Origin of the sequence: Hymenobacter psychrotolerans DSM 18569, assembly GCF_900142395.1 — a bacterium.
GTDB lineage: Bacteria > Bacteroidota > Bacteroidia > Cytophagales > Hymenobacteraceae > Hymenobacter > Hymenobacter psychrotolerans.
In genome coordinates, this window is the sequence record NZ_FRAS01000004.1 from 1 (window position 1) to 115343 (window position 115343).

100 protein-coding genes (1 of these 100 running past the window's edge) are annotated in these 115343 nt (G+C 60.8%); 52 read left to right on the plus strand and 48 right to left on the minus strand.

Annotation, left to right across the window (positions count from 1 at the left end; genetic code table 11):
- Positions 1 to 293 (minus strand): transposase family protein (locus tag BUE15_RS05565; protein WP_139252144.1); only part of this gene is annotated, 293 nt, incomplete at its 3' end.
- Between the two features lie 228 nt (positions 294 to 521).
- Positions 522 to 1079 (minus strand): helix-turn-helix domain-containing protein, encoded by a 558-nt coding sequence (locus BUE15_RS05570; protein WP_073281976.1) that lies wholly within the window; start codon positions 1077 to 1079, stop codon positions 522 to 524.
- A gap of 244 nt (positions 1080 to 1323) precedes the next feature.
- Here BUE15_RS05570 and BUE15_RS05575 point away from each other — a divergent pair, with 244 nt between their 5' ends.
- The 3 genes from BUE15_RS05575 to BUE15_RS05585 all read left to right on the plus strand — a co-directional run bounded on the left by BUE15_RS05575 (position 1324) and on the right by BUE15_RS05585 (position 5039).
- Complete coding sequence (locus tag BUE15_RS05575) at positions 1324 to 2676, plus strand: NHL domain-containing protein (RefSeq protein ID WP_073281978.1); 1353 nt, start codon at positions 1324 to 1326, stop codon at positions 2674 to 2676.
- A 411-nt stretch (positions 2677 to 3087) separates the two neighbouring features.
- Positions 3088 to 3867 (plus strand): TolB-like translocation protein, encoded by a 780-nt coding sequence (locus tag BUE15_RS05580; protein ID WP_139252145.1) that lies wholly within the window; start codon positions 3088 to 3090, stop codon positions 3865 to 3867.
- 164 nt (positions 3868 to 4031) lie between these two features.
- Complete coding sequence (locus tag BUE15_RS05585) at positions 4032 to 5039, plus strand: TolB family protein (RefSeq protein WP_073281981.1); 1008 nt, start codon at positions 4032 to 4034, stop codon at positions 5037 to 5039.
- A 152-nt stretch (positions 5040 to 5191) separates the two neighbouring features.
- Here the strand turns inward: BUE15_RS05585 and BUE15_RS05590 are convergent, their stop codons facing one another.
- The 5 genes from BUE15_RS05590 to BUE15_RS05610 all read right to left on the minus strand — a co-directional run bounded on the left by BUE15_RS05590 (position 5192) and on the right by BUE15_RS05610 (position 11963).
- Positions 5192 to 8155, minus strand: coding sequence for a TonB-dependent receptor (locus BUE15_RS05590; protein ID WP_073281983.1), 2964 nt, complete (start codon positions 8153 to 8155; stop codon positions 5192 to 5194).
- Positions 8156 to 8238: 83 nt separating this feature from the next.
- Positions 8239 to 8877, minus strand: coding sequence for an O-methyltransferase (locus tag BUE15_RS05595; RefSeq protein ID WP_073281985.1), 639 nt, complete (start codon positions 8875 to 8877; stop codon positions 8239 to 8241).
- Between the two features lie 30 nt (positions 8878 to 8907).
- Positions 8908 to 9348, minus strand: a complete 441-nt coding sequence (locus tag BUE15_RS05600) for a YDG/SRA domain-containing protein (RefSeq protein ID WP_073281987.1) — start codon at positions 9346 to 9348, stop codon at positions 8908 to 8910.
- 153 nt (positions 9349 to 9501) lie between these two features.
- The gene (locus tag BUE15_RS05605) at positions 9502 to 10734 is read right to left on the minus strand and encodes a M16 family metallopeptidase (RefSeq protein WP_073281989.1); all 1233 of its coding nucleotides are present in this window, start codon (positions 10732 to 10734) and stop codon (positions 9502 to 9504) included.
- A gap of 203 nt (positions 10735 to 10937) precedes the next feature.
- Complete coding sequence (locus BUE15_RS05610) at positions 10938 to 11963, minus strand: glycosyltransferase family 9 protein (RefSeq protein ID WP_073281991.1); 1026 nt, start codon at positions 11961 to 11963, stop codon at positions 10938 to 10940.
- Positions 11964 to 12158: 195 nt separating this feature from the next.
- On the opposite strand from BUE15_RS05610, the gene BUE15_RS05615 reads away from it, so the two are divergent.
- The 4 genes from BUE15_RS05615 (at position 12159) to BUE15_RS22560 (ending at position 18344) form a co-directional block, all read left to right on the plus strand.
- A complete protein-coding gene (locus tag BUE15_RS05615) occupies positions 12159 to 13292 on the plus strand; it encodes a hypothetical protein (RefSeq protein WP_073281993.1) in 1134 nt (377 codons plus the stop codon).
- A gap of 92 nt (positions 13293 to 13384) precedes the next feature.
- Positions 13385 to 14680 (plus strand): aminopeptidase P N-terminal domain-containing protein, encoded by a 1296-nt coding sequence (locus BUE15_RS05620; protein ID WP_073281995.1) that lies wholly within the window; start codon positions 13385 to 13387, stop codon positions 14678 to 14680.
- Between the two features lie 332 nt (positions 14681 to 15012).
- Complete coding sequence (locus tag BUE15_RS05625) at positions 15013 to 16494, plus strand: OmpA family protein (RefSeq protein ID WP_073281997.1); 1482 nt, start codon at positions 15013 to 15015, stop codon at positions 16492 to 16494.
- Between the two features lie 263 nt (positions 16495 to 16757).
- Positions 16758 to 18344, plus strand: a complete 1587-nt coding sequence (locus BUE15_RS22560; RefSeq protein ID WP_073281999.1) for an OmpA family protein — start codon at positions 16758 to 16760, stop codon at positions 18342 to 18344.
- A 360-nt stretch (positions 18345 to 18704) separates the two neighbouring features.
- Here the strand turns inward: BUE15_RS22560 and BUE15_RS05635 are convergent, their stop codons facing one another.
- The 4 genes from BUE15_RS05635 to BUE15_RS05650 all read right to left on the minus strand — a co-directional run bounded on the left by BUE15_RS05635 (position 18705) and on the right by BUE15_RS05650 (position 22044).
- Positions 18705 to 19253, minus strand: coding sequence for a DUF4252 domain-containing protein (locus tag BUE15_RS05635; RefSeq protein WP_084548850.1), 549 nt, complete (start codon positions 19251 to 19253; stop codon positions 18705 to 18707).
- A gap of 188 nt (positions 19254 to 19441) precedes the next feature.
- Entirely contained in the window at positions 19442 to 21040 is a 1599-nt protein-coding gene (locus BUE15_RS05640; RefSeq protein ID WP_073282003.1) for a hypothetical protein, read from the minus strand.
- Positions 21041 to 21152: 112 nt separating this feature from the next.
- On the minus strand, positions 21153 to 21560 hold the full coding sequence (locus BUE15_RS05645; protein ID WP_073282005.1) for an EVE domain-containing protein: 408 nt from the start codon (positions 21558 to 21560) through the stop codon (positions 21153 to 21155).
- An 88-nt stretch (positions 21561 to 21648) separates the two neighbouring features.
- Positions 21649 to 22044 (minus strand): hypothetical protein, encoded by a 396-nt coding sequence (locus BUE15_RS05650; protein ID WP_073282270.1) that lies wholly within the window; start codon positions 22042 to 22044, stop codon positions 21649 to 21651.
- A 183-nt stretch (positions 22045 to 22227) separates the two neighbouring features.
- Here BUE15_RS05650 and polX point away from each other — a divergent pair, with 183 nt between their 5' ends.
- The 3 genes from polX (at position 22228) to BUE15_RS05665 (ending at position 25735) form a co-directional block, all read left to right on the plus strand.
- Complete coding sequence (gene polX, locus BUE15_RS05655) at positions 22228 to 23982, plus strand: DNA polymerase/3'-5' exonuclease PolX (protein ID WP_073282007.1); 1755 nt, start codon at positions 22228 to 22230, stop codon at positions 23980 to 23982.
- Between the two features lie 99 nt (positions 23983 to 24081).
- Positions 24082 to 25146: a glycosyltransferase family 9 protein gene (locus BUE15_RS05660; protein WP_073282009.1), complete on the plus strand. Its 1065-nt coding sequence runs from the start codon at positions 24082 to 24084 to the stop codon at positions 25144 to 25146.
- 130 nt (positions 25147 to 25276) lie between these two features.
- The gene (locus tag BUE15_RS05665) at positions 25277 to 25735 is read left to right on the plus strand and encodes an OsmC family protein (RefSeq protein ID WP_073282011.1); all 459 of its coding nucleotides are present in this window, start codon (positions 25277 to 25279) and stop codon (positions 25733 to 25735) included.
- A 107-nt stretch (positions 25736 to 25842) separates the two neighbouring features.
- On the opposite strand, the gene serS is transcribed toward BUE15_RS05665, so the two are convergent.
- A complete protein-coding gene (gene serS / locus BUE15_RS05670) occupies positions 25843 to 27117 on the minus strand; it encodes a serine--tRNA ligase (protein WP_073282013.1) in 1275 nt (424 codons plus the stop codon).
- Positions 27118 to 27604: 487 nt separating this feature from the next.
- On the opposite strand from serS, the gene rho reads away from it, so the two are divergent.
- A complete protein-coding gene (gene rho, locus BUE15_RS05675) occupies positions 27605 to 29755 on the plus strand; it encodes a transcription termination factor Rho (protein ID WP_073282015.1) in 2151 nt (716 codons plus the stop codon).
- Between the two features lie 160 nt (positions 29756 to 29915).
- Positions 29916 to 30581, plus strand: coding sequence for a DsbA family protein (locus tag BUE15_RS05680; RefSeq protein ID WP_073282017.1), 666 nt, complete (start codon positions 29916 to 29918; stop codon positions 30579 to 30581).
- Positions 30582 to 30657: 76 nt separating this feature from the next.
- On the opposite strand, the gene BUE15_RS05685 is transcribed toward BUE15_RS05680, so the two are convergent.
- From BUE15_RS05685 to BUE15_RS05700, 4 genes are all read right to left on the minus strand, one after another.
- Positions 30658 to 31281, minus strand: coding sequence for a hypothetical protein (locus tag BUE15_RS05685; protein ID WP_139252146.1), 624 nt, complete (start codon positions 31279 to 31281; stop codon positions 30658 to 30660).
- 83 nt (positions 31282 to 31364) lie between these two features.
- Positions 31365 to 32246 carry a UbiA family prenyltransferase gene (locus BUE15_RS05690; RefSeq protein WP_073282020.1) on the minus strand — a complete coding sequence of 294 codons (882 nt, stop codon included), beginning with the start codon at positions 32244 to 32246 and terminating at the stop codon, positions 31365 to 31367.
- Positions 32247 to 32318: 72 nt separating this feature from the next.
- Positions 32319 to 33113, minus strand: coding sequence for a class I SAM-dependent methyltransferase (locus BUE15_RS05695; protein ID WP_073282022.1), 795 nt, complete (start codon positions 33111 to 33113; stop codon positions 32319 to 32321).
- 57 nt (positions 33114 to 33170) lie between these two features.
- Positions 33171 to 33674: a hypothetical protein gene (locus tag BUE15_RS05700; protein ID WP_073282024.1), complete on the minus strand. Its 504-nt coding sequence runs from the start codon at positions 33672 to 33674 to the stop codon at positions 33171 to 33173.
- Between the two features lie 74 nt (positions 33675 to 33748).
- Here BUE15_RS05700 and BUE15_RS05705 point away from each other — a divergent pair, with 74 nt between their 5' ends.
- From BUE15_RS05705 to BUE15_RS05740, 8 genes are all read left to right on the plus strand, one after another.
- Positions 33749 to 34390: a hypothetical protein gene (locus tag BUE15_RS05705; protein ID WP_244535888.1), complete on the plus strand. Its 642-nt coding sequence runs from the start codon at positions 33749 to 33751 to the stop codon at positions 34388 to 34390.
- A 99-nt stretch (positions 34391 to 34489) separates the two neighbouring features.
- Positions 34490 to 34789, plus strand: a complete 300-nt coding sequence (locus BUE15_RS05710) for a winged helix-turn-helix domain-containing protein (protein WP_073282026.1) — start codon at positions 34490 to 34492, stop codon at positions 34787 to 34789.
- A gap of 90 nt (positions 34790 to 34879) precedes the next feature.
- Positions 34880 to 36496, plus strand: coding sequence for a DUF4153 domain-containing protein (locus tag BUE15_RS05715; protein WP_073282028.1), 1617 nt, complete (start codon positions 34880 to 34882; stop codon positions 36494 to 36496).
- A gap of 40 nt (positions 36497 to 36536) precedes the next feature.
- Entirely contained in the window at positions 36537 to 36776 is a 240-nt protein-coding gene (locus tag BUE15_RS05720; RefSeq protein WP_073282030.1) for a hypothetical protein, read from the plus strand.
- 12 nt (positions 36777 to 36788) lie between these two features.
- On the plus strand, positions 36789 to 37184 hold the full coding sequence (locus BUE15_RS05725; RefSeq protein WP_073282032.1) for a hypothetical protein: 396 nt from the start codon (positions 36789 to 36791) through the stop codon (positions 37182 to 37184).
- Positions 37185 to 37208: 24 nt separating this feature from the next.
- Positions 37209 to 37535, plus strand: coding sequence for a hypothetical protein (locus BUE15_RS05730; RefSeq protein ID WP_073282034.1), 327 nt, complete (start codon positions 37209 to 37211; stop codon positions 37533 to 37535).
- Between the two features lie 163 nt (positions 37536 to 37698).
- Positions 37699 to 37935: a hypothetical protein gene (locus tag BUE15_RS05735; RefSeq protein ID WP_073282036.1), complete on the plus strand. Its 237-nt coding sequence runs from the start codon at positions 37699 to 37701 to the stop codon at positions 37933 to 37935.
- 126 nt (positions 37936 to 38061) lie between these two features.
- Positions 38062 to 40434, plus strand: a complete 2373-nt coding sequence (locus tag BUE15_RS05740) for a transglycosylase domain-containing protein (protein WP_244535889.1) — start codon at positions 38062 to 38064, stop codon at positions 40432 to 40434.
- Positions 40435 to 40456: 22 nt separating this feature from the next.
- Here the strand turns inward: BUE15_RS05740 and BUE15_RS05745 are convergent, their stop codons facing one another.
- The 3 genes from BUE15_RS05745 to BUE15_RS05755 all read right to left on the minus strand — a co-directional run bounded on the left by BUE15_RS05745 (position 40457) and on the right by BUE15_RS05755 (position 42557).
- Entirely contained in the window at positions 40457 to 41371 is a 915-nt protein-coding gene (locus BUE15_RS05745; protein ID WP_073282038.1) for a TIGR01777 family oxidoreductase, read from the minus strand.
- A gap of 114 nt (positions 41372 to 41485) precedes the next feature.
- Positions 41486 to 42157, minus strand: coding sequence for a GTP cyclohydrolase I FolE (folE, locus tag BUE15_RS05750; RefSeq protein WP_073282040.1), 672 nt, complete (start codon positions 42155 to 42157; stop codon positions 41486 to 41488).
- Positions 42150 to 42557: a 6-pyruvoyl trahydropterin synthase family protein gene (locus BUE15_RS05755; protein ID WP_073282042.1), complete on the minus strand. Its 408-nt coding sequence runs from the start codon at positions 42555 to 42557 to the stop codon at positions 42150 to 42152. Before BUE15_RS05755 ends, folE begins: the two co-directional genes overlap by 8 nt.
- 262 nt (positions 42558 to 42819) lie before the next feature.
- Between BUE15_RS05755 and BUE15_RS05760 the strand changes: the two genes are divergently transcribed.
- Positions 42820 to 43527: a hypothetical protein gene (locus tag BUE15_RS05760; RefSeq protein ID WP_073282044.1), complete on the plus strand. Its 708-nt coding sequence runs from the start codon at positions 42820 to 42822 to the stop codon at positions 43525 to 43527.
- A 91-nt stretch (positions 43528 to 43618) separates the two neighbouring features.
- On the opposite strand, the gene BUE15_RS05765 is transcribed toward BUE15_RS05760, so the two are convergent.
- Positions 43619 to 44209, minus strand: a complete 591-nt coding sequence (locus BUE15_RS05765; protein WP_073282046.1) for an inorganic diphosphatase — start codon at positions 44207 to 44209, stop codon at positions 43619 to 43621.
- Positions 44210 to 44234: 25 nt separating this feature from the next.
- Positions 44235 to 47210: a M1 family metallopeptidase gene (locus tag BUE15_RS05770; protein ID WP_073282048.1), complete on the minus strand. Its 2976-nt coding sequence runs from the start codon at positions 47208 to 47210 to the stop codon at positions 44235 to 44237.
- Between the two features lie 149 nt (positions 47211 to 47359).
- On the opposite strand from BUE15_RS05770, the gene BUE15_RS05775 reads away from it, so the two are divergent.
- Positions 47360 to 47779 carry a hypothetical protein gene (locus BUE15_RS05775; protein ID WP_073282050.1) on the plus strand — a complete coding sequence of 140 codons (420 nt, stop codon included), beginning with the start codon at positions 47360 to 47362 and terminating at the stop codon, positions 47777 to 47779.
- A 127-nt stretch (positions 47780 to 47906) separates the two neighbouring features.
- On the opposite strand, the gene rplS is transcribed toward BUE15_RS05775, so the two are convergent.
- The 8 genes from rplS to BUE15_RS05815 form a co-directional block, all read right to left on the minus strand.
- The gene (gene rplS, locus BUE15_RS05780; protein WP_073282051.1) at positions 47907 to 48284 is read right to left on the minus strand and encodes a 50S ribosomal protein L19; all 378 of its coding nucleotides are present in this window, start codon (positions 48282 to 48284) and stop codon (positions 47907 to 47909) included.
- Between the two features lie 183 nt (positions 48285 to 48467).
- Positions 48468 to 49142 (minus strand): tRNA (guanosine(37)-N1)-methyltransferase TrmD, encoded by a 675-nt coding sequence (trmD, locus tag BUE15_RS05785; RefSeq protein ID WP_073282053.1) that lies wholly within the window; start codon positions 49140 to 49142, stop codon positions 48468 to 48470.
- Between the two features lie 25 nt (positions 49143 to 49167).
- Positions 49168 to 49749, minus strand: a complete 582-nt coding sequence (gene rimM, locus BUE15_RS05790) for a ribosome maturation factor RimM (protein ID WP_073282055.1) — start codon at positions 49747 to 49749, stop codon at positions 49168 to 49170.
- Positions 49750 to 49876: 127 nt separating this feature from the next.
- Positions 49877 to 50419, minus strand: coding sequence for a 30S ribosomal protein S16 (locus BUE15_RS05795; RefSeq protein WP_073282056.1), 543 nt, complete (start codon positions 50417 to 50419; stop codon positions 49877 to 49879).
- Positions 50420 to 50620: 201 nt separating this feature from the next.
- Positions 50621 to 51379 carry an acyl-CoA desaturase gene (locus BUE15_RS05800; protein WP_073282058.1) on the minus strand — a complete coding sequence of 253 codons (759 nt, stop codon included), beginning with the start codon at positions 51377 to 51379 and terminating at the stop codon, positions 50621 to 50623.
- A gap of 194 nt (positions 51380 to 51573) precedes the next feature.
- Positions 51574 to 52281, minus strand: coding sequence for an RluA family pseudouridine synthase (locus BUE15_RS05805; RefSeq protein WP_073282060.1), 708 nt, complete (start codon positions 52279 to 52281; stop codon positions 51574 to 51576).
- Positions 52282 to 52414: 133 nt separating this feature from the next.
- Entirely contained in the window at positions 52415 to 53230 is an 816-nt protein-coding gene (panB, locus tag BUE15_RS05810; RefSeq protein ID WP_073282062.1) for a 3-methyl-2-oxobutanoate hydroxymethyltransferase, read from the minus strand.
- A 154-nt stretch (positions 53231 to 53384) separates the two neighbouring features.
- A complete protein-coding gene (locus BUE15_RS05815) occupies positions 53385 to 56282 on the minus strand; it encodes a putative LPS assembly protein LptD (RefSeq protein WP_139252147.1) in 2898 nt (965 codons plus the stop codon).
- A gap of 196 nt (positions 56283 to 56478) precedes the next feature.
- Between BUE15_RS05815 and BUE15_RS05820 the strand changes: the two genes are divergently transcribed.
- From BUE15_RS05820 to BUE15_RS05845, 6 genes are all read left to right on the plus strand, one after another.
- Complete coding sequence (locus tag BUE15_RS05820) at positions 56479 to 57195, plus strand: N-acetylmuramoyl-L-alanine amidase family protein (RefSeq protein WP_073282275.1); 717 nt, start codon at positions 56479 to 56481, stop codon at positions 57193 to 57195.
- Positions 57196 to 57258: 63 nt separating this feature from the next.
- The gene (locus BUE15_RS05825) at positions 57259 to 58263 is read left to right on the plus strand and encodes an MlaD family protein (protein ID WP_073282065.1); all 1005 of its coding nucleotides are present in this window, start codon (positions 57259 to 57261) and stop codon (positions 58261 to 58263) included.
- 211 nt (positions 58264 to 58474) lie between these two features.
- Positions 58475 to 60103, plus strand: coding sequence for an acyl-CoA carboxylase subunit beta (locus BUE15_RS05830; protein ID WP_073282067.1), 1629 nt, complete (start codon positions 58475 to 58477; stop codon positions 60101 to 60103).
- A gap of 45 nt (positions 60104 to 60148) precedes the next feature.
- Positions 60149 to 64810 (plus strand): AVAST type 2 anti-phage system protein Avs2, encoded by a 4662-nt coding sequence (avs2, locus tag BUE15_RS05835; RefSeq protein ID WP_139252148.1) that lies wholly within the window; start codon positions 60149 to 60151, stop codon positions 64808 to 64810.
- A 792-nt stretch (positions 64811 to 65602) separates the two neighbouring features.
- The gene (poxB, locus tag BUE15_RS05840; RefSeq protein WP_073282071.1) at positions 65603 to 67330 is read left to right on the plus strand and encodes a ubiquinone-dependent pyruvate dehydrogenase; all 1728 of its coding nucleotides are present in this window, start codon (positions 65603 to 65605) and stop codon (positions 67328 to 67330) included.
- A gap of 144 nt (positions 67331 to 67474) precedes the next feature.
- On the plus strand, positions 67475 to 68350 hold the full coding sequence (locus BUE15_RS05845; protein WP_073282073.1) for a transglutaminase-like domain-containing protein: 876 nt from the start codon (positions 67475 to 67477) through the stop codon (positions 68348 to 68350).
- An 82-nt stretch (positions 68351 to 68432) separates the two neighbouring features.
- Here the strand turns inward: BUE15_RS05845 and BUE15_RS05850 are convergent, their stop codons facing one another.
- Together BUE15_RS05850 and BUE15_RS05855 are read right to left on the minus strand one after the other, a co-directional pair.
- The gene (locus BUE15_RS05850) at positions 68433 to 69041 is read right to left on the minus strand and encodes a redoxin domain-containing protein (protein ID WP_073282075.1); all 609 of its coding nucleotides are present in this window, start codon (positions 69039 to 69041) and stop codon (positions 68433 to 68435) included.
- A 96-nt stretch (positions 69042 to 69137) separates the two neighbouring features.
- Positions 69138 to 69782, minus strand: coding sequence for a 4'-phosphopantetheinyl transferase superfamily protein (locus BUE15_RS05855; protein WP_073282076.1), 645 nt, complete (start codon positions 69780 to 69782; stop codon positions 69138 to 69140).
- A 170-nt stretch (positions 69783 to 69952) separates the two neighbouring features.
- On the opposite strand from BUE15_RS05855, the gene BUE15_RS05860 reads away from it, so the two are divergent.
- The 6 genes from BUE15_RS05860 to BUE15_RS05885 all read left to right on the plus strand — a co-directional run bounded on the left by BUE15_RS05860 (position 69953) and on the right by BUE15_RS05885 (position 78544).
- Entirely contained in the window at positions 69953 to 70879 is a 927-nt protein-coding gene (locus tag BUE15_RS05860) for a WD40 repeat domain-containing protein (RefSeq protein ID WP_073282077.1), read from the plus strand.
- Between the two features lie 135 nt (positions 70880 to 71014).
- The gene (locus BUE15_RS05865) at positions 71015 to 72049 is read left to right on the plus strand and encodes a DivIVA domain-containing protein (protein ID WP_073282078.1); all 1035 of its coding nucleotides are present in this window, start codon (positions 71015 to 71017) and stop codon (positions 72047 to 72049) included.
- 124 nt (positions 72050 to 72173) lie between these two features.
- Positions 72174 to 72548, plus strand: coding sequence for a dihydroneopterin aldolase (gene folB / locus BUE15_RS05870; protein WP_073282079.1), 375 nt, complete (start codon positions 72174 to 72176; stop codon positions 72546 to 72548).
- Between the two features lie 176 nt (positions 72549 to 72724).
- Positions 72725 to 73135, plus strand: coding sequence for a BlaI/MecI/CopY family transcriptional regulator (locus BUE15_RS05875; RefSeq protein ID WP_073282081.1), 411 nt, complete (start codon positions 72725 to 72727; stop codon positions 73133 to 73135).
- Entirely contained in the window at positions 73135 to 75699 is a 2565-nt protein-coding gene (locus BUE15_RS05880) for a M56 family metallopeptidase (RefSeq protein ID WP_073282083.1), read from the plus strand. The genes BUE15_RS05875 and BUE15_RS05880 overlap by 1 nt, the downstream gene beginning before the upstream one ends.
- Positions 75700 to 75910: 211 nt before the next feature.
- Complete coding sequence (locus tag BUE15_RS05885) at positions 75911 to 78544, plus strand: DUF5916 domain-containing protein (protein WP_139252149.1); 2634 nt, start codon at positions 75911 to 75913, stop codon at positions 78542 to 78544.
- A gap of 3 nt (positions 78545 to 78547) precedes the next feature.
- Here the strand turns inward: BUE15_RS05885 and meaB are convergent, their stop codons facing one another.
- Complete coding sequence (gene meaB, locus BUE15_RS05890) at positions 78548 to 79525, minus strand: methylmalonyl Co-A mutase-associated GTPase MeaB (protein WP_073282085.1); 978 nt, start codon at positions 79523 to 79525, stop codon at positions 78548 to 78550.
- Positions 79526 to 79786: 261 nt separating this feature from the next.
- On the opposite strand from meaB, the gene BUE15_RS05895 reads away from it, so the two are divergent.
- On the plus strand, positions 79787 to 81184 hold the full coding sequence (locus BUE15_RS05895; protein ID WP_139252150.1) for a DUF5723 family protein: 1398 nt from the start codon (positions 79787 to 79789) through the stop codon (positions 81182 to 81184).
- 120 nt (positions 81185 to 81304) lie between these two features.
- Here the strand turns inward: BUE15_RS05895 and BUE15_RS05900 are convergent, their stop codons facing one another.
- The 4 genes from BUE15_RS05900 to BUE15_RS05915 form a co-directional block, all read right to left on the minus strand.
- On the minus strand, positions 81305 to 82411 hold the full coding sequence (locus tag BUE15_RS05900; RefSeq protein ID WP_073282089.1) for a TolB family protein: 1107 nt from the start codon (positions 82409 to 82411) through the stop codon (positions 81305 to 81307).
- A gap of 99 nt (positions 82412 to 82510) precedes the next feature.
- Positions 82511 to 85777, minus strand: a complete 3267-nt coding sequence (locus tag BUE15_RS05905; protein ID WP_073282091.1) for a M12 family metallo-peptidase — start codon at positions 85775 to 85777, stop codon at positions 82511 to 82513.
- Positions 85778 to 85978: 201 nt separating this feature from the next.
- Complete coding sequence (locus tag BUE15_RS05910) at positions 85979 to 86533, minus strand: NUDIX hydrolase (RefSeq protein ID WP_073282093.1); 555 nt, start codon at positions 86531 to 86533, stop codon at positions 85979 to 85981.
- 70 nt (positions 86534 to 86603) lie between these two features.
- Positions 86604 to 87338 carry a L,D-transpeptidase family protein gene (locus BUE15_RS05915; protein ID WP_073282095.1) on the minus strand — a complete coding sequence of 245 codons (735 nt, stop codon included), beginning with the start codon at positions 87336 to 87338 and terminating at the stop codon, positions 86604 to 86606.
- Positions 87339 to 87543: 205 nt separating this feature from the next.
- On the opposite strand from BUE15_RS05915, the gene BUE15_RS05920 reads away from it, so the two are divergent.
- The 6 genes from BUE15_RS05920 (at position 87544) to BUE15_RS05945 (ending at position 92544) form a co-directional block, all read left to right on the plus strand.
- The gene (locus tag BUE15_RS05920) at positions 87544 to 88530 is read left to right on the plus strand and encodes an alpha/beta hydrolase (protein WP_073282279.1); all 987 of its coding nucleotides are present in this window, start codon (positions 87544 to 87546) and stop codon (positions 88528 to 88530) included.
- Between the two features lie 55 nt (positions 88531 to 88585).
- A complete protein-coding gene (locus BUE15_RS05925) occupies positions 88586 to 89020 on the plus strand; it encodes a DUF4174 domain-containing protein (protein WP_073282097.1) in 435 nt (144 codons plus the stop codon).
- A gap of 69 nt (positions 89021 to 89089) precedes the next feature.
- The gene (locus BUE15_RS05930) at positions 89090 to 89749 is read left to right on the plus strand and encodes a DUF2461 domain-containing protein (RefSeq protein ID WP_073282099.1); all 660 of its coding nucleotides are present in this window, start codon (positions 89090 to 89092) and stop codon (positions 89747 to 89749) included.
- Positions 89750 to 89788: 39 nt separating this feature from the next.
- Complete coding sequence (locus BUE15_RS05935; protein WP_073282101.1) at positions 89789 to 90964, plus strand: geranylgeranyl reductase family protein; 1176 nt, start codon at positions 89789 to 89791, stop codon at positions 90962 to 90964.
- Between the two features lie 96 nt (positions 90965 to 91060).
- Positions 91061 to 91435 (plus strand): hypothetical protein, encoded by a 375-nt coding sequence (locus tag BUE15_RS05940; protein ID WP_170865197.1) that lies wholly within the window; start codon positions 91061 to 91063, stop codon positions 91433 to 91435.
- Positions 91436 to 91563: 128 nt separating this feature from the next.
- Positions 91564 to 92544, plus strand: a complete 981-nt coding sequence (locus BUE15_RS05945; RefSeq protein WP_084548856.1) for a YitT family protein — start codon at positions 91564 to 91566, stop codon at positions 92542 to 92544.
- A gap of 197 nt (positions 92545 to 92741) precedes the next feature.
- Here the strand turns inward: BUE15_RS05945 and BUE15_RS05950 are convergent, their stop codons facing one another.
- The gene (locus tag BUE15_RS05950) at positions 92742 to 93488 is read right to left on the minus strand and encodes a DUF2490 domain-containing protein (RefSeq protein ID WP_170865198.1); all 747 of its coding nucleotides are present in this window, start codon (positions 93486 to 93488) and stop codon (positions 92742 to 92744) included.
- 162 nt (positions 93489 to 93650) lie between these two features.
- On the opposite strand from BUE15_RS05950, the gene BUE15_RS05955 reads away from it, so the two are divergent.
- Positions 93651 to 94397 (plus strand): J domain-containing protein, encoded by a 747-nt coding sequence (locus tag BUE15_RS05955; protein WP_139252152.1) that lies wholly within the window; start codon positions 93651 to 93653, stop codon positions 94395 to 94397.
- A 143-nt stretch (positions 94398 to 94540) separates the two neighbouring features.
- Here the strand turns inward: BUE15_RS05955 and BUE15_RS05960 are convergent, their stop codons facing one another.
- Positions 94541 to 95332 carry an SDR family NAD(P)-dependent oxidoreductase gene (locus BUE15_RS05960; protein ID WP_073282109.1) on the minus strand — a complete coding sequence of 264 codons (792 nt, stop codon included), beginning with the start codon at positions 95330 to 95332 and terminating at the stop codon, positions 94541 to 94543.
- A gap of 233 nt (positions 95333 to 95565) precedes the next feature.
- Here BUE15_RS05960 and BUE15_RS05965 point away from each other — a divergent pair, with 233 nt between their 5' ends.
- The gene (locus tag BUE15_RS05965) at positions 95566 to 96054 is read left to right on the plus strand and encodes an ankyrin repeat domain-containing protein (protein WP_073282111.1); all 489 of its coding nucleotides are present in this window, start codon (positions 95566 to 95568) and stop codon (positions 96052 to 96054) included.
- Positions 96055 to 96314: 260 nt separating this feature from the next.
- Positions 96315 to 96713, plus strand: coding sequence for a DoxX family protein (locus BUE15_RS05970; protein ID WP_073282113.1), 399 nt, complete (start codon positions 96315 to 96317; stop codon positions 96711 to 96713).
- Positions 96714 to 96773: 60 nt separating this feature from the next.
- Here BUE15_RS05970 and BUE15_RS05975 read toward each other — a convergent pair whose 3' ends face one another.
- The 6 genes from BUE15_RS05975 to BUE15_RS05995 form a co-directional block, all read right to left on the minus strand.
- On the minus strand, positions 96774 to 97211 hold the full coding sequence (locus BUE15_RS05975) for a hypothetical protein (protein ID WP_073282115.1): 438 nt from the start codon (positions 97209 to 97211) through the stop codon (positions 96774 to 96776).
- Positions 97212 to 97245: 34 nt separating this feature from the next.
- The gene (locus BUE15_RS21480; RefSeq protein WP_170865199.1) at positions 97246 to 97755 is read right to left on the minus strand and encodes a hypothetical protein; all 510 of its coding nucleotides are present in this window, start codon (positions 97753 to 97755) and stop codon (positions 97246 to 97248) included.
- 38 nt (positions 97756 to 97793) lie between these two features.
- Positions 97794 to 98195 (minus strand): hypothetical protein, encoded by a 402-nt coding sequence (locus BUE15_RS05980; protein ID WP_073282117.1) that lies wholly within the window; start codon positions 98193 to 98195, stop codon positions 97794 to 97796.
- 19 nt (positions 98196 to 98214) lie between these two features.
- Entirely contained in the window at positions 98215 to 100338 is a 2124-nt protein-coding gene (gene scpA / locus BUE15_RS05985) for a methylmalonyl-CoA mutase (protein WP_073282119.1), read from the minus strand.
- Between the two features lie 134 nt (positions 100339 to 100472).
- A complete protein-coding gene (locus BUE15_RS22610; RefSeq protein ID WP_073282121.1) occupies positions 100473 to 100850 on the minus strand; it encodes a four helix bundle protein in 378 nt (125 codons plus the stop codon).
- 56 nt (positions 100851 to 100906) lie between these two features.
- A complete protein-coding gene (locus tag BUE15_RS05995) occupies positions 100907 to 102688 on the minus strand; it encodes a methylmalonyl-CoA mutase family protein (RefSeq protein WP_073282123.1) in 1782 nt (593 codons plus the stop codon).
- Between the two features lie 220 nt (positions 102689 to 102908).
- On the opposite strand from BUE15_RS05995, the gene BUE15_RS06000 reads away from it, so the two are divergent.
- The 4 genes from BUE15_RS06000 (at position 102909) to dnaA (ending at position 107737) form a co-directional block, all read left to right on the plus strand.
- Positions 102909 to 104141 carry an outer membrane beta-barrel protein gene (locus tag BUE15_RS06000; protein ID WP_170865200.1) on the plus strand — a complete coding sequence of 411 codons (1233 nt, stop codon included), beginning with the start codon at positions 102909 to 102911 and terminating at the stop codon, positions 104139 to 104141.
- Between the two features lie 163 nt (positions 104142 to 104304).
- Positions 104305 to 105066: a 5'-nucleotidase C-terminal domain-containing protein gene (locus BUE15_RS06005; protein ID WP_084548858.1), complete on the plus strand. Its 762-nt coding sequence runs from the start codon at positions 104305 to 104307 to the stop codon at positions 105064 to 105066.
- A gap of 93 nt (positions 105067 to 105159) precedes the next feature.
- Complete coding sequence (locus tag BUE15_RS06010; protein WP_073282127.1) at positions 105160 to 106086, plus strand: metallophosphoesterase; 927 nt, start codon at positions 105160 to 105162, stop codon at positions 106084 to 106086.
- A 154-nt stretch (positions 106087 to 106240) separates the two neighbouring features.
- On the plus strand, positions 106241 to 107737 hold the full coding sequence (dnaA, locus tag BUE15_RS06015; RefSeq protein ID WP_073282130.1) for a chromosomal replication initiator protein DnaA: 1497 nt from the start codon (positions 106241 to 106243) through the stop codon (positions 107735 to 107737).
- A 75-nt stretch (positions 107738 to 107812) separates the two neighbouring features.
- Here dnaA and BUE15_RS06020 read toward each other — a convergent pair whose 3' ends face one another.
- Complete coding sequence (locus BUE15_RS06020; RefSeq protein WP_073282132.1) at positions 107813 to 108301, minus strand: hypothetical protein; 489 nt, start codon at positions 108299 to 108301, stop codon at positions 107813 to 107815.
- 101 nt (positions 108302 to 108402) lie between these two features.
- Entirely contained in the window at positions 108403 to 108831 is a 429-nt protein-coding gene (locus BUE15_RS06025; protein ID WP_073282133.1) for an OsmC family peroxiredoxin, read from the minus strand.
- Positions 108832 to 108970: 139 nt separating this feature from the next.
- Between BUE15_RS06025 and BUE15_RS06030 the strand changes: the two genes are divergently transcribed.
- Together BUE15_RS06030 and BUE15_RS06035 are read left to right on the plus strand one after the other, a co-directional pair.
- Positions 108971 to 110479, plus strand: a complete 1509-nt coding sequence (locus BUE15_RS06030; RefSeq protein WP_073282135.1) for a GH3 auxin-responsive promoter family protein — start codon at positions 108971 to 108973, stop codon at positions 110477 to 110479.
- Positions 110480 to 110728: 249 nt separating this feature from the next.
- Positions 110729 to 111175, plus strand: coding sequence for a 3-oxoacyl-ACP synthase (locus BUE15_RS06035; protein WP_073282137.1), 447 nt, complete (start codon positions 110729 to 110731; stop codon positions 111173 to 111175).
- Between the two features lie 3 nt (positions 111176 to 111178).
- On the opposite strand, the gene BUE15_RS06040 is transcribed toward BUE15_RS06035, so the two are convergent.
- Both BUE15_RS06040 and BUE15_RS06045 read right to left on the minus strand, forming a co-directional pair.
- The gene (locus tag BUE15_RS06040) at positions 111179 to 111655 is read right to left on the minus strand and encodes a hypothetical protein (RefSeq protein WP_139252155.1); all 477 of its coding nucleotides are present in this window, start codon (positions 111653 to 111655) and stop codon (positions 111179 to 111181) included.
- A 340-nt stretch (positions 111656 to 111995) separates the two neighbouring features.
- Positions 111996 to 113144 carry an ISAs1 family transposase gene (locus BUE15_RS06045; protein ID WP_073282140.1) on the minus strand — a complete coding sequence of 383 codons (1149 nt, stop codon included), beginning with the start codon at positions 113142 to 113144 and terminating at the stop codon, positions 111996 to 111998.
- A gap of 532 nt (positions 113145 to 113676) precedes the next feature.
- Between BUE15_RS06045 and BUE15_RS06050 the strand changes: the two genes are divergently transcribed.
- Together BUE15_RS06050 and rseP are read left to right on the plus strand one after the other, a co-directional pair.
- The gene (locus tag BUE15_RS06050) at positions 113677 to 114849 is read left to right on the plus strand and encodes a 1-deoxy-D-xylulose-5-phosphate reductoisomerase (RefSeq protein ID WP_073282142.1); all 1173 of its coding nucleotides are present in this window, start codon (positions 113677 to 113679) and stop codon (positions 114847 to 114849) included.
- Between the two features lie 83 nt (positions 114850 to 114932).
- Positions 114933 to 115343: the beginning of an RIP metalloprotease RseP gene (gene rseP / locus BUE15_RS06055; RefSeq protein WP_073282144.1), read on the plus strand. Its footprint extends 936 nt past the window's final position; 411 of the gene's 1347 nt are visible here — the first part of the coding sequence; it begins with the start codon at positions 114933 to 114935; its stop codon lies beyond the right edge, outside the window.

Sequence of the window (115343 nt, forward strand, 5' to 3'; positions counted from 1 at the left end):
TGGCTGACACGGGCCTGCGAAACGCCAAAACTGGCCGCCTGGTGTTCTTGCAGGGCATTGCTTTTCAGGTAGGTGAGCAGAAAAAACAGCTTCACATCGCTGCCCGCCAGCACCGCCGTCGGCCGTTCGCGGTGAGCCGGAAACTGCCGCCGCTTCCCCGCCAGCGTATGCCAGCGGTGGTGCCGCTCCCAGGCCGGCGCGAAGGCGGTGAGCAAGTCGTCAAACTCGGCCACGTGCAGGCTGGTCAGGGCCAGAAACTGCCGGGGCCGCTCGCGTAAGGCACGGTAATCCATGCCCAAATCTACGGCTGCTCCTCGCGGATTAACTTAGCCACCTTTTCCGAATTAGGTCTAATATAGTGGGCATTTCCGCTTGAGGCAAGAGGGCCCGCCGCCCGCCCCGCCGCTCCCGCAGCGCGGGGGCCGGCGGCGGCCAGTGGCCCGCCCGGTTCGCCGCCCGAAACCTCTCCGGGAGAGAGGCCGCCCACCGCGTAGGGGGGGCGGGGGAAGGAAATGAGGCGGCTACCCGGCTTCGGGGAGCAGGGCTTCGAGGGTGGCGGCTTCGAGGAGCAGGGCGGCGGCGCGGGCGGTCAGCAGGTGCCAGCGGGTGGCGGCTTCCGGCGGGAGAGGGCGGGCGCGGCGGCGCAGCCAGTCGGCCTGCCAGGCAGCGTGGGCGGGCTCGGGGGCGGGGGCGGCCAGCAGGCCGGGCAGGGCCTCGGCCCAGCGGGCGGCCACCACGGCCTGCCGCTGGAGCCGGCCAGCCTGCGCCTGCAAGCCGGCGGCCTGCTGCCGGCACTGCCGCGCCCGAAACCGCAGCGCCCCGGCCTCGGGAGGTGGGGTGGTGGAGGGTGAAGTAGTGGGTGGTGGGGTGGCGGAGTCCGGGGCTGGGGGCGGCAGGCAGGCCAGCAGGGGCTGGAGCGCGGCCACGGCGGCGGGCGTGAGGGGGCGGCGACGGGTTTCCCAGTCGCGCACCAGCGGGGCGCTCAGGCCCAGGTACAGGGCCAGCTCGTCCTGGGTGAGGCCGAACCAGTCGCGGAGGCGGGCAATGACGTGTGTAGAGGGACGGGCGCGGCGTGGCATACGGCGAAGGTGCGCGGAATGAGAAGAAAGCAGCAGTATTCCGCGCAAAATAAAAAAATAAGCCGCGCGGAATACCACTACTTCTCTCTCATTCCGCGCAGCTTCCCGCGCCTTCCGCGTCCGGCCCGGCTCCGGCGGCACTGCCGGCGGGCGGGTAGAGCGGCGAAAAGTAAATACTACCACAGTTGCTTTCCGGCCGAAAATTGCTGAGTATTGAGCCGTTACGATGTGTTATTGCCACCTTATGATGAATCAGTTACCTTCCCGGCTGGCGCTGCTGGCCGCCAGCCTGCTGCTGAGCGGCGCGGCCCTGGCCCAGCCCACGGTGAGCACCGTGGCCGGCTCCGGCACCCAGGGCTTCCAGAATGGCCCGGCCCTGCGCGCCCAACTAAACTCGCCCCGGGGGCAGGCCCTAGACGCGCAGGGCAACCTCTACATCGCCGACACCAACAACAACGTTATCCGGCGCGTGGACGCGCAAACCGGGCTGATGAGCACCTTCGCCGGCAGCGGCACCTTCGGCTACGTTGATGGTAACACGGCCGTGGCGCAGTTTCGGGGGCCACGCACGGTGCTGGTCCGGCCCGATGGCACGCTGCTTATCGCCGACACGGGCAACAATGCCATCCGGCAGGTAGACGCCAACGGCATCGTGACGACGGTAGCGGGCGGGGTAGCCGGCTACCTGGATGGGCCGGGCCTAGCAGCGCGATTTGCGGGGCCTATTGGGCTGGCAGTAGTCAGCAATGGGGATATATATGTTGGGGAAGCTGGCAACGTGCGCATTCGCAGAATACAAACGGATGCCACAGGTAATGTACTGGTAAGCACGTTTGCTGGCGACGGAGTAATGGGCTATGTAGACGGGCCAGCTACTTCGGCCCGCTTTCGGGAACCCCAAAACTTAACGGCAGACAGAGCTGGTAACTTGTATATAGCGGACCGGTCCAACCACCGTATTCGTGTAATTACACCAGCTGGGCAAGTGAGTACACTTGCTGGCACAGGCAGTGCCGGCTATCAGGATGGGCCCGCCGCCACCTCCCGTTTTTCCAGCCCGATAGGAGTCGTGGTGGGTTCTGATGGTACGGTGTACGTAACGGACCGCGACAACTATCGGCTACGGGCCATCAGCCCGGCCGGGCAAGTGAGCACCGTGGCCGGCGATGGCACCAACGGCTTTGCCGATGGCCCGGCCGCGGCCGCGCAGTTGGGCGTAGGCCAGCAGCTTAGTCTAGATGGTGCCGGCCGATTGTATGTGGCCGACTTGACCAACCACCGTATCCGGCGGCTGGCCGGGCTGCCGCTGGCCATAGCGGCGGGCAGCCCCGCTGCTTCTGCGCTGCAGTTTTCCGTGTGGCCCAATCCGACGACGACGGCCGCGCAGCTACGGGTAGAGCTGCCGGAAGCGGCTACCGTTTCGGTGGTGCTATTGGATGCGCTGGGCCGGCTGGTGCAGCACGTGCTGCCTCCCACGCGGCGGGCAGCGGGCCCCTACACCGTGCCGCTTGCAACCCAGGCGCTGCCGGCCGGCCTCTACCTGGTGTGCTTGCGCCTCAATGGCCAACCCCACATGCAGCGGCTGTGGCGGGAGTAGCGGGTTGGCGAAAGGGCCGCGCTGCCAGGCTGCGTTAACAGTCAGGTAAAAGACCGTCATGCTGCGCTGGCCGAAGCCTCTCTACCGCTTCGTTGTGATGATAATTGAGTAGTTCAGAGACCGTCATGCTTCGGCCAGCGCAGCATGACGGCCTCTTTGATGCTTTTTTACTGACTGTCCACATACTCTGGTACCCGGGAAATTTCTCAAGCAATGAAAACTTACTTTCTATTCAAAGGGCTGCTGCTTGTAGGAGTATGCGGCTTACTTGCCGGTTGCGACAAAGACAACAGCGGCCCCTGCGGCTGCCCGGAGTTAAAGTTGGTGCCGAATGCACTGGAAGAGTATCCTACCAGAAGTCCTCGTTTCGGCTACGCCAGGCCGTACTTTAATCCTGAGAATTCTCGGGAAGTGATTTTCTTTAAAAGGGATGAGCAAGACCCCGGCGTGGCCGGCATTTGGAAGACAAACCTGGATACCAAGCGGCAAACCCAGGTGTTGGCCGGCAATGATATATTCCTGCAGCTGCGCTGGGGGCCGCAAGGCTGGCTGGCCCTAAGCAAAAACCACCAGGTATGGAAAGTGAAGAGTACGGGTGACAGTTTAACCCAGCTTACCTACGGCGTGCCGCATTACCAACCCCAGTGGAGCCCCGACGGGCAGCGGCTGGTCTGCTGGCAAGACGGCCCCACGGCGGCAGCGCAGGGCCTGGTGTTTCTGGACCGCAAAGGTGGCGCCCGGACGGCTCCTGCTGAGCCGCTCAAAGGCTACGCGGAAGGCTGGTCGTCGGACGGAACAAAGCTGCTGCTCCAGCATACTGCCGATGGCGTATTCGGTTTAGGTGTCTATACTTTTGCTTCCAATAAAGTGGATCTAATTGTGCCAGTTGATATTAAAGCCGGGCATGGTGGTATTCATGGGGCAGCGTGGCTACCCAACGGCAATGGGTTTGTATGGAGCAGTGACTTGGGCCTATTCAGAACGGACCTGGCTTCCCGCCGCACCGTTACGCTGCACACGGGCTGTAGTGGCCGCATCTACATACACCCTTCCATATCGAGCGACGGTCGCACGCTGATAGTAGAACGAGTTGACCGCCACGCCGAAGACAATGGGCGCGCCATTTATGGTGAAACCAACCTCTGGACCATGGACCTGGATGGCAACAACCAGCGGAAGGTAGAATTCTAGGTGCTTCCGCTCGCACTGGCAACGCCCGGCCTTCTGCGGTCGGGCGTTTGTGCGTAGCAGGGGTTCGGCCCGGCTTTTCGCGGGCTTATATAGCGCAAGAAGGATTTTTAGGCGTAATTATTGTACAAGGCGAGCTTCGGTTATTCATCCTCATCTATTTTTGCATGAAGCACTTCTTCTCTCGCGGCCTGCTTCTCCTGGCCGCCACGGCTGCCTGCACCCACTCCGCCGACCCTATACAGCCCACGCCCGACTACGTGGAGGATGGCCCGTGCTCAGTATTGCCGGACCCCGGCCCGTTGGGCTGGCAGCACGAGCCCCATACGCTGTTTCGGCAGCAGCCGGCCCTCAACCCTACCAACGCGGAGGAAGTAGCGTACGTGGCCTTCGTTACGGATACGATGGGAATTGACCGGTCGGGGCTGTACAAGGAGAGTCTGCGCACCAGGCAGGTAACGCGTCTGAACCAGTCGGCCACCTACAACCGGCTGCACTGGAGCAGCCGGGGCGACCTGCTGTTTCTGAACCAAGGCCGGCTCTGGCGCATCACCGCCACCGGCGACAGCCTGCGCCAGGTGCCCGGCCTGCCGGGCAGCATCGGCACGTTTGCCCTCAGCCCCGACGGGCGGCAGCTGGCCTACACGGTGGCGGGTGGCACCTACCAGGCGGCGGCGCTCTGGCTGACCCCGCTGGCGGGTGGCACCCCCCGCTTGCTGGCCACGCCCGGCTACTGGCCCCAGCTCACGCTGGCGTGGGCGGCCGATGGGCAGCGGCTGGCGTTTGGCGCCTATCCGGTGGGTACGGGGGCCACGCCCAACCTGCCGCACACGCTCTGCACCCTGCACGTGGGCACGGGCACGTTTGCGGCGGCCCCGGCGCCGCTGCCGTTTCCGGTGCAGAGCCTGCAGTGGCACCCCAACGGCACCGACGTGTTCTGGGCGGGTGGCCGCCACCTCTACCGCGAGCCGCTGGCGAACGGGGCCGCCCGGCAGCAGCTGCGCGAAGGTTGCCAGACCCGCAGCTTCCAGTCGGTTGGCCCTGTGCCCGGCCAGCCGCGCCTGCTGGTGCTGCGCATCAACAGCAGCGCCCCCACCCCCGGCCTGCTGAAGCAGGAAACCGTGCTGGAAACCATGAGCTACGACGGGCAGCAGGTGCTGCAGGTGAGCCCGTAGCGGCGGAGCAGGCTGTAGAGACGCGTATTCGCGTCTCGTCTTTGGTGATGTTGTTTGGCAGGCGCGGCATCAGTCGTTCAACGACCAGACGCGAATACGCGTCTCTACGGCACCGCAGCGCCCGGCCTCACGAGGCCGGGCGCTGCTGGTTTCTACAGGCCACCACCGGGAGGGCCAATGCCCCCGCCGCCGGGAGGCGGGCCGCCGCCGGGCTGCCCGAAGCCGCCCCGGTTGCGCCGTTCAGCAGGTGCTTCACCAGGCAGGGCATCGTTGCTGCTGCCGTTGCCGGCATAGCTCCGGATGTTGTAGGTGAACATGAGCATCAGGTAGCGCTGCAGAATGTTGCTTTGCACGTCCTCGGTGTAAGCGGCCGTGTTGTTTACCTGGATGCTGTTGTTCTGGCCCAGCAAATCGAAGGCATAAAGCTTGATTTCGCCCTGCTGCCTGGCGAAGATTTTCTTGCCCAGCGAGGCATTCCAGAGCACGAAATTCTGGTTGTAGCCCGCCGAAAGGCCCGTGTACAGCTGGTGGCTCACATCAGACTGCAGCGTCAGGCCTTTCACCAGTATCCAGGAAAAGCGCAGGCTGGTGTTCTGGCGGAAGTACTGGCGGTTGGCCTGGCCGGGCAGCGTGTTGCGCACGTAGTTCTGGTTGGAGCTGGAGGAGAGCGTGAAGTCCAGCTCCGGGCTGATGTTGCTGCTCAGGCCCACGCCCAGCCCGAAACTGGGGGTACGGCTGTAATTCAGCTGCTCAAATACCAGCCCCGGTGTCTGCGCGAAGTTGGCGTTGGCGCTCAGGTTCAGATTGGACTTGATGAAGCTCAGCGGCAGGCTGTAGTTGAGCAAAGAGCGTAGCGTGTACTGTTGGTTCAGGTTGACGGGCCGCGTGAGCTGGCCGCCCACCGGAATGGTCACGCCACCCACCGTCAGCGGCTCGGTGCCGGCATACACGGTGCTGTTGGTGATGTAGTTGTTGGTGTAGGAGCCGCCAATCAGCGCGAAAAACGACGTGGACTTCTCCGGCACCGCCGACGAGTAGCGCAGGAACAGGTTGTGGCGGTACTCCTGGCGCAGGTCGGGGTTGCCGGTGGTCAGCTGCAGCGGGTTGGCATTGTTCACCACTTCCTGCAGCTGGCTGATGCTGGGGGCGCTGGTGTTGGTGCGGTAGTTCAGGCGCAGGTTCTGCTGCTTCGAGAAGTTGTAGCGCACCGTGGCGTTGGGCAGGAAATTCAGAAACGAGCGTTCAGTGAGCGTGGCGCGCGGAAATTCCTGGTCGGAGCGGAGCTGCGCGTGCTGCACGGCCCCGCCCAGCGTCCACTGGAATTCCTTGTTCTGGTAGCGGTAGGTCAGCTCGCCGGCATTGGTGAGGTAGCGGCTCTCAAATACGCTGCTCAGCGTGTCGTTCAGCAGCGAGTAGGCCTGCTCGCCCGGCGCAAAGTCGTAAGTGCGCTTGTCCGACTGGTTGGGCGTGTACGAAATGCGGTATTCGCCCTGCAGCTGGCTGAACTGGCCCAGCGGCTCGGTGTAGTTGAGGTTGCCGGTCCAGGCCCAGCCCTGCTGCGTCAGCTCCGAAAACTGGTTGAGCAGCGTGGTGCGCCCGCCCACCGCCGAGGTAGACGACAGCAGGTTGTTGTCGCCGTCCTTGTCGTTGTAAGTGGTGTTCAGACCCACTGACACCGTGCGGCCGCGCTTGGCAAACCGGTGCCGGAACTGCAGCTGGTTGCTGGCCGTGATGCCCGTCAGGGCCGAGCGGTAGTCGCTGGTGTTGCTGCCCTGGGTCTGGTTGGCCGCGTCGCCGGAAGCCAGAAACGTGCGGCCATCTAGGCTGCTGTTGCCGGTGTTGCGCTGCACCGACAGCGCCGGCCGCCAGATCAGCGAGTTTGCCGAGTCGAATTTGTGCTCCAGCCGCATATTGAAGCGGTTGTTGATGTTGCGGCTGGTATTGAGCGAGTTTTCGTTGTAGCGCAAATCATCAGTGGAGCCTTGCGGGGCCACGTAGCGGCGCAGCAGGCTGGTGCTGGCCGTGTTGTCGCTGAGGTTGAAGAAGTAGCTGCTCTGCACGTCGGTTTTGGCGCCCCAGCTGTCGGAGTAGTTCAGGCCCAGCGCGTGCGTTTTGCTGATACCGCCCCGCTGGTTCACCAGGAAGTTGCCGGCGTTGTTGCCGCCGCCGCCGCCCTGGTTGCCGCCGCCGGGACTTCCCCCGCCGCGTCCGCCCCGGCCGCCTCCACCGCCCGAAGACGAGCCCACCACGCCCAGCAAATCCTCGGTTCCGAAGTTCTGCTCGTTCACGTTGTTACTCTGCGCCACCACGCTCAGGCGCTGCTTGCCCTTAAACTGGTTGATGTTGCCGCTCAGCCGGTACCGGTCGTCCTGGGGGCCATAGCCGGCCAGCACCCGCCCGAATTGGCCGTTGCGGAATTGCGGCTTCGTGATGATGTTGATGGTTTTCTGCTGGTTGCCGTCGTCGAAGCCCGTGAACTGGCTCTGGTCGGAGGCGCGGTCGTACACCTGAATCTTGTCGATGACTTCGGCCGGAATGTTCTTGAGCACGGCGTCGGGGTCGTTGCCGAAAAACTCTTTGCCGTCTACCAGCACGCGCTGCACCTGCTCGCCCTGCGCCTGCACCTTGCCGGTGGTGGGGTCTACGTTCACGCCGGGCATCTTCGTAATGAGGTCCTGGGCGTTGGCGTCGGGGTTGGTTTTGAAGGAGCCCGCATTAAACTGGGCCGTGTCGCCTTTTTGCACGGCAGCAGCGGCGCGGCCTACCACTTCCACGCCCTTCAGCGCCACGCCGCCCGCGCTCAGCGTGAGCGTGCCCAGCGCCAGGGGCTGCCCGGCCAGCGTGAGTTGCCGCTGCAGCATCTGGTAGCCCAGAAACGAGACTGTCAGCTCGTAGCGGCCGGCGGGCAGGCCCGTCACCGCGAAATTCCCTTCGCCATCGGCGGCCGCGCCGTTTTTCACGGAGTCGGCGGACAGGCTGCGCACCAGGATGTTGGCCCCAATCAGCGGGCTCTGGTCGGCGCCATCTACTATGCGGCCGGTTACGGAGCTGGTTTGGGCGTGGGCCGCCAGCACGGAGCAGAGCAGCAGCAAAAGCACTAAAAAACGTCTTGGCATCGGGCAAGGGAATAGGTCACTCACGGCAATAGACGCAAATGCGGCCCGGACGTTTAGCGCGTTGGCAAAAAAGGCAGCGGCGGCTAGAGCTTGCGCACCAGCAGCAGCCCGTCGCGCAGGGGCAGAAACACGTTTTCCACCCGCAGGTCGGCCTGCACTTTGTCGTTGAAGGCCCGGACGGCGTGCGTGTCTTTGTCGGAGGGTTTTACCGGGTAGGAGTCTACCACTTTACCGCCCCAAAGTACATTGTCGATGAGCACGAACCCTCCTGCACGCACCTGCGGCAGCACCAGCTCGTAATAGGTGTCGTTGTTGATTTTGTCGGCGTCGATGAACACCAAATCCCAGGTTTCGGTGAGCGTGGGCACAATGTCGGCGGCCCGCCCGATGTGTAGGTGTAGCCGCCCGGTGAGGCCGGCCCCGGCCACGTAGCGCCGGATGCGGCTTTCCAGCTCCGGGTTAAACTCAATGGTATGCAACTCACCGCCGTCGGCCAGCCCTTCGGCCAGGCACAGCGCCGCGTAGCCCGTGAACGTGCCCAGCTCCAGCACCCGCCGGGGCCGCACCATGTGGCTGAGCATACTCAGGAGCCGGCCCTGCGCGTGCCCGCTCAGCATGCGCGGCATCAGCGTCTGAACGTGGGTTTCGCGGTTGAGACGCGCCAGCAGCGGCGGCTCCGGCGAAGTATGCAGGTCGGCGTAGTGGAAAAATTCTTCGGACATATACAAAAGTAGCAGGCCCCGCAGCCCGCACTATACAACTGGGACCAGCCGAAACAGGAATACCTGAAATCCGGCCGCGCCTCGCGTGTATTCGTGGCTTACGACACGGTACAATCCTTCGTAGCGCAAGACCTCGGTGCCATTCTGCTCTACACGCTGAAAAACCCGCACCGGCAGGCCCGTTTCCTGGCTACGGCGCAGTGCCAGGTTGCATCCGGTCATCTCCTGATCCGTAACCTGATGACCCGACTGTGAGTCGCGGCCGCCGCTACCGGTGTAGATGATTTCGGCTTCCGAAAACCGGTCGTCGGCGTAGGCACCTGCCAAAACGATAGAGTCGGCGCCTTCGGCCTGCGAGCCGCTCACGCCGGCCCGGCGCGGCCGGTGCAGTCCGCACAAGCTCAACTCCAAGCGGTTCGCAAAAGTGTCGCCCGGCCGGTACGTACCGATATGCCCGAAAATGCGTGGCAAGCAGAAGGAGTTTAGGGAAAGAGATGAAATAAAACTGTCATCCTATGCGCACGAAGGACCTTGTTACATCAGAACAACCAAGTGTCGTTCCAGCAGGATAAGGTCCTTCGCTGCGCTCAGGATGACAGTTCTAGCTGTGATATGCTGAGCAGGCTACTCCGGCACGTACTGCAGCACGCTCAGGTTGTCTTCGCGCAGAATGTCGTTGGCCAGCTCCAGCAGCTCCGACGACGTGACGGCGCGCACCCGCTCGAAGATTTCGTTGATGGTTTCCACGCGGCCGATGTCGAGGGTACTTTTGGCCAGCAGCTGCATCATGCCGCTGTTGCTTTCCTCCGACATGGCCATCTGGCCCATCAGCTGCTCCTTCACGGTATGCAGCTGAGTAGTGCCCAGGGCCTGCTCGCGCAGCTTCTTCAGCTCCTTCTGCACCAGCGAAATAGTGCGGTTTACCTGCTTTTTCTCGGTGCCGAAGTAAATGCCGAACAGCCCCGTATCGGTGTAGGGCGAGTAGGTGGCGTCGATGGTGTAGACAAGGCCGTACTTTTCGCGCACGGCCAGGTTGAGGCGCGAGTTCATGCCGGGGCCGCCCAGCAGGTTGCTGAGCATGAAAAACGGAATCCGGCGCGGGTCCTCGATGGCGTAAGCGGGCCCCCCAATCAGGCAATGGGCCTGCGTAATGGGCTTGCGTTCCAGCTGATCTACGCGCTGGTAGCCTCCGAACGAGGTGCGGGGCCGGGCCCCCAGCCGAGCCGGCAGCGGTGCCAGAAACTTGTCGGCCAGCCGCTTCACCTCCTTAAAAGGCAGGTTGCTGACGGAGCTAAATACGAGCCGGTCGGTGCGCACGTTTTCCTGCAGAAACTGCCGGAAATCGGCCTGCTGGAAGCCGCTGACGCTTTCCCGCGTGCCCAGAATGTTGTGGCCCAGGGCATGGTTGTTGAAGATAACGCCGTCAAAGTCGTCGATGATGGCGTCTTCGGGGGCATCCTGGTACATGCTCATTTCCTCCAGAATCACGCCGCGCTCCTTCTCGATTTCCTTTTCCGGGAAGATGGAGTTGAACGTCAGATCGGTCAGCAGCTCAAAGGCGCGCTCGAAGTGGGTGCTAAGCAGGGAGGCGTAGAAGCAGATTTTTTCCTTGGTAGTGTAGGCGTTCAGCTCGCCGCCCACCGTTTCGAGGCGGTTGAGAATATGAAAGCTTTTGCGCTTCTCAGTGCCCTTGAAGGCCATATGCTCCCAGAAGTGCGCCAGGCCCTGCTGGCCCGGCTTTTCGTCGCGCGAGCCAATGTCGAGCAGGAAGCCGCAGTGCGCGATTTTGGTGTGCAGAACTTGTTTATGCAGAACCCGGATGCCGTTAGGCAGCTCGTACAGGTCGTATTCGGACATTTTATAGAGTCTTGGAGTCGTAGGGGCCTGAGCAGTAGCAGCCCGGCTCTGTATAACCGCGCACAGGCGCAGCAGGTTGCAAAGGTACGACAGGTGATGCGGTGATGGAGTGATGAGGTGAATGGTAACAGGTGACAAGTAAAAAGTGACAGGTAGACCAAGACCACTTACTTGTCATCTGTCACCTGTTACCATTCACCCCATCACCTCATTACCAATTCCGCCTCGGCCAGCACGGCCAGCAGTTGCTGGGTTTCGATGCCGTGGGCGCAGAGGAAGTGGCCCAGCGGGCATTTGGCGTAGCCGTGCAGGCCGCAGGGCCGGCATTCCAGGTCGCCCTTTATTTCGACTATTCGCGAAAACGGACTCAGCGGCCCAAACCCGAAATAGGGCACCGTGGAGCAGTACACCGCGCAGGTAGGCGCCCCCACGGCCGAGCACAGGTGCATAGGGGCCGAGTCGTTGACGTAGTTGAGCACCGCGCCGCGCATCAGGGCGGCTGAGGCCAGCAGCGAGAGTGTACCGGCCAGGTTCACGAGGTCCGGCCGGCCGGCGGCCTGGGCCAGCTCCTCGCAGGCGGCCACGTCGGGCGGACCGCCCAGCAGGTACACTGTGTAGTGCGCGGGCAGCGCCGCCAGCAGCTTCAGCCACTGCTCCTTCGGAAACTGCTTGGTAAACCATACCGAAGTGGGCGCAATGCACAGGTAAGGACCCGCCGCTGCGTAGGGCACTACGGCGGCTTCGTCGGCGGCAGAAGGGTAGAGGCGCGGTGGCGTGATGGCGCTGCCAGAAGCCGGACCCAGCAGGTGCAGGTTGCGCGACACCTCGTGCACGCCCGGCCCGATTACGTGCGGCACCACCTGCGTAAACAACCGCGCAAACGGATTCTTATCGAAGCCAACCCGCTCCCGGGCCCCGGAAAAAGCCGTCAGAAAGCCCGTAGACGCAAAGCGCTGCAGCGTAATCACCCGGTCGTAGCGCGTCTGCCGGATTCGCTGCAGCAGCTGCCACAGGCCCCGGTACTTGTCCTGCTTCTTGTCCCAGATCAGCACGTGGCGCACGTGCGGGTGGCCCTGCAGCAGGCCTTCGTTGCCTTTGCGCACCAGAAAATCCACGGGCGTATTCGGCTCGGTGCGGTGCAGCTGCTCCAGCAGCGCCGTGGCTAGAATAACGTCGCCAATGAATGCCGTTTGAATCAGCAGAATGGACCGGGGAGGGGCGGGGGGCATACACGAAAACAGAGCAGGGACGGCCGAAGCCAGAAACGCAAAGATACGGCCCCGGCCCCGGCTTGCCGGGGTTGTGCTGCCGATTTGCGCCGGTGGATAGCAGCCTGCTATATAACAGGTAGGTAGTGTATAATACAACTTCCTATATTACAAGCGGCAGGGTTGCCGCTTTTCCGCTATACCTATTCGCATTCTATGGCCGATACTCCCGAAAATACGCCCTCGTCGCCGGCGCCGCAGCCGGCCCCTACCGAGGAGCAGATACTGGCCGATGCGCGCCTGCGCGAACTGCTGGCCGGCTACCACCCCATGTACCACGAACTGTTTCTGAAAACCTACGCCCGCGAATTGCAGGACCTGCACTATAAGGGCAAAACCTACGAGGACAGCCTGGAATACCTGCTCCGCCAGCACGACAAGGAAGCCTACACCTACCTCTGGATGATTCAGCACCAGAAGCTCTTCGATCTGGAGTGCCAGTGGCGCGCCGAGCAGGTGGACGTGCCCGGCGCGCTGCTCACGGCCAACTTCGAGGACTGGCACAACTACATTGAGGAGTGCCCGGTGCTCACGCCCATCAGCCCGGGGGAGCTGGAGCTATTCGATGCGTTTCTGGCCCAGCTCACCGACCCCGACGACCTGGAAACCGGCAACCCCTCCCGCGACTTCTGGTTCCACCGCCGCTACCCCCACGCCCGCGAGGAAGACGAAGACGACCACGACCTGAGCGCCTGGACGCAGTTCTGGGACCTGCGCCGGGGCACTACCTACCTGCGCCAGCTCCCCGATGTGCGCGGCGGTAAGGAGCTGCGCTACGAGAAGGCCTATCGGCGGCAGCGGCAGGAAGCCCGGCCCCCGGCGGCTCCCGTTCCGCCCGATCCGCGCCCGCACGTGCCCACCTGGGGCGACGAATACGACGACCTGGTGCGCCGCTACCTGCGCCAGTTCGAGCATCCGTCGCGGCTGCGGCAGTTCGAGGCCAAACGCCAGCTCAGCCTTTATCAGGCCGCCGACGACCAGACCGATCTGGAAGTGGCGCTGGAGCGCCTCCAGGATGCCGGCTCCGTTGAAATTCCCATTGAGGCCCACGCCAACTGGCGCCAGGCCGTGATTACGGCCAGCAACCGCTACTATTTCAGCCAGCTACGGGCCGCACTGCCGCACGTCTACAGTGAGTATTGCCAGCGCATGGCGCTGGGCATCCGCCCCGAAGCGGCCACCGAAGGCTGGCGCCGCCGCCACGAGCGAACCACCATGTTCGACGACTTGGCAGAGCGTGTCCGGGCCGGCCGCCGCCTGCTGGGCGAGCCCGACGACCTGAACTTCTGATGGCCGGTTGAGTGGCGGCACTCAGGGCTTTCCTCTAACTTGCAGCCGCCACCTTTTCTGTGTGTCCCTGAACTTTCACTAAGCCTCACTCCATGCGCTACGGCCGTATTGCCCCCGAGCTTTTCACTGAAAACCGCCGCCGCTTCCGCGAGCAGCTGCCGCCCGCCTCACTGGCCATCTTCCACTCCAACGACGTGATGCCGACCAACGCCGACGGCACCATGGCGTTCCGGCAAAACAACGACCTGTTCTACCTCTCCGGCGTCGATCAGGAAGAAAGCATCCTCGTCATCTTCCCCGATGCGGTGCTGCCGCAGTACCGCGAAATCCTGTTCCTGAAAGAAACCTCCGAGCATATTCTGGTGTGGGAAGGCTACAAGCTCACCAAGGAGCAGGCCCGTGAGCAGTCCGGCGTGCCTACCATTATGTGGCTGGAGTCGTTTAAGAGCGTTCTGCCGGCCTTGATGAACGAGGCCGAAAACGTGTTCCTCAACTCCAACGAGCACATCCGGGCCGTGGTGGAAGTAGAAACCCGCGACGCCCGCTTTATCAAGTGGATTAAGGAGGCCTACCCGCTGCACACCTACCGCCGCGTAGCCCCCATCATGCACCACCTGCGCGCCATTAAGAGTGCCGAGGAAATCCGGCTGATGCAGAAGGCCGCCGACATCACCGGCGACGCTTTCCGCCGCCTGCTGGGCTTCGTGAAGCCGGGCGTGATGGAATATGAGATTGAGGCCGAAATCTTCCACGAGTTTCTGCGCCAGGGCTCCCGCGGCCCGGCCTACGGCAGCATCATTGCCTCCGGGGCCAACGCCTGCATTCTGCACTACGTGAGCAACGACCGGGAATGCAAGGACGGCGACGTGATGCTGCTCGATTTCGGGGCCGAATACGCCAACTACGCCGCCGACCTGTCGCGCAGCATCCCCGTGAACGGCCAGTTCACGAAGCGCCAGCGCGACGTGTACGAAGCTGTGCTGCGCGTGATGAAGTATGCTACTTCGCAGCTCGTGGCGGGCAACAGCATTGAGGAGTACCATGCCGGCGTGGGCCGCTTCATGGAGCAGGAGCTGATTAAGCTGGACCTGCTGAATGAGCAGGACGTGAAAAACCAGGACCCGGCCGCGCCGCTCTACAAAAAGTACTTCATGCACGGCACCTCGCACTACCTCGGCCTCGATGTGCACGATGTGGGCGCCAAGTACCGCGTGTTCGAGCCGGGCATGGTGTATACCTGCGAGCCGGGCATCTATATCCGCGAGGAAGGCCTCGGTATCCGCCTCGAAAACGACATTCTCATCACCAAAACCGGCAACGACGACCTGATGAAGAATATTCCGCTCGAAGCCGACGACATTGAGCGCCTGATGCGCGCCGGCCGCTAGGGCCCGCCGAACTACCGACCAGCAAAAAGCCGCTTGATTGACTCAAGCGGCTTTTTTGTTGTATTCACTGAGGATTTTTCGGGCAGCCAATCGGGCCGGTGCGTGTGGCTATGGCGGCCGGCTTTTTCGCAGCTCAGCAGTTGGGAATCAGCCGGCAACCGTGGCTGCGCGAAGTGCCTGAGAAGCGGAATAGTGCAGTTTGGCTGACCACCGCAGAAATACTACACAGTAACTTTCTGGCTGCTCAGGGGGTATAGGATGCTACTTTCGGGCGACTTTGCCTACTCAGGCAGGTTCCGCCGCGAAGTTTCTGTTCACCAAAACTTCTGGTTATGAGAAACCTCTTAACTCCCACTTTAGCTCTGGGACTGACGCTGCTGGCCGCAGCCCCAAAAGGGCATGCTCAAACGGCTGACCGCAAAACCGCTATCAGCCTCTACGGCAGCGCGTACCAGTATAAAGGCAACTTCGGCTCCAACTTCTGGAAATGGGGCGACAACAACTACGGTCCCGGCATCAGCATCAACCGTTACCTCACGCCGGGCCTGGACCTGGGCCTGAGCGGGGCGTACGTGGAGCTGAAAAGCACGCCCGAGCAAAGTGCCTCGCGCTTCGGCTCCAATTTCAACACCAACATCGTCAACGTGAACCTGGCCCTCAAGCTTAAGCTGAACAATGGCTGGGCACTGAAAGAGGATGCCGTGATTCAGCCCTATCTGCTGGCCGCCCCGGGCTGGGCCTTCACCAGCCGCGAAGGTTCGTTTAACAGCAATGGCACCAGCACCAACCTGGCCGAAGACAAAAGCTACTTCGACCTGTTTGGCGCCGCCGGTATCAACTTCCGCGTGAGCGACGCCGTCGGCATTTTCGTGCAGACCGGCCAGCACGTTCCGCTGAAAGCCAACCTCGACGGCGACCCTACCCGCGACAACGACGCCTGGGATGACCGGTATCTGCAGCACACGGCCGGGGTTACCATTGCCTTCGGCAAAGCCAAGGACGAAGACGGTGACGGTGTACCCGACCGCAAAGACAAATGCCCCAGCACGCCCGCCGGCGTAGCCGTGGACGAGAAAGGCTGCCCGCTTGATGGCGACGGCGACGGTGTTCCGGATTACCAGGACCAGTGCCCCACCGAAGCCGGCACGGCTGCCCTCAACGGCTGCCCCGACCGTGACAATGACGGCGTAGCCGACAAAGACGACGAGTGCCCCGACCAGGCCGGCACAGCTGCTCTGCGCGGCTGCCCCGATACGGACGGTGACGGCGTAGCCGACAAAAACGACAAGTGCCCCGATACTCCGCGCGGTACGCAGGTAGATGCCAACGGCTGCCCGCTGGTGCTCGACTCGGATAACGATGGTGTGAAAGACGACGTGGACAAGTGCCCCGATACGCCCGCTAACACCCGCGTAGATGCCAACGGCTGCCCGCTGAGCATTGACCCCGCTGTGAAAGCGCTGGAGCGGCCCATCCGCTTCCAGACTAACAGCACGGTTATTACGTCCAGCTCGTATCCGGCCCTGAACAAAATGGTACAGGCCCTGAAAGACCACCCCGAGTACAGCCTGCGCGTTATCGGCCACGCCGACAGCCGTGGCACGGATGAGTACAACCAGGGCCTCTCGGAGCGTCGTGCCGGCTCGGTGAAACGCTACTTCACCGGCAAGCAGGTAGATCCGGCCCGTATCGTGACCGAAGGACGTGGCGAAAGCCAGCCTGCTGCTCCGAACACGTCTTCCAAGAACATGAGCCAGAACCGTCGGGTAGAATTCAAGTTTGAGTTCTTCATTCCCGGCAACCCGCAGCCCTAATAAGCTCGGCGTTCTTTAGAAAAAGCGGCAGACCTCACGGTTTGCCGCTTTTTCTTTTTCTGGGGCTCAAACAGGTGCCGGCAGTTTCCAGCGCGGACTGAGCTACAGAGGCATACTGCGTTCCAATAGCTGGCAAGGGCTATATGCGAAAAATAGAATCCCGCTTAAACACAACCTTACCGCACCGGAGAAAGTATAGCACCCCGTACTGAACGCAGGCATGAGCTAAGCCAAAGGCAGTATTTCCACACACACTTTCAATTATGAAACACCTTCTAACCACCAGTGCCGCCCTGGGTATGCTGCTATTTGCGGCTGCCCCAGCGCAGGCCCAGACCGCCGATAAGAAGACGGCCATCAGCCTCTACGGCAGTGCCTACCAGTATAAAGGCAACTTTGGCACGAACTACTGGGACTGGACTTCCAACAACTACGGCCCCGGTATCACGTTCAGCCGCTACCTCACGCCGGGCCTGGACCTGGGCCTGAGCGGCGCCTATGTGGAGCTGAAAAGCACGCCCGAGCAAAGTGCCTCGCGCTTCGGCTCCAACTTTAACACCAACATCGTCAACGTAAACCTGGCCCTCAAGCTCAAGCTGAATAATGGCTGGGCTTTCAAGGAAGACGCGTTTATCCAGCCGTATCTGCTGGCCGCCCCGGGTTGGGCTTTCACCAGCCGCGAAGGCAGCTACAACCAGAACGGCACCAGCACCAACTTGGCTGAGGACAAGAGCTATTTCGACCTGTTCGGGGCCGCCGGTATCAACTTCCGGCTTGCGGATGGCGTTGGCCTGTTCATCCAGACCGGCCAGCACATCCCGCTGAAAGCTAACCTCGATGGTGTTCCTGTACGCGACAATGATGCCTGGGACGACCGGTATCTGCAGCACACGGCCGGTCTGACCGTGGCCTTCGGTAAGATGAAAGACGAAGATGGCGACGGTGTTTCGGACCGCAAAGACAAATGCCCCGGCACGCCGGCCGGCGTAGCCGTGGATGCCAACGGTTGCCCGCTTGACGGCGACGGCGACGGTGTGCCGGACTACCAGGACAAATGCCCCACCGAAAAGGGCCTGGCGGCGCTGGAAGGCTGCCCCGACCGTGACGGTGACGGTGTGCGCGACGGCGACGACAAATGCCCCGATACTCCCGGCAAAGCAGAGCTGCAAGGCTGCCCCGATGCGGACGGTGACGGTGTGACCGATGCCGACGACAAGTGCCCCAACACGCCTGCCGGTGTAGCAGTAGATGCCAGCGGCTGCCCCCTCGACCGTGACGGCGACGGTGTTCCGGATTACCAGGACCGCTGCCCCAACCGCCCGGGCCCAGCCTCGAACAAAGGCTGCCCGGAGATGAAAGTAGAAGAGAAGAAGAAGCTCCAGGAAGCCACCAAGTTCATCCAGTTCGAGTTCGACAAAGCTACGCTGAAGCCGGTTTCGTTCCCGACCCTGAACGGCCTGGTAGAAATCCTGAACGCCTACCCCGACTACTCGCTCGGCATTTCGGCCCACGCTGACAGCAAAGGCGACGATGCCTACAACCTGCGCCTGTCGGACGAGCGCGCTGCTTCGGCCCGCACCTACATGCTGAGCAAAGGCATTCCGGCCGACCGTATCGTGTCGCACGGCTACGGCGAAACCAAGCCGATTGCCGACAACGCTACCGAAGCCGGCCGGGCTATCAACCGTCGCGTAGAGTTCGACGTGTATCTGCCCGGCGACCCGAACCCTGCCGAGACCAAGTACGGAGTAGCCCCCGAAATTCCGGCTGCTCCCGTCAAGAAAGCGGCTCCGGCCAAAGCGCCCGTGAAGAAGGCTCCCGCCAAGAAAGCCGCTCCGCGCAAGCGCTAAGCTTTCTTCGGCCAACGCCTAATACCAAAAGCAGCCTGCTCCCTGAGCAGGCTGCTTTTTTGTGTCTGTCAGAGTGCCTGGAAGAAAGGTCCTTTCCAAGCTCGGCTGCCGTCTGCTCCATCCGGCACAACGCCATCTTCCTGATTAAAGAGGGCGCAGCTTGGTTATGTGTCATCGTGAGCGAAGCGAAGGACCTTTTCACGCTAGCACTAAGTCTGCTCATCTGCTCAACCGTGAGAAGGTCCTTCGCTGCACTCAGGATGACAAGCACGAAGGAAGACTCTGGACAGCTTTACCCACATAAGAAAGGCCGCTCCCGGAGGAAGCGGCCTTTCTTACTACCATGAGGCGAATACCTTTCTACTTGGTCATATCCGCTACGTTGGGCAGGACCTTGATGAGCTGAGCCAATTGCCCCTGCGTGAAGTTGCCGCCAATAGACATAAGCATAAACGAGTCGGGGACGCCGGAAACGGTGCTGGTGGCTACCACTTCCGTCACTCGGTCGCCTTGCTGGCGGGTGGCGTAGCGCACGTTGCCGCTGCCGGTGGTCAGGGGCGTGTACCGCTCATTAGAAAGCAGTCCGTTTACCTCGCTCACCAGCCCCTCAGCTACCAGCTTCTCGGCGCTGCCGCTGGTGGGTGCAAACGTCAGCACCCGGAAGCTGCGCACCGACGACAAGGCCTGCGTCAGGTCGTTTTCGCCGCCCAGGCTGCCGAGGCGGCCCAGCAGAATGCGGGTAGTAAGGCCGGCGCTCCAGTCGGTGGCTTTAAAGCCGGAGCGGTTCTCGTACTTGTTGAAAAACTCCGCTACTGTGCGGGCCGGGTTGCCGGGGCCGGAAGCGCGGCAGCCCGCGAGCAGCAGCAACGCCACCAGCGGCAGCCACATAAACGTGCGAATTCTCATCATGGCAATAGGAAAAAAAGAGGGTGAGAGATGGAACAGCCGATAAGGAAGCGGCAAGTTGAAGGATTAAACGCTGTTTTCAGCAGTATGGCTGTCCTCAACCCGGGCTCATCTCCTTCTTCTCTCATAATCGGCTCCTGCAGCAGCCGAGCGACTAGCACCGTAAGCCGGTCCGGCTAGTCCCTGTCTTCCTACTCAAACCCAATGGCATTCAGGAAAAAAACCTCCCGGTTGGGAGCATGGTCGGCGCGCACGTTCTGGTAGCCAAAGGCCAGCAGGCGGTTGCCATACCACGCCACGAGGCCTTCGTTGCTGGTGGAAGTGGCCTTTTCCTTGGCAGTTGGCAGCGACGACGTTTGCAGGTTCACGTGCAGGTCGTTGGGGGAAGGCGCCGTCCGGTCAATAATCTTGTAGTTCAGCTTGTCGTCGGTGAGGTAGGCAATAGCCAGCCGGCGGCCGTCCGGCAGCGGGCACAGCCGCACCGTTTCGGACAAGGTGTAGCGTACCACGTCTTTCAGCACGAACGTATTGTCCCATAAGAGGTTGCCGCGCTTGTCGAAGCCACAGACCAGCGCGTGCGTAATGCGGTAGCCGTCGTAGTTCCGGTTGCCGCGCGCCCAGTTGGGGTTGCCGTAGCCTGGGTAATAGTAGGGGTTGTACACGCGGGTCGGCCCGTACACGCCACCATACCAGTTGTTGCGGTAATAAGGATAATACACTTCAGCTACCATCACGTAGCCATCCTCAAACGGAATCAGGTCGTGGATGAGGGTGCGGTAGCGCAGGCGCAGTACCCGGTCGGCGGCGCGCAGCTTTTCGCTTTTCTGCTGCAGGCGCCGGGCCCGGCCGGGGCTCATGAAGTCGAAGAAATGCTTGAGGTTGGCGAAGTCGTAGAAGCGCAGCGAGCGGCGCGAGCCGGTGGGCGTCACGCCCGCCGAGAGGTCGGCCGCGAACAGGCCCTGCGAGAAGCGCGGGTCGCGCAGGGTGTAGGTGCCGGCCAGCAGCCGCCCCGCCGCCGAGTCGGCCGCCGGACTGATCTGGGCCGAAATCAGGCCCCGCTCACTTTCGGCCTGCACAAACTCAGAGCGCAGCAGCATGCCCCGCGCCGACAGCTGCTTGAGTTGCAGGCGTGCCTTGTAGCCGTTGGTCTGGCTCATCACAAACTCGGCCCGCTTGGCCGCCGAATCGGCCAGGAAAGAAAGCTGGGCGGGCAGTGGCTCGTATACCGAGGGCAGAAACTGATGCTTGCCGGTGCTCAGGTCGAGCAGCAGCACAGTCAGGTGGTTGTCTACCAGCACCGTCACGAACAGGTTGCCGCCCAGCGCTTTCAGGTCGTAGATGTCGCGCGTCAGCTTGGTATCGAACTCATAGGTGCGTACCCGCTTGCCCGTCGCATCTACGCTGGCCGCCCACAGCCGGTCCTGCGTGTAGTCGGACTGAAACAGCACGTAGTTGGAAGTGCCTTCGGCGCAGATGGCCTGAAAATCAAACTCCCGGGGCACGGGCAGCAGCACATTCCAGAGGGGCTGCAGGCGGTAGTCGTATTTCTGCAGACTGAAAGTGTCGTGGCGAATGCCGGGGCCATCCTGCTTCACCAGCACCACCACACTGCTGTCCTGGGCAATGGGCTGCACTTCCACCTCGCTGGAACTGAGGTCCAGCGGCAGCTCGAGACGGGTGGCCTGGGTGGGCGTGTAGATGGCGGCCGGTTCTTTTTGCTGGGCTGCTACCGGAGCAGCAACGCCAACCGCCACAAACAGCAGGAACAGGAGCGAGGCAACGTGTTTCATAACCAAATCCGAAGGCCGATGAGGGGCTACGGGGTTCAGTAAGATACGGCGAAGCCAGCGCAATGTCATGCCCGGCCCGGGAAAATGCCCGGCTCCGGCGCTACTGTAGTGCTTAGGCTCCCAGCTCCAGAATGGTATCGAATTCTGCGGCCTTCAGCGGCATCACCGACAGGCGCGACTGGCGCAGCAGCCCAATCTGGCCGAGGCGCTCATCCTGCTTGATGCGAGCCAGCGAAACCGGCTGCGGCAATGCCTGCTGGGGCTTCAGGTGCACGGCCACCCAGCCGCTGTCGGCTTCGGCAGTAGCATCGGGGGCGGCCGGGGCGGCTACCTCGGCAATGCCTACCACCTGCTTTTCGCTTACGCTGTGGTAGTAGAGCACTAAGTCGCCGGGCTGCATTTGCTGCAGGAAGTTGCGGGCCTGGTAGTTGCGGACGCCGGTCCAGTCGGTGCCACCGTCGCGCAGGAAGTCGGCCCAGGAGTAGGCTTCAGGTTCGGATTTAACGAGCCAGTAATTCAATGAGAGAAGAAGTGAGTTGAGTGATGTGGAAGAGCGAATGAAGAAATAAGCGGGACTGCTCAGGCAAGCCATTCGCTCATTCCTGCCCTCATTTTTCTATGCGGCGCACTTTCAGCAGGTCGTTTTCCAGCGACACTATTTCGAGCTGATAGTCAGGGTCCTTCTTGTCGTCGAGGGAGATGCGCAGAGTGTGTTCGTTTTCGGCGGTCCAGGTGCCTTTGTGGCCCTCCAGGCCATCGGTGGGGGCAATATCGAACTGCGTGAAGATGCCATTATGCTCGAAGGCAAAGCCCGTACGGCCGCGTGAGGGCGGAAAAGCATACGTATTGGGGCGGTACACCTGCACGTCGCCCTGGTCTTCTTCGTGGGCGTGCAGCCACGTGCGCTCCAGCTGCTTGAGCTTGGCAGCGGCCTTGGTGCCGGGCCGGCAGGTGGCCGCCAGCAGCGCCACGCACAACACGGCCAAAACAGTGAACAGACGCATAGAGTACAAGGCTGAAAGGTGGAACAGGCAGCCGGCCGAAACGCCGGTGGCGGCCGGCAAAAGTAGCGCCGAAACCGGCGGTATCGTATACGCAGCCACTGCGGCCGGGAGTTTTGCGCCTTCAAGCTACAACTTTGCCCGTACCTTTACCTGTCATCCTAGTCACCCTCACGTTCTACCCCTGTGGACAACCGCGCGCTGATTCGTGCCTTCCGCCTGACGGCCCAGCTCATGGAGCTGCACGAAGAAAATCCGTTTAAAATCCGGGCATACGAAGGCACCGCCAACGCGCTGGAGCAGCTCAGCGTGCCCGTGGCCGATATTGAGCGGCACGGCCTGCCCGACCGCACCGGCCTAAGCAAAACCGCCGCCGCCAAAGTGGCCGAAATGCTCGATACCGGCTCGTTTGACGAGCTAACGCGCCTGCTGGCTGCCACGCCGCCCGGTGTGGTAGAACTGCTGAAGGTGAAAGGCATCGGGCCCAAGAAAATCCGTAGCCTGTGGAAGGAGTTGGGCATCGAAGGACCCGAACAGCTACGCGAAGCTGCCCAAAACGATGAGGTCAGCAAGCTCAAAGGCTTCGGCAAGAAAACCCAGGACGCCATTCTGGCGGCCCTCGAATTTACGGACCAGAGCCGGGGTAAGCTTCTGTATCCGCAGGCCGAGGAGCTGGCCACTGACCTGCTGGAGCGCCTGCAGGCGGCAGATGGCATAGAGCAGGCGGCCATGGCCGGTGAAGTGCGCCGCCGCCTCGAAACCGTGGAAAACGTGACGCTCGTGGCCGCTACAACTCAGCCGGCCGCCGTGCACGCATTACTTAATACTCTCGACGGCCTGACCGCCGACCCACGCCGCAGCGGCCCGTTTGCGTGGCGCGGTACGGCCACGGCATCGGGCGTGAAGGTGGAAGTGCTGCTGGTGGCGCCGCCCGATTTCGTGAACCAGTTGCTGCTGCACTCGGCCGCCGAAGAACATCTGGCAGGCGCGCTGACCGAGGAAAACCAGCCCGGCCAGCCAGCCACGCTGCGCCAGTGGCTGAAGCGGGAGCGGTTTGCCTCGGAGCAGGACCTGTACCAGCGCGCCGGCCTGCAGTACGTGGAGCCCGAACTGCGCGAAGGCTTCTGGGAGTTGCCGCTGGCCCGCGAAAACAAGCTGCCCCGCCTGCTCGAAGACGCCGACCTGCGCGGCTCGCTGCACAACCACAGCACCTACTCCGACGGCAGCCACAGCCTGCGCGAAATGGCCACGTTCCTGCGCGACAACGGCTACGAGTACCTCGGCATCTGCGACCATTCGCAGGCGGCGCACTACGCCAACGGCCTGCCGCCGGAGCGCGTGCGCCAGCAGCAGCGCGAAATCGACGAGCTGAACCAGGAACTGGCGCCGTTCCGCATTTTCAAGGGCATCGAGTCGGATATCCTCTCGGATGGGTCGCTGGACTACACGCCGGCGGTGCTCGAAACCTTCGATTTCATTGTGGCCTCGGTGCACTCCAACCTGAAAATGGACGAGCGCAAAGCCACCACGCGGGTGCTGCGGGCCATCGAAAACCCGTATACCACCATGCTGGGCCACCCCACGGGCCGGCTGCTGCTGCGCCGCGAAGGCTACCCCCTTGACCATAAAGCCATCATCGACGCCTGCGCCAAACACAACGTCATCATCGAAATCAACGCCAACCCCTGGCGCCTCGACCTGGACTGGCGCTGGGTGCACTACGCGCTGGAGCAGGGCGTGCAGCTCAGCATCAACCCCGATGCGCACCACACCAACGGCTACGCCGATATGCACTACGGCGTATTCATGGGGCGTAAAGGCGGCCTGACCCGCGAAATGACCTTCAACGCCAAAACCGCCGCTGAAGTGGCCGACTATTTTGCCCGGCGCAAAGCCAATATCAAGCCGCCGCTGGAGTTCCAGGATTCGCTGTTTGGGTAAGGAAGTGATGAGGAGATGAAGTAAGGAGTGATGAGGGTGGATAAAACATCACGACTTATTACCTCATCACCTTTCGCTTCATTACCTCATTACTTCCTTATGAAGATTCTGATTCTGCGCTTTTCCTCCATCGGTGATATTGTGCTGACGACGCCCGTGGTGCGGGCTGTGAAGCTGCAGGTGCCGGGCGCGGTAGTGCACTTTTGCACCAAGCCGGGCTACCGCGGCATCATGGCGGCCAACCCCTACGTCGATAAGGTGCATTGCCTCACCGGCTCGCTCCGGGAGCTGGTAACCGAGCTGAAAGCCGAGCAGTTCGACTTCGTCATAGACCTGCACCACAACCTGCGCACTACCTTGCTGAAGGCGCAGCTGGGCGTGAAGTCGGCCAGCTTTGATAAGCTGAACGGCCGCAAGTGGCTGCTCGTAAATCTGAAGATAAACACGCTGCCGCCCGTCCATATCGTAGACCGATACCTGGCCGCAGCGGCGCCGCTGGGTGTGAAAAACGACGGGCAGGGCTTGGATTACTTCATCCCGGCTCAGGATGAAATAGCCATTGAGGCTGCGCTGCCGGCCGAGTTTGAGCGGGGCTACGTGGCCTTCGCCATTGGGGCGCAGCACGCCACCAAGCGGCTGCCCGTGGAGCGCATCATTGAGCTGTGCGGCCTGCTGCGGCGGCCGGTAGTGCTGCTCGGCGGCCCCGAAGACGAAAGCACCGGCCACATCATCGAGTTGGCCTTCGATAAGGGGGCCGCTACTGCTCCACCCGCCGCGGGCCGCATCCCGGACAGTCCGTACTACTTCCCGGCTACTGCGCCCGGCAGTCAGGTCGGCACGGTCATTTACAACGCCTGCGGCAAGTTCAACCTCAACCAATCGGCCTCGTTGGTGCGGCAGGCCAGCCTGGTGGTGAGCCACGATACCGGCCTCATGCATATTGCAGCGGCCTTCCGGAAGGAAATCTTCAGCGTCTGGGGCAACACGGTGCCCGAATTCGGGATGTACCCCTACCGCACCGAGTTCCAGGTGCTGGAAGTGAAAGGCCTGCCGTGCCGGCCATGCTCCAAAATCGGCTACGCGAAGTGCCCGCAGGGCCATTTCAAATGCATGCACGACATCAAATTTGATTTGGATTTGCCACCCCCGCACGACGGCAAGTAGCCGCTGCGCGTAATCAGGCGTATAGCCTACTGTTGAGGTAGCGCAAAACGCAAAACCACCGATACGGTGGTCTTGGTGCCACAAGGCCGCTGCTCATACCCTGTGTTCCACCAATAACTCGATTTGAGCCATGCCCGAAGCTCCTGGTACCTCTGTAGTGGTGAAAGTAGGGCCGGAAGCCTTGCTTGCCGATGTGCAAGCCGGCCGCCACACCTGGCTCGTGGATGAGCCCGTGGCAGTAGGTGGCCAGGACCAGGGCCCCACGCCCTACGACCTGTTGCTGTCGGCGCTGGGAGCCTGCACGGCCATCACGCTGCGCCTCTACGCTACCCGCAAAAAGTGGCCCCTCGAAGGAATTGAAGTGCGCCTACGCCACCAGCGCGTGCATGAGCAGGACTGCGAAAAATGCGAGGAGCCCGGCCATATGCTGGAAGAAGTACAAAAAGAGCTGCACCTGCTGGGCCCGCTCACCGAAGAGCAGCGCCAGCGCCTCGAAGTCATTTCGCAGAAATGCCCCGTGCAGAAAACCCTCGCCGGCAGCCTGCGCATCGTCACGACGCTGGCTCCCGTTGATACGGGTTTCGTGTAGCCCAAGGCAGCCTAGAATTACTTCCTGCCACTAGTGTCAAACTGAAAACAGCCCGGCCGGCCCAACACGTAGTTGGACCGGCCCGGCTGTTTCGCGGAAGCTGAGAATTAGCCGATTTTGCTGAATCCGCAGTAGGAGTGCAGCACTTCCGGCAGGTGAATACCGTCTTCGTGCTGGTTGTTTTCGAGCAGCGCCGCCACGATGCGGGGCAGTGCCAGAGCCGAGCCATTGAGCGTGTGCAGCAGCTGCGGCTTGCCGATTTCGGGGCGGTAGCGCAGCTTCAGGCGGTTGGCCTGGTAGGTTTCGAAGTTGGAAGCCGAGCTTACTTCCAGCCAGCGCTGCTGGGCCGCGCTCCACACTTCCAGGTCGAAGGTGAGGGCCGAGGTGAAGCCCATGTCGCCGCCGCAGAGGCGCAGTACGCGGTAGGGGAGGCCCAGCTTCTGCAGCAGCCCTTCGATGTGTGCTACCATGCCTTCCAGCGCTTCGTAGCTGTTCTCGGGCTGCGTAATCTGCACGATTTCCACTTTATCGAACTGGTGCAGGCGGTTGAGGCCCCGCACGTGCGCCCCCCACGAGCCGGCTTCGCGGCGGAAGCAGGGCGTGTAGCCGGCATTGCGGATCGGCAGCCGGTCGGTGGGCACTATTTCGTCGCGGTAGAGGTTGGTGATGGGAACCTCGGCCGTCGGAATCAGATACAGGTCGTCGGCGGTGGCGTGGTACATCTGGCCCTCTTTGTCGGGCAGCTGGCCGGTGCCGTAGCCGCTGGCTTCGTTCACCAGAATCGGCGGCTGAATTTCGGTGTAGCCGGCGGCGCGGGCCTCATCCAGGAAAAAGTTGATGAGGGCGCGCTGCAGGCGGGCTCCCTGGCCTTTGTACACCGGAAAGCCAGCGCCCGTAATCTTGTTGCCCAGCGCGAAATCAATGATGTCGTACTGCTCAATCAGGTCCCAGTGGGGCTTGGCGCCGGCGGGCAGCTCCGGCTTCTGGCCCACTTCGCGCACCACCTCGTTGTCGTCGGCTGAAACACCGGCCGGCACGCTGCTGTGGGGCACGTTCGGGAGCTTGTAGAGGGTTTGCTGGAGCGCATACTCAATCTGCGTCAGCTCTTCGGCGTGCGACTTGGTATGTTGCTTGAGCTCGGCGGTGCGGGCTTTCAGCGCTTCGGCTTCGGTTTTGTTGCCGGCTTTCATCAGCCCCCCGATTTGCCGGGCCAGCTCGTTGGCTTCGGCCTGAGAAAGGTCGTGGGCGGTTTGCAGGTCTTTGCGGCGCTGGTCGAGGGCCAGTACGGCCTGCACATCGGCTTCGGCGGTTTTGTAATTTCTTTTGGCCAGGCCCGCCAGTACGGCCTCGGTTTGTTCTTTCAGGACGGAAACTTGCAGCATAACAGCAGAAAACGCGGAATGGAATACGGCAAAAGTAGAGTAATGATTTCGCAGATTCTACGCCCGGCTTATATTCACGCTATAATAGGTGCGGCAGCGGCCTCCAACCAAATCGGCTTGGCTGTCGTTTTTAAGTAGCTAGCTCCAACCACATTGTGCCATCTGCTGCGCGTAGAAAGGCAGTGGTTTCGAAACAAAATCTGTGAATTCCGTAGAATCTGCAAAATACCTGTTCTGGTTTGGCAGTTCGGCCGTATTACGCTAACATTGCGTTAGTAAGCCGGCTGCTGAGGCCGGGCCCGTCGATGATTTTCATGCGTCCGGCCCGCGGTTATTTTCCAGCACTCCCCGTCCATTACCACTCTTTTCGACTTCTCTGCCGTGCTGAATGCCGCGTCTGCGGCTCCCGGGCACTGCCGCATCTGTGGCAGTATGCCACTGTTGGTTGTGCTTCCTCCGCCTGATTTTTCCTCCCCTCATTGCCCTTATGTACACTATCGAAGAGTTAAAAGACCGTTTACTTTCTGATCTGAAAGAAATTGCGGAGGAACTCAACGTTGGCAACTTCAAGAAACTAAGCAAGCAGGATCTGATTTACAAGATTCTCGATCAGCAGGCTGTATTGCCTGCCGACAAGCTGCCCCTTAAAGTGAAACCAGCCGCCAAAGCGCGGCCGGAGCCGGCCTTCTCCGATGTAGCGGCCCCCGCTGCCCTTGCCGATGTTGCAGTGGCAGACGTTGCGGCGGCTCCGGCCCCGCGGCCTGCCTCCCGCACCCGTGCCCCCAAAGCTCCGGTGGCTAAAGCCGCGGCCCCTGAGGCGGCGGCTGTGGTAGCCGAACCCGTTGCCGCTGCCGAGCCCGTTGTAGCTGCTGAGGTGGCAACGCCCGAGCCGGCAGTAGCGGAGCGCCCTGTCAAGCCGTATCAGCGGCCGGAGCGCCGCCCCCGCGACGCTGCGGGCCGCAACAGCCGCGCGGCCGAAACCGAAGCCGCCCCCGAAACCACTGCCGCTCCCGATTCGTCGGGGCTGATAGAGCTGCGCCCGGTAGCTGCGCCAGCGGCCACCGAGCCGGCCGATGCGGCTGCTCCCGCTGCTATTGCCCCGACTGAGGGACAAACAGCGGCCGTAGCAACTCCTGAAGCGGCCCCGGCGCCTCGTATTTTCCGCCCTGAGCGCACTGAAGGTTTGGTACGGCCCCTGCGCGACCAGCCCCGCGAGCGGGAAAGCCGTTCGGAGCGGGATGGCCGGGAGCTGCGCAACGGCAGCAGCGACGTAGCCCGCCCTGCCGAGCAGCCCCGCGAGTTCCGGGCTGACCGGCCGGAGCGCGACCCCAACCGTCCGCTACGCGAGCAGCAGCCTCGCCTGGACCGCCCCGAGCGGGATGGCCAGCGCCCCGAGCGTACAGACCGCCCCGACCGGGAGCAGCGCCGCGAAGACCGGTATGCCGCCCGCGAGCAGCAGCGGCAGCAGCGCCAGGAAGGCGCCCAGCAGCAACAGGCACCGCAGCGCCCCCGCAACGATTTCGACATCGTTATTGCGGGCGAAGGCACGCTGGAGATGATGCCCGATGGCGGCTATGGCTTCCTGCGCAGCCCGTTCTACAACTACCTTTCCTCGCCCGACGACATTTATGTGGCGCCGCAGCAGGTGAAGCAATTCTCGCTGAAAGCCGGCGACACGGTGAAGTGCACCATCCGGCCGCCCCGCGAAGGTGAGAAGTACTTTGCCCTGGTTGGCGTGGATACCATCAACGGCCGGGCCGTGGAAGAAGCGCGGGACCGGGTGCCGTTCAGCAGCCTCACGCCGCTTTTTGCGGAAGAGCGCCTCAAGCTTTCCACCAAATCCAGCCAGTACAGCACCCGGATTCTGGACCTGTTTGCGCCTATCGGCAAAGGGCAGCGGGGCCTGATTGTGGCCCAGCCCAAAACCGGTAAAACGGTGCTGCTGCAGGAAATTGCCAACGCCATCAGCGAAAACCACCCCGAGGTGTACCTGATGATTCTGCTCATTGACGAGCGGCCGGAAGAAGTAACGGACATGGCCCGCTCGGTGAAAGCCGAGGTGCTCAGCTCCACCTTCGATGAAACTGCCGACCGCCACGTGAAGATTGCCAGCATTGCGCTGGATAAGGCCAAACGCCTCGTGGAGTGCGGCCACGACGTAGTGATTCTGCTCGACTCGATTACGCGTCTGGCGCGGGCTTACAACACGGTACAGCCGGCTTCCGGCAAGATCCTTTCGGGTGGTGTGGATGCCAACGCGCTGCACAAGCCCAAGCGCTTCTTCGGCGCGGCCCGCAACGTGGAAAACGGCGGCTCGCTCACCATCATTGCCACGGCCCTCATCGAAACCGGCTCCAAAATGGACGAGGTAATCTTCGAGGAATTCAAAGGCACCGGCAACATGGAGCTGCAGCTGGACCGCAAGCTGGCCAACAAGCGCATCTTCCCGGCCATTGACGTGCCGGCCTCCGGTACGCGCCGCGAAGACCTGCTCATGAGCAAGGAAGAGCTGAGCCGGATCTGGGTGCTGCGCAAATTCATGGCCGACATGACGCCTTCCGAGGCTATGGAGTTCCTCAAGGACCGCATGAAAGGCACCAAGGACAACAGCGAATTCCTGCTGGCCATGAACGGCTAACCGTCTCCGCCTGACAACTTAACGCTGTCATCCTGAGCACAGTGAAGGACTTTGTTACGCTAAAACGACCTGTTATTTCGACAATCGTTATAGGTAGTAAGGTCCTTCCCTGTGCTCAGGATGACAGTTTTTTGTTATCCATTTCAACAACTGATTAGATATGACGCCGCAAACTCACCCACACCCTCAGGACCGCCCCGAACTGCTCTACCTTTTTGATCCGCTGTGCGGCTGGTGCTACGGCATGAGTCCTGTGATTCAGCGCGTGCAGCAGGAGTTTGCGGGGCAGCTGGATGTATCGGTGCTGTGCGGCGGCATGGTGCTGGGCGAGCATATCGGCCCCATCGGCCACGACTGGGAGTTTATCAGCAACTCGCTGCAGCAGGTGGAGCGGGTTACGGGCGTGGAGTTTGGCGCGGCGTTTCGGGCGCTGGGCGAGGAGGGCAGCTACGTGCAGGACTCGGAGCCGCCTAGCTGGGCCATAAACGTATTTCGCCAGCTCAACCAGGCCAAAACGGCCAGCTTCGCCCACGACGTTCAGGTGGCTTATTTCCGCGACGGCGCCGACCTGAACGAGCCCAAAACCTACCTGCCACTGGCCACCGCATACGGCGTAGATGGAGCCGAATTTCTGCGGCGCCTCGCGTTGCCGGAAACCGCTCAGGCCACCCGCCAGGAGTTTGCGGCGGTAACTAAAATCGGCGTTCAGGGCTTTCCTACCAGCATTCTGCGGGTCGGGAGCCAGGGCTACGTGCTGGCTCGTGGCTATCAGCCATACGAAGCGTTTGCGGAGGGCCTGAGGCAGGCATTGGCGCAAGCGGAATAAGCAGCGCGAGACGACACATGCAACGGGGCGGCTTCTGTACAGGAAGCCGCCCCGTTGTGCTGTAGAGCTGTTTTGGTTAGCTGCCCAGGCCGGGTAGCTGTACTACTTGCTTGGTGCGGGGCGAGTACGCAATCCGGCGGCGGTCTTCCTTGCCCACAGTGTACACAAATCCCACTGCATCAGGGCGTTTTTGCAGGTCGTCCCAGGTGGCTTGGTCGGCGCCGCTGGCCTGGTAGGCTTCTTTGGCAGTCAGAGCGGGTTTGCGGAAGTTTCTTTCGGCGAAAAATTCGTCCATGCGGCGCCGGATGTAGGCTTCCCGCTCGGCGGGAGTAGCAGTAGGCATCTTCATCTCATACACCATGCTGGCTTCCAGATCAGCGGCAGACAGCATTTCGCGGAAAATAACCTGTCCGCTGGCATCGGTGATGGTGAAGGTGATTTCGCCGGTCAGTACGTCTTTGCCGCGCAGCGTGAGCTGAAATTCGTCGGGGGAGGCCGGCGCGGAAAACACGTGGCGTTGGCGCACAGTTTTGAGCGTATCGGACTGCGGAGTGGTGGCCCGGGCGCGGGACGTATCCATCGGCTCCAGACGCGTAACTGTGTCGGCGCCGGCCGTGGTGGAGGCCGCCGGCTGGCGCGTGTCGGGCGTGGAGCACGCCGCCAGCAGGCCAATCAAAGAAAGAAGCAGGGCAGAACGCATGGTAGTAAGGCAATGATGATTGGGCGACAATACGCGGTTTGGGCCGCTCATGTTGAGCTCCAGGCTTTCCGGTTGCCCGCAGGCTACCAGAGCAGCATCAGTAGAAAAGCCGCACTCATGCACACCGACGACACCTGATTCATGCGCATGGTGTGCTCGAAGTCGGCCGCCGCCGGATTGCGCCACACGGCCCAGGCCCAGCGGCCAAACAGAAAAACAACCGGGCCGGTAGCTGCCAGGAAAATCAGCAGGTGCCCGACTTCCCGCCGCAGCCACAGCGCATAAGCCAGCACGGCAGCCCCCGCGAGCAAACCCACCGCCGCAAACACAAACGTGCCCCGGATACCCAGCAGCAGGCTCAGCGTCCGGTCGCCGCGGCGGGCATCTTCCTGGTGTTGGTATACCTGCGTAAGCGGGTAGGAGCCGCACAGAAACAGGCTGCTCACGAGGGCCAGCAGCAGATTGGTGGGCTCCGTAATAGCACCCCACGACGCGCCGCTGCCGACCTGCGTCATCAGAAACGTGAAGGCGCCCTGAAAAACGACGACCACCAGCGTGCTCAGCAGCGGATACTTCTTGAGCCGGATACCCTCGTAGCTGTAGGCTTTCGACACCAGCAGGTACACGGCTACCAGCAGCCCAAACCACGGACTCAGCAGCGCGCCGCCCAACACGGCCAGCCCATCAAACAGATACACCAGATGCAGCAGCTCCGCCGACACTTTGGGCGGGTGCTTCAGGCCGCCGATGCTGCCTTCGTCCCGGTCGTAGTAGGAGTTGTAGCCGTTGGAAGCAGGGTAAGCCAGCAGATGCAGCACCACAAATACGCCCGCCGCCCGCCACGCGCTGAACGGCTCCCGCAGAGCACTCAGCCCGAACCAGAACACCGGCATCAGATACACGGAAAACGGGATGCGCAGCAACGGCAGCGCCTTGCGGTAAGCAGCCAAAGAAGAAGAGGACATAGAAGTATGCTTGTGTCGGGGCTGCCTGCAACGCGCAGCACTATTCGGGCAACGCGCCCTGCAAGCTAAAGCTTACGCGGTAGTATCCGGCACCCCAATGAGGTAGGTGACCTGCGGGCCCCACGTATGACGCACTTTGCCCGCCTGCCAGCGGAAGCGGCCTGTGGGGTCGGCGCGGCGGGCCAGGGCCAGCAGCTGCTCGGGCGGGTACATCCGCAGAATGGACACCGTGCCGTCCCAGATGGTGAAGAGCGGAATAAGCGGCAGCATGTAGGTGAGCAGCAGCCGGCTAAGCCGAAACGGCCGGATAAAGGGTGTGATGAGCAGCTGCGCCACGGGCAGCACGGTCCAGGCCAGCAGAATTTCCAGCCACGACTTGCCGGCGCCCTCAAATACCCCAATGCCCACTTGCTGCCGCACCGCATCGGCCAGCAATGCCTCGGCCTGCAGCGGCGGGAAGTGGTGAAACGCTGAGAATACCGTGCGGAACCCGGCCAGATGCGCTGGAACAGCCAGCGCATCTACAGCCGTGGGCTCGAAAAACAAACCCGGTGTGCGGGCGGCCAGCAGCTGCCAGGCCGCCGGCTGCGGATACAAATCGGTGAGCGTGACCTGGGCCTGCGGCAGGCCGGATTCGCGCAGGCTGCGCAACACGCCTTCAGTGCCGCCTCCGGCCCCGGCGCACAGCTCCAGCAGCAGCGGCGGCTGGCCGGTTTGCCGCAGGGCGTCGCGTAGCAGCGGCACGATGGGCTGATAGGTGTTCAGCGCCGAAATCATAAAGCGCAGGTAGTCCATCATGCCCGCCCGGACCACGGCGGGGAACCAGGGCAGGTCTTCGAACTCGAATAGCTGGAGGCGTAGTTTCACCCCCGAACATACGCAGAACCCGTCCGGGGCGGCTGTGCACTGTCGGCACGGCGAGGTTCAGGCGCCGGCAGTAGCTTGCCTCACCATTCCTACCTGGCTAAGGCCCAGCCGCCGCGCGGCGGCCACCGAGGCCACCAGCCACGGTAAACTCAGGCCGAAAAATAGTACCAGGCTGCCGTCGGTTCGCTGCATTATCGGGACATCAAACACGAAGGGAACGGCCAGGCCGGACTGCTGATACAGCTTCCACAGCCCCCAAAACAGGGCTACCACGCCCTCAAAAATCAGCGCCGTCCGGAGCAATAGTTCCGGGGCAGAGGTGGCCTCGCGGAATACCCGGTGCATCAGCGGCAGCCGAACCAGGTTGCCCAGCAAGGCCGGGACGCCGGCCAACACGAGCAAGAGTAGAAGAGTGAGAGGCAGCTCTCCGAAAGAATGGGAGAGAAAGTCGGGTTGGTAAAAGAACAGGCTAACCAGAAATATAGCTGCCAACAGCAGCATTCCCCACCACCACGAAAGCCAAAAGTGGCGCTTGGCCAGCGTCCAGGAATCCGGTTTCATAGAATTAATATAGAACAGAGCTTGCGTAGAAAAGAAACTTTACTGTGCTTTGCAATACAAAGTGCTTTTTAAAGATGATGAAGCCCGCCGTAGATCCGCTAGCCCAACTTACCGAGATTCGCGCCATTATGGAGCGCTCTTCCCGCTTTATTTCGCTTAGCGGCCTGAGTGGGGTAGGAGCGGGCGTAGTGGCCCTGGCCGGGGCAGGTGCCGGGCACTGGTTTCTGCGCCGCGAATATGGCAGCCAGGGCTTTCTACGGCTGCTGGAAAGCACCGAGCAGGAACGCACGTTGGTGCTGCCCTACCTCATGGCGCTGGCTGCCGGCATGATTGGGGCCGCGCTGGCGGTGGCCATTTTCTTCACGTTGCGCCGCGCCCGCCGAACGGGTACGGGGCTCTGGAACAGCCTGGGCCGCCGGCTGGCCTTGAGCCTGGCTATTCCACTGGTGGCGGGCGGCTTGTTTTGCCTGGCGTTGTTTGTGCGCGGAGCCGTGAGCCTGGTAATACCGGGGATGCTGCTGTTCTACGGCCTGGCACTGCTCAACGCCAGCAAGTACACCCTCGACGAAATCAGGTGGCTGGGACTCACGCAGATAGCACTGGGACTGGTGGCAGTGTTGCTGCCCGGGGCCGGATTGTTGTTCTTTGCACTCGGATTCGGACTGGGGCACATCGGCTACGGCTTGGTAATGTATAACCGTTACGAGCGTAAATAAAGCGTTGCCTGTAGCAGGCACGGACGAGAAATTGGGGCTCCGCCACCGCCTTCGTCAGCACCTGACCGCCAACCCGCAACAATCAGCAAATAAGCATCCTTGAAACACGTCATCCACACGCTTAATAAAGCTTTTGACCACCGCGTGCGGCTGGGCGTGATGGCCGTGCTTCTCGCGAATGAGCTGGTGAGCTTCAATGAGCTGAAAGAAGCCCTCGACCTCACCGACGGCAACCTGGCCAGCCATGTGGCGGCGCTGGAAAAAGCGGGCTACGTGCTGGTAACCAAGCAGTTTGTGGGCAAAAAGCCCAATACTACCTATGCGGCCTCCAAAGAAGGAAAAGCCGCCTTCCAAGACCATCTGACGGCTTTGGAAAAGCTCCTGCGCGGCAGTAGCTGATTTTTTTGTGCTTTAACTTTGAAATACAAAGTTCTTTTGAAAACGGGCTGTGTGTCAGCATAGCTCGAAACCTCATTCTCTCTAGCAGCCATGAATACTTCTGTTCCAGTTGCCGGCTCCCGATTTGCGCCCGACGCCACGGTGCCGGCCCCACGCCTCACGCTTACCACCCTGCAGAAAGTGGCGCTGCCGCTCGGCGCCGTGCTGTTCGACCTGCTGTTCTGGCACGAGCGAATGGCGCTGAATATGCTGCTTTACACGTTGCTAGTGGTAGGAGTGGTGATGGCCGGGCTGCCGCGCCACGCGCCGCAGTGGCGCTCCGGCTACTTTCGTCTGACGCTGGCCGGTACGCTGCTGAGCGCAATGGCAGTGGCCTGGTATGGCTCCGGAGCGGCCCAGTTGGCGTGTGTGGCGTCGTTGGCGGTGTGGCTTGGCTACGTAAACCAGCCGCATCTGAAACTGGTGGTGTATGCATTGGGTACCGCGCTAAGCAGTGCAACACAGGCCGTGCCCGGGCTGGTGCGCCTGCTGCGGCTGCCCGGCAACCTGGGCGGCCGCGCAAGCAGGTTCTGGTTTTATGGCCGGCTGCTGGGCGTGCCGCTGCTGGCACTGGGCGTGTTCCACGTCCTGTTCCTGATTGCCAATCCGCGCTATGAGGCGGCGGCCAGCGTGGTGCTGGACACCTTAGCCGAGTGGCTGGACGTGCTGTTTATGCAGTTTTCGGTGCCGCACCTGCTGTTTTTTCTGCTGGGCCTGGCCCTGACCGGGGCGGCGCTGGTACTGGTGCCGGTCCATTATTTCGCCGATAAGGAGTCGCGCTTTGCGGAGTTTATTCGGCGGCAGCGCGACCGGGTAGCGTCCTTCGCCGTGCGCCGCCCCGACTTCCGCGAACAGCGTTTCCGCGCTCTTGACCTGCGCAAGGAGTACCTGATGGCGCTCAGCATGCTGGTGCTGGTGAACGTGCTGCTGCTGGCCGTGAATGCCATTGACATCAACTGGCTGTGGTTTGGCTTCGAGCCGACGCCCGGCTTCGACCTCACCCAGTTTGTGCACGAAGGCACTTACGTGCTGATTCTGAGTATTCTGGTGGCCATGGGCATTGTGCTGTGGTTTTTCCGCCGCAACCTCAATTTCTACCAGGCGGGCCTGCCGGCGCTGCGGGCGTTGGCCACGGTCTGGGTGCTGCAGAATGCCGTGTTGGCCGTGTCGGTGGGGCTGCGCAACTACTACTATATTCTGCATACCGGGCTGGCCTACAAGCGCATCGGGGTGTATGGCTTTTTGCTGCTGACCTTCTTTGGCCTCGTGACCGTGCTGCTCAAGATCTGGCAGCGCCGCTCGGCCTATGCACTGGTGCGCCTGAACGCGCTGGCGGCTTATGCGCTGCTGCTGGGCTTTGCGGTGGGCAACTGGGAAATCTGGATTGCGCGCTACAACCTGCGGCCCGCGCTGCAAACCCTCGACTACGGTTTCCTGCTGGACATGCCCGACCGGGTACTGCCCGTGCTGGCCGCCCACCAGGATGTGCTGCCGCAGCGCCAGCTCGTGCATGAAGTGTACGATGGCACCTGGGCCAAGCTGGAACCCACCGAAGCGGCCCGGCGCCTGCGCCAGCGCCTGCAGGATTTCCGGGCCACGCAGCAGGCCCGCCACTGGCCCAGCTACACCTACGCCGACTGGCACGCTTATCAGGAACTCACGCACTAAGCCGGCCCCACTCTTTCCCTCACCTCACCGCTCGTCAGTCATGCTGCTTCAACTCTCTCTTACGCTCCTAGGGCTGCTCATCTGTGCCGGCGATGTGGCAGCACTGGCCGGTCTGCTGACCTGGCAGGAGCGCGCCGCCGACCCCGATTCGCGCCGGCAGCGCCTGCTGCGGGCCGTGCTGCCCGCTACCAGCGTGCTGCTGCTGGTGCTGCTGGGCATTGTTTTCTCGCTGATGATGCTGTGGTCGCCGCAGGGAGCGGAGGCTTTGGCCAGCCTCTAATTCTGCTGCTATATGAAAATCGTGCAGGATGAAGTGCTGAAATCCGGCTGGCAGCCCCGGCCGCATGCTGTGCCCTCGGCGGGCAAGGCGCTGAGCGTGCTGGTAGCCGTGTGTGCCGTGCTGTGGGTGTGGAATATGGACTGGTGGCCGCGCCCGCAATACCAGTTGGTGGCTGACATTATCTACAGCTATTGGATGTGCGCCTTGCTGGCAGCTGGCAGCAACTACATCGTATTTCGCTGGGCAACCTGGCCGCTCTGGAAGCGTCCGCACTCCGATAATGGCCGCACGCTGGTGCTACTGCTGTGCCTGGCCTTTCATGTGGCGTGGCTGCTGGTGATGGGGTGTATTGGGCTGCTGGCGCTGGCCTTCAGCAGTTCGCCTGCTGGCTCATTTGATAATCTCTAAACCGCGGCTGCATACTATTTCATCATGAAACAGCTTCAAGCTTTTGCCGCCGGTGCTCTGCGGCTGCTTCCTGTCTCGCTATGGTGGGTACTGGGTGGTCTGGTGGGCGCGGGGTTCAGTATTCAGCTGGAAAAAGAGCTTTTCCCGAATACCCCCGCCGCCGTGCAGGCAGCGCGGGTGCTGGCGGTCGGCTGTGCCTTGGCAATACCGCTGCTGGGAGTATGGTGGCTGTGGCGGATAGCGGCCAGTCTGGAGCATGCCGGCTGGCGCCTGCTATGGTATCTGGGGGCTGCCGGAGCCACTGGGTGTGTGCTGGTGGCCTTGGGCCTGGGCATTCTATTGTTTAGCTAGCTGCATAGTGCCAGAAGAGAGGCCGCTACGGCAGCAAAACTCAAAAGGTTGAGAAAGCAGGAAAAAAAGTGGCAATTCAGAGAAGCCTTCTACTAGCATTACCAGTCTAGAGAAGTATCCGACCTGTTAGATAAGACTACTTCACCTTTTGCCAGTGTAGTGTATGTTGCTTCAGTGCTTTCTTACGTTTGTGGTGCTTCTGATATGTGGCGGGGCCGTGGCGGCGCTGGCCACTGTAATAACCTGGCAGGAGCAGGCGCCCTCGGCAGCTATCCGGCGGCAGCGGCTGCTGGGTGTGGTGCCCATCAGCAGTTTCCTGCTGCTGATACTGCTGGGTGCTATTTTCTCCGTGATGCTGCTCTGGTCGGGCCGTGGTGCCGATTTGCTGGCGACGCTCTAAGCTCATCCGGCGGCCGACAATGGACTGCTCCCGGCAACTGCCGCACTGTTTCGCGCAGCACCTATCTGGTATATTTGTGGTTCCTTTGGCTGCTTCCCCGGAAGCCTGCCGAACAAACCACCCTGCATGTCCGCTCCGAAAGATCCGAAAACCCCCGCTACTCCCCGGCCGCGCCGGCCCTGGTCGAACCGCCTGGCGCGGGCAGCCTGGGCCGTTTTTGTGCTGGGCGTAGGTACTTTCCTGCTGTATCCCATCCTGGTCAGCATGAATTTCATGTTCCTCTTCGGCAAGTCGCCGAGCCTGGAGGAGCTGGAGGACCCCAAAGTAGAGCAGCCCTCGGAAATCTACACCGCCGACGGCGTACTTATCGGCAAGTATTTCCGCGAAAACCGGGTGCCGGTGCCGCTGAGCAAAATGTCGCCGCTGCTCATCAAGGCCCTGATTGCCACCGAAGACATCCGCTACTACGACCATTCCGGCATCGACCTGACAGCGCTGGCCCGCGCGGCTACCGGCGTGGTCACGGGCAACAAAAGCGGCGGCGGCTCCACCATCACGCAGCAGCTGGCCAAAAACCTCTACAACACGCGCCGCGGCGAAACCCGCGGCGGTCTGGGCTACATTCCGGTAGTCAGCACGCTGGTCAGCAAAACCAAGGAGTGGCTGACGGCCGTGGAGCTGGAGCGGCGCTACACCAAGGAAGAAATTCTGCGGATGTACTTCAACACCGTGGAATACGGCTCGAAGGCCTACGGCATCAAGGTGGCGGCCAAAACGTTCTACAGCACCTCGCCCGACAGCCTCACCGCCGACCAGGCTGCCATGCTGGTGGGCATGCTCAACAACCCTACTGCCTACAACCCGCGTTTCCATCCCGAAGCCGCTACGAAGCGCCGCAACCTGGTGCTCACGCGCATGGGCCAGGCCGGATTTCTCCCCAAAGCCGAAGTAGCCAGCCTGCAGCAGCAGCCCATTGCGCTGAAATACCAGGTCGAAAAGCATATCGACGGGCCGCCCACCTATTTCCGGGGCGCTGTTAGCCAGTTCGTGAATGCGTGGTGCGAGAAAAACGGCTTCGATATGTACCGCGACGGTCTGAAAATCTACACCACCATCGACTCGCGGATGCAGCAGTACGCCGAGGAATCGGTGCAGGACCGCATGAAGCGGCTGCAGCAGCAGTTCGACCGGTTCTGGAAAAACCGCGGCAAGAACCCGTGGATAGATGAGAACGGCAATGAAATTCCGAATTTCATTGAAACTCAGATGAAGCGTACCGAGCAGTACAAGGAACTGGCTGCTCGCTACAAAGGCCGCCCCGATCTGCTGGAAGTTGCCCTGAACACCAAGCGCCCCACCAAAGTCTTCACCTGGAAAGGCGACGGCGACACCACGCTACTGCTTTCCCCGCTCGACTCGCTGGCATACTACAAGCACTTCCTGCACGCCGGCATGATGACCATGGACCCGTTCACGGGCCACATCAAGGCGTGGGTGGGGGGCCTCAACTACCGGTTCTTCCAGTACGACCACGTGAAGCAGGGCCGCCGCCAGGCCGGTTCCACCTTCAAGCCCTTCGTCTACCTCACCGCCCTTGATAACGGCTACTCGCCCTGCGACCGAATCCGGGATGAGCGGGTGACCATCAAGTACGTGGAGAACGGCAAGAGCATGGAGTGGAAGCCCGACAACGTGACCCGCGAGTACACCGGCAGCAACATGACGCTGCGGCACGCTATGGCTCGCTCGGTCAACTCCGTAACGGCCCAGCTCACGGAGCGCGTCGGTTGGGAAAACGTGGCCAAATACGCCCACAAAGTTGGCATCAAGAGCCCGCTGCTCTCAGTGCCCAGCATTGGCCTGGGCTCGGGCGGCGACGTGAGCGTGTACGAAATGGTGAATGCCTACAGCACCTTCGTGAACCAGGGCTTCCAGTCGGAGCCGCTGATTGTGACACGCATCGAGGACCGCAACGGCAACGTCATCAAGCAGTTCGACCCCAAGCAGCGGCGCGCTATTCCCTCCGAAACAGCGTGGCTGATGCTGTACATGCTGAAAGGCGGCATGGAAGAGCCCGGCGGCACCTCACAGGCACTCTGGGACTACGAGCTGTGGAAGAACAACAACCAGATAGGCGGCAAAACCGGCACTACCTCCAACTATTCCGACGGCTGGTACATGGGCGTCACCAAGGACCTCGTGACCGGCGTGTGGGTAGGCGGTGAAGACCGGAGCATTCACTTTGAAGGCTCGCAGCAGGGCGAAGGCGGCCGTACGGCCCTGCCCATCTTCGGTAAGTTCATGGAGAAAGTCTACCAGGACCCCGACCTCGGCATCACCATGGGGCCTTTTCCGAAGTATCCCGGCAAGATTTCCCGCAAGTACATCTGCGTGACGGAAGCGCCCCGCCGCCGCGTAGAGCCGGTCGACTCGATTGTAGTGGATAACCTGCTGGAAAACCTCAACAGCGGTGCCGTAGCCGTGCCGGATAGCCTGTAAGGAATAGCTGGCAGAAACTACACTATGCCTCCCCGTAAAATGACTCCAGCGCGGATTTCAAGTGCGGGTACTCGAACGTGAAGCCCTGCCGGAGCACCTTTTCGGCGCTGACGCGCTGCGAGGCCAGCACAATCTCGCTCATCTCGCCCATCATCAGGTTCAGGGCAAACTCGGGCACTTTGGGCAGCACCAGCGGCCGGTGCAACACTTCGGCCAGGGTTTTAGTAAACTCCTGGTTCGTGACCGGGTGCGGGGCCACTGCGTTGTAGGTGCCCTGCCACTGCGGCTCTTCCAGCATCTGGATCAGTAGCCGGCACAGGTCGTCGAGGTGAATCCAGGACATGTACTGCTTGCCGGAGCCCAACGCAGCGCCGGCCATCATCTTGACGGTGCGGGCCAGCGGCACCAGGGCACCACCCTCCGGGCTGAGCACGATGCCAATGCGCAGAATAACCGTCCGGATGCCCAACTGATCCACCTCGTGCGCGGCCAGCTCCCACTGCCGCGACACATCGGCCAGAAAGTCGGCGGCCGGGGCGGGGGGCGTTTCCTCGTTCACCACCCGGTCGGCGCTGTCGCCATAAATCCCGATGGCGGACGCCGAAATAAACGTGCGAACGTGGTGGTTTGGCTTGGCCAGCTCCCGCGCCAGCAGCGTGGTGCCACCCAGGCGGCTGGTCATGATGTCGCGCTTGCGCTCATCCGTCCATTTGCCTTCCGACACGCTGGAGCCGGCCAGGTTGATGATGTAGTCGGCGTAGCGGACGGCGGCTTCATCAATCTGGCCGGCGCTTGGGTCCCAGCGGAAGCTGCGGTAGTGGCTGGCAGCCGGCTTTCGGCTGAGCAGGGCCACTTCGTAGCCGGCATCAATGAGCATTTCGGCGAGGCGCGTGCCAATCATGCCGGTACCACCGCTGATGAGGACTTTTCGGGACATTCGGAAAAAGCTGTTGGCTGTAGGGGCAGCCGGAGGGTAGCAGATAAACGATACGAGGCAGTACAGGGCAAACTATGCCGAAAGCTAACAGCTTACGCCTAATTGCAGGCCGTGTTACTTTCCCAGCAGCCGCAAAAACTCCGCCCGCAGCGTAGCATCGGTTTCAAAGGCGCCGCTGTACTCGGCCGTAATGGTCGAGCTGCTCGTGTCATTCACGCCCCGGCTCATCACGCACAGGTGGTCAGCCTCAATCAGCACCGCCACATTGTCGGTGTGCAGGCTCTGCTTGAGCTCCTCGGCAATCTGGCGGGTGAGGCGCTCCTGCACCTGCGGCCGGCGGGCATAATATTGCACCACTCGGTTGAGCTTGCTCAGGCCCACTACATTCTCGCCGGGCAGGTAGGCCACGTGCGCCTTGCCGATGATGGGCACAAAATGGTGCTCGCAGCACGAGAAGAGCGTGATGTCGCGCTCCAGCAGCATCTGCCCGTACTGATACCGGTTGCCAAAGAGCCGGACTTCGGGGCGGTTCTCGGGATGCAGGCCCCGGAACCACTCCTGCACGTACATTTTAGCCACCCGCCGGGGCGTGCCGGCCAGGCTGTCGTCCGTCAGGTCGAGGCCCAGCAGCTGCATGATTTCGCGGAAGTGCTCCGTGATACTCGCAATTTTGTCCTCCTCGCTCAGGGCAAAGGCATCCGGACGAAGCGGGGTGTGCAAATCGGTGGGCAAGTGCGCGTCCGTGGGGCGCAGGTTGCTGCCCGAGGTGGGCGCAGCATTATCCATGATATTCTACAAAGTTGCGCTCAGTCTCATAGAGTGTGACTGAGAGGGCCAGTTGCGCCGCCAGATGAGGGCGCAGCCGGTTCCAGATAACTACCGCAATATTCTCGGCGGTAGGATTGAGGTGACGAAATTCTTCGGTATCCAGATTCAGATTCCGATGGTCAAAGGTATCCAGAATCTCGCGTTTGATGAGGTCACTCAGCCGCTTCATGTCATAGACGTAGCCGGTCGCCGGATCCACCTCACCCGTCAGGCGTACCGTCAGCTCGTAGTTGTGGCCGTGGTAGTGCGGGTTGTTGCATTTGCCGAACACCCGCTGGTTCTGCTCCTCGCTCCAGGCAGGATTGTGCAGGCGGTGGGCGGCGTTGAAATGTTCTTTGCGGCAGACGGTTACGGGCATAGTTGAGGTCAACAGAGAGAGGTAAGGTTTGTTTTGCGTACGGAGAGAAGTACCAAAAGTGCGGTGGGCGCTACAAGGTCGAAAATGGCATTATTATAAGTTAAGCAATATGTAATATAATCTATTCAATAAAAGTAAAGTAAGGCTAAAAAAAAGGAGAACTGCCATAGGCAGATGATTGCAGGGTCGCTAAATTTGATGAGCCGGATTCAGAAAACCGGACTTAAGCAAGACTTCCCTTTCTTTTAATCACCTCATACACATGAAAAAAGGCGTACTCCTCTCTGTGCTGATGTTTGTGCTGACGGTAGCTGGCTACGCGCAGAAGTCACCCGTCGACGAAACGGAAATGGCCGTAAAGGGCATTCCCCGTAAAGGGCAGCGGGTAACTATCCAGTTGGACAGCAAACGGGTAGACGACTCCTGGAAAAAGCAACTCGACACTCAGTTCGGCAACAAAGTAAAGGCAGATAAGGGCATTTACTCGATGGATGGCGTTGTTATCGAAGACATTTCTAAAACGCCAATCCGGGTTATCAGCAAGATTGATGCAACGCCCACCGGCACGTCGGTGTGGTGGTCTATTGACCTGGGCAATGCTTACCTGAGCAAGGATGCTACGCCGGTTCAGTGGAAATCGGCGGAGAAATACCTGAAGGACTTCGCCCGCCTGCTGTACCGCGAAGACCTTGCCGTGCAGGTGTCGGAGGCAGAACGTTCCTTGGTAGCGTCGCAGAACAACCACATGGCGGTGATCCAGAAGTCGGACGCCATCAAAAAGGATATCGAGAAGAACAAGGCTAAAAAGGCTGAAATTCAGCAGCAGCTGGCACAAAACGCCGCTGAACTGCTGCAGTACAACAACCTCGTTGACCTGAACCTGAAAGAGCAGGAAGCTGCCCGCGCCGACATTGTGAACATGCGCGTGGCACTGGAAGCCGTGAAGGAGCGTATGAACAAGATTGAGTAGTTCGCTACCGACTACCCTGCATTCCATAAAAATACCCTGCCGCAGCCCGGCAGGGTATTTTTATGCGGTATGCAGGCACCTTGCTGCCCGTTTACTGCAGAGCTGCCCGGACCTGCTGTTCGGCGGCCTTTTCGTTTTTCCAGCTGACAATACGCAGTTCGCCGCGCCGGCCCTGATGCAGATACCATTGCCGCACTACCTCACGCGCACCGGGATATTTGCTGATAAAGCTTTGCCAGGAATCTACTTCGGGCAGAATCTGCTGGCTGGGGCGGGCCGGCACAGCCAGCACCACGGAGCGCAGCGTGCCATTATCGTCGAGGGTGAGCAGGCCGATAGGCAGCACTTCCAGTATGGTGCCGGTCGGCTGCGTTTCGGCCAGCACCAGCGCGGCCAGCGGTGCTGAGCCTGCCACGCCTGCGGCCGTGCCCGGAATAAAGCCGGCATTGCCCGGGCACGGCAAAAACTCCACCACGTGGTCGAGGCCAGCCCGGCGCTCCGGCACAAACTCGCCGGTGGCGGCATCGTAGCGCTTGGCGTGGTTGGTGCCGGCTGGCATTTCTACCACCACCTGCAGCAGCTTGCGTTCTTCGGAGAAGGTTGCCAGCTTCTTATAGTCCGGGCCGCAGGCGGCCAGCAAGCCGCTCAGTACCATTAGCAGCGTACGGTTAGAAAAGCGCATAGCGGCAAGATACGGAGCAGCGCTGCTACTGCCCCAGCTGCTCGTCCAGCAGCCGGAATGGACTGAGCTGATCGAGGCGAAGCACGAAGCGAATCTGGTCAGTGAAGTCTTTGCGGCCGGAAGGCAGACCGTTGGCGTATTGCGAGCCGGCTATTGGCAAATAGAAGCTCAGCAGCTTGCTGAACAGCGGCAGAGAGAGGCCCGCGTCGTAGTAGGCGCGTTGCGGGTCGCGGCCGGCGGCCAGGATGTTTTCTTCCTTGGTCATCCCGAAATCAATGAAAACCCCCAGCGGCGTCACTGGCAAATCGGCCTGCAGGTTGACCGTGGTGAGCCAGCGGCGGCTGGCTACGGGCAGAAAGGCCTTGAAAGCGCCGTCGCGGTTGTCGAACTGATGTTGCTGGGCGGCGAGACTGGGCGAAATCTGCTGGCGGTCCAGGAACATAGTCTGGCGGCGGTAGTCGGGGCTGCCGCTCAGGCCGATGTAGAACGGCGCGTCGTTGTTCTTGTTGAGGAAGCTGCCGCCGAATACGCGCACCGAGAAGCTCTTTTTGGGCGAATAGTACCGCTGGTAATTCGCCTCGACCCGGAGCAGGGCCGCCGCCGCACGGACGTCATCGTCTGCGAGGTCGGGCGTCAGAAAGTTAAACTCCCCTTTCACCTGCCACTTATACAGGGCGTTGCCAGCCTGCAGGCCATATTCCAGCGACTGAATGCTGGACGTAGTGCCCTGGTCCTGGTCTTCGATGGCCGTATTGGCCAGCTTTACGGTGTGCTGGGGCATGTGGAAGGCCGAATGCGGGAATGAAAGTGTCAGGCTGGGCTCTACCTTGCGGTACCGCTCAAAGCGCTGCACCAGCACCCCGGCTACTGCCCGCCGGGTCACTCGCTCCGGCAAGATGTTCAGGTTCAGCACTCCGATACCGTTGAGCTCGTTGCGGCTGAAGCTGTACATCGGCATGGCCAGGTAGCTGAATTTCTTCACATTGAGCAGGCTGTTGTAGAAGGCCGCGCCCAGCATAAACTTGTCCGATGTATTGGCGCCAATAACGGGCAGCCAGTTGATGGCGGCCTGGTCCCAGCGCTCCGGGCTCAGCAGGGGCCGCAGCCGGATGGGCTCCAGCGGACGCAAGGAGCCGGTGGTTTTCAGCCGGTCGTCGCGCCGGTTCAGCTGGGGAGTTACGTAAGCCGGGTCGGCCACAATAGCGGCCACATTCTCGTTGCGAAACCACAGAATGGCGTCATCTTCCTCATCGGTGCGGGCGAAGGGCGGGGTCCATTTGGTTTCCAGCACGTTGCCCTGGGCATCGAGGGTAGCCACCGGAAACGGAAACGGGGCCGGCGAATCGTTGCGGACCAGCACTTTGCGCTGGCCCTTTTCCACCTTGGATTTGGACAGCACGGCGTTGTAGCGGTGCTGGCCGTTGAGCATGTCCTGGAAGAACCAGCCTAGCTTCTGGCCCGTGGTTTCCTCAAATACGGCCTGCATGTCTTCCGGGTAGGGGTGCCGGAACTGCCACTGCTCAAAATAGGCGTGCATGGCGGCATCAAACTTTTCCTGCCCCAGGTAGCCGGCCAGGTAGTTGAGCAGCGAGGCCGTTTTGCTGTACACGATAATGCCGTAGTTGAGCTTGCCGTAATCAGCCGAGGTGAAATTGCTCACCGGCTGGTCGAGGGCGCGGCTGGCTACGGCTTGGTAGGGAATGGCGTTCAGGGCAGCATTGGGCAGGCCATCCAGCGTGAGGGCGCGGGCGGCGGCGCCTTTCGTGGGCAGGCCCAGCAGTCCACCGTTGCCGCCGGAGCGCTCCGCTATGCGGTTCTCGATGTAGGAGTTGGTGCCCTCATCCATCCAGGGGAAGTCCCGCTCGTTGCTGGCCAGAATACCGTAGAACCAGTTGTGGCCCACCTCATGCACGATGGCCGATGGCTGCGTAACCGTCACCATGGGGTATTCCATGCCCGAGCCGGCGCTCAGGGCTCCATCAACGGCTGTGGCGGCGCTGTAGGGGTATTCGCCCACCCAGCGCGAGTAGTACACTACCGCCGAGTCCACGTCCTGAATGCCTTTCAGCCACTTCTCCGCGTCTTTGTTCGTGAAGAGCACCCACGTATCAACCTGGCGGCCGGAGGGCAGCGTGACGCCGCTTTTCAGCACGTTGAAGCGCTTATCAGCAAACCAGGCGAAGTCGTGTACCCGGTCCTGCACGTAGCGCAGGGTCTTGGTGTCGGGAGCCGACAGCGGAAACGACAGATCAGACCCGAAATCAGCCTTGCTTTTCTTGGCGGCCGAAGCCGTAGCCAACTGGTTGAGGCGCTGCTGTTCCTCCGGGTTTTGCAGCACACCCGTAGCGCCCACGGTATAGTTGGCGGGTAGCGTAATGCGCACATCGAACGTGCCGAATTCCGAATAGAACTCGCCCTGGTCGAGGTAGGGCATGGCGTGCCAGCCTTTGCGGTCATACACGGCCGGCTTGGGGTACCATTGCGTTATCTGGTAGCTCTGCTCCACATGCCCGAAACGCGAGAAGGAATCCGGAATCTTTACCCGAAATGGCGTGGTGATGGTGATGCTGGCACCGGGCGCCAACCGCTGAGGCAGCACCAGCTTGGCCATGTCGGGGTTTTCGGCGTCGAATTCCAGCCTGGCGGGCTGCCCATCTACCCGGAAATCGAGCTGGTCGATGTAGCCGCGCTGCTGCGGGGTAGCAAACTGAAATTCGCGACTGCCGTTGCGCAACTGCTGCCGGGCAAAAGCAGTGCTATTGTCGCGGTAGGCGTTGGGCCACAGATGAAACCAGATAAAAGGCAGCGCATCGGGCGAGTTGTTGGTGTACACCAGCTCTTCGCGGCCCGTGAGCACATGCTGCTTGTCATCGAGCGTTACATCAATCGAGTAATTAACCTGCTGCTGCCAGTAAGCAGCCACTTTCCGGGGAGAGGCAGACTGCGCAACGGCAGCTACGGACAGAGCCAGCAGCCAGAAACTGGCCAGAATGCTTTTCATAAATAACGGCGAGAGGCGAAACGATACGCTGAAACGAAAGTAAGGGTCTGCCGCGTATTGCCGCTCCTCCGTTTCAGAACCTTTGCCCAAAGGTTGCGTTTGGACAAAGACTTCACTTCTTCCGCTTGCCGGAGGCTAACCTTTCTGATATGTCATTCCATAAGCAGCCCAAAGACGATACCCAGCACCAGAATCATCTGGATGGCGCCGTAAAGATTCTCGGCAGTGATTTGCAGGAAGAAGCTACCCGCTCCGGCCTCGATAATCATTTTCAGCGCTGGATCGAAGACCTCAAAGACGTCAACAACCCCGAGCTGCACCAGATTGTGGTGGATATGCAGGAGCTGAAAGCGCATTTCAATGGCGGCAGCATCGACAAAGACGTGGTGTCGCGCCTGCTGCGCCGCCTCGGCGAAAACACCACCAAAGCCGCCATATTCGCCGAAAACCCGAATACCGCTGAACGTGTCCAGAACCTGGGAGAAGCGCTGAGCGCCGCTGCCAAGCAGATTGCGGGCGGCCAGAATACCCCCGAGCAGGACCTGAAGCAGGATTCGGCCGGCAGCTAGTTTCCGAACACAGCCAACACAACAAAGGCGCCCCCACAAGGAGGCGCCTTTGTTGTGGGCATAGCGTAAAGCAAAAGCCGGTTTCCCGCGAGAGAAACCGGCTTTTGTGTATTGAAAGCGGCTAAGCTTATGCTTCGGTAGCTACAACTACGCGACGCTTCTCCTTGATACGAGCAGCTTTGCCCGACAGGCCACGCAGGTAGAACAGACGAGCACGACGCACCTTACCGCGGCGGATTACTTCGATCTTGTCGATGTTAGGCGACAGGAGGGGGAAGATACGCTCGGTGCCAATCTGGTTGGAGATTTTCCGAACCGTGAAAGTCTCGCCGTTGGAGTTGGAGTTTTTGCGCTGGATAACTACACCCTGGAACTGCTGAACGCGCTCCTTGTTGCCCTCACGAATCTTTACGTGGACGTTGATGGTGTCGCCGGCAGCAAAGTCGGGGAAGCTGGCGCGGCGCTCCTGGGATTCCTGCTGAATAAAATCGAGTAGTACGCTCATGGCTGAAAAAACTGTGAAGGACGGCCGCGCCGCCCGAGGGGTTTCGGGTAAAGAGGCGCAAATATAGCCCTCTGTTTTGATGATTACAACTGTGAGAATGTGACGACTGCGGAAATATGAAGAATAGACGCGCCAGTGGCGTTTCGCTTCAACTATTTCTCACAGCATCATGGGCTTCACAGCTTAAGAAAGCAAATCCGGGCGGCGCTGAAGGGTTCTTTCCAGAGCCTGGTCGTGCCGCCAGACGTCAATTTTCGGGGTGTTGCCGGAAAGCAGAATCTCCGGAACCGGCAGCCCCCGCCATTCCGCCGGGCGGGTATAGACGGGCGGCGCCAGCAGATTGTCCTGAAACGAGTCGCTCAGCGCCGATTCTTCGTTGCCGAGTACACCCGGCAGCAGCCGAACTACGGCATCTACGAGTACCGCCGCGCCCATCTCACCCCCACTCAGCACATAGTCGCCGATGCTGATTTCGTGGGTGATGTAGGCTTGCCGGATACGCTCATCCACGCCCTTGTAGTGCCCGCAGAGCAGCAGCAGGTTGCCCGCCAATGACAGCCGGTTGACGAGCGGCTGCCGCAGCGTTTCGCCGTCGGGCGTCAGGTAGATGATGGCATCGTAGCTGCGCTGCGCCAGAAGCTCATCGAAGCAGGCTGCAATGGGCTCCACGCGCAACACCATCCCGGCCCCGCCCCCAAACACATAGTCGTCAATCTGACCGTGCTTGTTGATGGCGTAGCGGCGCAGATCGTGCAGATGGATTTCGGCCAGTCCTTTGTCCTGCGCGCGTTTCACGATGGAATGCGCGAAGGGGCTGACCAGCAGATCCGGCTGGCACGTTACAATGTCGATACGCATGGCTGGGCGGCTGGGCGGTGACACGCTAGGCTTCGTCGAACTCGTCGGGCTCGTCCCGCTCCCGCGAAGGAGGCGTCAGGTACACATCCAGCAAGCCTTCCGGCAGATTGACGTGCAGCGTGCGCGTGGCCTGGTCGGCGTGCGACACCAGCTCATCCACCACCGGAATCAGCACTTCCTGACCCTGGTAGCGCATAGCCAGCACGTCCTGCTGCGGCAGCTCGTAGAACGATTCCACCGTGCCCAACTCGCCTAACTGCTGATCCACTACGGCGTAGCCAATCACGTCGTGGAAGTAGAACTGGTCTTCTTCCAGGGCGGGCAGGTCCTGCAGGGCGCGGTAGAGCTTGGCGTTGCGCAGCGGCTCGGCTTCTTCTATCCGGTCGATGCCTTTGAGCTTGAGCAGCGCCCGCTCGTTGGACTGCGGCTGCAGCTTCTCAATGTCGTAGGCAACCAGCTTGCCGGGCGCGGCGGGCATTTCCAGCCACACCGACTTCACCTTGCGGTAGGAGTCGGGGTTATCGACATCCAAGAAGGCTACCACAAACCCTTTCAGGCCGTGTGGCTTCCCGATGGAGCCCAGCAGGTAGCAGTCGTCTACAGTCATAGAGAAGTTGTGGGAAAGGGGAGTAAGGAATTAGGTGACTGAGGAAGCAGAATCCGGAAGCAGAGGCTGCCAGACCTAACATCACTCAATCACCTAATTTCTTTACTCACCAGGCAGACACCGAAAATTAAGCGCCGGCTTCTTCCGTCGTTTCAGCCGTAGCTTCTGCGTCGGTCGTTTCGCCTTCGGCAGCAGGAGCTTCCGTCGGAGCGGGCGTGTTTTTCTTGCGGATAGCCTCAGCGCGAGCCTCTTTTACTTTCGACTCAGCGGCCAGGGCAGCCTTGCGGGCTTCGTCTTTGGCAGTACCGATGTTGGTACGCTTGCCTTCGATTTTGGCGTCTTTCTGCTCTTTCCAGGAAGTGAACCGCTCATCGGCAGTTTCCTGCGAAATAGCGCCTTTGATAACACCCAGCTGCAGGTGCTTGCGGTACAGCACACCACGGTAAGAGAGCATAGCACGTACCGTGTCGGTCGGCTGAGCACCTTTCATGATCCAGTCGAATGCCTTCTCGCCATCAAAGTTGATGGAAGCGGGGTTCGTGTTCGGATCGTAGGTGCCGATTTTCTCGATAAAGCGGCCATCACGCGGAGCGCGCGAATCGGCAACAACGATGTCGAACTGAGCGGCCTTTTTGCGGCCGCGACGGGCGAGGCGGATTTTAACTGCCATAAACCGGTTTGGTTAAGCGACGCAACTCGTGCGTCTGGTTGAAAGTGAGGCGCAAAGGTACGCAGAGAATCCGCCGATTGAAAGCATCCGGCACATTCAATGTGCCAGCGGTATCTGCTGCCCGCCGCGTATTCACAAAAAAGGCTGCCCCAGTGAAGGAGGCAGCCTTTTTATAATGGAAGGGCCGGCTGACAGTGCTGTTTAAGCCGCCGCCTGCAGCTTGGGCGTGGTAAGCTTGCGCTTGATTTTGATGATACGGGCCTTATCCAGCGTCCAGATAGCCACGTAAGTCGGGTCGAATTCCCACCACTTTACGCCGAAGTTGACGCGCATAGGCAGCTTGTGGTGGTTGTTCTGGAACAGCTCGCCGAACGCCAGGAAATCCAGGGCCAGCGTGTTCTTGCTGTGGTCGTGGTTGTCGAAGTTCTGGTAGCCGTATTTGTGGCCGCCCCAGTTCACGATGGCGCCGTGAATCGGGCCCATCAGGAAGTGAATCGGGAGCAGCAGGTACTGCCACCACGCCGTAGCGAAATTGATGTAGAACAGCACGTAGGCCGTGCCCCAGCCCAGACGCGAAAACCACTTGTCGCCGATGTTCTCAATCAGGCTCCATTCCGGATAGTCGCCCTCGAACCGCTCCGCTGCCGCGTAGTTGCGGTTCAGCACATCGTTATAGATGTTCTTCGTCTTCCACATCATCGAGAAGGCGTTCGAGGAGTAGAGTGGCGAGTGGGGGTCCATCTCCGTGTCGGAGTAGGCGTGGTGCATGCGGTGCAGCAGCGCATACGCCCGCGGCGACAGGAACGACGAGCCCTGGCAGATGTAGGTGAACAGGAAGAAGAACCGTTCCCAGAACTTGTTCATGGTGAACATCTTGTGCGCGGCGTACCGGTGCAGATAGAAGGTCTGCGTAAACAGCGACAAGTAGTAGTGGGCAACAAAGAAAACGAGAATCGCCATGGGCAGAAAAGGTTAAAGGCAGCGTCGGGAACGGCTGGGGTTCTAAGGCGCCAAAGCCCGAAAGCCGGGGTTTAGTTCAGAAGCCGTTTTACAAAACTACTGCCATGCCTGCCGGGAGTGCAATTTGCCTCTGCAAAAGGCCAAAATATTATTCAGGCCACCTGAGCATGGCCGAAACCAACCGGCGGCTTTCCTTAGTAGTACGCCTGCGAAGGTTCCCAGTGCGGCATTTCGGGCAAAGGAGCCACAAACACCATATCCTCTTTTGTGACTGGGTGTTGCAGCTGCAGACGGCGGGCGTGCAGCGCAATGCTGACGTCGGGCAGGGGAGAGAGGAAGCCGTATTTCACGTCGCCGACGATGGGCGTGCCCAGCCCGGTGCTCAGCTGTACCCGGATCTGGTGCGGCCGGCCCGTAATGGGGTTTACCTGCAGCAGCCAGCGGTTACCGGCCTGGCCCAGCACCTCATAGTCCAATTCCGATTTCAGGCCCTGGCCGTGGCGCTCGGGGTAGGCTTTGGTGGTATTGCGGATCGGGTCCTTCACGAGCCAGTGGGTCAGGTGGCCGCTGGTGGGCTCGGGGCATTTGCCGGTCAGGGCCCAGTAAGTTTTATGGATTTTGTTGTCGCGGAACATCTCATTCAGCCGGCTCAGCGCTTTGCTGGTTTTGGCCAGAATCACGATGCCGCTAACGGGCCGGTCGATGCGGTGGGCGACGCCCACAAAGGCGGCACCGGGCTTCTTGTACTTAAAGCGCAAATACTCCTCGGCCTTGGCCGAAAGAGGCTCGTCGCCGGTAGCATCGCCCTGCACGAGCAGGCCGGCGGGCTTGTTGATGACGAGCAGATGGTTGTCTTCGAACAGAATTTCCTTCCGTTCCGACCACAGATTCGGACGATTCACTTTTGAGGAATTAATAATTACTACCTAAGAAGTAAGAATTGGCCAAAAATGCCTCCTGGTGCGCTGAAACGCAGCCGGGGCACGGATGAGCAGCCTTACTTTTTACGTAGTAATTACTCAGTATTAATTGAAATCAGTATGCTTCTTCCTTGCTGGGGAAGTCGCGGTTTTTTACGTCCTGCGTGTAGCGCTGCACGGCGTCGCTCATCAGGTCGCCGAGCTCGGCGTAGCGGCGCAGGAAACGGGGCTTAAATTCTTTGGTGATGCCGAGCATGTCGTGCACAACCAGCACTTGCCCATCAACGTCCGGCCCGGCCCCGATGCCGATAACGGGAATCGTGAGCTTCTCGGCTACCTGTTTGGCCAGTGTCGACGGAATTTTTTCCAGTACTACCGCAAAGCAGCCCAGCTCCTGAAGCAGCAAGGCATCCTCGATGAGCTTCTGCGCTTCGGCTTCTTCTTTGGCCCGCACGGTGTAGGTGCCAAACTTGTAGATGCTCTGAGGCGTGAGGCCGAGGTGGCCCATTACGGGGATGCCCGCCGTGAGAATACGCGTAATAGACTCGCGGATTTCGGCGCCGCCCTCCAGCTTAATGGCGTGCCCGCCGGCCTCTTTCATGATGCGGATGGCCGAGCGCAGCGCCTCCGAGGAATTGCCCTGATACGAGCCAAACGGCATGTCTACCACCACCAACGCGCGCTTCACTCCGCGTACCACACTGGCAGCATGGTAGATCATCTGGTCGAGGGTGATGGGCAGCGTGGTTTCGTGGCCGGCCATAACGTTGGAGGCCGAGTCGCCGACGAGCAGCACGTCAACGCCCGCGCTATCCAGAATGGTGGCCATCGAAAAATCGTAGGCCGTGAGCATGGATATTCTTTCGCCGCGCTGCTTCATAGCCAGCAGTTGGTGCGTGGTTACGAGCTTGACTTCCTTGTGCTGGGACATGAGTAGGGGCTGAGGAGATGAATGGGATGTTGCGCCGAAATAGCAGCCGAGGCAGGCACAACCAGAAGCCAAAGCTGCAGATTTTTCAGAAAAAAGCCGGTGCAGGCCTATCAGAAGCTCGTCGGTGCAGCCGGCCTAGCAGGCCGGGGCAGGCTTAGCGGTTGAGGAAGGTACGGTTGCGGTTCAGCTTCAGATCCTGCAGCAACGACGATTTGGCGGCAATAGTAATGAAGTAGCCCTGGCCGTAGCCGCGGAACGGCCGCCAGTTGCCCGTAATCTGCCAGCAGTGCAGGTCGCGGTAAATATCAAGCGAGGTGAAGGCCGGAGTTTTGTTGATGAAGTCGTAGTTGGTGGTGTAGCCGACGCGCAGGTTGTTGGTGAGTTTTACGGAGCCGCCCAGGTTGAGCGAAGCCGACGTGAAGGCGCGGGGCCGCGTGTACCGAATAGTGGTAGGCCGCACGCCGGGGTCGGCGTAGAGCATGGAGAAGCCCGTGGTCATTTCCCAGGGTATTTCGAAATCCACGTAGTCTTCGTAGGGGTTGATGGGGGCCGGGTTGCCGAGCGCCGGGTCGTTGAGGGGCGCTACGGCGCGGGGTATGTTCGACTTCTTGTTGGGCTTGGCCGCCGGATTGAACTGGTAGTTCATCTGCAACGAGGCCCTTTCCAGGCGAGCCAGCCGCCATTTGTCCTGCTCAAACAGGTATTTATCGGTAGTAACCCCAGAAGTGTCGCGCTGATAGAAGTCGAACAACGCACTCATCGTAATACTCAGCTTCTTGGCAACCTGGGTCCGGAAAGAGGCCGAAAGAGGAGTCAGAGGCTGAAACGTAGCCAGGAAATTGTAGCCGATACCAAAGTCCAGCCCCTCGATGAGGCTGACCTTGTTGAACGGAGTAGTGCCGGTGGTATCGTTGCTGTTGCGCACCTTCATTTCCAGGGCGTTCTGCAGCGTGAAGCTGATCTGGCTCTGGGCCTGGCCGTTGGGGGCGCCGTACAGGAAGCCTTCGTAGCGGGAGAACGTGCGCTGGTCAATTACGCGGCCAGCGGCGTCGCGGGTATAGCCCAGCGGCAGGCCGATATCCGTCTGGCGCTGGAAGTAGTTGGAGTTAGCCGAAGGCGCGAACTGGTAGCTGACATTGGGCGTGATTTTGTGGCGCAGCGCCTGAATCTTGCGCGTGCCTTTGCGCACCACGGTGCCGTAAATGTTGGTGCCCAGGTTCAGGCCGCCGGAGTAGCGGTAGAGCCGGTTGAAGCCAGCTATGGTGTCGATGCGAATAGCCTGCGCCTCGGTATTGTAGTTGTAGTTGAGCTGCTTGAAATACCACAGCTCGTTATAGCTGATGGAAGGCGTCAGGTTCAGGTGCTTGAGGAAGTTGATGCTGCCCAGCTGAATCTGGAACTGATGCTGTATACCGGTTTGCGAGTTGCGCAGCAGCTTGGAAATATTGTCCAGCTTAATCGGGATGATGTTGCTGGTAGAAGAACCGCCCAGCAGCGGAAAGCCGGAAAGCTGGCGCGGCGCCTGCGTGTTCGTGATGGTGTTCTGGCCCGTAAGCTGGTAGGAGAAGGAAAGCTGCTCGTAGTAGCGGCCGCGGGGCGTGATGCCCAGCCACTGATACGGATACTGCCGCGCAACCTGCACGCTCACATCGGGCAGAATAAAGCTCATGGTGCCGGTCCCTGTATTCTGGGACTGACTCAGATTGAGAGAGTAGTTGATGGGCGCATTGCGCAGCTGTTTGCTGTAGCTGATGCTGCTGGAAAAGGCCGGCGTGAGGTAGCGCCGCACATCGTAGGAGTTCTGCTGGTTGTATTCCGCGCTGCCGGCACTCACGCTGGCCGAGAAGCGGCCCCCGCCGGGCCGGGGCGTCGGGGTATGGTTCCAGCGCAGCCACATCGTTTGGGGCTTACGGTTCGGAGGCAGCAGGATGCCGGATGCAGTGGTGCCATCGGTTTCACGGCGGGTTGCCGGCCTCGACGAAAACTCGTAGCTGAGCAGACCCGAGTAGCGGTAGCGCTTGAGGTATTGCATCTCGCCCAGCGCGCGCCAACCGCCAAATTGCTGCTCACTACCCGAGTAGATGTCGCCCGTTACGCGCACCCCGATGTTGTCGTTGACGGCCCAGTAGTAGCCGCCGTTGCGCAGGAAAAAGCCGCGGTCCGTCGATTGGCCAAACGTAGGAATAATCAGGCCCGACGCGCGGCTTTTGCTGGGTGAGGGGAAATAGCCGAACAGAAAGCCCAGCGGTGTGGGAATGTCGCCGATGACGAGGTTGAACGGACCGGTTATCACTTTCTGGCCCGGAATCACCTTCATCTTGCTGGCATTGATGAAGAAGTGCGGATGCTCCAGATTACAGGTTGTGTAGCGTCCGTTGCGCCCGAATATTTCGTTGAGCTGGTTTTTCTTGATGACTTCGGCATGCAGGTAGCCTTCGCCCTGCTGCGTCACGGCATCAGCAATCTTGCCCTTCTTGCTCTTGAAGTTGTAGTTGATGCGGCCCGCCTGGTACGTTTCGGCGCCGTTCTTGAACACGGGCCGGCCCTTGGTTTTGCCCGTGGAGTCCTGCGTGCCTTCGGCCGTGAGCAGGTTGTTGCTGTAGTCTACCGTAATCAGGTTGGCCTTCAGGTTCATCTCACCGTAGTCCACGGTGGCGGCATCATACAGAATGGCCTTCTTGTCGCCTACCACAAACCGGATGGAGTCTTTGGCAGCGTACTTAACGGTGGTTTCCACGCTGCCTTTGCGGCCGCCCGCGGCTACGTTCAGCGAGTCAGGGCTGCTGCCCGGCGCCCGGCGCACGAGGCCGCTGGTATCGGCGGGAGTGCCGGAGCGGGGGCGTTGCAGCCCCGAGCGGGCCGTGTCGGCGCGCAGAATCTGGGCCGGCCGGCGCACGTCGGCGGGCACGGACGTGGCGGGCCGCCGGGTGGGCGTAGGCACCTGCCCATAAGCCGGAGCCATCAGCAGCCACAGCGCAGCCAGCACGCCAAGTGCGCGCCACCGAAGCGCCAAGCTAAACTGTGGCCAGAACATAATCGTATAGTCGGACAAAGGCTCGGGTGCGGCCACGTAGTTTTATTCGTTTATTTTGTGGCGGTTTGCAAAGGTAGCGGGTCGCTGCTCATCACTAACGAAGTCTGTGCGGAATATTGTCGCCTTGTGTGCGGTGGGGCTGGTCTGTTTTTCCGGCGCACCGGCCGCCCGGGTTCCGGAGGCTCCGGTTCCCCATCCTGAATTCTCATCTGTGCTGCCGGCCTACCGCCTGCGTACCGTAGTGCTCGATGCCGGCCATGGCGGCAAAGACCGGGGCTGCGCCGGCGCGCACGCCCGCGAAGCCGATGTGGCACTCAAAATTGTGTTGGCGCTGGGCCGGCAGATAGAAGAGAGCATGCCCGACGTAAAGGTTGTATACACTCGCAAAACCGATGTATTTGTGGAGCTGGCCGACCGCGCCGGCATTGCCAATAAGCACAATGCCGACCTGTTTATTTCCGTGCACTGCAACGCCAGCAGCCCCTCGGCTTACGGAACGGAAGTATGGACCATGGGGCCGCACAAAACAGATGCCAACCTGGCCACGGCCAAGCGCGAAAACGCCGTAATTCTGCAGGAAGACAACTACAAGGAGCGCTACAACGGCTTCGACCCCACTTCGCCGCAAAGCCACATCCTGTTTTCGCTCTACCAGAGTGCCCACATCGTCAACAGCATCCGTTTTGCTCAGAAAGTAGATCATCAGTTCCGCACTACCGTGAAGCGGCCTTCCCGGGGAGTGAAGCAGGCCGGCTTTCTGGTGCTCTGGAAGTCAACTATGCCGGCGGTTTTGATTGAGTCGGGCTTCCTGACCAACCGGCAGGAAGAGCTGTACTTGAACGATAAGACCAATCAGACGTATATGGCCTCGGGTATCTACCGGGCTTTCCGCGACTATAAAAACGAATTGGAGGCTATGAACGGGGATTAACCCGTTGGGCGCTACCGCAGCGGCCAGTCCTCTCCCATATCTCACCTCCAACGATAGACCACCGTGTCGAAAGAAATTAAAGTGGCCCTGTTGGGCATCGTGGCCATAGTGTTGCTCTACGTCGGGTTCAACTTCCTGAAAGGCAGCAACCTGCTCTCCACCGACCGCACCTACTACGCCACCTACGACAACGTAGACGGCCTGACCATCGGCAACCCGGTCATTCTGAACGGTATTAAGGTGGGGCAGGTGAAGGAAATGAAGCTCATGCCGGAGCAGGCCAACCGGGTCCGCGTGTCGCTGGAGATGCAGAAAGATGTAGTCGTCGGCGACTCTACGGTGGCCAGCCTGAGCGGCTCGCTGCTGGGCTCCAAAACCATTACGCTGTTTCTGGGCAAAAACTCGAAAGTGTACGACGGTGGCGAAGACCTGAAATCCTACACCGTGGCCAGCATCACCGACGCGTTCCAGGCCAAGGCGCTACCCGTGCTCGGCACCGTCGATTCGACGCTGATTAAGGTGAACAGCTTCCTCAACAAAGATGCGCGCCTGAGCCTGCAGGCCACGCTGCAAAACGCGCAGGGCAGCACCGAGGCCCTGAAAAATCTGCTGATCATGAATCAGCGCAACATCAACGAAATAACGACCAACATGGCGCGCCTCACGGCCGACCTGAACAAGACCAGCGCCAAGTTCGACCGGATTGCCAGCAATTTCAGCCAGCTCAGCGACTCGCTGAAAGACGCCCCCGTGGGCCCGGCCATGCGCAAGCTCAACGCCACCATGACCGAAGCCCAGGCCACCATGACCACGCTGAACCGCTCCCTCAGCGACCAGAAAGGCTCTTTGGGCAAGCTCATGAACGACACGCTGCTCTACAACAACCTCAACGCCACAGCCGCCAGCACCAACACGCTGCTTACCGACTTCCAGGCCAACCCTAAGCGCTACGTGCACTTCTCGGTGTTTGGGGGCGGCAAGGACAAGGCCAAGAAGGAGGTAGAAACCACGACCACCAAGCCCAACGGCACCGTCACGGAAACCGAAACCAAGACCACGCTCAAGTAGGGCTCGGCCGCAAACCCGCAATCCTCTTACCTTTGAATCCGCCCCGCGAGGGGCGGATTTTTTGTTGCTCCGTCTGCCACAAACAATCTGTCATCCTGAGTTGACGAAGGATCTTGCTGCGACGCTTGCTGACGTGGTAAGCCCCTTCACAAGCTCAGGAAAACAAAAAGTAAGTACCTACCGCTTCCCCTGCCTCCCCAATTCCCACCAGATGAACCTCGAATTCAACAAAAACGAAGACAGTATCAAGCAACTCAACTTTCAGCTGAAGAAACGGCTGGAAAAAGTGCAGCTCGGCGGCGGCGAAAAGCGCATTGCGGCTCACAAAGCCAAAGGCAAGCGCACGGCCCGGGAGCGTATCGAGTACCTGCTCGACAAAGGCGCTGAAACCGTAGAAATCGGGGCGTTTGCGGGCGAAGGGATGTACCAGGAGGAAGGCGGCTGCCCCGGCGGCGGCGTGGTCGTCGTGATTGGCTGGGTGCAGGGCCGGCAGTGCGTGGTTGTCGCCAACGACGCCACCGTGAAGGCCGGCGCCTGGTTCCCGATTACGGCCAAAAAGAACCTGCGGGCCCAGGAAATCAGCATCGAAAACAAGCTGCCCATCATCTACCTCGTCGATTCGGCGGGCGTGTACCTGCCCATGCAGGACGAAATCTTCCCCGATAAAGAGCACTTCGGCCGCATCTTCCGCAACAACGCCGTGATGAGCAGCATGGGCATCGTGCAGCTGGCCGCCATTATGGGTCCGTGCGTGGCCGGCGGGGCCTACCTGCCGATTATGAGCGACGAAGCCATGATTGTGGACGGTACCGGCTCGGTATTTCTGGCGGGCTCCTACCTGGTGAAGTCGGCCATCGGCGAAAGCATCGACAACGAGACGCTGGGCGGGGCCACCACGCACTCCGAAATTTCGGGCGTGACAGACTACAAGTTCGCCAACGACGAGGAGTGTCTGGACCACATCCGCAACATCTTCGACAAGATGGGTGGGCAGGCCACGGCCGGTTTCTCGCGCAAAGCGCCCCAGGCCCCGGCCCAGGACGAGAAGGAAATCTACGGCCTGCTGCCCGCCGACCGGGTGAAGCCCTATGACATGATGGACATCATCAACCGGCTGGTCGACAACTCCGAGTTCGAGCCCTACAAAGACCTTTACGGGCAGAGCCTCATCTGCGGGCTGGCGCGCATTGATGGCTGGGCCGTGGGCATCGTGGCCAACCAGCGCAAAATTGTGAAGACCAAGAAGGGTGCCATGCAGATGGGCGGCGTTATCTACTCCGACTCGGCCGACAAGGCGGCGCGCTTCATCATGAACTGCAACCAGAAGAAGATTCCGCTGGTGTTCCTGCACGATGTATCGGGCTTCATGGTGGGCTCGCAGAGTGAGCACGGCGGCATCATCAAGGACGGGGCCAAAATGGTGAATGCCATGGCCAACTCCGTGGTGCCTAAGTTTTCGGTGGTGATTGGCAACAGCTACGGGGCCGGCAACTACGCCATGTGCGGCAAAGCCTACGACCCGCGCCTCATCGTGGCCTGGCCCACGGCCCAGCTGGCCGTAATGAGCGGAGCCGCCGCCGCCAACACGCTCCTCCAGATTCAGGTAGCGTCCTTGAAAGCCAAAGGCGAAGTCATCACGCCCGAAGCCGAGAAGGAGCTGCTGGACCGCATCAAAGCCCGCTACGACGAGCAGCTCTCACCCTACTACGCCGCGGCCCGCCTCTGGGTCGATGCCATCATCAACCCGCTGGAAACCCGTAAGGTCATTTCCCAGGGTATTTCAATGGCCAACCACGCGCCCATTGAAAAGGCATACAATGTGGGCGTGATTCAGGTGTGAGAGCTATAGCTCAGGCTTTATTTCATTCGATTAATTAGTTGCTACATGGGTAAAATTAATATCGACCTAAATGCTATCCGGCCGCTAAATGGTGCACGAATGGAAGGCTTCGAGGAGCTATGTGCCCAACTTGCTCGAATTGAAAGACCCGCTAATTCACGTTTCGTGCGCAAGGGTACTCCCGATGCCGGAGTGGAGTGTTTTGCTATTTTGGAGGATGACAGTGAGTGGGGTTGGCAGTCGAAGTATTTTGATTCGTTCGGCTCTTCTCAATGGCAGCAGCTAGACGAATCCGTTAAGACTGTGTTGGCAAAGCACCCTAACTTGGTGCACTATTTTATCTGTGTGCCGCTCAACCGGCCTGACGCTCGAATACCCGGCAAACAGTCGGCAATGCAGACTTGGGAAAAATACGTCAGCAAGTGGCAGAAACTGGCAACGGACAAAGGAATGAGCGTCGAATTCACCTACTGGGGTGAATCTGAGATTTTAGATATGTTAGCCCGACCGGCTCACTTGGGCCGGCTACGTTTCTGGTTCGACACGCAGGCATTTGATGAGGAATGGTTTGTAACACGGCTCAAAGATGCTATCCGTACAGCGGGGGCACGTTATACACCGGAGTTGAACCTGAGTCTGCCAATAGCAGAAAAATTCGAGTTTTTTGGGCGAACTACCCGCTTCTTCGATACGCTTAAGGCACTGGCTAAAGACATCCGCGAAAACTACCGGCGGCTATACCCAAAAAAGGAAGTGCTGGAGCATCAGGAGGTTGGAGAGACTTATAAGAGGCTCTCAGAGTTAATCCAGAACGTTTTGCCCAGCATTGGCCGAATCCAAGTACAGCCCATTGATGAATTGCCTTTTGAGCCTATTATTCAGCAGCTTTCGCAAGCGCTTCAGGTAGCTGATGAAATCGGAAAACTTCTGCTGACGGAGGAATTTAAGCCTAAAGAAATTCAGGCACAGGATAAATACGGCGCGACGGATCATAATCCCTACCAGGATTTACGCAGTGGAATCCATCGGCTGCAAAATTCGCTAACGAAAGCCCGACGCCGACTAAAAGAAGCCGTTGCTATTGCGAATAACCAATTGCTGGTGATGAGTGGCCCAGCTGGGTGTGGCAAAACGCACCTCCTATGCGATGTTGCCGCTAACCGAATCCGCGAGGGTCGGCCAACTGTGTTGTTGATGGGCCAGCGCTTCATCAGCTCCAACGACCCTTGGACGCAGGCATTGCAACAACTGGACTTGGCCACTGCTAGCGTGGAGGAAGTAGTTGGTGCCCTAGAAGCTGCCGCTCAGGTTGCTGACAGCCGCTTACTGCTACTTATTGACGCTATAAATGAGGGTAACGGCCGAGCTATCTGGCCTAGCAACATAGCCTCGTTTTTAACGCAGGTTCTACGCTCCCCTTGGCTTGGGGTCGTGTTTTCGGTACGCTCTTCTTATGAAGCACATTTGGTGCCCGCTGAGGTGCGCGACCAAGCATATCGGGTAACTCATCATGGTTTTGATGGCCTAGAATACGACGCCACCAAGAGCTTCTTCATTCACTACGGCTTGGAACTGCCGTCAACTCCCTTGTTGGCACCAGAGTTTCGTAATCCGCTATTTTTAAAAACACTATGTAACGGATTGAAGCTAACGAAGCAGCGGCGTCTGCCTCGGGGATTTCACGGCATCACATCTGCTTTTAACCTGTATCTCGACGGTGTAAACGAAGCCTTAGCGGTCAAGCTTGACTATAATTCCAAGCAAAATCTAGTGCGAAAAGCGCTGGAAGCATTTGCTCAGGCAACGGCCAACAGTGATGAGCGCTGGCTACCGCTCAATAGCGCTACGTCTGTGGTGGATGCTCTATTACCAGGGAGAGGCCACACTCAGTCACTTTACTACGGCTTGGTAGCCGAAGGCGTCCTGACGGAAGAAGCGCCGCATTGGCACAGTGAGCAAGGGTCTGAGGAAGTGGTGTACATCTCGTACGAGCGCCTAGCCGACCACCTGTTGACCGACATTCTGCTTGACCAGCATCTGGACGTAGCCAACCCGGCTTCCTCGTTTGAAGCTGGCAAACCCTTAACTGCGCTTTACGATCTGCACAGTCGCTTTCGAGAGGGCACGGTGGAAGCACTGTTCATTCAGATACCCGAACGCACTGGCCGGGAACTCTCCGAACTGGCTCCTGATGTGGTAACTCACTGGCACAGTAACGCTTTTCGCCAAAGCATCATTTGGCGAAAAGCAGATGCTTTCTCAGATGCCACCCGGCAGGCCCTTCGGGAGTTTGATGAAACAGATGGCGAGACGCAACAGACCTTAGAGGCTATTCTTACCGTTGCCAGCCTGCCCGAACACCCATTCAATGCGGAGTTTCTGGATAAGCGCTTACGAAAGGATACAATGCCGGAACGGGACGCATGGTGGAGCATCTACTTGCATCACATGTGGGATACGCAAGGCGCAGTAGACCGATTGGTCGATTGGGCTTCAGGAGTGACAGTCACCACGAATCTTGACGTGCAGGCAGTTGACTTATGCGCTACTACGCTAGCTTGGCTGTTCACTACTTCTAACCGGTTCCTGCGCGACCGAGCGACTAAGGCGCTTGTTAATTTGCTCACCGGCCGGCTGGAATCTGCGGGCAAGCTGATTGAACGATTTGCAGACGTAGATGACCTGTATGTAGCAGAGCGCATCTATGCAGCGGCTTACGGGGCAGTGATGCGGAGCCACGACCGCACCGAAATTCAGCAACTTGCTACTCGCGTATATACATGCGTTTTTGCCGCTCAATCACCACCCGTGCATATTCTGTTGCGCGACTACGCGCGTGGCATTATTGAGCGGGCTATTTATTTGGGTGCAGATTTAGCTATTAACGTGGAACACATCCGCCCGCCCTATCATAGCATTTGGCCGACTATTCCTACTGCAGAAGAAGTAGACCAACTATTTCCTGATTCCTCCGCCAAATGGAAGAATGGTGACGGCTCTTGGGCTCATGACCGCATCAAAAGCTCGGTAATGGACGATGATTTTGGCAGATACGTCATTCACCCTAAACTTGATGACTGGTTGAGCATTCCACTGAGCGAACCGAATTGGGTGAAACCCAAAGACAAAAGGGAACTGCTTGATGAATTCGTGCAGCGCTTATCTAGAGCTGAAAAAAGGGCTTGGAAAATTTTTCAAAAGGCTAAAAGTGTTTTACGTGATGCTCAATATGTGCATTTAAAGAAATTGATTGCTCAGCAAAAGGGCACTGCTGAGCATTGGATCTTTAGTCAAAAGTTCAGAGACTCACCGAAGTTCAAGAAACTGTTAAAAAAAGCTGGTGCACTTACCAAGGAAGAGCAAACCGAAGTTGAATCGACTAGACAAACCCTCGAAAGCACGTTAACGCCAGAACATGTTCAGCAACTAGCAGATATTGAAGGCCAGCCTGAAGTTAGCCAAGAGGAGCGACGGGAACCACTGTTTGATGAAAGCATAGCCAAACGATACATCGTTGGCCGGGTTTTAGAATTGGGGTGGTCGGCAGAGCTTTTTGGTCATTTCGATGAGGACACTGTAGGTTATCGTGGTCGACACGCAGCTAAGACCGAGCGAATAGGAAAGAAGTACCAATGGATTGCTTTGCATGAGATAATGGCTTATGTAGCCGATCATTATCATTTTTATGAACGCTTCTGCTCGGATGAAGATAGGATAACCGTATACGAAGGTCCCTGGCAACCAGGAGCGCGTAACTTAGACCCTTCCAATATCCTTCGGGCCACTGCCAGCACTAGTTCTTGGTCGTCACATACCCCAGCTTGGTGGGCACCACAACTACAGTTAACTTGGGGTGAACCCGGTAAGTCCAAAGACTGGCTAACTCAATGGCATGACTTGCCGACTGTCGAAAGTCTGCTACTTGTAAAACGCCCAGAAGACGGAGTTAATTGGCTTAATCTAGATGGTCATTTCAACTGGTCGGAACCGGTATCTGCAGACTTGGAATCAACGGATGTTGAACGGAGACAGATTTGGTACATCGCTAGAAGCTACCTAATCCGGGAAGCAGATGTTTCAGCTTTCATGCAGTGGGCGGAAACTGATAAGTTACAGGGTAGAGATATGCCGGAGCCAGCGCACCTTTATGAATTGTTTCTAGGAGAACATGGTTGGTCGCCAGCATCAAAATATTATCAGCGAGACTATGAAAACGGCGAGCTATGGCGCAGGCCGAGGAACGACTGTCCGGTTGAAGTGCAGGTTTTTTCATTCGACTATCTGAATGAGCAGGGTACCTTCGACTGCTCACTTGATGAAACCATCTCGCTGAATATGCCACGCGCAGAGTTGATAGCACCGCTTAACTTACATTGGATGGGTATTGGAGCTGACTTTGCGAACGAAGGCCAGTTAGTTGCCTTTGACCCCACCGTTCACCAAGATGGGCCAGGGGCGCTTCTGTTACGTGAAGACTTTATGCGTAACTTTCTTGCTCGCGAGAAATTAAGTCTATGTTGGATAGTCATCGGTGAAAAGCAGATAATTGGTCCTCATAGCGGAAGCTGGCATGGCCGCATGAATCTTTCTGGGGCTTATACTTTGTCACAACAGGGCCCTGTTGGTTTCTTAAATTGCTTCTCAGAAAGAAATAGCCAAGAGGGGCAGAAGGAAGATATGCTAATACAAACCATGAGGACTCAGTAATAAAGTGAAAACGCTCACTTTATAGAATGCTGCCGCCGGGAGGTCGTGAATGCCGATGAAATTGCGCGGGGGCTCTCGCCGTTTCAGCCCGAAACAGAATGATGCTGGCCTGAACGGTGTAGAGACGCGTATTCGCGTCTCGTCGTTGAACGACCAGCACCGTGCCCGTTAAACAACATCAGCAACGACGAGACGCGAACACGCGTCTCTACAACCATATAAGCCGGCCCGCCGCTACCACTTGGTGCGGCGGGCCGCTGCGTTTGCGGGAGGGCGGCTTCCGGTTAGGAAGAGGGCGGATATGAATACATCGGAACTCTTCCCGACCGGAAGTGCCCGGATGTAATTGTTTTCAAGCACTTCCGCTCCGGAAGTGCCTGGATACAATTGTTTCAGAGCACTTCCGCTTCGGAAGTGTCCGGATGTATTTGTTTTTGCTCACTTCCTGCCGGTAACTGTAGCCCCTGGCTTCTTTCCTCATGGATACCGCCTACCTCACAGCGTCCGCAAGCAGTTCGAATACTACAGGCTGCTCGAATACCTGGGCCCTCCGAAGCCGTAACGCCCCCGGCTCCCTGAAACGCAAAAAGCCCCGGCCACCCGCCGGGACTTCCTTGCGCCAGTAGCTGCTACCCACCCATGTTTGCGTAGCAGTTGACTGGCGCAAAGGTCTGGCCGGCACATGACCTGCGTGTTGCCGACAGATTATGCTGGTGTGAGGCCATAAGGTGCCGGGCGCGTCGTCCGTGGCAGTGGGCAGCGCGTATAGCCTTCGGACTTAACCTGAAGACGATGGCGAAGAAGACCGTTTCTGAAATTATAGTAGACACTATTGTGGCGGCCGGCGTCACGCGCGTGTACGGCGTGGTAGGCGACTCGCTCAACGGCATCACCGAAGAAATCCGGAAGCGGGATGGCATCGAGTGGATACACGTCCGCAACGAGGAAGCCGGCGCTTTTGCGGCCGGTGCCGAAGCCCACCTCACGGGCGCGCTGGCCGTGTGCGCCGGCAGCTGCGGCCCCGGCAATACGCACCTGCTCAACGGCCTCTACGACTGCCACCGCAGCCGCGTGCCGGTGCTGGCCATTGCGGCCCAAATTCCGAGCATCGAAATCGGGACGCAATACTTCCAGGAAACCCACCCCGAAACCACGTTCAAAGAGTGCAGCGCCTACTGTGAGCTGATCAGCCTGCCCGACCAGGCCGTGCGCACCACCGAAATAGCCATCCAGACGGCCCTGACGCAACGCGGCGTGGCCGTGCTGGTGGTGCCCGGCGACATCAGCCACGAAAAAGCCGAAGCTCCGGCCCCGCGGCTGCCCGTGCTGCGCAGCCGCCCCACGCTGGTGCCCGCCCTCGAAGACCTACGCGCCGCCGCCGACCTGCTCAACACCTGTTCCCGCGTCACCATCATGGCCGGAGCAGGCTGCGCGGGGGCGCACGCCGAGCTGCTGCAGGTGGCCGAAATGCTGGGCGCTCCGGTAGTGCATGCCCTGCGCGGCAAGGAATACGTGGAGCCCAACAACCCCTATGATGTGGGCATGAGCGGCCTGCTGGGCTTCACTTCCGGCTACCATGCCCTCATGGACGCCGACGCCATGCTCATGCTGGGCACCGACTTTCCCTACACGCAGTTTCTGCCGCAGGAAACCCGCAACGTGCAGATTGATGTGCGCGGCGAGCATATCGGGCGCCGGGCCCGCATCGAAGTGGGGCTGGTCGGTGACGTGGCGGCCACCCTGCAGGCGCTGCTGCCGCTGCTCAACCACAAGCAGGACCGGGCGCATCTGGAGAAGGCCCAGGAAAACTACCGCGCCGCCCGCCAGGACCTGGACGAGCTGGCCACCGGCGAGGCCGGCGACACCAGCATGCACCCGCAGTACGTGGCCCGGCTGCTGAACGAGCAGGCCGCCGAAGACGCCATTTTTACCTGCGACGTGGGCACGCCCACCATCTGGGCGGCGCGCTACCTGCGCTTCAACGGCCAGCGCCGGCTCATCGGCTCGTTCAACCACGGCAGCATGGCCAATGCCATGCCCCAGGCGCTGGGCGCGCAGCTCACATATCCGGGCCGGCAGGTAATTGCGCTGGCCGGCGACGGGGGCTTTGCCATGCTCCTGGGCGAGCTGCTGACGCTGAAACAGTTGAAAACGCCCGTCAAAATCGTTATTTTCAACAACAACAGCCTGGGGTTTGTGGAGCTGGAAATGAAGGCGGCCGGCATTCTGGAGTACGGCACCGAGCTGGAGAATCCCAACTTCGCGGCCCTGGCCGAAGCGGCCGGCGTGCGCGGCATCCGAGTAGCAGACCCCGCCGAGCTGCCCCAGGCCATTGCCGACATGCTGGCCCACCCCGGCCCCGTGATTCTGGATGCCGTGGTGAAGCGCGCCGAGCTTTCCATGCCGCCCACGATTGAGGCCGCTCAGGTGAAAGGCTTCAGCCTCTATGCCCTGAAGGCCATCATGAGCGGGCGCGGCGACGAAATTCTGGAGCTGGCCAAAACGAACCTGCTGCGGTAGGCCCGCGCCACTGCTGGCCGTATTGCGGGCCTGGTTGAACAATCTGGCCTGCTAAACGTGTTAGTTTTGGGCAACCGGGGCCGGGAAACCGTGTCGGTTGCTTTTATTTGCCGAACCCGACCTCCATACGAAGCACCTCTTCTCTTGACCAACAAAGAAATTAAAGCCCTCATCTCCCTGCTCGACGACCCGGAAGTCGCGCCGCAGATTCAGGAGAGAATCCAGACGCTGGGCGAGAGTATCATTCCGTTTCTGGAAGAATCGTGGGAAGAAACCCTGGACCCGCAGCAGCAGCAGCGCCTCGAAGACCTGATCCATCATCTGCAGTTTGAGGGCCTGCAGCAGCGCCTGCGCGTGTGGCGCGACTCGGGCGGCGAAAACCTGCTGGAAGGCATGTGGCTGCTGAACTCGTTTCAGTATCCCGATGCCGATTTTCAGAGCCTCAACCGCGCCATCGAGCAGCTGCGGTTTGAAGTCTGGACGCTGCTGCGCCCCGATATGCTGCCCACCGAGCAGGTGCAGGTGCTCAACCACGTACTGTTCCGGACGCACAAGTTTGCGGCCAACACCCAGAATTTCCACTCGCCGGCCAACTCCATGCTGCACCGCGTGCTGGAAACCCGGCGCGGCAACCCGCTCACGCTGTGCGTGATTTATCTGCTGGTGGCCCAGCGCCTCAAGCTGCCCGTGTTCGGCGTGAACCTGCCCAACCTGTTTGTGCTGACCTACCGCCCCGAAACGCCACTAATTGAGTCTTTCTATATCAACTGCTACAACCGCGGCCTCATCCTGACCCGCACCGACATCGAGCACTACATCGCGCAGCTCAACCTGACCTCCAACGACATTTTCTACGAGCCCTGCTCGCACCTCGACATCCTGCGGCGCGCCCTGCGCAATCTGCAACTGAGCTTCGAGAAGCTGCAGGAACCCGCCAAAGCGGCCGAAGTGGCCCAGCTGCTGGCCATCCTCACGGATGAGAACCAGCCCACCACCGACGCGCCGGAAGGCGAAGAATAGATGGAGTTACTCAAAAAGCAAAAGGCCTGGCTACCGTGCGGTAGTCAGGCCTTTTGCTTTTTGGTGCTGAATTGGAGGGCGGCTAGTTGCGCTTGATGAGGCAGCCGGCGCCGCGCTTGTCGGCCACACCGGCAGGGCGGCCGGCCAGCACGTTGTCGAGGGCCTGCTGCAGATACCGCTCCTTCACGTCGCCTTCCACCAGCGGGTTGTCGTCGATGGCACCTTTGTAGCGCACCGCAAAGCCGTCGGCGGCGGGCTGCAGCAGCACCACTTCGGGCGTTTTGGTGGCGCCCAGCAGGCCACTCACTTTCTGGCCTTCGTCGGTGAGCAGCTGCAGGTCGGCGGTGGCCTTTATTTTGAGTTTCTCGGCCTCGCCTAAGTCGGTGCTGGCTTCGAGGTTGATGGGCGCATTGATGAACAGAAACTGCACGCCCCGGCTGCTATACTGCCCGCTCAGTGCCGACAGGCGGTTCTGGTAGAGCTTGGAGTAGGCGCAACTGGAGTTCAGAAACACCACCACTACCGCCTTGCTGCCGGCGTAGCTTTTGAGGGCTACTTCGGTGTTGGCGCCGTTTTTCAGGCTGAAGTCGCTCACGGAGCGGCTACCCTGGGCGCGGGCCACGCCTACCGCGGCTACAGTGCAAAACAGCAGCGCCGCAGCGGCAATGACAGAGATTCGGCGAAAAGACATGAGCAGGAGAGTGGCTGAGTAAGAGAGTAGCTGAGTAGAGGAGTAAGGAAGTAGCAGATTTCGACAAAAAACCTGCTCAATTACTCCCTTACTCAGCTACTCTACGCAGTAAGTTAAGATGTAATCGGGAGCGGGGCGCTGGTAGTGGATCTGGTGTTGGCTGCGGGAGTTTTCGAGGAGCAGGTGCCCCGTCAATACACCTGCCTCCCGCAGCCCAAACGGGTCGAGCACGATTTGCTCCTTGAACACCAGGCCCCGGCGGCTATGCAGCTTATAGAGTGTTTCTTTGGCACTCCAGTATAAGCTATGCTTCACTGCTTCGCTGCCGGCGTCGGCCCGTTCGGCTTCCGATAGAAACCGCGGCGCCAACTTTTGCGCTTTGGGGCGCACCAGTTCAATATCTGTGCCAACGGCTGCGCCCCGCGCCACCACGGCCGCCACCCACTCGCCGGAGTGCGACAACGACACGCCCAACCCCGGCAGCTGCTCGAAGTACGGGCGGCCGTTGGCATCGTTGCTGAGGGTGGCCGGCATATCGGTCAGCTCCTGTAACAGGCGGTGGGCCAGTACCCGGCCCGCCAGCCACTGCCGGGCGCGGGTTTCGTCGCGGCCATCGGGGAAGCGGGCGGTGTAGTGCAGCAGATCGGGCAGCAGGGGCCAGAGCATTTCGGCCGGCTCCGTGAGCTGCCACAGCCCCAGCAGTGCCTGGCTGGAAATAGGGGAGAGGGAATGAAGCGGCAAAGCCAGAGTCGGTAGTGTGTATGGATAAAGGTAGCGCGCTGCCGGCGCTTGCGCCGAACTTGAGAGGGGTAAAGCAAACAGTTTTGGATAAACACGCGGCCTGAACAAGATTCTTCCCAAGCGGCGCACAGCAGCTACTGCTACCTTTGCCGCTCTAGATTTACTTTTCCATGCCCTTCCTCCACCGCCCGCAGGTTCAGAAGCTCGCCGCCCTCACCGGCCACCTCGATTGTGTGTATGCCCTGGCCGGCACGCCCGGCGCCGATACGTTCTACTCGGCCGGCGCCGATGGCATGGTGGCTGTCTGGCACGCTGATGAGGCTGCGCAGGATGGCGCGCTGGTGGCGAAAGTGGAAAACTCGGTGTACGCGCTACGGCACCTGCCCGAGCGAAATCTGCTCGTCATCGGTCACAACTTTCAGGGAATTCAGGCCATTGATCTGGCCGAGAAAAAGCTGGTATTTGCCACCGCGCTACCGCCGGCCGCCATCTTCGACATGGTGTATTCTGAAGCTCGGCAGCGCCTATACGTGGCTCTTGGCGACGGAACGCTGGCCATACTCCGTGCTACTGATTTCAAGGTGGAAAGCCTGCTGAAGCTCTCTGACAAAAGCCTGCGTTGCCTGGCGCTGCACGAGGAGCGGGGCGAGCTGGCAGTAGGCGGCTCCGACTGGCGCCTGCGCCTTCTGGATGCCGATTCGTTGCAGCTGAAACAGGAGTGGGAAGGCGGTACTAACTCCATCTTCACGGCGGGCTATTCGCCTGATGGCCGCTACCTACTCACGGCCGGCCGCGACGCCCACCTGCGCTCCTGGGATGTGGCCGCCGGCTACGCGGAACACCGCAGCATTGTGGCGCATCTGTTCACCATCAACCACCTCGTTTTCAGCCCCGATGGTGCCCTGCTGGCCACCTGCAGCATGGACAAAAGCATCAAGCTATGGGATGCCGAAACCCTGGCCCTGCTACGGGTGGTAGACAAGGCGCGGCACGCCGGGCACGGCACCTCCGTGAATAAGTTGTTTTGGCCGGGACGGCAGAATAGGCTAGTTTCGTGTAGCGACGACCGGAGCCTGGGCGTCTGGGAGCTGACCTGAGCAGAAGCGCGGCAGCGGCGGCATTAGAGTCACACAAGAATCCGGCGCGAGCCACTCGTAGTTGCTTTTGTCTGTTCAGTTGCCTGCCTTTCCTTGTTCCAGCTTCCGGCTCCTCACCTTTAGCTACCCATTCCCATGAAAATCACCGCCCTCGATATCCGCCAGAAGACCTTTGAAAAAGCCTTTCGGGGGCTCGACAAAGACGAAGTGCAGGCGTTTCTGCTCACTCTCTCGCAGCAGTGGGAGCGGATGGGTGACGAAAACCGCGAGCTGCGCGTGAAACTGGACCACGCCACCCAGGACGTGAGCAAGATGCGCGAGGTAGAAACCAGCCTCTACCGCACCCTCAAAACGGCCGAAGACACCGGCAACAGCATCACGGAGCAGGCCCAGCGCGACGCCGAACTGCGGATTCGGGAGGCCCAGCTGAAAGCCGAACAGTTGCTGGCCGATGCGCGCCAGAAAGCCCGCGCCGTGGTGGAGGATGCCTACCAGCAGGCCGAAAAAACAGTGGCCGAAATGCAGAAGGAAGTAAGCGGCCTGGGCCAGGAGTGCCAGCGCCTCGAAGCCCAGCTTGATGGCCTCGTGCGCGACCTGCATCACCTGGCCTCCGATGCCCTGGACAAAGTGGAGAAAGCCAAGGCCCGGCCCAAAGCCAGTACCGCAGCCATCCTTTCGCGGGCGGCCAGCGTAAAGGTGAATCGACAATCTTCCGATTCACCCGAAACCAATGCTCCTATGTTTGTCAATATATCTTCCACTTCATCGGTAGCGGCAGTAGCTGGTGCTTCGGCTGCTTCGTTTGGCGGCTCGGCCGCATCCGCCGCGCCTGAACCCAAAGTTGCGGCAACCCAGCCCGGCGGCTACAACCCCAAGCCTGGCCAGCAGCCCGACCCCGGCGCCCCGGCTCATGCCCCCGGCCCCGAGATTGAGCGGCCCGGTGCTCCGGCCGAAAATCCTGGTCTTTCGCCTGCTCCCCACATCGACCCGCCAGCGCCGTCGCAGGTGCCTGAGCCAGATGCCCCCCGCGTAGAGCCGCCAGCTCCCGATATCCGGCCGGTAGGCCCTGGCCACCCCGAAATCAATCAGCCTTCGCCCGTTACGCATCCCGGCCAGCCCGGTATGGCGGTAGCAGCACCCGCCGAGAAGTCTTTCTTCGACGAAATCTAAGGCGGACTTCAACTAAAGTGCCTCACGCGAAAAAAGCCTGCCTTTCGGGGCGGGCTTTTTTGTTGCTTTGCCAGTCGCCGCGTTTGCAGCTTCACTTTCACTTACTATTTCAACACCGCACCCTATGGGCCAGATTGCACTGGAAGGAATGGAGTTTTTCGCGTTCCATGGCTACTACGACGAGGAGCAGAAAATCGGGAATAAGTATGGCGTGGACCTCTACATCCGGACGGACCTGCATGCGGCCGGGGCCTCCGACAACCTGCAGGAAACCGTGAACTACGAGGTGCTCTACCGCGTGGTGGCCGAAGAAATGGCAGCGCCGGCACGCTTGCTGGAACACCTCGGCCACCGCGTGCTGGACAGGGTGCTGATTGAGTTTCCGCATGTGCGCTCCGTGAAAGTGAGCGTATCGAAGTTCAACCCGCCGCTGGGAGGAATCTGCAACCGGGCGCGGGTGACGCTCACGCGCCGCCGTGCTGACAAGCCCAGTAGCTAGCCTTGTACTTCTAAGGTAGTGTGTTGATAATCTTATAGAAAGCTGACTTTTCAAGTCGGCTTTTTTACATTTGTGTGAGTGTTACGAAAAAAATCGTAGATAAAAGTTGCATCTACGACAGGCTTCGTATATGTTTGACATACGAATCAATTCGTAACACGCCTACCCCGATTAGTATGAGCAACAAACCCATTCCCAAGCCCACCGATTCGGAGCTGGAGATTCTGCAGGTGCTGTGGCAGCACGGCCCCAGCACGGTCCGGTTCGTGAACGACCAGCTAAGCCAGAAGCGCGACGTTGGCTACACCACTACGCTCAAAATTCTGCAGCTCATGCTCGACAAGACGCTGGTGCTGCGCGAGGATGAAACCCGTACCCACATCTACCGGGCAGCGGTGCGGGAAGAAGAAACGCAGGGCCTGCTGCTCGACCGGTTTGTGGAGTCCGCCTTCGGGGGCTCGGCCATGAAACTGGTAATGCAGGCCCTGGGCAGCGGCACTACGTCGCGGGAGGAGCTGGCCCAGATCCGGAGCCTGCTCAATGACATCGAGAATCAGCAGGATACCACTCCTAACACCGCAGACTAATGAACTGGCTCGAACAGGTACTTTCTCCCGCGCTGGTGCGCGCACTGGGCTGGACGCTGGTCCACTCACTTTGGCAGGGGGCCGTAGTGGCGCTGGCGCTGGCCGGCCTGCTGCTACTGCTGCGCCGCCACCGCGCCGCCGTACGCTACAATGTCTCGGCGGTAGCGCTGATTGTGATGCTGGGCTTGGCGGCCGTCACGTTTGCACGGCACTACCATGCCGCCCGCACTCAGGCAGCTCCGGCTGCAGTCAGCACCGCTGACACCATAACGGGGCACACGCTGGAGCTGGCTGCTGCTCCGGCCATGGCTACTGCCGCGCCGGCTGGCTCGATGCAGGCCTGGCTCAACTACTTCGACCAGAACCTGCCGGTGCTGGTGGCCGTGTGGCTGCTGGGCCTGCTGGCCATGACCCTGCGCCTGTTGGGCGGACTGGCCTATGTGCAGCGCCTGCGCCACTACCGCGTGCAGCCCCTGGCCGAAGAATGGCAGCAGCGGCTGGCTGGCCTGGCCACCCGGGCCGGGCTGGAGCGCCCGGTGGCCCTGCTGGAGTCGGCGCTGGTGAAAGCGCCGCTGGTAGTGGGCCATCTGCGTCCCGTGATTCTGCTGCCGCTGGGCACCGCTACGGGCCTGAGCCAGCTGTATCTGGAAGCTATTCTGGCCCACGAGCTGGCCCACGTAGCGCGCCGCGACTACCTCATGAACCTGTTGCAGGCTATTGCCGAAACGCTGTTTTTCTACCATCCGGCCGTGTGGTTCCTCTCGGCGTGCCTGCGCACCGAGCGCGAAAACTGCTGCGACGACGATGCCACCGCACTGGTAGGCGGCAACCCGCTGACCCTGGCCCGCGCCCTGGCCGCGCTGGCCGAACGGACCCTGGAGCCACAGGCCGCACCGCGTCTGGCTATGTCGGCAATAGGGCCGAATGGCTCGTTGCTGGGCCGCATCCGGCGGCTGGTGCAGGGCCGTGGCACGCCTACATTCACGGAAGGCTTTATGGCGGCCTGTGTAGTGCTGGGGGGGATGGTGCTGCTGAGCACGGCCGTAGCCCTGGCCGACCCGCAGCCGGTGGCCGAGGAGAATAACCTGAAAGGCTCTTTGCAGCGCCTGCCCTTCCTGACCGAAGACGACACGGCCCGCAGCCCGCAACCTGCTGCGGCAGTGCAGCCCGCCCCAGCGGCGCCGCCCGCCCCCGACCTGATGCCCAAAGAGCTGGCGGTAGCAGAACCAGTTGATGCCACCGCCGCGCCATCAGCCGACGATGACAAAAAGCGCAAAGCCAAGCGCAGCCGCACCGAGCGGGTAGTGGTGGTAAACCAGAACGGCCCCCGGCGGGGTGGCCCCGGCACAGTGGTTATCGAGAAAGACAAAAAAGGCCGGCTGACTGACCTGTATGTGAATGGCCGCCGTGTGGAAGGCGCTACCGCTGCCCCGAAAAAGAAAGGCAAGAAGACCGACACCCGCACCGAAGTAATCCGGGTGAACCCGGAGGGCTGGAACGGCACGGATGGACGGGGCTTCAGCTTTAATTTCGGCGACGATTTTGGCCGTAACTTCCGTTTCGAAGGCTCACCGGGCATTTCCCGGGAGGAGATGGACCGCATCCGCCGCGACGTGCGGGTGCAGGTAGATGCGGCCCGCCGCCAGACCAACCGCAACTATACCTTCTCGTTCCGCAATGAAGATGGCGGCCGCGAATCTTACGGTGACATAGAGCGCCGGGCGCTGCAGCAGGCCGAGCAGAGCCTGCGCGAAGCCGAGCGCAACGCCAAAACGGACGAAGAGCGTACGCGCATCCGGGAAGAGCGGGAGCGGATAACGGAGCGCCGCCAGGAGTTGCGCGAGCAGCAAGAGGAAGCCCGCCGCGACATGGACGAAGCCCATCGGGACATGGAAGAGGCGCACCGCGAAATGGAAGAAGCACACCGGGAAGGGTTGCGGGTCGCCGCAGAATCCCGCCGGGCAGCAGGAGAGGCCCGGCGGGCCGCTGCCGGCAGCCGCGTGCTGCAGGATGCCTTTGTGGCGGAAATGCTGCGCGACAAGCTGATTACGGACCGGAGCAACTTCAGCTTTTCGCTCCGCAGCAACTCGCTCACGGTGAACGGCAAGAAGCAGCCAGCTGCCGTGCTCAACAAATACCTCAAGCTGTATGAGCAGCGCAAAGGCCAGAAGCTGAGCAGCACGGGCGGCTTCACCATCAATGAGTCGTCGAGCAGCAGCACCAGCACCAGCAGCAGCACCGATTTGCCGCCGGTTCCGCCCGTTCCTCCGGTTGCGCCGGCACCCCGGGCTCCGCGCGCACCCCGCATGCCGCTGGCTCCGCCCGCCCCGCCGGCCCCGCCCCGCATCGACTCGGGCCGCATTCGGGAAGAGCTGCGCAAAGACGGGCTGCTGGGCAAAGACGAGAAAAGCTTCCAGTTTCAGCTCAACGACAGCGGCCTGCGCGTGAACGGCCAGGCGCAGTCGGCGGAAATGGCGGCCAAGTACCGCAAGCTGCTGGACGTGCCAGCCAACACCAGCGGCAGCAGATCCAACCGCAATATTCAGATTTCGGTGAGTGAGTAGAGTGCCGAAAACCAGCCGGCCGCCGCTGCAACGGCGGCCGGTTTTATTTTATCGAAAACAAATATTCAGGTTAGGCAACGGTTTCCCCACGCCCCGCATCTATTAGCGCAATCGGCCAGAATCCTGGCCGCTGGCTTCTCTCTTTTCACGTCTGCGGCGTCCGGTTTTGGCGCTGGCCGGCGTGCGTCCCTACCTGCTCCACCTTCCCCGTTTGGCACACCTTTCCTCCCGTCGTTTTGTCGTGATGCACCCCCGTCTGTCCGTTTGTTTGCTGCTGGCTGGCTTGTGGTTGCTGGCCGGCCCGGCCTGGGCCCAGCAGCCGGCTCCTGCTGCCCCCGGCGCTACTGCCGCTACTACGCTGGCTCCCAAAAAACAGCTGCAGGCCGTGCGCATCACGGGTGGTATCAAGCTGGATGGGGTGCTGGATGAGGCCGTATGGCAGCAGGCGCCCATTGCCACCACTTTCATTCAGAACCGGCCCAACCCCGGCCCGCCCGAGAAGCACGCCACCGAAGTGCGCATCCTCTACGATGACGCCAACCTCTACGTGGGGGCCATTATGCACGACGTCAGCGCCGATTCTATTCTGCGGGAGCTGGCGCCGCGCGACAATTTCGGCAACACCGACTTCATCGGCATCTTCCTCGATACGTACCAGGACAAGCTCAACGGCTACGGCTTTTTCGTGACGACGGGCGGCGTGCAGATGGACTGCCGCTACTCGCCGGCCGGCGGCGAAGACTTCAACTGGAATGCCGTCTGGGACTCGCGCACCAGCATCAAGGGTACCGACTGGATTGCGGAAATGCGGATTCCGTACTCGGCCATTCGCTTCAGCAACCAGCCCGAGCAGCAGTGGGGCCTCAACTTTATGCGGCAGCGCAAAAAGGAAAACCAGGCCTTTTTCTGGAATGAGGTGAAGCCCGCCATCGACGGCTTCGTGAACCAGTGGGGCACGCTGCAGGGCGTGCGCGACATCAAGCCGCCGCTGCGCCTCTCGCTCACGCCGTACGTGTCGAGCTACGTGAACCACAACCCGCTGAACGAGGAAGGCACGCGCCGCACCACTACCAGCTTCAACGGCGGCGCTGACATCAAGTGGGGCATCAATGAAAGCTTCACGCTCGATGCTACGCTGGTGCCCGATTTCGGGCAGGTGCAGTCCGATAACCAGGTGCTCAACCTGTCGCCGTTTGAGGTGCAGTTCAACGAAAACCGCCAGTTTTTCACCGAAGGCACCGAGCTCTTCAACAAGGGCAACCTGTTCTACTCGCGCCGGGTGGGGGCCACGCCCATCGGCTTCTATGATGTGGACGTCAGCGACGACGAGAAAATCGTGCGTAACCCCTCCGAAACGCGGCTGCTCAATGCCACCAAAGTGTCGGGGCGCACGAGTAAGGGGCTGGGCGTGGGTATCTTCAATGCGCTCAGCAACGACGTGTACGCCACCATCCGCAACAAGGAGACCGGGCAGGAGCGCGAGCTGCTGACGCAGCCTTTCAGCAACTACAACATTGTGGTGCTCGACCAGAGCCTGAAGAACAACTCTTACGTGTCGCTCATCAATACCAACGTGACGCGCTCTGGCCAGACCTACGACGCCAACGTGACGGGCGGGCTGTTTCGGTTTGCCAACAAAAAGAACTCCTACGCCGTGGATGGCCGCCTGGTGTACTCGCGCCGCCGGGGCAACGTGTTCGGCTCCGATAAGCAGATTGACGACCAGAACGGCTACAAATACCAGGTAGGCGTGGGCAAAATCAGCGGGGCCTTCACCTGGGGCTTCAACCAGGGCATCGAGTCGGATACGTACAACCCCAACGACCTGGGTATTCTGTTCGGCAACAACAACATCTCCCAGAATTTCTACGCCAACTACAACAAATACAAGCCCTTCTGGAAGGTAAACAACCTGTACACCTGGGGCAATATCACGCACACGCTGCTCTATAAGCATACCCGCTACCAGGATCTGAACATCTCGGCCGGCATGAACACCACGTTCACCAAAAACTTCCTCAGCGCGGGCTTCAACGTCAACATCGACCCGGCCAAAAACGACTTCTATGAGCCGCGGGTGTATCCGTTGGGCACGTACTACGTGCAGGTGCCCGGCAGCACCAACGTGGGCGGCTACCTCTCCACTGACTACCGCAAAAAGCTGGCCTGGGACGTGAACGGCGGTGTGCGGGTGTATGCCCAGGACCCCGTGCGGCAGCGCAGCGGCCGGGCCGGTTACGGCCTGAGCGTGTCGCCGCGCTATCGTGTCAACAACAAGCTGAACTTCCGCTACAGCCTCGACTGGAACCTGAGCCGCAACCAGATTGGCTACGTGAATGGCGGCCTCGATGCCGAAGAGCCGCTGGATTCGGTGGTTATCCGGCAGCTCGGCGGCGACGTGGCACTCGGCCAGGACCCCGTGGATGTGCTGCTGGGCCGCCGCCAGGTCGTGACGGTGTCGAGCGTGCTGTCGGCGGCCTACACCTTCAACAACCGCATGTCCCTGACCGTGCGCACGCGCCACTACACCAGCAACGTGCGCTACCAGGATTTCACGCAGCTGCGGCCCGGCGGCGAGGAAGTGCCCATTGCCTACGCCCGCAACCGCAACAACACCTACAATGCCTTCAATATTGACGCGGTATACTCGTGGTGGTTTGCGCCCGGCTCGCAGGTGAGTATCGTCTGGAAAAATGCCGGTACCAGTTTCCTGCAGGCCAATGAAGCCACCCCGCTCTACTTCGACAACCTCAACAACACCATCAACACGCCGCACAACAACTCGGTGTCGGTCAAAGTCCTCTACTACCTCGACTACCTGGCCCTGCGTCCGAAACGGGCGTAGCCGCTACAACCCCAGCAGCTCCTCGGCGGCCCCAAACGCCGACTTGCCGCCATTCATCACTTGCTGCTCTATGCCCGCCAGCTGCCGCGCTACTTCGGGGCGGGCATAAAAGCGCGTTTCCAGGGCTTCCCGGATGGTTTCGTGCAGCCAGTGCAAGTTTTGTTCCTGGCGGCGGCGCTGGAAGTAGCCGCTTTCCCGGGTCTGCTGCACGTAGCGCTGCACCACGTCCCACACTTCCGGCACGCCCTGCCCACTCACCGCCGACGACGTCGTGACGACGGGGCTCCAGCCGCTGGGAGCCAGCGGAAACAGGTGCAGCGCGTTCTGATATTCGGCGCGGGCGCGGCGGGCGGCCTGCTCGTTGCCGGAATCGGCCTTCGTGATGGTCATGGCGTCGGCCATTTCCATGATGCCTTTCTTGATGCCCTGCAGCTCGTCGCCGGCCCCGGCCAGCATCAGCAGCAGAAAAAAGTCGACCATGCCGTGCACGGCGGTTTCGCTCTGGCCTACGCCCACCGTTTCCACAAAAATGACGTCGTGGCCGGCCGCTTCGCAGAGCACCAGCGCCTCGCGGGTACTGCGCGTGACACCGCCCAGGCTGCGGCCCGCCGGCGAAGGCCGGATGTAGGCCGCGGGGTGCGCGGCCAGCAGATTCATGCGGGTTTTGTCGCCGAGGATGCTGCCACCGCTGCGCTGCGAGCTGGGGTCTACGGCCAGCACGGCCAGCCGGTGGCCTTTCTCCTGTACCAGATGCAGGCCCAGCGCCTCAATAAACGTGCTTTTGCCCACGCCCGGCACGCCCGTAATGCCCACGCGCACCGAGCGGCCCGCGTGCGGCAGCACCACGTCCAGCACCTGCTGGGCCAGCTGCTGGTCAGAAGGGAGCGTGCTTTCTACCAGCGTAATGGCGCGGCTCAGCATCACCCGGTTGCCGCCCAGGATGCCGTCGGTGTATTCGGAAACGGAAAAACGCTTAGCCATGCAATAGAAACAGGGCCGGCCGAAAAGCAGGCGGCCGGAAAGAAGAATGAAGCTGCAAACTAGGCCTTAAAATGGCATCGGCCCAACCGGCGGCCCGGCCAGCGCGGGCCCGGCAGCCCAGGGCCCGGCTGCCGAATAGGTATCGTACCTTTCTACTATAAAAGCTGCGCTATGCCACTACCTGAAAGTAGGTATTGTGGTGCCGGGGCATTTTCAGTCTCTTTACTGCTGATTTTCAACAGAAAAAATACCCCCATGTTTTTGCGTATTGCTGCTCCGGTGTTAGCCGGTTGTCTTCTCGGGGCCAGTAGCCTGCGGGCTCAGAATGAGCTCGGCAACTTTTCCACTGCGGCCCGCGGTGGGGTAGCTACCACCTTCGTCACCGATTTTCAGGCCATTGGCGTCAATCCGGCCAACCTGGGCCGGCAGGACAATGCGCGGGTGGCTTTCACCATTGCCGAATTTGGGGTGGGGGTGGGCTCTCAGTCGCTCACGCGCACCCAGCTGCGCAAGTTCATCGAGAATTCCGACGAAACCCTGACGCTGGCCCAGAAGCAGGAAATGGCCCGCGCCTTCACTTCCGACAACGTCCTCAACCTGAATGCCGACGCCACGCCCATTGCGTTTTCGGTGGTGCTGCCGCTGGTAGGCAGCTTCGCGGTCAGCAGCCGGCAGCGCGTCACCACGCACCTGGGCCTGAACAAGAACACCGCCGAGCTGCTGTGGCTGGGCAAAGACGCGCCTATCTATCCGGCCAACTTCAACCCGGCCACGGCCCCGCTTATTTCGGAGGTGCTGGACGGCACTTCGGTGCAGCTGGCGGCCTACAACGAGTACAATATTGCCTATGGCCGCCAGGTGCTGCGCCTGCCCTCGTTTTCGCTGTCGGTTGGGGCCGGCTACCGCTACGTGCAGGGCGTGGGGGTGGTAGATGTGCGCGCCAGTGGCGGCAAGCTCGAAGCCTACAGCGCCCTGTCGCCGCAGTTTAACGTGGACTACGGCAGCGTGGCCAGCAACCCCAGCTTCAACCTGCGGCAGGATGCCGACAAGCTGATTCAGCCCGTGGGCCGCGGCCACGGCTACGACCTGGGCGTGGCCGCCGAAGTCGGCAAGAAGCTGCGTCTGGGCGCATCGGTCACCGATATTGGCACTATGCGCTGGGAAGGCAACCTGCTCACGGCCAACGACCAGCGCCTGAAGCGCCTGCGCTCCAGCGGCGCCAACAGCTATGAGTTTTTGTCGGAGCTGGAAAATATCTTCGCCTCCGGCACCGACAGCCTGTTTCAGTACACCCCGGCGCAGGAGCGCAACGCCAGCCTGCCCACCAAGCTGCGGCTCGGGGCCGGCCTGCGGGTAGGCACCCGCCTGGAAGTGGGCGCCGACGTGACCATGCCGCTGAACGAGGTGGCCGGCAACCTGCCCAACGCTTTCTACGGCGTGGCGCTGGATGTGAAGCCGGTCAGCTGGATTCGGCTCAGCACCGGCCTGACCACGGGCGCCGGCTATGGGCTGGGCCTGCCCGTGGGCTTTGCCATTGCCACCAAAATCTACGAGCTGGGCATCGGTACCCGCGACCTGCGCGGCCTGCTCAGCGACAACAAGCCCTACGCTTCGGTAGCCGTGGGTACCCTCCGCTTCAAGTTCGGGACGGCACGATAATGGGGTGAAGTCAGGCTTTTGAATTCACTTTTCTACACCAAAAAGGCCTCCTGCATTGCGCGCAACACAGGAGGCCTTTTTGGTGCAGTTTAGCTAGCAGGTCAGGGAGGATTTAACCGATTACTTCCCGGGCTCAGTCAGGAAATTGGGGAGGCCGAGCTTGCTGCGGCGCCCGCCCAGCTTCAGGCCGTCGTCGGTGTATTTGGCGGCGGTGCCTTCGGCGTTCGGATTCTCAATGACGCCCAGAAACTGGTTGTCTTCGCGGGCCACGTAGATGCGGCCATCGGGGGCGCGCTGCAGCGAGCCTACCTTGCGGTTCGCCGACTTCCCGACCACCGTAGCGGTGCCGGTTTTGAGGTCGAACTGGAAAATCTGGGCCTGGCCGCCGCCCTCACCGTTGCTGGAGCCATACAGCTTGCTGCCATCGGGCGAAAACTCCACGCCGTACGCTTCGGGGTAGGGCGCGAAGGTTTTGGGGTTGCTGACCGTGCCGGTGTTCCGGTCAAAGTCGAAGACCTCATACTTGTTGGCTTCCCGCCACAGCGCCACGGCCAGCTTGCGGCCATCGGGTGAGAATTTCATGGCGCCAATGGCGTTGCGGCCGGGGCCGGCGTGCATGCTGCCCACGATGCTCAGTATCGGCTTGGTTTCCACGCCCTCTGGCGTCACCAGAAAAGTCACGAAGGCGTTGGAGTTCCAGCGGTGCGCCACAATCCAGACGTCGCGGCCGTTCTGGTGGCGCACGGCAGTCAGCTTCTCGGCTACCGGCGAGATGAGCAGCATATTGGCGCGGGGCACGTCGCCGAGGCCATTGTCACGGGTCATATCGACCACGGAGTAGCGCAGGCCGTTGCTGGTGCCCTGGGCCGCCACCGTAAACACGTAGAACACGTTGCCGGAGCCGGGGTCGGGCACTATCAGGGCGCTTTGGGTGCTGGAGTTGGAGCCCATCAGCTGGCGGCCGTTGGGCATCACGGTGTGCTGGCGGTTGAAAATGTACTCGCCGTTGGTGTAGAACAGCAGCTGGCCCTGGGCGTTGGTGGCCACCGCTGAGCCTTCGTAGGTGGTCATTTTGTTGTTGAGCAGCGGGGTAGGGGCGCCGCCTCCCACCGGAAAGCTGAGCCCGGCCTGCTGGCCGAAGTACCAGATAGACTGCTCCCGCTGCGCACGTGCGGCACCGGGCAGCAGCAACAGCAGCAGGAAGGGCAGAAGCAGAAGTCGTTTCATAGTTGTCAGAAAGTACGTCGCTGGTCAGAACGCAATTTCGTGCCAAAACGATACTCCGGCCGGAATAGGGCGAAAAATCCCGGTTCCGGCGGTTGTGGCCTACTCCAGTACTACTTTCTGTTGCTGGCGTTGCCCGGCCGCGTTCTGTACCGTCAGCAGGTAGAGGCCGTGCCACTGGCGCGCCTCCGGCAGCGGCAGCCGCGAAGTGCCGGCCGGCAGCGCCACGGTCCGGCGCAGCATCGTTCGGCCCAGCGCATCAGCCACCTGCAGCTCGGCAGACTGGGCTTGTGGCACCTGCACCTCCAGTTGCAGTGCTTCTCCTGCCGGCACCGGATTGGGGTAGGCCGCCAGCCGCAGCCCGGCCCGGCTCAATCCGCCGCGTTGCAGCGCCGCTATACCGGAATAGGCCGTCGTCCCGTCGGTATCCTGAATCAGCAGGCGGTAGTAAGTTACGCCTTCAGACGGAGCCGCATCCGTGAAAGCATAGCTGCGCGCACCGGTGCCGTTGGTGGCCGCTACCCGGCCCAGGCTGCTGAAGTTCTCCTCGTCGGTGCTGCGCTGCACCTCAAAATACGCCACGCCCTGCTCCGACGCCGTTTGCCACTGCAGCTCGTTTGTGGTACCGGCAGTCCGGCCCGCGAAGCGGGTAAGCACCACCGGAAGCGGCAGTGAGCCGGTGATGGTGACGCGCCTCGCGTTGGTGCTGAGCTGTCCGCAGGGTGCTATGCTGGCCAAGGCCGCCTGCAGGCTGCCTAGGGTGCCGTTTTGCAGGCCGCCCACGGCGTAGCCCCGCTGGAACAGAAACCCATACACATCATAGGTGCCGGCGGGCAAGGTGCGCAGGTCAGCGGTTGGGGCCACCTGCGCTACCAGGTTGGTTGCGGTATTCACCGCCACATACTGGTAGTCGTAGCCGAGGCCTTGGAGTGGCGCATAGGCCGTGCCGCCGCCGGGTGAGGTGGCAAAACTGATGCTGTAGTTGTTGCCGCCCGTGGGCGCCCCACCGAAATTGGACACCACCAGCGTGTAGGGCTGGCCCGCCGTCAGCGGAAGGGTAATGCTGCGGGCCAAAGAACCAGCGAAGTTGTCGGCCAGGATATTTGCGCACGGGTTGGCCGGGTCGAAGCCGGTGCCGGCGTATACCCGCAGCACCATATTGCCGAAAGCTGTGGGCGTGTTGATGGTGTACGAGGCCGTAGCCGACGGCACGAACACATGCGTGTCGTAGTGAGTAACGTTGCTGTAGCGTACACAGCTGCTGCCGTTGTAGTCCGTGAGCGTGCTAGCCGGGTCGGTGCTGGTGATGGAGCCGGCCAGCTGGTTGGCCCCCGTGAGTTCGGTCAGGCTGTAGCCTTGCTGATCGAGGTTGAGCGTGGCGCTGCCGGCCGCGGCCGTAAGGGCAGTAGCCGGCAGGGTTTGGGACGCTACCGGCGAGCAGGGCGCAATCGGGAAGTCTGCATCATTGATGTCGAAGAAGATGTTGCCCACAGCTTCCACCCGAATCCGCGCCTGGCTGGTCGTTAGGTTCGGTACGGCTACGGTAGCCGTGCCCGTATTAGGCGCGGCCGCCGCCAGCACAGTGCCAAAGGTCTGCCCGCCATCCGTGGAAAGGCTGATACGCACCTGACTGACCCCGATGGGAGCCTGGTCAGTACCGTTCACCGACCACGTAACGGTGGCCTGCTGCCCCCCAATCCAGAGGGAAGCGGTGTTTTGGGTGGTGAGGGCAAACGGGCCGGTGTTGGGCGCTACGGTCAGCGTTACGTTGTCGGTGCTGAAGGTGCCGCCGCTGGCGCGCTGGTCGCGGGCCGTCACTACAAAGTGCAGGTCGCGGGCCACGTTGGGCAGGGCTTCCCCAATCCGGTCGGCCGGCTGGTTGCTGTTAGCCAGCACGTAGCGCAGGTCGGGGAAGGTGCGGGAAGGTGTGGTGCGGGGCGGCCGGGGCCGGAACAGCGGCGCCTCGGGGTCGTTGATGGCTGCCAGCCCGTTGATGCCCGGGATGGTGCCCAGCGCCTGCGTGTTGGGCGTGTAGTCGAACTGATTCCAGGTGTAGGCCAGCGTTTCGCCGTCGGGGTCGGAGCCGGTAGCCGTGAGCGTGAAGGGCGTGCTGCGCGGAATCACATAGTCGGCGCCGGCACTCACCGTCGGGACCTGGTTGGAATTGGCTACAACAACGGCGCAGGCGGCAGTGCGCAGATTGTTGCGCATCTGGTCCAGCGAGCGGGCGTTGAAATGGTCGGCCTCAGTGCCTACCACGTCCTGCAGGGTCTGGGTGCCGCACACATCGGTATAAGCCATGATGGTGGCTCCGCCGCCAGGCTCCAGGTTGCTGCCGGCCGTCTGGCTGCCGCAGGGCCCCGTGAAGGTGTGCGCCGCGCCGTGCTGGTGTCCCATTTCGTGGGCCAGCACCTGCTGAAAACCACTGGTGGCCAGCCCCGACCAGGCCTGCGCCTTGTAGGTGCTGTTGCAGATAATGCCCACGTACGCCACGCCCCCGCCGTTTCTATGGAAGCAGTGGCCCAAATCGAAGCTGTTCGGCGTGAAGCGCGCATTGATAAAGCCCCCGACTTCGCCCAGATTCTGCTCCCGCAGCCGGTCCGGCGCGGCGGCCGCACTGCCGGGGAGGGTGGCGGTGGTCATAGCCGAGAAATAGTAGGTGCCGCCGTTGGGCTTCACCAGCTCATAACTCACGGCCAGCTCCTGCAGATACAGCCCCGACATCTGGTTCATGGCGGCCACCACGGCCAGCTCCACGGCCGCGTCGGTGTTGCCGTTGGCGGCGTAGTATTCCTGCGTCACGAGAATGGCGTAGCGCAGCCGCCGTAGCTGCGTCCCGAAGCTGAACGGCGCCGGCATCGTCGAGAAATTGTCGGGGCGCAGCACATCGCCGACCGGGCTCAGCGTGCCGCAGGGCCCGCCGGCCGGTGGTGTAGGCTGCAGCAGGTAGCCGGCACCATCCGGGGCCGGCCGCAGGCTCGCCGATTGTTCGCCGGCCAGCAGCTGGGCCGTCAGGCTACGGGGCGTGAGTACCACGGACACCCGGTGGCGCGGGGCGTTTTCCTCGTAGCCTACGTAGGTGCGGAGCCGCCGCCGGGCCGCCGCGTCGGAGGCGGGCAGCACGTGCGTTTCGGTGAGCACAAAGGCGCGGGAACCCCGCAGCGTAGGCAGGCTGATGCGGTGCGGGGCCGGCGGGCCGGGGCGTGCCGCAGTGCCGGCGTCAGCCGTTAGCTGCCGCCGGATCTGGTCTACATCCAGCGTTACCCGCCGGGCCGAAGGCTGCTGAGCTGCTCCGGGCTGCGCGGAGCCCACCAGCGCGGCAAGCCATATCAGGAGAAAGGTAATAGCTGCTGCGGACGCCTTCTTCATCAGAGAAAAGAATGGTGGAGAGCAGCCAAGTTGCAGGAATAATCTTACCCCAGATCAGCTTGTAGGGTAGAATGCAGTGCTTTTGTTGGGATTATGCAATTAATATAGTTTAAGCCATATATAGAGGCCCGGTTACCAGCCCGCTTCAGAATCCTGTGTCGCCGGGCACCGGTTCGGCTGCCGGGCGCCTGCCTGCTGCCGCTACACGTCCCACTTGCCCAGCAGCAGCGGCTCGATGATGGGCTGGATGATGCGGTAACTGGCGCCCCACAAGCTGTGGCCGCCCGCCACCCGATAGTAGGGCACGCGCCGCGCCGTGGGCCAGCCGGCCAGCTGCCAGTCCTCCTCGGTGTGCTGCAACGGGTCGGCGAGGTGACGGAGCGGAATTTCCAGCACTTCTTCTACTTCCCGCTGCTGCCACTGCCACACTTCCGGCCGCCGGATGCGGCCCAGAAACGGTGCAATCCGAAAGCCCGTCGGGACGGCCAGAGAAGGTAGCTCCGCCAGAACTTCTACGTTGGCGGCGGCCAGGCCTACTTCCTCTTCCGCCTCGCGCAGCGCCGTAGCCAGCAACGACGCATCGTCGGGCTCGTGCTTGCCACCCGGAAAGGCCAGCTGCCCGCCGTGAATACCGAAGCTGCTGCGGCGCACCATCACGAGCTGCAACTCACCGGCCTCGTCGCGGAACACGGGCACCAGTACGGCGGAGTCGCGCAGGTTTTTCGGAATCGGTAAATCGTTGAGGGAAGCAGCCATGCCGCAAGGTACGCAGAAGGCCAAACCGGTATTCCCGGGGGTGGGCAGTGTTCCGGCTAACGCGCCGGCCTCAGAGCTTCACCACTTTCCGGGCAACGGGCAGCTGGTGGGTGTCTTCGAAATGCTGATAGCCGGCCACGAGGCTCTGCCAGAACGTGGCGTGTGGGCTCCCGACGCGGCGAGCCAGGTTTTCAGCCGTCAGCTCAAACGGAAAAATATGCATCGGGATGCTGGCCTGGCCGGCCGCGCGGGCCTCCACGGCCAGCACGTACAGCTCCCGGATGCAGGCATCGGTGATGGGCAGGCACCCGATAGTAACGTTGGAACCGTGGATGAAAATGTCGCCGCCAGGGTTGGGTGCAGTGTGCTGCAGGTCGGCGGCGGTGGGGTAGTCGAGGCCCAGCGAAAGGTGGTATTCGCTGTCGGGGTTGAAACGGTTGATGCTGTAGAATCCTTCCGGCACCTGGCCGTCGCCGGAGCGGCGCTTGGGGCCCAGCGTGCCGGAGGTGCCCGCCAGCCGATAGGTGCGCAGCAACACAAACTGGCCGTTTTCCTGCTCGCGGCCCCACACTTCCACGCGCCGGCCCAGCTTGAAAGCCCGCACAAACAGTTCCAGCCGCTCGGGCCGGATGCCGTTGCGGCGCAACAGCGTGTGCAAACTGCTCTGGTGCAGCCCATACGCGGCCCGCACCCGCGGAAACCGCTGTTGCTGCTGCCGGAAAGCCGGATCGGGAGTGAGCAGGGGAGAGGCCGGGACACAGAGCGTCAGCAGCAGGGCGGCAGCCAGCAGAGCAAGTAAGCGCATAGAAAGGGAGAGAGTAGCAGGGCCGGGCTGGTTGCTGAAAACCGCCTTAGGGACTCGTTTTAGCAGTAAACGGGGCTTGTGTGCGGCCTAGTATAGCAGCCGGAGTATATAGCGGATAATTTTATTGCAAGCCGTTTTCAGGGTCAGATTGCCCTGCGAAAACCGCAGCGGGCACCTGCCGCCGGCCGGGTTGCGTATTGCCGTCATGGATTCACGTTCTACCCCCGATATGTACGTCCCCGACCCGCTGGGTCCCGGTTTCGAGCAGCGCCACCTGCCCCAGCCTCCCGACTACGAAGGCCCCGTGCGGGCCGTGCTGGTGCGCCAGCAGCCGCTGCCGGCCGCGTCGCGGGCGGTGCTGTACGTGCATGGCTTCAACGACTACTTCTTCCAGCGCGAAATGGCCGAGCAGTACGCCGCGCACGGCTTCCGCTTCTACGCGCTGGATTTGCGCAAATATGGCCGGGCTCTGCTGCCACACCAGCGGCCCAACAACGTCCGGGACCTGGCCGAATATTTCTCTGACCTGGATGCCGCGCTAACGGTTATTCGGCAGGAAGGCGCCCGGGAAGTGGTGCTCAGCGGGCACTCTACGGGCGGGCTGATTGCGGCACTGTATGCCCATAGCCGCCCTGCGGCCGGCCTCGCCGCGCTGGTGCTCAACAGTCCGTTTCTGGACCTGAACCAGCCGCGCCTCAAAAAGCTGGCCGTGCCGCTGCTCACGAAGCTGGGCGCCGTGTGGCCCAACATTCCGGTACCCGCCGGCCTGCCCGATACCTACGGCCAAAGCCTGCACCGCGCCTACCGGGGCCACTGGGACTACGACCTGGCCTGGAAGCCCAACCGTGTATTTGCCGTGAATGCCGGCTGGCTGCGCGCCATCCGCAAGGCACACCAGCAGGTGCGCCGGGGCCTGCAGATTGCCGCGCCCATTCTGGTGCTGCACTCCGACCGCACGGCCTGGGGCCGCGCCTGGTCCGACGACTTTCGGCGCTCCGACATCGTACTGAATGTGGCGCATATCCGGAAGCTGGCCCCGCGGCTGGGACCCCACGTAACGGCGCATGCCGTAGCCGGGGGCCTCCACGACCTGTTTCTGTCGGTGCCCGAAGTGCGGGCTGAAGCCTACCGGGCCGTATTCGGGTGGCTGGAGAAAGTGCTGCCCGCGGATACCGGGGCTTCAGCCATTTAGCTTGAAACTCGTTAAAGGGTACCTGTTACCAATTGTTGCTATGCTTCTACGTCTGATGTCCGTTGCCTTTCTTATCGTCAGCATACTGCTGGCCCCAGGTGCTTTGCGGGCTCAGCAGTCCTCGGCCGGGCAGTCGGTGGCCGCGTTGCTGAAAGCCAGCAAATGGCAGAAACGGGTGCTGCTGCTGTGCGCGCCTTCCCCCAACGATGCCGACCTGCGCCGTCAGCAGCAGCTTCTGGGGCCCGTTCGTGCCGGGCTCGATTCGCGGGATTTGGTGGTGCGTGAGGTGATTTTTAGTCAGCTTTCCACCCCCGACCAGCAGGTTCTGGCGCGGCAGCTGGGCGTGGCTGGCAGCGGCTTTACGGTGGTGCTGGTTGGCAAGGACGGCGGCGTAAAGCGGCGCGAAACCCGCCCGGTGCCGCCCGCAACTCTGTTTTCTACCATCGATACTATGCCCATGCGCCGCCAGGAAATGCAGGAGCGGCCGTAGCGGAAGCATCTGAACTTCGGCTATACTCGCCGCCGCCCAGGCGCTCCGGCCTTTACCTTTGCCTACTGCATGAATACTATTTTGCTGTTTGAATTTCTGGAAGAGCTGGCCCGGCACAACGAGCGGGACTGGTTTCAGGCCCATAAACCCACCTACGAACAGCTCCGCCAGGAATTTGAGGCGGCAGTGGCGCGCTGGCTGCCGCAGATGGCCGCCAACGACCCCACGCTGGCCGGCCTGAACCCCAGGAAAAGCCTGTTCCGCATCTACCGCGACGTGCGTTTCTCCCACGACAAGCGGCCCTACAAAACCCATTTCAGCGCCTATTTTTCGGCCGGGGGCAAGGCTGGGACCGGGCCCGGCTACTATGTGCAGCTCGGCCCGCACGGCCAGACACTGCTGGCCGGCGGCATCTATGTGCCGGAGAAAGAGCAGCTGGCCCGCATCCGGCAGGAAATCGACTACAACGGGCCGGCGCTGCATGCGGTGCTGCAGGCGCCCGAGTTCCGGCAGTACTACGCGGGCCTTACCGGCGAAACCCTGAAAAAGGCCCCGGCCGGCTACCCCGCCGACCATCCGGACATCGAGCTGCTCAAGCACAAAAGCTTCGTGGTGAGCCACGCCGTGCCCGATGCTACCGTGCATCAGCTCGACCTCGATACCTACGTGCCGGCCGCGTTCCGGGCGCTGCAGCCGTTCTGCGAGTTTTTGCGCGAAGCCGTGGACTAACGGTGGCCGCCCGGGCTCGGGGCGCTACCTTCGCTGCCAGTGTCTACTTCGCATCATCACCACCACTACGACGTCGTTATCGTTGGGGCCGGGCCGGCTGGTACGGCCTGCGCGCTGGGCCTGCGCCACGCCGGGTTGCGGGTAGCGTTGCTGGACAAGGCCAGCTTCCCGCGCGACAAAATCTGTGGTGACGCCATTCCCAGCCCCACGCTCCGGCACCTCGCCCGCCTCGATGCAGCGTATGCCCCCGAGTTGCGCGAGCTGCTGGCCCCGCACCGCGCCGATACTACCTTCAGCCGACTACTGGCTCCCAATGGCCGGGCGCTTCGTATTCAGTGGCACAACCCCGCTTGCAACAGTCCGCGCCTGCACTTTGATGCGGCCCTGCTGACCCTGGTACGCCGCCACACGGCCACCGAAGTGCTGGAAAACTACGCTGTCCGTAAACTTGAGGCAGACACGGAAGGAGTAACGGTATGGCCTGCCGACCCGGCGCGCGAGCCGCTGCGGGCCGCACTGGTCATCGGCTGCGACGGGGCCAACTCGGTGGTGTACCGGCAGCTGGCCCCACCGGCGCGCCTCAACCGGGCATATCAGTGCGCGGCCGTGCGGGCGTATTATCAGGGCGTTGGCGAAGCACCCGAAAACACGTCCGACTTTTATTTCCTGCAGGAGTTCCGCGCCGGCTACTGCTGGGTGTTTCCGGTCGGCAACGGCGTCTACAACGTAGGTTTTGGCGCGCTGTCGGAGGAAATAGCGTACCGGCGGCTCGATCTGAAACAGGTGTTGCATGACCTGCTGACCAAGCACCCGCAGTTGGCGCCGCGCTTTGCCCAGGCCATCCAGCTCACGCCCATCACCGGCTTTGGGCTGCCGCTGGGCGGCTCCGGCCGACCCGTGCATGGTGGGCGCTGGCTGCTCTGCGGAGATGCTGCCGCCCTCATCGACCCGCTCCAGGGCCACGGCATCGACAAAGCGGTGCACAGCGGCATACTGGCGGCCCAGCAGGCGCAGCGTAGCTTTCAGGCCGCCCGTTTCGACGCCGACTATCTGGCCGAATATGCCCGGCAGGTGGAGCGCCACATCGGCCGGGAGCTGGCGCGGCGCTACCGGTTCATGCGGTTTTTGGCGGGCAAGGCGTGGCTCGTAAACCTGGCCGTAGAGGCCGCCCGGTGGCCGTGGCTACGGCAGAAACTGGTGCGCGCCGTCGGATAAACCTGCCCTTCGGGTGCAGCCTTACTGCCAAAATTGTGAACTTTGCAGGGCTCAGGTCGTTGTTTAAGAGGCCTCTTCCCGGGCAGTTCCGCCAGTATGATTTCAGATTTCCGTTCCGTTTTGCCGCTCTTACGCGTCTGGAGCCTGTTGCTGCTCCTGCTGAGCGGCATGGGGCACCCGGCGCTGGCGAAGCGTGCCCCGGCGGAAGTCCGGCATACTACGGCGGCTCAAAGCTCGCGTCCGTTCAGTATAAGCCGGGCCGAGCTGCTCCACCAGGAAGCGCTGGATTTTGTGACCTCCGACATATCGGCGGCCAAAACCAACCTGCCGCTGGTAGTATGGCCTCACCCGCAAGAATACCACGAATACCGCCCGGCTCCGGTTGCCCACCGGCTGCCCACGCCGCCGGTGCGCCCGCGGCTGCTCCAGGCCCGGCGGTTGCTGCTGGCCCTGGCCCCCAACGCTCCCTAGCTTTTCGGTTGCTCTGATTGTGCCCGGCCGCAACCAGCGCCTTTGCGCGGCTGCGCCTTCTCACTGTACCGCGCCCCGGCCTGCCGGCTTTGCGTGCGTTTTCCCAAGCCCCGAACTAGTCAGCTTTTATGTCTCCTGAAAATACGCCCCTTCATTCCATTACCCCCACTACCGCCTTTCCGATACCCGCCACCGCTGGTTCAGCGGTGGCTTCTCCCGTTCCGTTTGCTACGCGCCCTGCGCCGGGGCCGGTCAGCAAGAAGCGCCGCCTGGTACAGGTTGGGCTGCTGGCAGCCGGCGTGTTCAGCGCGGCCCTGGGCCTGAAAGGGTTCCTGCTGCCCAACGACTTTATTGATGGCGGCGTTACGGGTATCTCCCTGCTGGCCAGCCAGCTCACGGGCCTTTCGCTTTCCCTGCTTATCGTGCTGATCAATATCCCATTCATCATTATGGGGTATTATCAATTGGGCCGCGGCTTCGCGGTTCGGACGCTGCTGGCTATTCTGGCGCTGGCCGGTGTGCTGCTGGTGGTGTCGTTTCCGGTGCTGGCCACCGACAAGCTGCTGATTTCGGTGTTCGGTGGGTTTTTCCTGGGGGCCGGTATTGGTCTGGCCATCCGGGGCGGGGCCGTGCTCGATGGCACGGAAATCCTGGCCGTGTACATCAGCAAGAAAACCCCGCTCAGCGTCGGCGACATCGTGCTGGTGTTCAACATCATCATCTTCGCCGTCGCGGCCCTGCTGCTGTCCATCACAACGGCGCTGTACTCGATTCTGGCCTACCTGGCGGCGGCCAAAACCATGGACTTCATCATCGAAGGCATCGAGGAATACACCGGCGTGACCATCATTTCGCCCTTCTCCGACGACATCCGGCGCATGATTACCGAAGAGCTGGGCCGGGGCGCTACCCTCTACATGGGCAAGCGCGGCTTCGGCTCCCGTGGCGAGCAGCTCGAAACCCTCGACATCATCTTCACGGTGGTTACGCGCCTCGAAGTCACGCGCCTCACCGACGAAATCGACAAGATTGACCCGCAGGCGTTTGTGGTGATGAGCAGCGTGCGCGACGCCAAAGGCGGCCTGGTAAAACGCCGGCCCCTGCACTAACAATCTGCCGGCGTAGCCGCTACCCACGGCCCGCTGCCCGCTAGTACCCTGCGGCTCCTGCCTGGGTCTGTTTCCTTGCCGCCCGGCGAGGAGGGAGGCCGGCGCAGAAGCCGCAGGGTATTTTTTGTGCCTGCGCCCGTCCCGCCACTACCCGCGCCCGGCTGCTTTCGGGGCGGTGGGAGGGCAGCTGGCAGCGGCTACGGCTCCTGCTTTCTGAAGTCGGGGTTGAAATTCAGGCTGACCTGCAGGGTATGATTCTGCTCGAACACCACGCCATCATCGTGCTGCACGGTTTGATGCAGGTAGCTCGTTTCCAGGCTCAGCGCCTCCGTCACCTGGTACCCCAGGCCACCGTACAGGCGGTTCTGGTTGAAGAGCCGGCTGGCGTTGGCACCGTAGCTGATGAAAATCTCATCGGAAGCCAGGGCGTACAAGGTGCCCGCCTCCATGGCCGGACCCGTCAGGGGAAACTGTAGCTGCACTCGGTAGCGCGAACGATACTGCCGGGCGTAGCTGGTTTCGCCCGGGCCGCGCAGCCAGCGCATATCCTGCAGATAGCGGTGCGTCAGCTGCAGCCGGCCCAGCTCGTCTTCCAGATCGGCGCGCAGATACAGGCGCTGCTCCTGGCTGCGGCCCGCCTCGGGGTAGTTGCCGTAGGGCAACGACCGCAGATACACGTAGCCGGGCGTGATGGTAAGCCGGTCAGTGGCATGGTAGTTGGCGCCCACCCGGTAGAAATACTGCTGCGGGTCGCGCAAATAGGCCGCCCGTCGCACCTGCACCTCCGTATGCAGGCCCCAGCGCCGCGTCAGGCGGGCATCACTGAACCAGGCCAGCCAGATGTGGCGGTTGTGGTCCTGAACCCGTGGCTGGCCAGACGACTGGGCCCACGCTCCCGGCACTGCCGCCAGCAGCCCGCCCCATAGCAGTAAAAAAGTGCGCATCCACTCCCTAACGCAAACCACCGGCCTCCGGCTGCCTCGCTCTGGCCGAAAGCCGGGCGGTAGCGGCCCGCGGCCGACTGCCCATCCGAATAAAGCCTTCAGCATCCGATACTTCGTGTGCCTTGTTCGAGTATTTTGCACCTGATCTACCGGAGCCGGAATATGCAGAATTACTATCGTTTACTGGGCGTGCCGGACACCGCCTCAACTGCCGAGATAGAAGCCGCCTACCGCGACCTGCACGCCCGCATCCACCGGCGCGCCGCCCGCGACCCGGCCCTCAACGAGCGGCTCCAGGAGGCCTACGGCAGCCTCCAGATCCTCACCGACCCGCGCCGCCGCTGGGCCTACGACCTCTTGCTGCGCCAGCAGCCCGCGCCGGCCCCGCGACTTACCCCAATGGAGGCCCGTATCCGCCAGTATGCGCCCGTAGCCCGCTATATCAACTGGGCGCTGCTCGCTTTCTGCCTGCTGCTGGCCCTCGACCGCACCTTGCCGCTCCGCGAGCTGCCCGCCGAGCTGGTGCTCAGCCGTAAATTGGTTTTTATCAGCGCCTCGGCCTCCAATCCGCAGGTGGGCTACGATATCCGCACGCCGCTTACGACGTTCCGGCTGTCCAGCAGCACGGCCCCGCGCGCCCGCGAAGGCCAGTTCCTCACGGTGTGGCGCACGCCGCTGCTGGGCGTAGTGCGGCGCGTAAGTGCGCCCCGCTCCCCGGAAGGCGCGGCTCCATTCGAGCCCTACGGCACCGGCGTGTACAGCGGCGCACTTATGGCGCTGCCCATTGCGCTGCTGCTGGTAGCCGGCGTAGGCATCTTCCCCGGCCAAACCCCGGAAGTGCGGGTGAACACGGCCGTAGCGGGCACCTTGCTGCTGGTGCTCACGCTGGTAGTGATGTGGCTGTTTTAACACCGTGCCCCACAACAACGCTTCCCTCCCCGGTCGGCTGGCTTTTCGCCAGCCGACCGGCCGTCGTGTGCACGATTGGCCAGCTAAGCTCCACCAAGCGCCCGTCGGCCCGCAGAAAAAGCGGGCGGACGGGCGCTTGGCCGCTACCCGATGCTGCGAATCACGCCGCCATCTACCCGCACCGAGGCACCGTTGGTAGCCGCCGCCAGCGGGCTGCACAGATACGCCACCATGTTGGCAATTTCGTCGGGCGTGATGAAGCGCTTGAGCAGCGAAGAGGGCCGGGCGTCGCGGAAAAACTCCTGTTCGGCTTCGGCGCGGGTTTTGTCGGGGCCGGTCAGCTGCCGCAGAAACTCCTCCACGCCATCCGACGCCGTGGGGCCGGGCAGCACCGAATTCACCGTTACATCCGTGCCCGCCGTCAGCTCGGCCAGCCCGCGCGCCACGCCCAGCTGCGCCGTTTCGGTGGTGCCGTAGTGAATCATCTCGGCCGGAATCTGCAGGCCCGACTCACTGGACACAAACACAATGCGCCCCCAGCCGGCGGCCAGCATCTGCGGGAAATACTGCCTCGACAGCCGCACGCCGCTCAGCACATTCACCTCGAAGAAATGCAGCCAATCCTCGTCGGTAATGTCTGCAAAGGGCTTCGGCTCGAAAATGCCCACGTTGTTGATGAGAATATCCACGGCCGGCACTGCCAGCAGCAGGTGCTGCACCTGTTCTGCGCGGCCAAAATCAACGGGCACGCCGCTGACAGTGGCATCCGGGGTTTCCTGCAAGATGAGGGCGCGGGCCTCCGCCACGCGGGCTTCGGTGCGGCCCGTCAGCAGCACGGCGGCTCCTTCGGCGGCCAGCCGGCGCGCAATAGCCAGCCCGATGCCACCCGTAGAGCCCGTAATGAGGGCGGTTTTGCCAGTGAGCTGTAAGTCCATGAGGTCGGGAAAACAAAAGTGGATAGCGAAAGGTATCTAACCGGCAACCGCCCGCTTTGTGTTCGCCCACCAGCATGCATTATAGTAGACAAACACAATGCTTTTGGGCCACTGACTACCGGCGCTAGGCTGCTCCGCCGCTTTGCTGCGCGCCGCATACGCCATTCATTTCTTCCACAACACCTCACTGCTGCCTCTACGTACGCAGCCCAACCCCCAACCTCTTTCTCCTGATGCCTGACTTCACCTCATCCCGCCCCGAAGACCTGTTGTTCGACGCTGCCCGCCGGGGCGATGTGCCCGCCATCCAGGCCTTGCTGGCCGAAGGAGCCGACGTAAACACCCAGAACGGCCGCGGCTTCACGGCCCTCATTCTCGCCGCCTACGATGGCCACGTCGAGGCTACGCGGGTGCTGCTCGAAGCCGGTGCCAACCCCAACGTGCACGACGCCAGCGGCAACACCGCCCTCATGGGCGTCGCCTTCAAGGGCTATCCTGACGTGGCCCGCCTGCTCATCCAACATGGCGCCGACCTCAACGCCCGCAACGGCAACGAAGGCACCGCCCTCATGTTTGCCACCCTCTTTGGCCGCCACGACATCGTGCCGATTCTGGTGGAAGCCGGCGCCGACACCACGCTGCGCGACGTGCGCGGCCTCTCCGCCCGCGACCTGGCCCTGCAGCAAGGCAATGAACACGCCCTGAGCCTGCTGCCCGAGTAGCAGCCCTTTTGTCTGCGCTTCACTTCTGTCATCCTGAGCGGAGCGAAGGACCTTCTTACGCCAGCCTCAACCGCTCACCACGCAACACCGGCCCTTCCTTCACTCGTATTCGTGCTGTCTTGTATCGCTACAACGTAGGGGCCTTGTTCAACCGTGAGAAGGCCCTTCGCGCTGCTCAGGATGACCGGCATGAAGCGCAGGATGACAGGCATAGCCGCTACTCCTCTTCCTCACCTTTCGCTCACTTCACTTCTCTCCCCATGAACGATTCTATCTCCCGTTTTGCCCCCCACGCGTTTGCACTGTTGCGCATCGTAGCCGGTGTGTTGTTTGCCATGCACGGCAGCCAGAAGCTGCTGGGCTTTCCCGGCGACAAGCCTCCGGTAGAAATCATGTCGCTGATGGGCCTGGCCGGTATCATCGAGCTGGCGGGCGGCCTGCTCATCGCCATTGGCCTGCTCACGCGCCCCGCCGCCTTCCTGTCCAGCGGTACCATGGCCGTGGCCTACTTTATGGCCCACGCCGGCCAGCATCCGCTGCCCATCATCAACCAGGGCGAAACGGCCGTGCTCTACTGCTTCGTGTTTCTCTACATCTGGGCCCACGGTGCCGGCATCTGGAGCGTCGATAGTATGATAAGCCGCAACCGGGTTCGGTAGCCATTGCCCCATACAATATCCTATAAGCAAAACGGCCCGCTAACCAGCGGGCCGTTTTGCTTATAGGATGTTCGAAACGTCAAATGTGGTTTGCTGCGCTACGGGCTCCGGGAGTTGTGTTCGGCGCAGCAGCGTAGCAATGTGCGGCGGCAATTCGGCTACGGTTAGGGGGCGTAGCGGACGGGCTACCAGGTAGTAGCGCGAATCGGTGTGCTCGTGGAGGCGGGTTTTGGCGAAGGAGTAGAGGCCCCGGCGCGCATAGCGGGCGGCGCCGGGGTAGTTGCCTTCAGTTGGGTCGGTAGTAGTTTGCGCTCCGCCCGCCGCCGGCTCCGGCAGCGTCAGGAAATACTGGTGCAGCTCCAGCAGCACCTCCTCCGATGCCGCCACCGAAGCCGGCAGCACCCCACCGCCGGACGCTACGTGCAGAATATGCCCGTCCGTGTCGGTAGCGAAGTAGTCAATGTCGGCGTCTTCCTGGTCTTCGGGGGAGATGTGCATATTGTAATTAATTTGTTCAAACAGAGAGGGTTGTTTATCCGAATAGATATGCCCTTGTTGGATATGTGTAATCTCTTTCTTGTGGATATAAACCAAATTGTTTTATTATTTCTTTTTCTCTATGTCTTATATGTCTAAAGTAAAATTCAGGAGAGCATACCCATGTTTCTATGTTTTTGATGAAAATGTCACTTATGAATTTTTTCGGATCTTTTGCAAGTTCTAGAAAGAAGTACGAACAACTAGCGACTATTGAATTATGACATCCTAGAATGATTACAGTCATGTCATCATAAGGCATGATATTAATTATTAAGCTATTTAGTGGGTCGCTCCAACGACCAGATAGCCTCTTTGCTATCATGTCGCTTCTGATTTCAGTATTGAATGTTGCAGATGCACATACTTCTATCCTAGGAATACGGTATGTGACAAAATGGAAATTTTCTGATCCTTGGTCAATATCACTCCTAATTAGATTTGATAATCTGAATAAGTCATTTTCTCCTAGTGTTTCGTTATTGATTAAGTTGTCTATATTCATTCTTCTCGCTAAATTATTTAAGGCAGGAGTTTTTTTGATCAAGTTGTACTGATCAATATTGATTTGTTTTTTTTTCTTAATTCATTCAGTACTGCTCTATAGCAAAATAATATTTTTGTCTTGTATTCAGTTATGTTAAAAATATTATTCTCAATATAATCAAATAGTAAAGTGTCATGCTTATTGCAGAATCCCTTGAAGGTAAAAATATTGTTGATTCCTATCTTGTGAAATTTGCCTTGAGCTTCCATCATGCTCACTTTGAGCATGTATAGATGTCCGTTTGTAGTAATGGTATTTAAGATTCCGTTTTTTTGTAAAATATGAGAATTAATGGCGTTGTCAGAGCAATTATTCTCCAGACATATTCTATTTGCTTTTTTTGCTTTTTGGGTGATTCTATCGATAAAAGAAAGTTCAATTTTTATTTGCTTATTCATATTTTGCAGTAAATATTGTCTAATCCCCCAGCTTCTCCAGAATCTCCTGCGCCGCTATGGCAATGACGGTGCCGGGGCCGTAGACGCCGGCCACGCCCGCGTTATAGAGAAACTCGTAGTCCTGGGCCGGAATGACGCCGCCGGCAATGACGAGGATGTCTTCGCGGCCCAGTTGCTTGAGGTCGGCGAGCAGCTGCGGAATCAGGGTTTTGTGTCCGGCGGCCAGACTGCTGACTCCCACTACGTGCACGTCGTTTTCGGCGGCCTGGCGGGCTACTTCATCGGGGGTCTGGAAGAGGGGGGCAATGTCCACGTCGAAGCCGACGTCGGCAAAAGAGGTGGCAATGATTTTCGCACCCCGGTCGTGGCCGTCCTGGCCCATTTTGGCTACCATCATGCGGGGGCGGCGGCCTTCCCTGGCGGCAAAGGCATCGGCAGCGGCGCGGGCCTTGGCAAACTCTTCGTTGTAGTCCATCTCAGCAGAGTACACGCCCGATATAGAGCGGATAGTGGCCTGATGACGGCCGTATACTTTCTCCAGCGCATCGGATATTTCGCCGAGCGTGGCACGGTGGCGGGCGGCCACGACGGCCAGCGCCAGCAGATTGTCGGTGCCGGAGCGGGCCGCTTCGGTCAGGGCCTCCAAGGCGGCCTGCACGGCGGCATTGTCGCGGGTGCTGCGGATGGTGGTGAGGCGCGCAATCTGCGACTCGCGCACGGCGGCGTTGTCGATGTCGAGCACGTCGAGCTGCTGCTCCGCGCTGGGGCGGTACTTGTTGACGCCCACAATGATTTCCTTGCCCGAGTCGATGCGGGCCTGCTTGCGGGCGGCGGCTTCCTCGATGCGCATCTTGGGCAGGCCGGTTTCAATGGCTTTGGCCATGCCGCCGAGCTCTTCTACCTCCTGCATGAGCGCCCAGGCCTTGTTGGCCAGCTCCTGCGTGAGCGTTTCGACGTAGTAGGAGCCGCCCCAGGGGTCCACGACGCGGGTAATGTCGGTTTCGTGCTGCAGGTAGAGCTGGGTGTTGCGGGCAATGCGGGCCGAGAAGTCGGTGGGCAGGGCAATGGCCTCGTCGAGGGCGTTGGTGTGCAGGCTTTGGGTGCCCCCGAGGGCAGCGGCCAGCGCCTCGATGCAAGTGCGGGCCACATTGTTGAAGGGGTCCTGCTCGGTGAGCGAGTAGCCGGAGGTCTGGCAGTGGGTGCGCAAAGCCAGGCTCTTGGGGTTCTGGGGCTCGAACTGCTTGATGAGCTTCGCCCATAGCAGGCGGCCGGCCCGGAGCTTGGCAATTTCCATGAAGTGGTTCATGCCGATGGCCCAGAAGAAGGAAAGGCGCGGCGCGAACTGGTCGATGGTCATGCCGGCCGCCAGTCCGGCGCGCACGTACTCCAGGCCGTCGGCCAGGGTGTAGGCCAGCTCGATATCGGCCGTAGCGCCGGCCTCCTGCATGTGGTAGCCGGAGATGCTGATGCTGTTGAACTTGGGCATGTGCTGCGCCGTGTAGGCGAAGATATCCGCAATGATGCGCATGCTCGGCAGGGGAGGATATATATAGGTGTTGCGCACCATGAACTCCTTCAGAATGTCGTTCTGAATCGTGCCGGCCAGCTTTTCCGGCGTTACGCCCTGCTCTTCTGCCGCTACGATGTAGAAGGCAAGCACCGGCAGCACGGCTCCGTTCATGGTCATGGACACCGACATCTTGTCGAGCGGAATTTCATCGAAGAGAATCTTCATGTCTTCCACTGAGTCGATGGCCACGCCGGCTTTGCCCACGTCGCCTACCACGCGGGGGTGGTCGGAATCGTAGCCGCGGTGCGTGGCCAGGTCGAAGGCCACCGACAGGCCCTTTTGCCCGCCGGCCAGGTTGCGGCGGTAGAAGGAGTTGGACTCTTCAGCCGTGCTGAAGCCCGCGTATTGCCGGATAGTCCAGGGGTTCTGCACGTACATGGTGGCATAGGGCCCGCGCAGATACGGTGCCTGCCCCGCCCCGAAACCGAGGTGGCCGAGGTGCTGCACGTCGTGGGCAGTGTAGTGGCTTTTGAGCGGAATACCTTCGGGCGTGACGGTGGTTTCGGGGGCCGCCGCCGGGGTAGCGGGCAGCGGGGCGTCGTTATAGGCTATCTGGGAGAAGTCGGGTTTCATGGCGTTGGGTGACAGGTAACAGGTGACACGTAACAGGTAAGAGGATATGGGTAGCAGGTAATAGGTGACACGTAACAGGTAAGGGGATACAGGTTGGGGAATGTGGGGGTGGTATGGAGAGTAGTGAGGTTTGGCTATTGCTTGGCTTGCAGGCTTCTGATAAGTCCGGTGAGGAGGCCGGCTATACGGTCTAGAGAGGCAATGGCGTGGTCGGTTTGTAAAGCAGTAAGGTAGCCGAGACGTTCGGCAAGTAGTAGAATGGAGTCAAGTTCAGTGACGGAACCACGGGCAATAAACAGAAAGCGAGTAAACTCAGCGGCAGATTGCCGGCCGGCTCCTTCGGCTATGTTGAGCGTTACGGAAGTGGCCGCACGTCGAAGCTGCGACGCTAATTCGTACCGCTCCTCAGATGGAAAGGCCCGCGTCAGTTCGTAGGCCACCGGCACAAAGTCGAAAGCCAGACGCCAGCATTCCAGTCCGTAATGGGGCTTGCTGCGTCGTCCCGGGTTCATGCCTGTTTCCTTTTACGTTTTACCTGTCACTTTTCACCTTTCACCACCTCACTTCATCACTTTTTCCCCTGCAGCCGGGCCAGAACTTCTTCGGTGCTGTAGCCCTGCACGGTAAATTCCTGGAAACCGAACACGCGCACCGCTTCCTGCATGGTCGCCAGGTCGGCAGTGAGCAGGGCCGGGGGCACAAAAGGCACGTCGTTGGGGAGCTTGTAGAGGTAGCGCGACAGCCGCCCGAACTGCTCGGGGGTAGCGTACATCAGCGTGGCTTCTTCCGAAGAGGAAAACAGCACGGACAGCGTGCCTTCGGGGTGGGACTCGCGCAGCACCGGCTGTTCGCCATCAGGCAGCAGCCGCAAAAACGATTCGACGATCAGCTGATTGGTATGCGAGCCCAGCAACACTACGGCGGCGCGCTTTTTCTTCTTCTCGCGCCGCTCGAAGTGCAGGCTGGTGGCCAGGCGCAGCACTTCGGAAGGGTAGGTAGCCCGCGTAGAGTCAAACTCGCGGCTGCGCAGCAGCTTCTTGGGGTTGAAGTCAAACTGCTCGCGCACGTTTTGGAAGCGGTTGGTACCTACTACCACTTGCTCGCCGTTGGCAATGCGGCTGAACTGCGCCTGTGCGGCCTGATGCAGCAGCTGTAGCGCCAATGCCATGGCCCCGGGCAGTCCGCCTTCGGCTTCCAGGCGCTGGAACAGTGCCCAGGCTTCGCGGGCCAGCTGGTCGGTGAGGGTTTCGAGGTAGTAGGAGCCAGCGGCCGGGTCCGCGACGGTGCCGAGGCCGGCTTCTTCGCGCAGCAGCACCGAGAGGTTGCGGGCGAGGCGGTCGGAAAACTCATTGGGCTCCTGAAACAGCGTATCGAAGGGGCGCACGCTCAGCACATCGGCGCCACCGAGCACGGCGCTCATGGCTTCGGTGGTTACGCGCAGCAGGTTGGTGTGCGGATCGAGGGTGGTCTGGCTCCAGGAGGCTGTTTCGGCCAGTATAGGCACCTGGGCCGCTTCGGCGGGCAGGCCGTAAGCGTGGCAGAGCGTAACCCAGAGCCGCCGAAGCGCCCGGAGCTTGGCCAGCTCGAAGAAGTAGTTGGGGTTGATGGCCGTGTGCACGCGCATAGCTGCTGCCACGTCGGCTACGGTCAGTTCGGCATCGGGAAGCTCGCTGAAGTAGGTAGCGGCAGCGGCTACGGCAAAGGCTATTTGCTGGGACGCCGTGGCTCCGCGGTTGCCGAAGTAGGCCGAATCCAGCGTGAGGCCCCGAAAGTCCGTCATGCCCCGGGTCAGGCGCAGTACGTCGCGCAATGCCCGCAGCTGGCCGGCCATATCGGGCAGGTGGCCCGTCACCGGGTCGAATTGCAAAAACCCCCGAAGTACGGTTGCGCCGGTAGCCAGCAGCCGCTGCACCAGCTCAGCCGGTGCCGCCGTCACGGTATAGCCGATGAAGGTGTCGGGAAGCGGCAGGTACTGATGCAGAAACTCTACGTCGAACGCCAGGGTATCGGCCAGCACAAAATGGGCACCTTCGGCGCCGCGGCTGAGGGCATCTGCGGCCCGGATGATGGTTTCGTGGCCGTTGCTGAGGGCCGAGACGTGGTAAGTGGGCACATTGCGCCAGTAGCTGCCGGTACCGGCCGGCACCTGGGGGGCCGGCTGCCCGGCCAGCGCCGATAGCGCCTCGCGGTGGTAGAAGGGTTCGAGGGTAAAACCGTCGGGCGTGTTCCAGCGCAGGGTGGCTGGGTCGGCTCCTTTCAGGTCCCGCTCGATACGGGCCTGCCAGGCGGCAGTAGTGACGGGTTCGAACTCGGAAAACGTAACGGGCGCGGAACGCGGCGTATCGGACATAGCCTAGGCACTGGTGGGATAGGAGGAAACAGGCGTGCTAAAGATACCGGATCGGGCGGGAAAGGCGGTGCCGGCCACTACAAAGCCCATCGGATTCCTCTTCTGCAAGGAATCCTCCGTGCTATTAGAGCTTCTTCCAGTGAAAATGCCGCCAGGATTGTGCCGAAGCCATAACGACCGGCTAACTTGCGCCTTATTGTATATTTCACTGCCACTATTCGTGCGTAATCTTCTTCGTCTGCTGCCGGTATTGTGCCTGGTAGCCCCGGCCGCGCTGGCCCAGTCCAATTTCAAGCCTGGTTATATCCTGCCGCCTTCCGGCGACACGCTCCGCGGCGAGGTAGATTACCGCAGCGAACAGCGCAACCGGAAGCTGTGCCGTTTCCGGCCGGCCGGTGCCGCTGCCGTTACGGAGTATCAGCCGGAACAGCTGCTTGGCTTCGGCTATAGCGGCGGGCGCAGCTACCAGAGCCGCCAACTGCCGGGTGCTACCGCCGAAAAAGCGTTTCTGCAGGTGCTGGCGCTGGGCAAAGCCTCGCTCTACCTGACGGTGCGGGCTGATGACCGGGAGGCTTACTATGCCGGCCCCGCAACTACCGGCCCCCTGGAGCTCCTGGTGCAACGAGACACATCCATAGTGGTCTATAACAAGGCTATCGGTCGTGAAATCAACACGCTGGAACGGTCGTATCCGTTTCGGAGCAAGCTGGCGCTGCTTATGTCCGACTGCCCGAAAGTGCAGGCCAGCATCGTGAGTATGGAGCTGAAGGAGCAGAAGCTTCTGAAGCTTTTCTCCGAGTACAATGCCTGCGTCGGCGGCAGCACACCGCAATACGTAGTGGCCGAACGGAAAGCGAAAGTGCGGTTCTCGGTGCTGGGCGGCGTCTATCAGTCGGAAATGAAGGTAACGGAGAATGATAAGAAGCTACCGCTGGAAGCGGCTTGGCAACCGACGTTTGGTGTCGGCATCGTTGTGAATCCGGGCTTCTTCCATCACAAGCTCTCAGCCGGTTTGCAGGCGTTGTATGTGAAGCAGTCATTTAAGAACTCCTATACCGTACCGAGCCCTGCGTCTAGCACCGGCCTGGAGCAAAAAGACGTTCGGGTAGACTTTTCGATGGTGCAGCTACCGCTGCTGCTGCGCTACACGTTCCTGGAAGGACCCGTGCGGCCTTATCTGCAGGCCGGCTTTCAGATAGGAGCGGTTTTTCAGAAAAAGGCTGAAGTGGTAACCACGCGGCAGCTGTTTGGCAGCTCAACCCGCGAAATTGAGATGCGGACCATGATTACTGCTCCGGTTGTTGCGGCCGGCATCTCCCTGCCTACCGGCAGCGTGGGAAGTGTGCAGCTGGAAGCGCGCATGGGCTGGCAGGATAGCTACTCACAGGCTACGCAGGCTCTGACGAGTGCCAAGGGCCTCTCGTTACTCGCCGGTTATACGTTCGGAAAATAGGGCTGCAGGGGCTGTATCCGGTGCGGGCCGGGCGTCGCCACGGTTTCCGGGTTTCCGGAAGTCGGGCGGGGGCCGGCCCGTTCTGCATCTGCGGCTGTGGAGCGGGCTGAACGAATAGTCAGCCGGGCAGATTACCTTTGTGGTCCGCTTCTCACCTATCCTGATGCAACTCTTTCGTTTCCGGACGGCCGCGCTTAGCCTGCTGGCGACCGTGGCGCTGTTTCCAGCCTGCCAGCGCGCCACCTACGTAGCCAAGCCGCAATTGGCCCCCGTTACGGCCCAGCCCGTTGGCAAAGACCTCCCCGACGATGCAACGGTGGCGGCCACCATTGCCCCGTACCGCCAGCGTGTTACGGAGCAGATGGCCGCCGTTCTGGGTACGGCGCCAGTGGCTATTGCTAAAAACCCGGGGGAGTCGCCCCTGGCCAACTTCGTAGCCGACCTGCAGCGTAGCCGCGCCAGCCGCGAAACCGGTCAACCCATTGATTTGAGCGTGATGACCAACGGCGGGCTGCGCGCCCCCTTGCCGGCCGGTTCCATCACCATGGGCTCGGTGTTCGAGCTGATGCCGTTTGAGAATGAGCTGGTGATACTGGATGCGCCCGGCGACGTGGTGCAGCAGCTCTTCGCCTACGCGGCCCGCGTCAGAATGCCCATTTCGGGAGGCACGTACGCCGTGTCGCCCGAGGGCAAGGCCACGGATATCCGCATCAACGGGCAGCAGTTCAATCCCGACCAGGACCGCATGTACACCATTGCCATCAGCGACTACCTGGCGGGTGGCGGCGACCAGCTGACGTTCTTCAAGACCATCAAGCCCCGTGGCACCGGCGTGCTGCTGCGCAACGCCATTGCCGACCACATCCGGGAGCTGACGGCGGCCGGCCGGCCCGTGGAGGCCAAGGTAGACGGGCGCGTAAAGTAATCCGGCCGAGCGGCTGGGTAGTAAAACGCTTCCGCTGCTTGGCTACCGTACGGCCCTTCATTTACAGTTACTCACTTAGCTACTTTCCCCGCCGTGAATCGTCGCGACTTTCTTAAACATACTGGCGTAGGAGCCGCTGGCCTGAGTGTTCTGGGTCTCGGAAGCCTGCCCGCCGCTGCCGAATCGAAACCGGAGCGGCTGGTGATTCTGCACACCAACGATATGCATTCCCGCATCGAGCCCTTTCCGGACAATGCGGCGCAGTGGGCCGGTATGGGCGGTATGGCCCATCGTGCGGCCCTCATTAAGCAGATTCGGGCGCAGGAGCCGCACGTGTTGCTCCTCGACTCCGGCGACATCTGGCAGGGCACGCCCTACTTCAACTTCTTCACGGGCGAGCTGGAATATAAGCTCATGACCCAGATGGCCTACGACGCCAGCACCCTCGGCAACCACGACTTCGACAACGGCCTGGAGGGCCTGCAGAAGCAGCTGCCGCACGCCGGTTTCCCCTTCCTGATTGCCAACTACGATTTTTCCGACACTATTCTGGCCGGTAAATTCCAGCCGTACAAGGTGTTTGAGAAAGCAGGGCACCGTGTCGGGGTGTTCGGCATCGGCATCGAAATGGCCGGATTAGTATCTGATAGAAACTTTGGGGCCACCAAATACCTCGACCCGATAGCCGTGGCCAACGACATGGTGGCCAAGCTGCGCGGTCAGGAAAAGTGCGACCTGGTTATCTGCCTGTCGCACTTAGGCTACAAATACGAAAGCGCCAAGCTCGACGACTTCAAGCTGGCTGCCGGAGCCCCCGGCATCGACCTGATACTGGGCGGGCACACGCATACGTTTCTGCCGAAGCCAGATGTGGTGGCCGGCCCCAACGGCCAGCAAACCCTCATCAATCAGGTGGGCTGGTCCGGCATCAACCTGGGCCGTCTCGACTACACATTTGAGCGCGGCACCCGCCGCCCGAGCGTAGCGGCCGCCGCCGTGGTGCCCGTTCGGGTAGCCTGATAAAAGCGCGACAAATACAAGGGGCAAAACGGTTTTTTCTCTCCTGACTTTTCCACATTTTTGTCTCCCTTTGGAAAAAACGGACCCTGCCAGGGTCCGCTCGCGCCTCTGCTATTCCGCACACACACCACTCGATTTCGTAACTAACTGATTGATGCTGAGGGATTGCCGTACAGTCTGGGCGAATTGCCTTCGCGTCATCAAAGCGAATATTGGTGAGCAGAGCTTCCGAACGTGGTTCATGCCCATCGTGCCGGTGCATCTGCAAAACAACGTGCTCATCATTCAGGTGCCGAGTACGTATTTCTACGAGTTTCTGGAGGAACACTACGTAGAGGAACTGAAGCGCGCCATCCACCAGGAACTAGGCCCCGACGGGCGGCTGGAATACAGCATCGTGGTGGACCAGGGCAACAGCCAGAACCAGCCGCGCACGCTCAACCTGCCCACCACGCGCAAGGCCGCCGCGCCCGTAGCGCAGGCTACGCCTGCCGCCGCGCTGGCCACCGGCCCCATGTCGTCGTCGGCGCGGCACGTGGCGGGAGCGGCGGCTGCGCCGGCTCCTTCGGCCACCACGCTGCGCAATCCGTTCGAGGCCAGCAAGGCCATTGACCGCAACTATCTGCACTCGCAGCTAAACGGCAGCTACACCTTCGAAAACTACATCGAAGGCGACTGCAACCGGCTGGCGCGCTCGGCGGGCCTCGCCGTAGCCAACAAGCCCGGCACCACCAGCTTCAACCCCTTGATGGTGTACGGCGGCGTAGGCCTGGGCAAAACGCACCTCGTGCAGGCCATCGGCAACCACATCAAAGCCAGCAACTCCGACAAATTCGTGCTCTACGTGTCGGCGGAGAAGTTCACGAACCAGTTCATCGAAAGCCTGCGGGCCAACGCCGTGCAGGACTTCGCCAACTTCTACCTGCTGGTAGACATCCTGATTCTGGATGACGTGCAGTTTCTGTCGGGCAAGGACAAGACGCAGGAGATGTTCTTCCACATCTTCAACCACTTGCACCAGGCCGGCAAGCAGATTGTAATGACCTCTGACCGTCCGCCGCGCGACCTGGTGGGGCTGGAGGACCGGCTGTTGTCGCGCTTTAAGTGGGGCCTCACGGCTGACCTGCAAAGCCCCGACTTCGAGACGCGCATGGCCATCATCCAGAACAAGATGCAGCAGGATGGCATCGACATTCCGCCGCAGGTGGTGGAGTATCTGGCGCATTCCGTGAACACCAACGTGCGCGAGCTGGAAGGCGTGCTGATTTCGCTGGTGGCCCAAAGCAGCCTCAACCGCCGCGAAATTGACCTGGAAATGGCCAAGCAGGCGCTGCGCCACATCATTGAGGAAGTGGAGGCCGAGGTCAATATCGACTTCATCCAGAAAACCTGCGCCGAATATTTCAGCGTGCCACTGGACTTGCTGAAAGCCAAAACCCGCAAAAAGGAAGTCGTGACGGCGCGGCAGGTGGCTATGTACTTTGCCAAGGAGCACACCAGCCATTCGCTCAAGAGCATTGGGCACCACTTCGGCGGCCGCGACCATAGCACCGTGATTCACTCCGTGCAAACCGTGTCGGATCTGATAGATTCTGACAAGAGCTTCCGGGGCCAGATTGTGGAGCTGCGCAAGAAGTTCGCCGGCAAATAACCAAGCATTACACTACAAAAAAGGCCTGCAACGCTACGTTGCAGGCCTTTTTCATTGTCTGACGATTTAGATGGCTTAGACCGGAGCCTGCGCATCAACCAGCGGAATTTGATACCTGGTGGCGAAGGCCCGCACCTGATCCAGAAGCTGGCGTTTGCGCTTGCGGCCGCGCACTTCGCGCAGGCTCAGGGCGTAGGTGCCTTCTTCCTTGGTATGCACCCGCACCTGGCGGGGCGCCATTTCCAGCCGCGTAATGCTTTCAGCGGCAAAAACCTGCTTGGGCCGGAACAAACCGGCTTTGTGTACGATGTAGCCCGGCGTGAACTCCAGGTAGCTCTGCGTGCCGAAAACCGGGGCATTGTGCACCAGCACGTAGCCCAGATACACCAGGCTGAACACCAGAAACACGTAATGCAGGAAGTGCATGTCGTTCAGGCCGCTGTCGGTGAAAATCAGGGCCAGCGTGTAAGCTATCCAGATAGTGCCGATGAAAATCTGCCCCCAGAACGGAATGCGCGACGTATTGGCGGGTTGAAGACGAATGCGGGTAGAATTGGCGGGCATAGCGGCAGAAATGGTCGCAACAAAAGGCAAAGAAAGCGAAAAACCGGCGATGCACAGAGACACGGCCGGTTTTAGAAGCGCGGTGAGGCTTCAGCTACTTGTTATTTCAGCGTAGCGGAGGCCAGCTCCATTTCCGGCACAGCCTTCAGCAGCACCGAAATCGGGCAGTTTTCCTTCGCCTTTTCGGCATACTGCTGAAATTCCTGCTGCGAAATGCCTTCCACTTCGCCTTCCGTCGTCAGGGCAATCTTCACCACTTTCGGCACTTCGCCCGACGTGTCCAGCGTTACCTTCGACTCGGTGCGGATTTGCTTTACCTGTTTGCCGTCCTTGGTCAGGATGCTGGTCAGGAACATGGTGTAGCAGCCGGCGTGGGCCGCGCCAATCAACTCCTCGGGGTTGGTGCCCTTTTGGCCTTCAAACCGGGCGCCAACGGAATAAGGTGCTTTTACGGTGCCGCTCTGCGTTGAAATTTCGCCGCTGCCTTTGATGTCGCCGTTCCAAACGGCATTGCCACGTTGGTTGCTCATGGGATGAAGTGTTGGTTGTTCAGCTTTACATACCTGAACTCGCCCTTCTATGTTGCGGCCCCCAGCTACACATTCCTGCGAGCTGCGCATACGCCAATAGCGGCTACATTTACCGGCTCCCAACTTCGTTTCCTTTTGCATGGGTCTGAAATCTGTTCTGAGCCGGCCGCTGGCCGCCTACATTGCCCGCCAGTATGCCCGCTGGCAGCACGACCCCATTGGCACGCAGCAGCGGGTGCTGCGTGAGTTGCTAACTCAGGGTGCCCGCACCGCCTTCGGCCGCGACCATACCCTGGCCGGTGCCCGCACCGCGCAGGATCTGGCCCGGCTGGTGCCCGTGCGCGACTACGAAGCGCTGAGCTCGTATTTCAACCGTGTGAAAGCCGGCGAACCGGACGTGCTATGGCCCGGCAAGCCGCTGTACCTAGCCAAAACCAGCGGCACTACCAGCGGCGCCAAGTACATTCCTATCACGCCGGCCAGCATTCCCAACCACATCAACGGGGCCCGCGACGCGCTGCTTCACTACGTGCACCGCACCGGCAACAGCCGCTTTTTGGATGGGAAGCTGATGTTTCTGTCCGGTTCGCCGGCGCTGGAAACGGTGGGCGGCATCCATACCGGGCGGCTGTCGGGCATTGCCAACCACCACGTGCCGGCCTACCTGCGCCGCAGCCAACTGCCCAGCTACGCCACCAACATCATCGAAGACTGGGAAACCAAACTCGACCGGATTGTGGAGGAAACGCTGCACCAGCCGATGACCCTGATTTCCGGGATTCCGCCGTGGGTGCAGATGTATTTCGACCGGATTGTGGCCCGCGCCGGCCGGCCGGTAGGGGAGGTGTTTCCGCAGTTCGACCTGTTCGTGTACGGCGGCGTCAACTTCGAGCCCTACCGCAAAAAGCTGTTTGAAACCATTGGTCGGCCCGTGGACAGCGTAGAGCTGTTTCCGGCTTCCGAAGGGTTTCTGGCCTTCCAGGACGAGCCCGGTAATCCGGGCATGCTACTGCTGCTCGATGCTGGTATTTTCTTTGAGTTCATTCCAGCGGAGCGGTTTTACGAAGCTAACCCGCCGCGCCTCACGCTGGCCGAAGTGGAGCTGGACCAGCAGTATGCCATGGTGCTCAGCTCCAATGCCGGCCTGTGGGCTTATAGTATCGGTGATACGGTGCGGTTTGTGAGTAAATACCCGTTCCGCGTCGTTGTTACGGGCCGCATAAAGCACTTTCTGTCGGCGTTTGGCGAGCATGTCATCGGCGAAGAAGTGGAGCAAACCCTGCGCGATGCCATGCGCCGGCACCCGGAGGTGGAAGTGGTGGAATTTACGGTGGCCCCGCGCGTCAGCGACGACCCGGCTGTGCCGTCGCGCCACGAGTGGCTGGTGGAGTTTGCCCAGCCGCCACACGATGCTGCCGCCTTTGCCGCCGCCCTTGATACCGGCCTGCGCCAGCGCAACACGTACTATGATGATTTGCTGGCCGGCAACATTCTGGCGCCGCTACAGCTTACGCCGCTGCCCGCCGGGGCCTTTCAGCGCTATATGAAAAGCCAGGGCAAGCTCGGTGGCCAGAACAAAGTGCCGCGCCTGAGCAACGACAGGGGGCTGGCCGAGGGGCTGCTGAACACAAATCAAAGAGCAGAATGAAAATTGGGAATGTTGGCGAATATCAAATAGCATATCTAGATCTTCAGCAAAATCCGGATTGGCCCAGCCAACTTCCGCAGATTTCAACATTGATGAAGGACTCTGATATGCAGCGACCTTAGCACCTACTGCTGCTCGTGCACCCGTCTCAACAATCTTATGTCTAGATTTGACGGGAAAGCACTATGACCGAATAGTAAAGCTAATTGATTTAATCAATGCTGGTTGGTTTCCACCTGACTCAGAAGTATGATCAAATCTAACCTTCACGCCGCTTGCCTTGCCTACGTGCAGGAACGCATCGACGCCTGTCAGGCCGCTATTCAGGCAGCGCAGGAGTCGGCGAATAGCGAAACCAAGAGCAGCGCCGGCGACAAGTACGAAACCGGCCGCGCTATGGCCCAGAACGAGCGGGACCGAAACGCCGTGCAGCTTCAGCAGGCCCGGCAGCTGCTCGGCGAGCTGCAGCGCATCAACCCCGAGCTGCCCTGCGACGCGGTGCGGCCCGGCGCCCTGGTGCGGACCAGTATGGGCGTTTTTTACCTGGGTATCAGTGCCGGCAAGCTGACCGTGGAAGGACAAGACTACTTTGCCGTGTCGGCGGCGGCTCCGGTAGCAGTGGCGCTGGCCGGGAAGCGGGCCGGCGAAGAAGCGGTGTTTAACGGCAGGAAAATCCGGGTGGAAGCCGTGGAATAGTGCCTAAAGCCGCGGCAGCAGGTTCGGCAGCCCCCGGATGTTGAGGCGCACGAAATTGCGGACCCGCTCAAATCGGGCCGCGTTTTCCTCCAGCTCCTCGTCCTTGTCCAGCTTGCCGGGGCGGTGCGTATCGAGCAGGCCGAAGACGGTGGCGGCAATGTCCATGTAGCCCAGTATCAGCAGCAGCAGCTGTTTCTTCTCGTCTTCCTCATAGCTTTTCTGCCGCACGGCTTTCACCAGACTGTCGAGCTGGGTGGTTTCATCCACGTACAGGTCGCGCAATAGGCGGCGCTGCTGCTCGTACTCAAACAGCTGCTGCGGGTCTATACTGCTCGCCGAAAACGGAAACGTCGTTGTGAAAGCCGTAGCTGCCCGAAACTCCTTTTCGGCCGCATAAATGGTAGTCAGATGCTTTTGCAGGCTGCCCCACAGACCGGTGCGGGCTTTTTCGAAGGCGGCGGATGATACGGGACTGGACACAGCAAACGGAATAGCAGGAATGCACAAAGTACGGGGATTCTGGTCCGGAAGTCGATGCGTACCGCTGGCTTATTGACGAGGCCCTTGCTTACTGCTCCGCTATTTAACTTCTTTGAAGCGAGCTATTGGTGCCCATGGCTACGCAGATCATACGGATTCAGTACTAGTGGGCCTGCTCATACACTGTTGATTAGTTGCTTGCTATGCCTTTTTATCTTTCTCCTGTACGCTTCGAGGCCGGGCAGCCTCGTGTCAACTTTTGGGCCCTGGCCGGTTGGGTAACGGTGGTTAACAGCATCATTATAGCCGTGGTGTACTTCTCAGGGCTTACGCATCAAATTTAGGGAGCCGTTGCCCGGCCGTTTTGGCGGGCGCAGGTTAGAAGTTGGGTCATATAGGTATCGTTCCAGCCCGCGTTTCGTCGTCGGGCCCGAAGACTTCCAGGTTGGTGTTTTCCTTGCTGCAGGAGGTTGAAAGCCAGCTTGCGTAAAACAGCAAAGTTGCGGGTCGCTACCTGGTCGCGACTGCGGGCCTCATCCTCGCGAAAGACGACATCCAGTACCCAATGCAGGCTGTTTTCGATGGCCCAATGGCGACGGATGGCTTGGATGAGCACGGCGGGGGCATCGGGACAACTGCTTAGGTAGTAGCGCCACTCGACGTGCGTGCCTGGCTGGTGCTGCACCTGCCGAATGGTTTCGACCGCGATGACGGCCCGCAAGCCGGGCCAGGTGCGCAATCCGGCCAATTCCTCGCCCAGCGGCAGCACCCAGGCCCGGCGGCGTACCCAACGGCCGTGACGGCGGTCAAAGGCATCGTAGTCAGCGGGGTACTCTGCCCAACGCTCGACGCAACTCCGCTGACAATAGGTTTTGACGGCCTGGTAATAGCGTCCTTGGTTGCCTTTCAGGGCAAAAATATAATCCGCCTGCTGGGCAAGTAGTTGCTGGGCAATGGCCCGCTGGCAACCCAGCGCATCGACTGTAACAATCGTATTGGCAAGCTGCAGGCCACTGATTAACACTGGTATAGCAGCTAACTCCTGCCCTTTACCTAGCACGCCTACTTGCCCCAGGCTCAGGCCTTGCTCGGTGGCAAACGCGCTGACGACGTGCAGCGGGCCCTGGGCCCGTCCCCGGTCAAAGGAGCGGCGCACCGTCTTGCCGTCGATGGCCACGACCTCGCGGGGCAGGGGTGGGGCGGTGGTGGCCATCCACTGCCGAAAGCACTGTTCGAGCAGCTGCGGGTCGAGCAGGGAGAATACGCGCCGAAACGTGTCGTGCGAAGGAATTCCGTTGGGCAAATCCAGAAACGTAGCCAGCCACGGCTGCTTCAACTGGCCGTAGTGGGCGATGTCCACCCACGTTTCGGCTCCGGCCACGACGGCACAGATAGCCATGACGAGCACATCGCGCAGTCGGTGTCGGGTGCGCCCCGTGCAACGCGGGTCTGGAAGGGTGGCGAAAGAAGTAAGGAGTTGGCTGAACATGAAGAACTTGACAATGTCTGAAAAGACAAAGGTCAGCCCTCAACATGTCGCCCTAAGTTTGATGCGTAAGCCCTGGTGTACTTCTACTCTCGCCCTACCCCAAGCCGACTACTCCGGCATCCGGCAGGCGTACGGTTAAATGAAGTGACTTTACGTTCGGTAGCAGCCGATGAAATGAATTCCTCCACGGTGGAAGTGTTGGCCGTGGGAGATACGGTTGATGTATTAGCAATCCAACCCGGTGGCTGGTGCCGGGTGACGCTACCTCAAATTGGTGGTCGGGGAGGCACGGGCTACATCCAACGCAAATACCTGAGCCTTGCTGATTCTACCGTAGCAGCTTTGCAGCGGTAGCTGAATCGGTACGTGAAAGCAAGTTAGCGGGCTGCGTTAGACGCATCAGGCCTGACTCCGAGCAAGTACTAAACCCACAAAACGGCGAAATAGGCGCCTGCCTAGGGCCAACCCGAACTTCACCGTACTTTTGCTAGCTACTGCCGCGCTATTCCCACTTCGGTCCTTTCCATCCTGCATGCCTTCTGAATTCCCTAAACGCGTCACGCTGCTCGGCTCCACCGGTTCCATTGGCACACAGGCGCTTGATGTTATCCGTAGCCAGCCCGGCCGCTTCACCGTGGCGGCATTGTCGGCGCAGTCCAATGCCGAGCTGCTGGTGCAGCAGGCCCGTGAGTTTCGGCCCGCGGCCGTCGTCATCGGCGACGAAAGCAAATACGAAGCGGTAAAAGCTGCCCTGGCCTCGCAGCCCGAAACCGAAGTGCTGGCGGGTGCCGCCGCCCTCGCCGACGTAGCCGGCCGGCCCGATTCCGACATTGTGCTGACGGCTATGGTAGGCTACGCCGGGCTGCTGCCCACCGTGCGCGCCATCCGGGCCGGCAAAGACATAGCGCTGGCCAACAAGGAAACGCTGGTAGTAGCCGGCCAGCTCATCACCGATTTGGTACGCCAGCACAACGTGCGGCTATTGCCCGTCGATTCGGAGCACTCGGCCATTTTTCAGTGCCTGGTAGGCGAGGAGCAGAATCCGATTGAGAAAATCATCCTGACGGCATCCGGCGGGCCGTTCCGGGGCCGCAGCCGCGCCCAGCTCGCCGACGTTACGAAGGCCCAGGCCCTCAAGCACCCGAACTGGGACATGGGCGCCAAAATCACCATCGACTCGGCTTCGCTGATGAACAAAGGGCTGGAGGTGATTGAGGCCAAATGGCTGTTTGGGCTGCGCAATGAGCAGATTGAGGTGGTCGTGCATCCGCAGAGCATTATTCACTCGCTGGTGCAGTTTGAGGATGGCTCCCTGAAGGCCCAACTGGGGCTGCCCGACATGAAGCTGCCGATTCAGTACGCACTGGGCTACCCGCAGCGCCTGCCCAACGAGTTTCCGCGCTTCTCTTTCCTTGATTACCCGCAGCTCACTTTCGAGCAGCCCGACCTGGGCGCTTTCCGCAACCTGGCCCTGGCTTTCGCGGCCATGCAGCAGGCTGGCAACGCGCCCTGCGTCCTCAATGCGGCCAACGAAGTAGCCGTGGCCGCGTTCCTGCGCGATGAGGTAGGTTTTCTGCAAATGTCGGACGTGGTAGAGGAGTGCCTGAGCCGGGTTTCGTACCTTGCCAATCCGTCGCTCGACGACTATGTGCTTACTGACAAGGAGACACGCCGCATTGCGCAGGAACAGCTGGCGCGGTTGTAGCTGTTTGGGCAGGGGCCGCAACCCGGTCTGAGCTTTCGGTACTCTATTACCTGTTCACCCCATTATCACCAAATCACCTTCCTTTGGAAATTCTCATCATGGCCGGGCAAATGCTGCTGGGCCTTTCCATACTAGTCGGCATTCACGAGTTTGGGCACTTTGCCGCCGCCAAATACTTCAAAATCAGGGTCGATAAGTTTTACATCTTCTTCGACTTTCTGTTCCCGATGCCCGGCGTGCTCAATTTCGCGCTGCTGAAAAAGAAAATCGGCGAGACGGAATACGGTCTGGGCTGGTTTCCGCTGGGTGGCTACGTAGCCATTCACGGCATGATCGACGAAACCCAGGACGCCGACAGCCTCGCCGCAGAGCCGCAGCCCAACGAGTTTCGGGCCAAACCGGCCTGGCAGCGCCTGATTGTGATGCTGGGCGGCGTCATCATGAACGTCATTACCGGCATCGTCATCTTCACCATGCTCACCTACACGCAGGGG

What these genes read in the sequence shown, in the direction of transcription:
- BUE15_RS05570 (WP_073281976.1), bottom strand. Translation starts at nt 1,079, where the DNA reads ATGCCACGCCGCGCCCGTCCCTCTACACACGTCATTGCCCGCCTCCGC.
- BUE15_RS05575 (WP_073281978.1), top strand. Translation starts at nt 1,324, where the DNA reads ATGATGAATCAGTTACCTTCCCGGCTGGCGCTGCTGGCCGCCAGCCTG.
- BUE15_RS05585 (WP_073281981.1), top strand. Translation starts at nt 4,032, where the DNA reads ATGAAGCACTTCTTCTCTCGCGGCCTGCTTCTCCTGGCCGCCACGGCT.
- BUE15_RS05590 (WP_073281983.1), bottom strand. Translation starts at nt 8,155, where the DNA reads ATGCCAAGACGTTTTTTAGTGCTTTTGCTGCTGCTCTGCTCCGTGCTG.
- BUE15_RS05595 (WP_073281985.1), bottom strand. Translation starts at nt 8,877, where the DNA reads ATGTCCGAAGAATTTTTCCACTACGCCGACCTGCATACTTCGCCGGAG.
- BUE15_RS05605 (WP_073281989.1), bottom strand. Translation starts at nt 10,734, where the DNA reads ATGTCCGAATACGACCTGTACGAGCTGCCTAACGGCATCCGGGTTCTG.
- BUE15_RS05610 (WP_073281991.1), bottom strand. Translation starts at nt 11,963, where the DNA reads ATGCCCCCCGCCCCTCCCCGGTCCATTCTGCTGATTCAAACGGCATTC.
- BUE15_RS05615 (WP_073281993.1), top strand. Translation starts at nt 12,159, where the DNA reads ATGGCCGATACTCCCGAAAATACGCCCTCGTCGCCGGCGCCGCAGCCG.
- BUE15_RS05620 (WP_073281995.1), top strand. Translation starts at nt 13,385, where the DNA reads ATGCGCTACGGCCGTATTGCCCCCGAGCTTTTCACTGAAAACCGCCGC.
- BUE15_RS05625 (WP_073281997.1), top strand. Translation starts at nt 15,013, where the DNA reads ATGAGAAACCTCTTAACTCCCACTTTAGCTCTGGGACTGACGCTGCTG.
- BUE15_RS22560 (WP_073281999.1), top strand. Translation starts at nt 16,758, where the DNA reads ATGAAACACCTTCTAACCACCAGTGCCGCCCTGGGTATGCTGCTATTT.
- BUE15_RS05635 (WP_084548850.1), bottom strand. Translation starts at nt 19,253, where the DNA reads ATGATGAGAATTCGCACGTTTATGTGGCTGCCGCTGGTGGCGTTGCTG.
- BUE15_RS05640 (WP_073282003.1), bottom strand. Translation starts at nt 21,040, where the DNA reads ATGAAACACGTTGCCTCGCTCCTGTTCCTGCTGTTTGTGGCGGTTGGC.
- BUE15_RS05650 (WP_073282270.1), bottom strand. Translation starts at nt 22,044, where the DNA reads ATGCGTCTGTTCACTGTTTTGGCCGTGTTGTGCGTGGCGCTGCTGGCG.
- BUE15_RS05660 (WP_073282009.1), top strand. Translation starts at nt 24,082, where the DNA reads ATGAAGATTCTGATTCTGCGCTTTTCCTCCATCGGTGATATTGTGCTG.
- BUE15_RS05665 (WP_073282011.1), top strand. Translation starts at nt 25,277, where the DNA reads ATGCCCGAAGCTCCTGGTACCTCTGTAGTGGTGAAAGTAGGGCCGGAA.
- serS (WP_073282013.1), bottom strand. Translation starts at nt 27,117, where the DNA reads ATGCTGCAAGTTTCCGTCCTGAAAGAACAAACCGAGGCCGTACTGGCG.
- rho (WP_073282015.1), top strand. Translation starts at nt 27,605, where the DNA reads ATGTACACTATCGAAGAGTTAAAAGACCGTTTACTTTCTGATCTGAAA.
- BUE15_RS05680 (WP_073282017.1), top strand. Translation starts at nt 29,916, where the DNA reads ATGACGCCGCAAACTCACCCACACCCTCAGGACCGCCCCGAACTGCTC.
- BUE15_RS05685 (WP_139252146.1), bottom strand. Translation starts at nt 31,281, where the DNA reads ATGCGTTCTGCCCTGCTTCTTTCTTTGATTGGCCTGCTGGCGGCGTGC.
- BUE15_RS05690 (WP_073282020.1), bottom strand. Translation starts at nt 32,246, where the DNA reads ATGTCCTCTTCTTCTTTGGCTGCTTACCGCAAGGCGCTGCCGTTGCTG.
- BUE15_RS05700 (WP_073282024.1), bottom strand. Translation starts at nt 33,674, where the DNA reads ATGAAACCGGATTCCTGGACGCTGGCCAAGCGCCACTTTTGGCTTTCG.
- BUE15_RS05705 (WP_244535888.1), top strand. Translation starts at nt 33,749, where the DNA reads ATGATGAAGCCCGCCGTAGATCCGCTAGCCCAACTTACCGAGATTCGC.
- BUE15_RS05715 (WP_073282028.1), top strand. Translation starts at nt 34,880, where the DNA reads ATGAATACTTCTGTTCCAGTTGCCGGCTCCCGATTTGCGCCCGACGCC.
- BUE15_RS05720 (WP_073282030.1), top strand. Translation starts at nt 36,537, where the DNA reads ATGCTGCTTCAACTCTCTCTTACGCTCCTAGGGCTGCTCATCTGTGCC.
- BUE15_RS05725 (WP_073282032.1), top strand. Translation starts at nt 36,789, where the DNA reads ATGAAAATCGTGCAGGATGAAGTGCTGAAATCCGGCTGGCAGCCCCGG.
- BUE15_RS05730 (WP_073282034.1), top strand. Translation starts at nt 37,209, where the DNA reads ATGAAACAGCTTCAAGCTTTTGCCGCCGGTGCTCTGCGGCTGCTTCCT.
- BUE15_RS05735 (WP_073282036.1), top strand. Translation starts at nt 37,699, where the DNA reads ATGTTGCTTCAGTGCTTTCTTACGTTTGTGGTGCTTCTGATATGTGGC.
- BUE15_RS05740 (WP_244535889.1), top strand. Translation starts at nt 38,062, where the DNA reads ATGTCCGCTCCGAAAGATCCGAAAACCCCCGCTACTCCCCGGCCGCGC.
- BUE15_RS05745 (WP_073282038.1), bottom strand. Translation starts at nt 41,371, where the DNA reads ATGTCCCGAAAAGTCCTCATCAGCGGTGGTACCGGCATGATTGGCACG.
- folE (WP_073282040.1), bottom strand. Translation starts at nt 42,157, where the DNA reads ATGGATAATGCTGCGCCCACCTCGGGCAGCAACCTGCGCCCCACGGAC.
- BUE15_RS05755 (WP_073282042.1), bottom strand. Translation starts at nt 42,557, where the DNA reads ATGCCCGTAACCGTCTGCCGCAAAGAACATTTCAACGCCGCCCACCGC.
- BUE15_RS05760 (WP_073282044.1), top strand. Translation starts at nt 42,820, where the DNA reads ATGAAAAAAGGCGTACTCCTCTCTGTGCTGATGTTTGTGCTGACGGTA.
- BUE15_RS05765 (WP_073282046.1), bottom strand. Translation starts at nt 44,209, where the DNA reads ATGCGCTTTTCTAACCGTACGCTGCTAATGGTACTGAGCGGCTTGCTG.
- BUE15_RS05770 (WP_073282048.1), bottom strand. Translation starts at nt 47,210, where the DNA reads ATGAAAAGCATTCTGGCCAGTTTCTGGCTGCTGGCTCTGTCCGTAGCT.
- BUE15_RS05775 (WP_073282050.1), top strand. Translation starts at nt 47,360, where the DNA reads ATGTCATTCCATAAGCAGCCCAAAGACGATACCCAGCACCAGAATCAT.
- rplS (WP_073282051.1), bottom strand. Translation starts at nt 48,284, where the DNA reads ATGAGCGTACTACTCGATTTTATTCAGCAGGAATCCCAGGAGCGCCGC.
- trmD (WP_073282053.1), bottom strand. Translation starts at nt 49,142, where the DNA reads ATGCGTATCGACATTGTAACGTGCCAGCCGGATCTGCTGGTCAGCCCC.
- rimM (WP_073282055.1), bottom strand. Translation starts at nt 49,749, where the DNA reads ATGACTGTAGACGACTGCTACCTGCTGGGCTCCATCGGGAAGCCACAC.
- BUE15_RS05795 (WP_073282056.1), bottom strand. Translation starts at nt 50,419, where the DNA reads ATGGCAGTTAAAATCCGCCTCGCCCGTCGCGGCCGCAAAAAGGCCGCT.
- BUE15_RS05800 (WP_073282058.1), bottom strand. Translation starts at nt 51,379, where the DNA reads ATGGCGATTCTCGTTTTCTTTGTTGCCCACTACTACTTGTCGCTGTTT.
- panB (WP_073282062.1), bottom strand. Translation starts at nt 53,230, where the DNA reads ATGTCCCAGCACAAGGAAGTCAAGCTCGTAACCACGCACCAACTGCTG.
- BUE15_RS05830 (WP_073282067.1), top strand. Translation starts at nt 58,475, where the DNA reads ATGAACCTCGAATTCAACAAAAACGAAGACAGTATCAAGCAACTCAAC.
- avs2 (WP_139252148.1), top strand. Translation starts at nt 60,149, where the DNA reads ATGGGTAAAATTAATATCGACCTAAATGCTATCCGGCCGCTAAATGGT.
- poxB (WP_073282071.1), top strand. Translation starts at nt 65,603, where the DNA reads ATGGCGAAGAAGACCGTTTCTGAAATTATAGTAGACACTATTGTGGCG.
- BUE15_RS05850 (WP_073282075.1), bottom strand. Translation starts at nt 69,041, where the DNA reads ATGTCTTTTCGCCGAATCTCTGTCATTGCCGCTGCGGCGCTGCTGTTT.
- BUE15_RS05860 (WP_073282077.1), top strand. Translation starts at nt 69,953, where the DNA reads ATGCCCTTCCTCCACCGCCCGCAGGTTCAGAAGCTCGCCGCCCTCACC.
- BUE15_RS05865 (WP_073282078.1), top strand. Translation starts at nt 71,015, where the DNA reads ATGAAAATCACCGCCCTCGATATCCGCCAGAAGACCTTTGAAAAAGCC.
- folB (WP_073282079.1), top strand. Translation starts at nt 72,174, where the DNA reads ATGGGCCAGATTGCACTGGAAGGAATGGAGTTTTTCGCGTTCCATGGC.
- BUE15_RS05875 (WP_073282081.1), top strand. Translation starts at nt 72,725, where the DNA reads ATGAGCAACAAACCCATTCCCAAGCCCACCGATTCGGAGCTGGAGATT.
- BUE15_RS05880 (WP_073282083.1), top strand. Translation starts at nt 73,135, where the DNA reads ATGAACTGGCTCGAACAGGTACTTTCTCCCGCGCTGGTGCGCGCACTG.
- meaB (WP_073282085.1), bottom strand. Translation starts at nt 79,525, where the DNA reads ATGGCTAAGCGTTTTTCCGTTTCCGAATACACCGACGGCATCCTGGGC.
- BUE15_RS05900 (WP_073282089.1), bottom strand. Translation starts at nt 82,411, where the DNA reads ATGAAACGACTTCTGCTTCTGCCCTTCCTGCTGCTGTTGCTGCTGCCC.
- BUE15_RS05905 (WP_073282091.1), bottom strand. Translation starts at nt 85,777, where the DNA reads ATGAAGAAGGCGTCCGCAGCAGCTATTACCTTTCTCCTGATATGGCTT.
- BUE15_RS05910 (WP_073282093.1), bottom strand. Translation starts at nt 86,533, where the DNA reads ATGGCTGCTTCCCTCAACGATTTACCGATTCCGAAAAACCTGCGCGAC.
- BUE15_RS05915 (WP_073282095.1), bottom strand. Translation starts at nt 87,338, where the DNA reads ATGCGCTTACTTGCTCTGCTGGCTGCCGCCCTGCTGCTGACGCTCTGT.
- BUE15_RS05920 (WP_073282279.1), top strand. Translation starts at nt 87,544, where the DNA reads ATGGATTCACGTTCTACCCCCGATATGTACGTCCCCGACCCGCTGGGT.
- BUE15_RS05925 (WP_073282097.1), top strand. Translation starts at nt 88,586, where the DNA reads ATGTCCGTTGCCTTTCTTATCGTCAGCATACTGCTGGCCCCAGGTGCT.
- BUE15_RS05930 (WP_073282099.1), top strand. Translation starts at nt 89,090, where the DNA reads ATGAATACTATTTTGCTGTTTGAATTTCTGGAAGAGCTGGCCCGGCAC.
- BUE15_RS05940 (WP_170865197.1), top strand. Translation starts at nt 91,061, where the DNA reads ATGATTTCAGATTTCCGTTCCGTTTTGCCGCTCTTACGCGTCTGGAGC.
- BUE15_RS05945 (WP_084548856.1), top strand. Translation starts at nt 91,564, where the DNA reads ATGTCTCCTGAAAATACGCCCCTTCATTCCATTACCCCCACTACCGCC.
- BUE15_RS05950 (WP_170865198.1), bottom strand. Translation starts at nt 93,488, where the DNA reads ATGCGCACTTTTTTACTGCTATGGGGCGGGCTGCTGGCGGCAGTGCCG.
- BUE15_RS05955 (WP_139252152.1), top strand. Translation starts at nt 93,651, where the DNA reads ATGCAGAATTACTATCGTTTACTGGGCGTGCCGGACACCGCCTCAACT.
- BUE15_RS05960 (WP_073282109.1), bottom strand. Translation starts at nt 95,332, where the DNA reads ATGGACTTACAGCTCACTGGCAAAACCGCCCTCATTACGGGCTCTACG.
- BUE15_RS05965 (WP_073282111.1), top strand. Translation starts at nt 95,566, where the DNA reads ATGCCTGACTTCACCTCATCCCGCCCCGAAGACCTGTTGTTCGACGCT.
- BUE15_RS05970 (WP_073282113.1), top strand. Translation starts at nt 96,315, where the DNA reads ATGAACGATTCTATCTCCCGTTTTGCCCCCCACGCGTTTGCACTGTTG.
- BUE15_RS05975 (WP_073282115.1), bottom strand. Translation starts at nt 97,211, where the DNA reads ATGCACATCTCCCCCGAAGACCAGGAAGACGCCGACATTGACTACTTC.
- BUE15_RS21480 (WP_170865199.1), bottom strand. Translation starts at nt 97,755, where the DNA reads ATGAATATAGACAACTTAATCAATAACGAAACACTAGGAGAAAATGAC.
- BUE15_RS05980 (WP_073282117.1), bottom strand. Translation starts at nt 98,195, where the DNA reads ATGAATAAGCAAATAAAAATTGAACTTTCTTTTATCGATAGAATCACC.
- scpA (WP_073282119.1), bottom strand. Translation starts at nt 100,338, where the DNA reads ATGAAACCCGACTTCTCCCAGATAGCCTATAACGACGCCCCGCTGCCC.
- BUE15_RS22610 (WP_073282121.1), bottom strand. Translation starts at nt 100,850, where the DNA reads ATGAACCCGGGACGACGCAGCAAGCCCCATTACGGACTGGAATGCTGG.
- BUE15_RS05995 (WP_073282123.1), bottom strand. Translation starts at nt 102,688, where the DNA reads ATGTCCGATACGCCGCGTTCCGCGCCCGTTACGTTTTCCGAGTTCGAA.
- BUE15_RS06005 (WP_084548858.1), top strand. Translation starts at nt 104,305, where the DNA reads ATGCAACTCTTTCGTTTCCGGACGGCCGCGCTTAGCCTGCTGGCGACC.
- dnaA (WP_073282130.1), top strand. Translation starts at nt 106,241, where the DNA reads ATGCTGAGGGATTGCCGTACAGTCTGGGCGAATTGCCTTCGCGTCATC.
- BUE15_RS06020 (WP_073282132.1), bottom strand. Translation starts at nt 108,301, where the DNA reads ATGCCCGCCAATTCTACCCGCATTCGTCTTCAACCCGCCAATACGTCG.
- BUE15_RS06025 (WP_073282133.1), bottom strand. Translation starts at nt 108,831, where the DNA reads ATGAGCAACCAACGTGGCAATGCCGTTTGGAACGGCGACATCAAAGGC.
- BUE15_RS06030 (WP_073282135.1), top strand. Translation starts at nt 108,971, where the DNA reads ATGGGTCTGAAATCTGTTCTGAGCCGGCCGCTGGCCGCCTACATTGCC.
- BUE15_RS06035 (WP_073282137.1), top strand. Translation starts at nt 110,729, where the DNA reads ATGATCAAATCTAACCTTCACGCCGCTTGCCTTGCCTACGTGCAGGAA.
- BUE15_RS06045 (WP_073282140.1), bottom strand. Translation starts at nt 113,144, where the DNA reads ATGTTCAGCCAACTCCTTACTTCTTTCGCCACCCTTCCAGACCCGCGT.
- BUE15_RS06050 (WP_073282142.1), top strand. Translation starts at nt 113,677, where the DNA reads ATGCCTTCTGAATTCCCTAAACGCGTCACGCTGCTCGGCTCCACCGGT.